Here is a 111,282-nt window from a genome sequence, read left to right on the forward strand (position 1 = left end):
ACGGTGAGCCCCTTGTTGGTCACCGCCCCGAGCGGGAAGGTGTCGACGAAGCCCGTGAACTCGCCGAGCACGAAGACCGAGCCGCCCTTGCGGCAGGCGTGCACCGCCTCGCGGATCGCGGCCGGCCGTTCCGCGCCGCCGGCGAACCGGTCCGCCAGCGACCGGGGGCCGGGCCCGTCCCAGGCCGCGCCGACCGCCTCGACGCAGACGTCCGGGCCCCGCCCGCCGGTGCGCTCGCGCAGCTCGGCGGGGACGTCGGTGAGCCGGTAGTCGATCGTCTCCGCGCCGGCGTGCCGCTCGGCCATCCGCAGCCGGTCGTCCTCGGCGTCGATGACGATCACCCGTTCCGCGCCGAGCAGCGCCGCGGCCCGCGCGGTGAGCTGGCCGACCGCGCCCGCGCCCCAGACCGCCACCACGTCGCCGGGGCGCACCCCGCCGAGGTCCGCGCCCATCCAGCCGGCCGGCGCGGCGTCCGAGGCGAACAGGGCCCGGTCGTCGCTGACCGGCTCCGGCACGGGGAACGCGCCGACGTCCGCGTACGGGACCCGGACGTACTCGGCGTGGCTGCCGGCGAAGCCGCCCATCGCCCGGGGCTGGCCGAACGCGCCCGCGGTGGGGTGGCCCCACGCCGCCTCGGCGACGGCCGGGTCCGCGCTGCCGTTGTCGCAGCAGGAGGGCAGGTCCCGCCGGCAGTACCAGCAGGAGCCGCAGGCCACCGAGGAGCAGACCACCACCCGGTCGCCGACCCGGTGCCGGCGTACCTCCGGGCCGACCTCGACCACCTCGCCGAGGAACTCGTGGCCGAGCACGTCCCCGGCGGCCAGGTAGGGCACCCGCCCGGCGAGCAGCGGCAGGTCGCCGCCGCAGGTGGCGCTCTGCCGGACCCGGACGACGACGTCGTGGCCGTTGCGCAGCTCCGGGTCGGGCACCTGCCGTACGGCCAGCTCGTCGGCGCCCACCCAGCACAGCGCCCTCACCGCGACGGCCCCGCCGGTCGGTCGACGGCGGAGCGGTCCGCGCGGAGCACCTCGCCGGTCTCGGCGAGCTGTTTGACCTGCCGCAGCGCCCGGCGGATCAGCAGCCCCGGATCGTCGCCGACGAGGTGCGCGGCGAGCCCGGCCGGGGACGCGCCGGTCAACGGCCGGGCGGCAAGTTCGGTGCCCCGGCAGCCGGGCGCCGGGCGCAGTTGCACCTGCACCGCGCCGCCGAGCCGGCGCAGGGGCTCCGGCCAGCGTCCGCCCGGCAGCACCTCGCCGGGTGCGCGGTCGACGGTCACCACCTGCCAGCGCGCGGGCCGCGGGTCGGCACCGGCCGCACGGGGCCAGCCGGACCGGCGTACGGCCAGCGCCCGGAGCGCCGCCGCCCCGGCCGCCGCGGCGAGGGCGAGCCCGGCCCCGGCCATCCCCACGATGCGTCCCACCGGTCCCTCCGTCCCCGCGCGTCCATCCCGGTCCTCCGTCCCGCGCGGCCCCGGGGCGCGCCGTCGCGCGCGGCCGGTCGCCGCGTGCCACCAGGGTCGCCGGGGCCGGGGTGAAGCGGGCTCCCCCCGAAGGGGTGAACCGGCCCCGGCCGGGTAACCGCCCGCCGCGGGGCCTGGGGGAGTGGACGCGTCCGTGGGGGTGGGGCCGGATGCCGGAGCACGTACGGGAAACGGAAGTCGTCGCGGTCGCGGGCGGGCCGGCGGGCGCGCCGCTGCTGGCGTCCCGGCTGAGCCCGGCCGCGCCGCCGGAGCCGCTGCTGCTGCGGCCCCGGCTGCTGCGGGCGCTGGACGCGGGGACGGCCGGCCCGGTCACCCTGGTCCGCGCCCCGGCGGGCTGGGGCAAGACGACGCTGCTCGCCGCCTGGTTCCGGGCCGCCGGGGAGGCCGGCGCGCACCGGGGCCGGGTGGGGGAGGGACCGGTGACCGCGGCGGCGGAGGGCGCCCGGGAGACCGGGTCGCCCGGCGCGAGCCCGGGCGACTTCGGCGCGACGGACGGCCCGGCGGACCCCGCCGGGCCGCGGGCGGCCTGGGTGTCCGTGGAGGCCGCCGACGACGGGGACCGGCTCTGGTCCTACCTGGCCGCGGCGCTGCGGTCGGCCGCCGATCCCGCCGACGACGTGCCGGGACCGCCCGTGCCCGACCGCTCACCCCGCCCCGACCAGCTGGAGGTGCTGGCCGCGGCGCTCGCCGCCCGGGAACGGCCGGTGCTGCTGGTCCTGGACGACCTGCACCGGATCACCGACCCGGCCGCGCTTACCGGGCTGGACTTCCTGCTGCGCCACGCCGAGCAGCGGCTGCGGCTGGTGGTCGGCGCGCGGGCCGGGCTGCCGCTGGCCGTGCACCGGCTGCGGCTGGCCGGCGAGCTGACCGAGATCGGCCCGGAGGAGTTGGCCTTCACCGGCGACGAGATCGCCGACCTGTTGACCGCGCACGGGGTGACGCTGCCGGCGGCCGGGGTGCGCCGGCTGCGGGAGCGCACCGGCGGCTGGCCGGCGGCCCTCCGGTTCGCGGCGCTGGCGCTGCGGGGTCAGCCCGACCCGGCCCGCTGGGCCGAGCAGTTCGGCGGCGACCAGCCGGAGGTCGCCGGCTACCTGCGCGAGGAGGTGCTCGCCGGGCTGGACCCGCGGGCCCGGGACGTGCTGCGGCGCTCCGCCGTCGCCGACGCGGTCTGCGCCGGGCTCGTCGACGCGCTCACCGGGCGCGCCGACGGCGAGCAGGCGCTGGCCGGCCTGGCCGGCGACAGTGGGCTGCTCCGCCGCGACGACAGCCGCCCGCCGTGGTACCGCTGCCAGCCGCTGCTGGCCGACCTGCTGCACGCCGAGCTGGGTCGGTTGCCCGCCGACGAGCTGCGCGACCTGCACCTGCGGGCGGCCGGCTGGTACGCCGACAACGGGCGGCCCGCCGACGGGTTGCGCCACGCGCTGGCCGGCGGGGACTGGGACCGGGTCACCGAACTCTTCGTCGCCCGGTGGCCGGAGCTGGTCCCGTACGACCGGGACGCGCCCGCGGGGCCGGCGCCGGCGCCCCCGCCGCCGGAGGCCGTGCGGCGCGACCCGGAGCTCGCACTCGCCTGCGCTGCCGAACGCGCCCGGGCCGGGGACGCCACCGCCGCCGCCGGGCACCTGCACGCCGCCGTGGCCGCCGCCCGGTCGCTGCCGGCGCCGCGCCGCGACCGGTTCCGGCGGCTGGTCGCCGCGCTGGAGGTCACCCTGGCCCGGCTGGCCGGCGACGCCGGGGCGGTACGCGCCGCCGCCGGCCGGCTGCTCGCCGGCCACCCCACGCCGGGCCCGACCGGTCCGACCTCGCCACCCGCGGCCGGCCCGGCGGAGCCGGGGGCCGCCGGGCTGCTCGCCCCCGGTCCCGTCGTGCCGGCCGAGCCGCGCGGCGGCGCCGCCGAGGACGCCGACGTGCGGGCGGTGGCCGGCACCGCGCTCGGGCTGGCCGACCTGGCCGACGGCGACCTGCCCGCCGCCGGGCTCGCCTTCGCCCGGGCGCTGGCGGCGGCCCGCGACGCCGGGCGGCCGCGTACGGAGCTGGTCTGCGCCAGCCGGGCGGCCCTGCTGCACGCCGTGCGGGGCGAGCTGCGGGCCGCCGAGACGCTGGCCCGGGACGCCCTGGCCATGCCGCCCGGTCAGGGCTGGTCGTGCCGGGAGGACTGCGCGCACGCGTACCTGGCGCTGGCCGTGGTCGCGCTGCACCGGGACCAGCCCGAGGAGGCGCAGGCGCACCTGGCGTTGGTCGCGCCGGCCACGGACGAGCCGACCGTGGCGGCGGTGGCGGCGCTGTGCCGGGCGTACCTGCTGCGGGACGCTGGTGACCTGCCCGGCGGACACCGGGCGCTGACCGAGGCGCGGGAGCGGCTGGCCGATCGGCCCCGGGCCGCCGAGCTGGCGTCCTGGCTGCTGGCCGCCGAGGCGGACCTGCGCGGGGCGCGCGGCGACCTGGACAACGCCCGGCGCCTGCTCGCCGACCGGGTACGCGACGCCGCCGCCCCGCCGCTGGCCGTCGCGCTGGCCCGGGTGGAGCTGCGCGCGGGCGACCCCCGTGCCGCCGGGTACGCGCTGCCGGACTGGGAGGCATCGGAGGCGGCCGACTGGCCGTTGCCCGTACGCCTGGACGCCGCCGTGCTGGACGCGGTGCTGGCCCGGCGGGCGGGCGACGACCGGCGGGCCGGACGGGTGCTGGAGCGGGCCCTCGACCTGGCCGGGCCGGAGGGGTTCCGGCGGGTCTTCACCCGCGCCGAGGCCGGGGTCCGGGACCTGCTCGCCGCCCACCTCGACGCGGGCACCGCGCACTGGCCGACGGTCAGTGACCTGGTCCGGGGCGCGGACGCGCCGGCCGAGGGAGCGCCGGCGGAACAGGGTGCGCCGGCGCTGGCCGAGCCGCTGACCGAGCGTGAGCTGACCATCCTGCGCTACCTGCAGAGCATCCTGTCGAATGTGGAGATCGCCGCCGAGCTGTCCCTGTCGGTCAACACGGTCAAGACCCACGTGCGCAACATCTACCGCAAGCTCGACGCCACCCGCCGGCGCGAAGCCGTCCGCCGCGCCCGCGACCTGCACCTGATCTGAACCGCCACCCGCACGGGCGCGGGTGGCGGCGGGCAGGCGGGTCAGGGGGTGGCGGCGTCGACCGCGGCCAGGAGGTCCGCCAGGTCGTAGCCGGCGTCGTGGCGGACCCCGTTGACGAAGAGGGTGGGGGCGGCGGCGACACCGCTGCGGATGCCGCCGACGAAGTCGCGCCGCACCCGGTCGCCGTGCGCCTGCCGTTCCACCTCCGCGGCGACCTCGTCGGCGGGCAGCCCGAGCTGCGCGATGCCGAGCGACAGGTGCACCGGGTCGAGCTGGTCCTGGTGCTCGTAGAGCCAGTCGTGCATCGCCCAGAACCGCCCCCGCCGCCCGGCCGCCTCGCTCGCCTCGGCGGCGTGCTCGGCGTACGGGTGCATGTTGACGATCGGGAAGTGCCGGTACGCCAGCCGCACCGTGTCGGCCCGCTGCCGCAGCAGCTCCCGCAGGTTCTGGTACGCGGCCCCGCAGAACCGGCACTGGAAGTCGCCGTACTCGACGATCGTCACCGGCGCGTCCACCGGCCCCCGGACGTGGTCGTCATCGGCCAGCGGGGTCCGCAGGCGGGCGGTGACCTGGAGTGGGGTGGTCATCCGGTCGTCACCCGCCGATCCGTGTCGAGGCGCTGCGGCGCGGCGCCGGGCACCGCGGCCGGCGGGCGGGACCCGGGCGCGGCGCGTCCGGGTCGGGTCGACCCCTTCGGATCAGTCATGTCTCCCAGGCTGGCCCGGGGCGGGGTGAGGGCGGCTCACCCCGCCCGGGTGGTTCCGCCTGCGGCGCGGCCACCCGGCCCGCCGGGGCGGGCGACGCGGCCGGGCGCGGCGGCTCAGCGCAGCACCGGGGCGACCGCGATGTGGTTCTGCACCTCGCGGATGCCCGGCGCGCACCAGGCGGTGCGTTCCACCTCGGCCCGCTCCGGCATCGAGTGGACGAGCCCGCCTAGCACCACCGTGTCGCCGTGCACCCGGACGGTGATCCGCTCCGCCTCGGTGGCCCGGTTGCGGGCGAGCGCGTCGACGATCCGCTCGGCCAGGACGTGCCCGTCCGGCCGGGTCTCGGGGCGGACGGTGATGCCGTTGCTGACCCCGCGTACGCCGGTCAGCCGGGCGACCGCCCGTTCGGCGGCGCGGCGCTGGTACTCCCAGTCGACCTCGCCGTGCAGCGTCACCCAGCCGTGCGAGACGGTCACGTCGAGCTGCTCCAGCGGGACGAACGCGTCCCACTCCAGCGCGTGCCCGGCCGCGGCGGCGATGTCCGGGTCGGCGCGTTCGGCGCCGGTGCCGAGTCGCACCGCCAGGTCGTTGGCGACCGCCCGGACACGGGCGACCCGGTGCGCCGCCCGTTCGGCGGCCCACTTCTTGGCATAGCTGTCGACCCGACCGGTCAGCGTGACCACGCCCTCGGAGACGGTCACGCCGATCTCGTGCGGCCGCACCCGGGGTTCCCAGGTCAGCTCGTCGAGGACGGCGGACTGGATGTCCTGGTCGGTACGGCTGATCGTCGCGATGGCCATCTGTCACTCCTCACGGGATAGCTGCCCGGTGCGCACGGGCCCGCCGGAGCCGATCCTGACGCGGTCGGGGGTGAGGGGTCCTCACCCGACCGGGGTGGCGTCGCTATGGGAGCGCTTCCATAAGCGCGCCGGATCGGCTAGGGTAAGCGCGTTCCTCGGGTGCGGGAGCCATCGCGCCGATGCCGGGGCCTGGGCAGCTCCGGTGCGTTCCGCACGTCCCCGTTGCCGGGCGTGGCCGTCCCACGTCCGCTCCCGGCGTCTCCACCCGGAAGGAACCGCAGATGCGGACAAGATCCGTCGGCGCGGTGGTGTCCGCGCTGGTCGTCGCCGCGGCCGTCGTGGCGGCACCGTTCACCGCGGCCGGCTCGCCCACCGCCGCCGCGGCCGCCGCCGAGGCGTACACCTGGAAGAACGTCCGGATCGACGGCGGCGGCTTCGTCCCCGGCATCGTCTTCAACCCCACCGAGAAGAACCTCGTCTACGCCCGCACCGACATCGGCGGGATGTACCGGTGGGAGCAGGCCAGCCAGTCCTGGAAGCCGCTGCTGGACTGGGTCGGCGCGGACAGGTGGGGCTGGAACGGCGTGGTCAGCGTCGCCACGGACCCGGTGCAGACCAACCGGGTGTACGCGGCGGTCGGCATGTACACCAACGACTGGGACCCGAACAACGGGGCCATCCTGCGCTCGGCCGACAAGGGCACCACCTGGCAGGTCACCGAGCTGCCGTTCAAGAACGGCGGGAACATGCCCGGTCGGGGCATGGGGGAGCGGCTCGCCGTCGACCCGAACAAGAACAGCGTCCTCTACTACGGCGCCGAGGGCGGCAACGGCCTGTGGCGCAGCACCGACTTCGGGGCGACCTGGGCGAAGGTGGCGAACTTCCCCAACGTCGGCAACTACCGGGCCGACCCCAGCGACCCGAACGGCTACAACGGCCAGAACCAGGGCCTGACCTGGGTCAGCTTCGACAAGAGCACGGGTACGCCGGGCAACGCCACGCAGACCGTCTACGTGGGCGTGGCCGACAAGGAGAATCCGGTCTACCGCACCACGAACGGCGGCGCCACCTGGGAGCGGATCGCCGGGCAGCCGACCGGCTACCTGGCGCACAAGGGCGTGGTGGACCCGGTGGGCGGCTTCCTCTACATCGCCACCAGCGACACCGGCGGCCCGTACGACGGGGGCAAGGGCGACGTCTGGAAGTTCCACCGCGCCACCGGCGCGTGGACGCGGATCAGCCCGATCCCCTCGACCAGCACCGACGCGTACTTCGGCTACAGCGGCCTCACCATCGACCGGCAGCGGCCGGACACCCTGATGGTGGCCACCCAGGTCTCGTGGTGGCCGGACGCGATCTTCTGGCGCAGCACCGACGGCGGCGCCACCTGGACCCGGATCTGGGAGTTCAGCAGCTACCCGAACAAGACCAGGCGCTACACCATGGACGTCAGCTCGGTGCCGTGGCTGACCTTCGGCGGCAACCCCGCCCCGCCGGAGGAGACCCCGAAGCTCGGCTGGATGAACGAGTCGGTCGAGATCGACCCGCACGACAGCAACCGGTTCATGTACGGCACCGGCGCCACCATCTACGGCAGCACCGACCTCACCAAGTGGGACACCGGCGGCCAGTTCACCATCAGGCCGATGGTGAAGGGCCTGGAGGAGACCGCGGTGCTCGACCTGGTCAGCCCGCCGTCGGGGGCTCCGCTGGTCAGCGCGCTCGGCGACATCGGCGGCTTCCGGCACACCGACCTGGACGCCGTGCCGCCGATGATGTTCACCCAGCCGAGCTTCACCAGCACGACCAGCCTGGACTACGCCGAGGCGAAGCCGAGCGTGCTGGTGCGGGCCGGCAACTTCGCCGACGCGGACCGCCCCGACGACAGCCACGTCGCGTTCTCCACCGACGGCGGGGCCAACTGGTTCCAGGGCAGCGAGCCGTCCGGCGTCAACAGCGGCGGTACGGTCGCCGCGTCGGCCGACGGCAGCCGGTTCGTCTGGGCGCCGGGCGACGCCGGCCAGCGGGTGGTGCACTCGGTCGGCTTCGGCGCCTCGTGGGCCCCGTCGAGCGGCGTACCGGCCAACGCGACGATCGAGTCCGACCGCGTGAACCCGAACAAGTTCTACGCCTTCGCGGGCGGCAGGCTCTACGTCAGCACCAACGGCGGGGCCGGCTTCACCGCCTCGGCGGCCACGGGCCTGCCCGCCACCGGCAACGTCAGGTTCAAGGCGCTGCCCGGCCGGGAGGGCGAGCTGTGGCTGGCCGGCGAGGGCGGGCTGTGGCGCTCCACCGACTCCGGGGCCACCTTCACCAAGCTGGGCAGGGTGAGCGCCGCCGGCAACGTCGGCTTCGGCAAGGCCGCGCCCGGCCGGACGTACCCGGCGCTGTACCTGTTCGGCACCGTCGACGGTCAGCCCGGCGTGCACCGCTCGGACGACACGGGCGCGACCTGGGTGCGGATCAACGACGACCAGCACCAGTACGGCAACGCGGGGGAGGCCCTGACCGGCGACCCCCGGGTCTACGGCCGGGTCTACCTCGGCACCAACGGCCGGGGCATCCTGGTGGCGGACCGGCTCGGCGGCACGCCCGACCCGACGCCGACCGGCTCCACCCCGCCGCCGACCACGCCCCCGCCGACCACCCCGCCCCCGACCACCCCGCCGCCCACCGGCGGTTGTGCCGCGACCTACCGGGTGACCGGCTCCTGGCAGGGCGGCTTCCAGGGCGAACTGGTGGTGCGGAACGCCGGCAGCTCGGCGATCGCCGGCTGGACGGTGGGCTGGACCTTCCCCGACGGCCAGCAGATCACCCAGCTCTGGGGCGGCACCCACACCCAGACCGGGGCGGCCGTCTCCGTCCGCGACGCCGGCTGGAACGGCGCCCTCGGCGCCGGCGCCAGCACCACCGTCGGCTTCCTCGGGAGCTGGACCGGCACCAACGGTGCACCGGCGACGGTCACCTGCACCAGCCGCTGACTCCGGCGCGGGCGGCCCGCACCCGGGCCGCCCGCGCGGGGCGCGGCGCGGACTCCGGTCCGCCGGGGCGGCCTGAGGGGTCCGGCGCCCCGGCGGACCGGGCCCTAGGCTCGGTGGCCTCAGCCGAGGGAAAGGGATTCACCCGTGAGTTCGATCAGGACGGCCTACCTGACCGCCGCGCGTTCGGCGCTCGACCTGCTCGCCGACCCGGCCGTGGCGGCCCGGTGGGACGAGCCGAGCGCGTTGCCGGAGTTCGGCGTCGGTGGCCTGGCCGGCCACCTCGCCAGCCAACTGTTCCAGGTCGCCACGGTGCTCGCCGAGCCGGTGCCCGCCGGCGAGCCGGTCGGTCTGCTCGACCACTACGCGCCGGCGAGGTGGATCGGGACCGCGCCGGACGACGAGGTGAACGTCGGCATCCGCCGGGCCGGCGAGGCCGTCGCGGCGGACGGGCCGGCGGCGCTGGTCGACCGGGCCACCGCCACGCTGGGCGAACTGGCCGCGGCGCTGTCGGCGCAGCCGGCCGACCGGGTGGTGCACCTGGCCAGGGGGCCCTGGTCGCTGACCCTGGACGACTACCTCACCACCCGGCTGATGGAGATCGCGGTGCACTCCGACGACCTCGCGGTCAGCGTCGGCGTACCGACCCCGGAGCTGCCCGCGGAGGTGCTCGATCCGGTGCTCTCCCTGCTGGCCCGCCTCGCCGTACGCCGGCACGGCCAGCCGGCGGTGCTGCGCGCGCTGACCCGGGCCGAGCGGGCGCCGGCCGACGTCACCGCCTTCTGACCCTCGACGCGGGATCCGTTCGATCCGCGGCAGGCCGGGCTGCCCGCCGAACCGGGCGCCCCGGCGGCCGTACCGGGCCGTGCGCGACGCCGGCTCGGCATCCGACACGGTGAGCCCCGGTCGACCGGGTGGTCGACCGGGGCCGGTGGAGTGCCCGTCCCGCGGGCGGTCAGCCGTCGAGGCCGACGGGGGAGTTGGGGCGGTCCACGTCGACGAACTCGATGTCGTCCATCGCCCGGTCGCCGCGACTGCCGGCGGCCCGCGCGGCGGTGCCGGCGGCCCAGCCGATCGCCGCGCCGACCAGCGCGGCACCGACCAGCAGCGTCCAGGGCAGCGCGGGCCGGCGACCGGCGAGCGCGTCGAAGGCCAGGGTGGCCCGGCGGCGGGCCTCGTCCGCCGCGGAGCCCATCAGGTCGCCGGCCTCGTCGGCGAAGCCGGAACCGCCCCGGCGGGCCGACCGGGCGGTGTCGCGGACGCTGTCGCCGGCGGAGCTGACCGCCGAGACCAGGTGCTGCCACGCCTGGTCCGCGATCCGCTCGGGCTTGCTGCGGCGGTCCAGCAGGTTGGTTCCGAACATGGTGGTTACCTCCTCGGGGTGCCGAAGCCGACGGCCACTTCGGACTTCGACGTCGCACCGGCGGTCACGGTTCGCTCGTCCCGCCTGTGCCCGGTCGGGCGGCTCCGCAAACCCCGGCGGGAACCGGCCGGCCGTGCGGCCGGGCCGGGTGCGGGAGCGCCGGTGTGGGCGTGACCACCCGGCGCCGGGCCCCGAAGGGCGTCAGCGGAGCGTGACCACCGCGGTCGCGCCGCCGGCGAAGTCGTCATCGTCGTCATCGTCGCCGCCGCCGAAGCCGCAGGCCAGCACGAGGGCCAGCAGCGCGCCGACACCGGCCAGCGCGGCAAGTCTCCTGATCATCGATCTTCCTTCCGTCGAGGTCCCCACTCTCGGAGCCGATGCTAGGCAGGACGGGCAACCCGCGGGGCGGAAGCGGTGCAGGCCACGCCCGGGAGGTCGGGTGCCGGGCGCTGCCGGCGGGGGACCGCTACCCTGGGTCGGCGACGCGTCAGCGCCAGCTGATCGTTGGGTGAATAAGAAGTAAAAAGTCCGGATAAGGGCGACTTGGTGCGCCCTCGTCCGCGAATTGCTCATCCCGAGGGGTGGCGACCGAGGCCGTTGGAGGAATACTCTCGGTCGCGGCCCGCGTACTGATGAGGCGCCCGTCGGACGGGCGAGTGGAGGTGCTCGCGTGAGCCTGTCGATCGTGAAGTCGGTTCTGCCCGGTGGTGTCATCGAGATCGCCCCCCGGGGCGAGATCGACGTCGACACCGCGTACGAGGTGCGCGAGGCGATCGCCGAGGTGCTGACCAAGGGGCGCCCCAGCCGGATCGAGCTCAACATGAGGCTTGTCACCTTCATCGACTCGGTCGGCATCAGCGCGATGGTCGCCGGCTTCCAGACCGCCGAGGTGAGCGGGGTCAAGCTCGTCGTCACCGAGCCGAGCCGGTTCGTGCACCGGCAGCTCTGGGTGACCGGCCTGCTCGGCCTCTTCGGCGCCCCCGAGCCCTACTACGCCGGCGCGCCCACCCCCGAGGTGCTCCCCGGCGCCTGACCGGCCGGTGACCGGCGGTCTCAGTCGCCGCCCAGCCCCGACAGGTCGACGTCTGCCGCCTCCGTGACCGCACGGATCGCGGTCACGGAGGCGTACCCGTCGGCCAGCAGGGCCAGGTCGGTGCCCGGCTGCACCGCCTGCCCGGGCTCCTCCAGGGACGTGCGCACGAAGCCGTGCCCCGACTCCGCCACCGTCATCTGCACCTGGCCGAAGCTGGCCAGCGTGCCCCGGCGCACCCCCCGCAGCCGGCCGTGCGGCAGGTCCGGCGCGTTGACGTTGAGCACGCTCTCCACCGGCCCTGCGGTGAGCCGGGGCAGGAGGTCCAGGGCGACCCGGGCGGCGGTCGACCAGTGCCGCTCGGAGTCGCGTACCCGGGCGGCGGCGGCCACCGCGGCGCCCCCGCTGGCGGCCGTCGCCTCCCCGGCCGAGAGCACGTCGAGGGAGACGGCCATCGCCCGGCAGCCGTTCGCGGCGGCCGTGAAGGCGGCGCCCACGGTGCCGGAGTGCAGCACCGCGCGGCCGGCGTTCGCGCCCCGGTTGATGCCGGAGAGCACCACGGCCGGCGGCGGCCCGAACGCGCCGTGCACCGCGATCAGCGCGATGAAGCCGGGTGAGCCGCCCACCCCGAACGCCGGCACCCCCGGCAGCTCCGGCAGCGGGTGCTCGCGGACGACCACGTGCCCGTTCTGCTCGACGGCGGTCATCGCGGCGCTGGTGCCGCTCGCCTCCTCCAGCGGGGCGGCCACGACCACGTCGAGGCCCCGGTCCGCCGCCGCCCGGGCCAGCGCCTGGATGCCCGGCGCGGCTATCCCGTCGTCGTTGGTGACCAGCACGCGCAGCGTCATCGCTCGGCCGCCCGGCCGGCCAGTTCGTCGGGGGTGGTCCGCTCCTGCGGCCGGCTGCCGGCCGGCACGAGACGCACCCGGTCGACGAGGCCGGTGATGGAGTCGAGCCGGCCGGTGCCGAGGCCGTGCCGCGTCACGTTGAGCGCCCCCGCGGCCGCCCCGGTCCGGATCGCGGTGCGCACGTCACCGCCCCGGGCGACCACGGCGGCCACCCCGGCGGTCATCGAGTCGCCCGCGCCGCGCGGGTCGGCGGCCTGCAACCGGGGCATCTCCACCTCGAACACCTCGCCGTCGACCAGGGCCAGGGCCGGCTTGTCGGCCCGGCTCACCACGACGTTCTCGGCGCCGCCGGCGTGCAGGTCGTACATCGCCCGGGTGAGCTGCTCCTCGTCCTCGCCCTCGGCCCGGCCGTCGGCGATGAGCTCCTCGTGGCTGACCTTGAGGAAGAAGACCCCGCTCTCCAGCACCGCGGTGAGGTGCTCGCCGGCCAGGTCGACCACCACCCGACTGCCGTTGGCGCCGAGGTCGGCGGCGAAGCGCCGGTAGAGGTCGGCCGGCACCAACGCGGGCTCGTTCGGCCCGCTCAGCACGCTGACCGGGGCGCGCAGCCCCTCGCCGAGCGCCAGGTTGTAGAGCTCGTCCAGCTCGTGCCGGCTGAGCGGCTGGCCGGGCACGTCCACGATCTCCTGCCGGGATCCCTCGCGGCGGTCGTGCACGTATCCGCCGCTGCCGGAGTCACGCAGCACCACCTTGAGGTCGACCCCCTCGCTGACCAGCAGCGGCTCCAGGACCTGGCCGATCTCGCCGCCGAGCGCGGTGCACAGCACCACGTCGACGCCGAGCGACAGCACCATCCGGGCCTGCCAGACGCCCTGGCCGCCGGGGTGCAGATGCAGCTCCGGAGCGTCGCTGGGCTGGTCGACGGTCACCGTCAGCCGGGGCGTGGGCGCGAAGACCATCACGTGCCCGCTCATCCGTCGTACCCGTTCATGCTCCCGCCTCCGCCGACGCTCGGTGACCCTTCAACAGCCGACGGTAGTCGGGCCGGAGGGCGGTTGGCCGGCATCCGCGCCGGTACGGGCGCGCCGTTGCCACCGCGCCGCGCGTGCGCGACGATCGGTCGACGGCAACGTGGGGAGACAGCGTGCTCAGGCGGGATTCCTTCAGCTACACCGTCCAGGCGCGCTGCTCCCTGGCCGAGGCCGCCGGGTTGCTCGCGGACCCGGCCCGGCAGGAGGACCTGCATCCGCTGATCGTCCGGGTCCGCCGGGTGGTGCCGCCCCGGCCCGGCGCGCGGGCCAGTTACCTCATCACCGACCGGTTGGCCGCCGGGCCGCTGCGGCTGCCGATCACCTACCAGGCCGATGTCCTGGTGGCCGGGCCGGAAGAGATCGTCACCGTGGCGCGGCAGCGGCCGGCCACCACCGTGCGCAACCGGACCCGGCTGCGGGCCGAGCCGGACGGCGTCGTCCGGATCGAGGTCGAGATCACCCTCGCCGCGCCCGCGCCGCTCTTCGGCTACGCCTTCCGTCAGGCGCGCGCGGCCCACCTGGGGCTGGCCGCCCGGCTGGGCGCCGTGCTGGACCGCGACTCCGGGCCGCCGGCCGGCTGAGCGCGGACGCCGACGACGCCCGACAGGCCCGCCCGGGCCGACGGGCGTACGCGTGGCACGGCCCCGGCGACCCGACGGGCGGGTCACCGGGGCCGGGGCGTCAGTAGACCGACAGGTGCACGTGGTTGGTGTGGTCGCTGGACGGGTCGCCGTTGGCGCCGCTGTACGACTTCCACCCGCTGCTGGGCAGCCAGATCTGCCTGTACCAGATCACGTAGAGCACGGCCAGCCGGTCGGCGTTCCTGACGAAGTACGCCGCCAGGTTGTTGCCGTACGTCCGGTCGCCGCCGGTGGCGTCGCCGCCGAACCCGCCCTTCTGCGCCGCGAAGTCGCAGGCCCGGCCCTTCGGGTGCTCGCCGGAGCCGCCGGGGCGGTAGCAGGAGACGTAGCGGGTGAAGCCGGCCGCCTTGGCCTGGTTGAGCGCGTGCAGGGTGCGCGGGGTGATGCAGCCGTTGGCGGGGGTGGGGTCGTTGACGCTGCACGACTCGGACGGCCAGGAGCCGTCGGAGTTGCGCGGCGCCGGCTTCGCCGTCGCGGTCGAGGTGCCGCGCGGCGCGCTGCCCCCGCCCGCGGCCTGCTGCTTCCGGTTGGCCACCGTCAGCGCCCGCTCGGCCTGCTCCTTGCGCTTGGCCATCAGCGTGACCTGCTTGCGCTGCTCCCGGATCTCGCCGTCCAGGGCGAGCTTGGTGCGGGTGGCCGCGTCGCGGGTCTCCTGAAGCTCGCGCAGGGCCCGGTCCTCGTTGGCGGCCACCGCGTCGAGGGCGGCGGCCCGGTCCATGAAGCCGTCCGGTGAGTTGCTGTTGAGCAGCGCGGACGCGACGCCGAGCCGGCCGCTGCGGTAGGCCACCCCGGCGATCTCGCCGACCTTCTCCGTCCGCTCGGTCAGCTGGGTCTCGGTCGTCTTGAGCTGCGCGGCGAGCTGCTGCTGCCGCCTGACCGACGTGTCGAGGGCCCGCTTGGCGTCGAGGTAGCCCTTGCTGGCGGCCTCCAGTTGGGCCCGCAGGGCGGGCGTGCCGCCCTCCTCGTCCTGCCCCGGCGCCGCGGCGAGCAGTCCGGCGCGGGGAGTGGCCGCCGCCGGGGCGGCGGTGACCGGGGCGACCGCGGCGCCGAGGGCGAGCGTCGCGGCGATCAGGGCCGCCATCCGGGCGGCGCGTCGTCGTACAGGTGCCATCACTGGCATACACGTGTCCTTCCGTCAGCCGCCGACCGGGTTAGCTGACGGGTTCGGGACGGAAGATCCCTACCGCTGACGCGGATGCACCCCACGAACATGGTTCCCCGGTTCGCCCCACCGGGCGATTAGGCGGCGGCCATCGCCGGCACCGGTGGGTGCCGCCTGGCGAAGGCCGGAACCGAGCCTACCGGTGCCGGTGTGACTGGTGCAGCGGGAGTGACTGCGGGTGACTGTCCGCTTACCGTCAAATCCGACATAAGTTGACAATACTCGCCCAGATTTAAGGTTGTGCTCATTACCACTCAACCGACCCGCAGGCCCCGGGGGACGTTCCGGGCTCGATCTGGAGCGTGGCGTGCTCGATCCGGAAGTCCTCGTGCAGCGCCGACCGGGCCGCGGTGAGGACCGCGCCGACCTCCGCGCCCGGTGCCATCGTCAGGTGCGCCGAGGCTACCTCCATGCCGGAGGTCAGCGTCCAGACGTGCAGGTCGTGCACCTCGGCGACGCCCGGCACGGCGGCCAGCCGGTCGTGCACCTTGGTGACCTCGAGGTGCTCCGGCGCGGCCTGCACCAGGATGCGCAGCGCGGCGCGCCCGAGCCGCCAGGTGCGGGGCAGGATGAACAGCCCGATCGCCACCGCCACCAGCGGGTCGGCCCACCACCAGTCGGTGACGGTGATCAGCAGCGCCGCGCCGATCACGCCGAGTGAGCCCAGCAGGTCGCCCAGCACCTCCAGGTAGGCGCCCTGCAGGTTGATGCTCTCCTTGGCCCCGGAGCGCAGCAGGGCGAAGGCGCCCACGTTGGCGAGCAGGCCGAGCAGGGCCACCGCGAGCATCGGGCCGGCAAGCACCTCCGGCGGGTCGCCGAACCGGCGGACCGCCTCGACGACCACGTAGACCGCGACGCCGGAGAGCAGCACGGCGTTGGCGAGGGCGGCCAGCACCTCCAACCGGTAGAGGCCGAAGGTGCGCTGCGGGTCCGCCCCGGCCCGCCGGGTGGCGGTGATCGCGGCGAGCGCCATGCCGATGCCGAGCACGTCGGTGAACATGTGCCCCGCGTCGCTGAGCAGGGCCAGCGAGCCGGTGCGGAAGGCGGTCACCGCCTCCGCCACCATCAGGGCGCCGAGCAGCGCGAACGCGGCCCAGAGCCGACCCCGGTGGCGGTGCGCGGCGTTCGCGACCGACCCGTGGTGGTGGTCATGACCTGCGCCCACGCGCCCACCCTCCGTCACCCGTCCGGATCCGCGTCCAAACTATGCTCACATCGCAATATATGCAAGTGGCCGCGGGGCGGGCCGGCGGCTCAGCCGACCGGGTCGACGGTGGTCAGCCGCTGGGTGGCCCGGGAGAGCGCGACGTAGAGCGTGCGTACGCCCGAGCCCGGGTCCGCCCGGATCTCGCCCGGGGCGACCAGGACCACCCCGTCGTACTCCATGCCCTTGGCCTCCAGGCTGGTCACCACCTGCAGGCGCGGCGCGGCCAGCCCGCCCAGCCACCCGGCCACCTCGTCCCGGCGGGGCACCGGGGTGATCACGCCGACGGTGCCCTCCACCTCGGCGAGCAGGGCCGTGGCCGCCTCCACCACGGCGGTCTCCAGCTCCGCCGGCGGCACCACCAGCTCGACCGGGTCGACGCCGGTGGAGCGCACCGCCGTGGGCAGCGGGAGGTCGGGGTGGAGCCGGCGGATCTCGGCCGCCGCGACCGCGAAGATCTCCGCCGAGTTGCGGTAGTTCGTGGTGAGGGTGAAGTGGTGCCGCTTGCGCCGGCCCAGCGCCTGGTCGCGGGCCCGGGACAGCTCGTCCGGGTCCCCGGTCCAGGCCGTCTGCGCCGGGTCGCCCACCACCGTCCACGAGGCCAGCCGCCCGCGCCGGCCGATCATGCGCCACTGCATCGGCGAGACGTCCTGCGACTCGTCGACCACCACGTGCGCGTACTCCCGGTAGTCCTCCGGGCGCTGGCGGGCCGCCTCGCGGGCGGCGCGCTGCCGGTCGGCGAACGTGCTCAGCTCGCGCACCCCGCCGGCCAACTGGTACGGGTCCCGCTTCGGCCGGGCCGGCTTCATCGGCTTGCCGAGCAGCGCGTCCAGCTCGTCCAGCAGCGCGATGTCGGCGATCGTCAGCCCGGCGCGGTCCAGGCTCCGGTACGCCTCCGCCAACAGCCGGATCTCGGCCCCGGAGAGGATCCCGCCGGCGTACCGGCGCAGCCGGTCGGGGCGGGCCAGCCAGCCCAGCACGTGTCGCGGGTGCAGTCGCGGCCACCACGCCTTGAGGAACTCCCGGAACTCCGGCCGCTCGACGATCTCGTCCTCGAACGCGCGCTGCTCGGGCAGCCGGCCGATGCCCAGCCGGCGGGCCTGGGCCCAGAGCGCGGCGAGGACGCCGTCGAAGCCGGCGCGGCGCACCTCGTTGCGGCGGGCGCCCCGGGGCATCGCCCGGTCCCGGACGGCGTCCAGCTCGCGGCGGTCCAGCCGGAGCAGCTCGCCCCGGTAGAGCAGGCGCAGCTCGGTGGGCCCCTCCGGCACCGCGTCCCGGGCGGCCCGCTCCAGCACCCGGCGCATCCGCAGCGAGCCCTTGACGGCCGCCACGGCCGGCGGGTCGGTGCGGGTGGCGCTCATGCCCGGGAAGAGGGTGCCCAGCGAGTGCAGCGTGGCGGTGTCCTCACCGAGCGAGGGCAGCACCGAGGCGATGTACTCGACGAAGACCGAGGACGGGCCGACCACCAGGATGCCGCCGCCGGCGTACCGGCTGCGGTCCGAGTAGAGCAGGTACGCCGCCCGGTGCAGGGCGACCGCCGTCTTGCCGGTGCCCGGGCCGCCGGACACGATCGTCACGCCCGACCCGGGGGAGCGGATCGCCTCGTCCTGCTCCCGCTGGATCGTGGCGACGATGTCCCGCATGCCCCGGCCGGTGGCCTTCGAGAGCGTGGCGAGCAGCGCGCCGTCGCCGACCACGGCCATGTCGGCGGGCGCGGCGGCCGGGTCGAGCAGGTCGTCCTCGATCCGGGTGACCCGCTCGCCGGATGACTGGATCATGCGTCGCCGCACCACGCCCAGCGGCTGCGCCGGGGTGGCCTGGTAGAAGGCGGCGGCGGCCGGGGCCCGCCAGTCGACCACCAGTGTCGTCGCGTCCTCGTCCCGGATGCCCAGCCGCCCGACGTGCAGCACCTGCCGGTCGCGCAGGTCCAGCCGCCCGAAGACCAGCCCCTCGTGCTCGGCGTCCAGCACGTGCCGTCGCTGCGCGGCGTGGAACACCATCGCGTCCCGCTCGACCAGGGCTCCGAAGTTGCCCACCCGCGCGAGCCGGTAGCCCTCCTTCTCGGCGCGGACCGCCGCCCGGCGCAGCTCGGCCAGCCGGGCGTACACCCGGTCGAGGTGCCGCTGCTCGACGGCGGTCTCCTGCGCCAGGGTGGTCTGGTCGGTCAACGGTCGCTCCTCCTGACGTCGGCGGCGGGCGGCGCGAACCGCGCGAACCGCGCCAGGCCAACCGCAAGAGGGTACGGCCCGCGCGCAACCAGCCGCGCCTGAGGTGCGGTAAAGGATCCCGCGTCACGTCGCCGGTCGCGCCGCGCCGGCCTCCCCGGCCGTCCGCGCCGGCGCTGCGGGTCGCGCCGCGCCGGCCCTCTCGGCCACCCGCACGGGCGCTGCGGGCCGCGCCGCCTCAGCCCTTCCGGGCGGTGGCGGGCGCGGCGGCCCCGGCGTCGGCGAGCACCTGGCGGAGCACCCCGCCCAGCGCCGCGTTGACCTCGGTGGGGCGTTCCATCATGAGCATGTGCCCGGCGCCCGGGCAGACGGTCAGCTCGGTCGCCGGGAGCGCGGCGGCGATCGACTCGGCGCACGGCGGCGGGGTGAGCCGGTCCCGGTCACCGACCAGCGCGGCCGCCGGCAGGTGGGCGAGCCTGGCGAGGGTGTCCAGCCGGTGTTGCGCCCCGATGGAGGCGCGGAACCCGCCGATCGAGCGGAGCGAGGCGCGTGCCACCGCCGAGGTCACCAGCCGGATGTCGGGCGGGTCGCAGCGGTCGCCGAAGAGCATCCAGCGGATGCTGGGGCGCAGGGCGCGCAGCAACGCCCGGGGCGGCCGCCAGGACCCGCACCGGGCCAGTACGCCGGCCCCGGTGGTCTCGGCCAGCCGGATCAATCGGGCGATCCGGGGCGAGAGGCCGTAGGCGGTGTGCGTGTGCCCCTCGGCCGTCGTCGAGACGAAGACCAGGCCCGCGGCCCGGGCGGCGAAGTGCTCGGGGTGCCGGTGCGCGTACTCCATGATCGTCATGCCGCCCATCGAGTGGCCGACGAGCACCACCCGGCCGGTCGGGGCCACCCGGTCGAGCACCGCCGCGAGGTCGTCGCCGAGCTGGGCGAGGGTGGCGGTGGGCAGCGCCATGCAGCTCGACCGGCCGTGCCCGCGGGCGTCGTAGGCCACCACCCGCACCGCGCCGTCGAAGCGTTCCCGCAGGTCGGAGAGCTGCTTGTGCCAGGCCCGCCCGTCCAGGGTCCAGCCGTGCAGCAGCACCACGGTGACCTCGGCGTCCGCCGGCCCGGTCGCCTCGACGTGCAGGCGTACGTCGTCGGGAAGACGTACCTCGACGTGCTCCGGCATCGCCACCTCCCCGGGCCGCGCTGGTCCGCAACACCGGGGGTACCCGGTGGTAACACCGGCTACCCCCCATGACACCACGCCAACCGTGCCGGTGAGAAGATTCGCAACCGGCGTCCGGGCGCGGCCCGGGCCCGCCAAGCTGGGGGCATGGGGTCGCCGCAGGCACCGCCGCCCGGACCCGCGCCGGCCGGGCGCGCGCCCGGCGGTACGCCCCGGGCCGCGCTGGCGGAGCTGCTCGCCGGCAACCGCCGGTTCGTCAGCGGCCAGCCGATCCACGGCCACGACGTCACCGCCGCCGCGGCGGCCGCCTCCGGCGACCAGCAGCCGTACGCGGTGCTGCTGGGCTGCATCGACTCGCGGGTGCCCCTGGAGGCGATCTTCGACCAGACGTTCGGCTCGATCTGCGTGATCCGCACCGGCGGGCACGTGCTCGACCGGGCGGTGCTCGGCTCCATCGAGTACGTGGTCGGCGAGCTGGGCGTACCGCTGGTGATGGTGCTGGGGCACGAGCGGTGCGGCGCGGTCGCCTCGGCGGTGGACGCGCTGCGCCGCGGGCGGCCACCGGGTGGTGCGCTGGCGCACCTGGTCGGGCAGATCGCCCCGGCGGTGGTCGAGGTGGGCGTCGACGACCCCCGGGTGCACCCGATGGCGATCCGGCGACACGTGTCGCGGACGGTGGCCGTGCTGCGTGCCGACGACCTGCTCGCCGGCCCGGTCGCCGCCGGCCGGCTGGCCGTGGTGGGCGCCCTCTACGACCTGGCCACCGGCGAGGTCACGCTCCTGCGGGAGTGAGTCCGCCGGGTGACGGCGACGGGTCGCACCGGTCGGCGCCGGTCGGGTGCGGACGCGGAACCGCCCGCCGGGGTGATCCCCGACGGGCGGTCCAGGTGTCGCGTGGGAAGGGCTCAGCCCTCGAAGACGCCGGCCTCGACGAGGCGCTTCTCGGTGGCGTCCCAGCCGTCGCCCGGGTGGGCGGCGTTCAGGGTGTTGATCTCGGCCCGGATCTTGGCGGCGTGGCCCGCGGCGGCCAGCGCCCGGATCTCCTCGACGAACGCCTCGGAGTCGGTGCGCAGGTGCGCGGTCTTGCCGTTGGTCAGGTTCCGCACGTAGGCGTGCTTGCCGCCGTTGAGCGGGATGAGGTACTTGAACTCGCCCAGCACGCTGAGGGCGCCACCCTGGCCAGCCTGGCCGGCCCGGACTGACGCGCGCGCGGTCTTAGAGGTGTTGCTCGCCACGGAGGTACTCCTTGCAAGACGTACGGGAGGACGGAACGTCCGGGGGCTGTGCGGACGGCACCTGGTGGAGTGGGTCCGCGGAAGATGTGCGCGGCACAGGCCGCCGATGGAACTGTACACGACCGCGATCCCTGGCTGGTCATCGCGTCTGGAGGGGTCAACCGCGCTCACCCGTCCGACTATTCCGCCGGCCAATTTTCCGATTCCCTGGCGCACCATCCGTCACACGAGTCATCATGTGTTCCAGAAGCCACTCGGGCGGATCGAGGTCGTAGGGGAAGACGCACCTCGCTCTCCGGGAGGTCACCGTGCCAACGCGTGGCGTCGTATACGTCCACTCGACCCCGCTCGCCGTGTGCTCACACGTCGAGTGGGCGATCGCGCGCGTCCTCGCCGCGCCGGTCAACCTGCAGTGGACGGCTCAGCCCGTCGACCCCGGCGCCCGCCGGGCCGAGTGCGGGTGGACCGGTCGTCCGGGGACGGGCGCCGAGCTGGCTGCTGCCCTCCGGCAGTGGCCCATGATCCGTTTCGAGGTCACCGAGGAGCCGAGCCCCGGCGCCGACGGCGAGCGCTTCATGTACGTCCCCGGTCGCGGCCTGTTCCGGGCGACCGTGGGCGCGGCCGGCGACATCCAGCTCGGCGAGGACCGGCTGCGCAGCCTGATGGCGGGCGCGCGGGCGCCGGAGGCCCTCGCGCACGCCCTCGACAAGGCGCTGGGCACCGCCTGGGACGCCGAGCTGGAGCCCTACCGCTACGCCGGCGACGGCGCGCCGGTGACGCTGCTCACCCGCGTCGGCTGACACCCCACGTCCGGCCGCGCCCGGCGCGAAGGTCAAGTTGCCCCGATAAGGGGTGAACTGGTGGGATGGGCCGCGTGTCGACTACCCCGCGACGTGCCGGCGTCGCGCTCGCCGCTCTGACCGCGCTGCTCGTCTCCGGGTGCTCCGGGGCGGCGGAGCGCCGCCCCGACCCGGCGCCGACGAGCGCCACCGCACCGGCCAGTCCGACGCCCGGCGCGAGCGCGTCCGCCGCCGACCCGGCGGCCCGCGCCGCCGCCCTGGTCGCCACGCTCGCCGACGAGGACCTCGTCGGCCAGGTGCTGATGCCCTACGCCTACGGCGACGCGGCCACCCGGGTCTCGCCCGGCTCCAGGGCCGGCAACCAGACGCTGGGCGGGGTGGACACCCCCGCCGAGATGATCGCGAAGTACCGGCTCGGCGGGTTGATCCTGGTCGGCTTCAGCGCCGACGACCCCACCAAGGGCAACCAGGAGACCACCAACGTCGACAACCCGAAGCAGGTCCGCGAGCTCACCACCGGCCTGCGCGAGGCCGCCGGCCGGCTCCCCGCCGGGCAGGCGCCCTTCCTGATCGGCACCGACCAGGAGTACGGCGTGGTCACCCGGATCACCGACGGGGTGACCCTGCTGCCCAGCGCCCTCGCCGCCGGCGCGGCCGGCAAGCCGGAGCTGACCGAGGCCGCCTGGCGGGCGGCCGGCGACGAACTGGCCGCGATGGGGATCAATCTCGACTTCGCCCCGGTCGCCGACGTGCTCGCCACCCGCAGCACCGTGATCGGCTCCCGGTCGTACGGCGCGGACCCGAAGGCGACGGCGGCGCAGGTCGCCGGGGCGGTCCGGGGTTTGCAGGCCGCGGGCGTCGCGGCCACCGTCAAGCACTTCCCCGGCCACGGCCACAGCGCCGCCGACTCGCACGAGGGCCTGCCGGTGCTCGACCAGTCCCGCAAGGCGCTGGAGGCCGGGGCGTGGCCGCCCTTCTCCGCCGGCATCGACGCCGGCGCGATGGCCGTCATGTCCGCCCACCTCGACACCCGGTCGGTCGACCCGGGCACCGCGGCGACCTTCTCGCACAAGCTGCTCACCGACGTGCTCCGCGGCCAGCTCGGCTTCCAGGGTGTGGTGATCACCGACGGGATGAACATGCCGCCGGCGAAGCGCTGGTCGCCGGGGGAGGCGGCGGTGCGCGCGCTGAAGGCCGGCAACGACCTGGTCCTGATGCCGCCGCACGTCGGCCAGGCGTACGACGGGCTGCTCGCCGCGCTCCGCGACGGGTCGCTGCCCCGGCCGCGACTCGTCGAGGCGGCGACCCGGGTGCTGACGATGAAGTTCAAGCTCGCCGACCGGCCCGTGCCCGAGCTGTCCACGCTGGGCGGCCCGGCGCACCGCAAGGCCGCGGAGGACCTGGCGGCGGCGGCCGTGACCGTGCTGCGGGGCGCCTGCGGCGGCGGGGTACGGGGCCCGGTGACCGTCACCTCCTCCGGCGGGCGGGACCACACCCGGGCGGCGCTGACCGAGGCGCTCACCGCGGCCGGGGTGAAGGTGGTGGCCGGCGGCGGCACGGTGGTGCACCTGGTCGGGTACGGCGACGGCGCCGGCGACCTGCGCGCCGACGCCGCCGTCACGGTCGCCATGGACACCCCGTACGTGCTGGCGAAGGCGAAGTCGCCCACCCTGCTGGCGACGTACTCGTCGAGCCGGGCGTCGATGACCGCCCTCGCCGGGGTGCTGGCCGGCAAGACGCGGCCGGGCGGCCGGTCCCCGGTGCCGGTGACCGGCCTGCCCGCCACGACCTGCGACGGCTGACCGGGGTCAGGCGCGGTTGATCCGGGCCGACTGCTTCACCAGCTGGTACGCCGGCAGCAGGTCCTTCGGGTCGGGGGAGTCCAGGCTCAGCAGGACCGGGCCGTAGCGGGAGGACAGCGCGACGGCCCGGTCGGTGTCGCCGTCCTGGGTGTAGCTCACCTCGACGGCGTCCAGCGTGCCGGCCCGCAGCCGCCGGTACTGCGCGCCCGTCGCCTTCGGCGCGTACGCGTCGACGAAGTGCTTCAGGTGTTCCTCGGCGCCGCCGGCGACCCCGTCGACCCGCCACACCCGGAGGAACCCCAGGTCGCCGGTCGGCCGGGCGTCGAGTTCGCACAGCAGGGTGGCCTTGCCGACGGCCGGCTCGCCGTACTCCGCCGACCCCTCGACCGCCTCGACCTTCCACCTGGGCGGCAGGGAGAAGGTGACCGGCAGCTCGCAGGGTGTTCCCTTGCCGCCGACCGTGGTGCCGGCGGGCGCGGCCGCGACCTCGTCGTGCCACGGCGGGCCGGGCGTGACCGGCGAGGCCGTGGTGCTCGGCGAGGCCGACGGCGCGCCGCCGACCGACGGCGCGCCGCCGACCGACGGCGTCTCCGCCGCGTCGGCGCAGCCGCCGGCCAGCGTGATGGTCAGCGCCGCGAGCACGGCGGCGCGGGTGCGTCGTTGCATGTGTCCATTCCCCGTTGACGATGAAGAGCCGGCCCATCAAAACGGGGCGGAGAGCCCGCGTCAACCTGGTTCACCTAGGGGGCCGCGCGCAGGGCGGCGATCAGCCACTCTGCGGCGGGCACCGCGGGCGGGAAGGGCGGCCGCCGGTTGAGCACCCCGATCAGCTGCCAGTACCGCTCCACCCGCCGGTCGGTGAACGCCTCGATGTCGTCCGCGAGCGCCAGCCGTTCGTTCCGGGACAGCCCGGGATCGACCATCTCGTCGAGTACCGCCCGCGCCTCTGCCGAGTCCGGTGCGATGCCGGCCGCGAGCGCGGCGCGCGCCGACTCGATCGAGGACATCGGCTGCGGGGGCGGCGTCGCGGTGCCCCCGGCCCCGGCCACCGCCATCGCGCGGACCCGCTGGCGGAAGTCCGGGTCGGCGACCAGCTCGGCCAGCTCGACCCAGGCGTCCACCTCCTCGTCGGTGGGCTCGTCGGGCAGGTCGGCGGGGAGCGCCCGCATCGCCCGGGCCAGCCCGTCGCCGCCGGGGCCGGGCTCCACGCCGACGAACACCTCGGCGACGAAGTCGTCGATGATCTGCTGCCGCTCCCGGGCGGAGAGGCGGGCCAGGTCGTTCATCAGTCTCAACTCCTCGTTCGTGCTGCCACGTCGGGCGACCGACCGCAGCACCGCCCGGCGCAGCCGCAGCGCCCGGATCTCCGCGTCCAGGGCGCGGGCGTGCGCCTGCGCCACCTCCCGGACGCTGGTCCGCCGCTGCAGGATCCGGCGGACGTCGTCCAGGCCGATCCCCAGCTCCCGCAGGCTGCGGACGAGGTCCAGCCGGGCCACGGCCGCCGCGTCGTAGAGCCGGTACCCGCCGGCCGAGCGGGCGGTGGGCGGCAGCAGGTCGAGGTCGGACCAGAAGCGGATGGTCCGGATCGACAGGCCGGTCCGGCGGGCGAGCTGCCCGATGGTGAACAGGTCGGTGCGGTCGTCCACGTCGAAGAGCCTCCTGTCTCCAGCCGCTGGAGAGTCAACCCGGAAACGGGCTCGCGGTCGCCCGCCGCGGCTGGCATCCTCTGCGCCATGGGAACGGCACAGGGATTCGCGTACGTCGAGCGGCCGGACGGCACCGTGGTGATCACCCATCACGGGCGGGCGGCGGGCACGCTGCGCGGCGGTCGGGCGGCGGAGTTCCTCGCCGAGGTCGGCGACGACCCGCAGCTCGTGATGGCCCGGTGGACCGGCAACTACCGCCGGGGCAACGAGCGGGCCGCCCGGCAGCACCCCCGCAACCGTGGCTGAGTGACGCGAGGGGCCCGCGCGCGGCGAGCGCGGGCCCCTCGACGGTACGTGCGACTACAGCGGGATGTTGCCGTGCGCGCCCCGGGCCGCCGGGGCGGCGGCGAGCGCCTCGGCGATCCGCCGGCGGGTCTCGGCGGGCTTGATGACGTCGTCGACCACGCCGATCTCGAGGGCACGGTTGACGCCGCCGGCGACGCGGGTCTGTTCCTCGATCAGCTGGGCGCGCAGCGCCTCCCGCTCCTCGGCCGGGACGGCAGCCAGCTTCTTGCGGTGCAGGATGTTCACCGCCGCGCTGGCGCCCATCACCGCGACCTCCGCGTTCGGCCAGGCGAACACGGCGGTCGCGCCGAGGGAGCGGGAGTTCATCGCGATGTACGCCCCGCCGTACGCCTTGCGGGTCACCAGGGTCACCCGCGGCACCACGGCCTCGGCGAAGGCGTGCAGCAGCTTCGCGCCGCGGCGCACCACGCCGTCCCACTCCTGGCCCAGGCCGGGTAGGTAGCCGGGCACGTCGACCAGCACGATCAGCGGCACGCCGAGCGAGTCGCACATCCGCACGAACCGGGCCGCCTTCTCGGCGCTGGAGGCGTCCAGGCAGCCACCCAGGCGCAGCGGGTTGTTCGCGATCACCCCGACCGTGCGGCCGGCGAAGCGGCCCAGGGTGGTCACCACGTTCGGGGCCCACTTGGCGTGCAACTCCACCCCGGGGGCGTCCAGCAGCGCCTTGACCACCGGCTTGACGTCGTAGGCGCGGTTGGTCTCGGCGGGCATCTTCGCGGCCAGGTCGTGCCCGTCGTCGCCGGTCACGTCGTCCGGCGACAGGCGGCCCTGCCGGCCCAGCAGCGCGGCGAGCTTACGTGCCTCGCCCAGGGCCGACTCGTCGTCCTTGCAGGTCACGTGGACGACACCGGAACGGCGGCCGTGCGGCTCCGGCCCGCCCAGGCGCTCCATGTCGACCTGTTCGCCGGTGACGCTGCGCACCACCTCGGGGCCGGTGACGAAGATCCGCCCCGCGCCGCTCATCACCACGATGTCGGTCAGCGCCGGCCCGTACGCGGCGCCGCCGGCCGCCGGGCCGAGCACCACCGAAATCTGCGGCACCCGCCCCGAGGCGCGCACCATCGCGGCGAACACCTGGCCGACGGCGTCGAGCGCGACCACGCCCTCGGCCAGCCGCGCCCCACCGGAGTGCCACAGGCCGAGCACCGGCACCCGCTCCCGCACGGCGGCGTCGATCGCGTCGACGACGTGCCGGCACCCCTCCGCGCCCATCGCGCCGCCCATCTTCGTGGCGTCGGTGGCGTACGCGATCACCGGGGCGCCCTCGATCTCGCCCCGCGCCCAGAGCACGCCGGACGTGTCCCGCGGCGACGCCAGCCGCAGCGAACCGGCGTCGAACAGGGCCCGCAGCCGCAACTCCGGATCCCGATGGTCCACGACGGATGATGTGTCCGCGCCAACGGCGGTGGTGGTCACGTGCGCCTCCAAGGCTGTGGTCTCAGGCCCGCGTGAAGACGAGAGCCACATTGTGGCCGCCGAAGCCGAACGAGTTGTTCAGCGCGGCGGGGATGTCCATGTGGCGCGCCTTGTGGGCGGCCACGTCCAGGGTGAGGCCGTCGTCCGGGTCGTCGAGGTTGATCGTCGGGGGGACGACACCGTCGCGGATCGCCAGGACGGTGGCGATCGACTCCAGCGCCCCCGCCGCGCCCAGCAGGTGCCCGGTCATCGACTTCGTCGCGCTCAGCACCGGGTGGTCGCCCAGCGCGGCCCGCAGCGCGGTGATCTCGGCGATGTCGCCGACCGGGGTCGACGTGGCGTGCGCGTTGACGTGCACGATGTCCTGCTTCGCCACGCCCGCGTCCGCGATCGCCTTCGCGATCGCCCGGATCGCGCCCTCCCCCTCCGGGTGCGGCTGGACGATGTCGTAGCCGTCGGAGGTGATCCCGGCGCCGGCCAGCCGGGCGTAGACCCGGGCGCCCCGGGCGGCGGCGTGCTCCGCGCGCTCCAGCACCACGATGCCGGCGCCCTCGCCGAGCACGAAGCCGTCGCGGCCCTTGTCCCACGGCCGGGAGGCCCGCTCCGGCTCGTCGTTGCGGGTCGACATCGCCCGCATCGAGCTGAAGCCGGCGATCGGCAGCTGGTGGATGACCGCCTCGGTGCCGCCGGCCACCACCACGTCGGCGCGGCCGGCGCGGATCATGTCCAGGCCGAGCGCGATCGCCTCGGCGCCGGTCGCGCAGGCGCTGGCCACGGAGTGCACCCCCGCCCTCGCGCCGAGCTCCAGCCCCACCCAGGCGGCGGGGCCGTTGGGCATCAGCATCGGGATGGTGTGCGGGGAGACCCGCCGCGGCCCCGACGCCTCCAGGATGTCGTCCTGGGCGAGCAGCGTCAGCGCGCCGCCGATGCCCGAACCGACGCTGACACCCAGCCGGTCCGGGTCCAGCCCGGAGTCGGCCAGGCCGGCGTCGGCCCAGGCCTGCTGCGCCGCGATGATCGCGATCGCCTCGGAACGGTCCAGCCGGCGCAGCTTGACCCGGTCGAGCAGACCGGTGGGCTCCACCGCGAGCTGGGCGGCGATCCGGACCGGCAGTTGCTCGGCCCACTCCGAGGTGAGCGCACCCACCCCGGAGCGGCCGGCGAGCATGGCGTCCCAGGTCGACGCGACGTCCCCGCCCAGCGGGGTGGTCGCGCCGAGCCCGGTGACGACGACGTCGGTGTGCGCCATGATCAGGACTGCGCCTCGATGTAGCTGACGGCGTCCCCGACGGTCTTCAGGTTCTGCACCTCGTTGTCCGGGATCTTGACGCCGAACTTCTCCTCGGCCGCCACCACGACCTCCACCATGGAGAGCGAGTCGACGTCCAGGTCGTCGGTGAAGGACTTCCCCTCGGCCACGTCGTCCGGGTTCACCCCGGCAACCTCTTCGAGGATCTCGGCGAGGCCGGCGGTGATCTCGTCACGGGTCATTTGCGGTTGGTTCCTCTCATCGGTTTCACTCGACGGCCGACGACGCCGGCCGTCACTCCCCGGCGCTGGCGCGCCGAAGGGGCTTCAGGGGCAGCGGACGACCTGACCGGCGTAGGTCAGGCCACCGCCGAAGCCGAAGAGCAGCACCGGGGCGCCCGAGGGCACCTCCCGCCGCTCGACCAGCTTGGACAGGGCCAGCGGCACGCTCGCCGCCGAGGTGTTGCCGGACTCGACGATGTCCTTGGCGATGATCGCGTCCGGGATGCCGAGCCGCTTGACGATGCCGTCGATGATCCGGGCGTTGGCCTGGTGCGGCACGAAGGCGGCCAGCTCGGACGGGTCCACCCCGGCGCGTTCGCACGCCTGCCGGGCCAGCGGCGCCAGCTCGGTGGTGGCCCAGCGGAAGACCGACTGCCCCTCCTGCTGGATGTAGGGCCGCCAGCCCTCGATGCGTACCGCGTCGCTCTTCTCCGGGGCCGAGCCCCAGACCACCGGGCCGATGCCGGCGGGCTCGTCCTCGGCGGTGGCCGTCACCACGGCGGCGCCGGCGCCGTCGGCGAAGATGATGCAGGTCGAGCGGTCCGTCCAGTCGGTGATGTCGGAGAGCTTCTCCGCGCCGATGACGAGCGCGTTGCGCGAGGCGCCGGCCCGGATGGCGTGGTCCACCGTGCCGAGCGCGTAGGCGAAGCCGGAGCAGGCGGTGTTGATGTCGTACGCCCCGGGCGCGGTGATGCCGAGCCGGGCGGCGACCCGGCAGGCCACGTTCGGGCTGCGGTCGACGGCGCTGCAGGTGGCCACCACGACCAGGTCGATGTCGGCGGCGGTGAGGCCGGCGTTGGCCAGCGCCTTGCCGGCCGCGGCGGCGGCCATGTCGGTGACCGACTCACCGTCGGCGATCCGCCGGGTGACGATGCCGACCCGGTCGCGGATCCACTCGTCGCTGGTCTCCACCAGCTGCGCGATCTCGTCGTTGGTGACCACCCGGGAGGGCTGGTAGTGCCCCATGGCGAGGATCCGACTGCCGGTCATGCGTGACCTCCGATGCGAACGAGCGGCTGGCCCGGCGCGACCGGGTCGTCGTGGTGGGCGAGCCACTCCGTGAGCACCCCGCTGGCGTGCGCGGTCACCTCGACCGGGCCCTGCCGGGTGACGATGTGACCGACGACCTGCCCCGCGTCGAGCGTCTCGCCCTCGGCGAGGCCCTCCGCCGGCTCGAAGGTGCCGGCCGACGGGGCCACCACCACGCGGAACTGCATGGTCGGCTCGTGGCTCGGCGCCATGCCGTGCCGGGCGATCAGGTCCCGCGCGGCGGGCAGGTCGTCCGGGGTGTTCAGGGTGACGATCTCCGGGAGGCCGACGTCCTTGAGCTCCCGCTTGACAAGGCCCGCGAGGGTGCCGGCCGGGGGCAGCTCGATCACGCCGGTCACCCCGAGATCGGCCAGCGTGCGCATGCAGAGGTCCCAGCGCACCGGCGCGGTGACCTGCCGGACCAGTCGCTGCACCATCTCGCGCCCGTGGTTGACCGCGGCGCCGTCGAGGTTGGACAGCAGGATCCGGGCCGGGTCGGCGGGGGTGATCCCCGCCGCGACGGCGGCGAGCGCGGCCTCGGCGGGGGCCATGTACGGGGTGTGGAAGGCGCCGGCCACCTTGAGGCGGATCACCCGGGCCCTGGCCGGCGGCTCGGCGGCGAGCTTCTCCAGCCCCGCGACCGCGCCGGCGGCGACGAACTGGCCGGCGCCGTTGCGGTTGGCCGGGTGCAGCCCGTGCGCGGCGATGGTGGCGAGCACCTCGTCCGGGTCCCCGCCCAGCACGGCGGCCATCCCGGTCGGCTCCAGCGCGCAGGCGGCGGCCATCTCGCGGCCGCGTACGCCGGCGAGGGTGATCGCGGCCTCTGCCGGGAGCACCCCGGCGAGCGCCGCCGCGCCCAGCTCGCCGACGCTGTGGCCGGCGGTGAGCGTGACGTCGTGCATCGGCAGGTGCTCGGCGGCGAGCAGCGCCGCCGCGACCAGCAGCGGCTGGGTGCGGGCGGTGTCCTTGATCTCGTCGGCGTCGGCCGCGGTGCCGAGGTGCACCAGGTCGACTCCGGCCAGCGCCGACCACCAGCGCAGCCGCGCCTCGGCGCCGGTCAGGTCGAGCCAGGGAGTCAGGAAGCCGGGTTTCTGGGAACCCTGGCCGGGAGAGAGTACGGCGAGCACGTCTATGACTCTCCCGGATACGCGTGGGTAGCGCTGTGCCGCGCTCAACCAAACCGCACTAGAACCTTTGGAGGGATCCTACAAAAATCGGCGGTGATCGTCACCTGACTGTGATGTTTTCCGGACTGCTGGGGCCAATGTCTGGGTTGGGACCACCGGGACCACCGGGTCGAGCCGGCCGACGGTGAGCGCCACCTGGAGCGCGAACGCGTCGCGCGCGGCGAGCGGCGAGAAGCCGGTCACGTCCGCGACCCGCCGCAGCCGGTAGCGCACCGTGTTCGGGTGCACGAAGAGGGAGCGCGCGGCGCTCTCCAGCGTGCCGCCGGCCGCGAAGAACGCGTCCAGGGTCTCCAGCAGCTCCCCGCCGGCCCGCACGAGCGCCGCGTAGACGTCGTGCCGCAGCCGCCGGCGCGCCTCCGCGTCACCGGCCAGCGCCCGCTCCGGCAGCAGCTCGCCCGCCGGCACCGGCCGGGGCGCGGTCGGCCAGGCGGGCGCGGCCCGGAAACCGGCCAGCGCGGCCCGCGCCGACTCGGTCGCCTCGTCCAGGCTCGGCACGGCCGGGCCGACCACCACCGGCCCGTCCCCGAACGCGCTGAGCAGCTTGCCGGTGGCCGCGACGGGATCGGCCGCGCCCCCGAGCACGATGACCAGCCGGTCGCCGTGCACCCCGCCGATCACCTCCGTACCGATGCGCCGGGCCTGCCGGTGCACCGTGTGCAGCACGGCGGACACCTCGCCGCCGGGGGAGCGGCCCACCGCCACCGCCACCGGCGGGGCGTCCGCCCAGCCGAGCGCCGCCGCCCGGCTGGCCAGCACGTCCGGCGAGTCGCCCCGCAGCAGCGCGTCCACCAGCAACGCCTGCAACCGGGCGTCCCACGAGCCGCGGGACTCGGCGGCCCGCGCGTACACCCGCGCGGCGGCGAAGGCGATCTCCCGGGAGAACCGCAGCACCGCCTCGCGCAGCTGCTGCTCCTCGCCGGGCGCGGCCAGGTGGGCGACCTGCTCCTCGACGACGTCGATCATCACCTTGATCAGCGCCACCGTCTGCTGGAGGCTGATCGAGCGGGCCAGCGCCTGCGGCGCGGTGGCGAAGACCTCGTCGGAGACCTCCTGGGTGCTGTCCGCCGTGCCGCCGCCGTCGCGCAGCCACTGCACCAGCGACCGGGCGCCGGCCTGGGCCACCAGCATCACCCAGGAGCGGTGGTCGGCCGGCAGGTCGCGGAACCAGGGCAGGGTCTCGTCCATCCGGGCCACGCTGGCGGTGGCCAGCGCCCCCGCCGCCCGCTCGATCCGGCGCAGCGTGGCCGACAGCTCCGTACCGCCCGGCTCGCTCACCGCTCCAGCCTGACACGCCCCGACCTGGACCTTCACGCCGGGCGGGGGTCGGATCAGGCGGGCGGGGGAGCGGGCAGCCCCAGCTCCTGGGCCAGGATGGCGGCCTGCACCCGGCTGCGCAGGTCGAGCTTGGCGAGGATCCGGCTGACGTGCGTCTTGGTGGTGCTCTCCGCCATCGCCAGCCGGTCGGCGATCTGCTGGTTGGACAGCCCGAGCCCGAGACAGGCCAGCACGTCGCGCTCGCGGGGGGTCAGCGCCGCCACCGCCGCCCGGGTCGCCCCGGAGGCGGCCGGCGCGGTCGCCGCGAACGCGGTGATCAGGCGGCGGGTCACCGCCGGGGCGATGAACCCCTCGCCCCGGGCCACCGTCCGCACCGCCGCCACCAGCCCCTCGGCGTCGGTGTCCTTCAGCACGAAGCCGGCCGCGCCGGCGCGCAGCGCGCCGAAGACGTACTCGTCGAGGTCGAAGGTGGTGAGCACCAGCACGTCGGCGAGCCGGTCGGCGACGATCTCCCGGGTGGCCGAGATGCCGTCCAGCCGGGGCATCCGCACGTCCATGACCGCCACGTCCGGCCGCAGCTCGCGGCAGAGCCGGACGGCCTCCGCGCCGTCGTCGGCCTCGCCCACCACGGCCACGCCGGGCGCGCCGGCCAGGATCAGCGCCAGCCCCGCCCGCACCGCCGGCTGGTCGTCGGCGAGCAGCACCCGGATCACCTCGGCCATGACACGTCCCGTCGCCTCACGTCGCCTGCCCCGTCGGCAGCTCCACCCGTACCCGCCAGCGGCCCTGTGTCCGGCCGGCGGAGAACCGGCCGTCGAGCAGCACCGCCCGCTCCCGCATCCCGATCAGGCCGGCGCCCGCGCCGGTCGGCGCGCCACCGCCGGCGCCCACCGGGTTCTCCACGCCCACCACCACCCCCGCCGGCTCGTACGCGACCAGCAGGTCGGCCTCGCCGGCGCCGTGCTTGAGCGCGTTGGTCAGCGACTCCTGCACGATGCGGTACGCGGCCAGGTCCACCCCCACCGGCAGGGAGCGGGGCTCGCCGCGGCGGGTCACCCGGACCGCCAGCCCGGCGGCGCGGGCCCGGTCGATGAGCCCGTCCACCTCGCTCAACCGCGCCCGGGTCGACTCGTCCGTCGCGTCGACGACCTCCCCGCCCTCCGCCGGCTCCCGCAGCAGGCCGATCATCTGCCGCATCTCGGCCAGGCCCTGCACGCTGTTCTCCCGGATCACCCGCAGCGCCGACTGGACCTGGGCCCGGTCGAGGCCCGGCACGGAGAGCGCGGCCGTGGCGTGGATGGCCACCGCGCTCAGGTGGTTGGCGATCACGTCGTGCAGCTCCCGGGCCATGCGGGCCCGCTCCGCGCTCACCGCCTGCCGCCGGTCCAGCTCCGCCAGCCGCGCGGTCTGCTCGGCCCGGGCCCGCTCGGCCGCCGCCTGGTCCCGGTACTGCCGCACGCTGATCCCCGTCAGCACCGGCAGCACCCCGGCCAGCACCACCGGCGCCCCGAAACCCACGCCCCGCCAGTCACCGGTCAGCAGCATCCCCGCCGCCGTGCCGAGCACGCTCAGCCCGACCATGACCCGCAGCAGCCACCGCCAGGTCCGCGCCGAACCGAACACGCACGCGTCGTAGAGCACCTGCGTGTAGACGAGCACGGTGGCCAGCGAGCCGCCCATCGCGAGGTCGGCGACCACCGCCACCGTGCCGAGCGCCAGGCTGGTCCGGGTGGCCACCCGGCGCAGGCCCACCGCCACGCAGGTCGCCGCGAGCGGCAGCAGGAACAGCGGCTCGGGCGCCCCCGGCTGCCAGGACAGCTGCGGCTGCGTGCCCAGGCCGTACATCACCACGCCGCCGGCCAGGGACGCGGCGGCGAGCAGCAGGTCGCGGCCGGCGGTGCCGGGCCCGAGCCACGTCGGCGCTCGCATGGCCCCGATCCCACCACACCCGCCGGCGGCCGGGCTCCGACCCGTGGAGGACCCCGGCCCGCCCCACCCCCGCCGAAAGATGTACGCCGCCCCGCTCCGCCGGCCCGGCCGCCGGAACCGCGCCAGTCCCGGAAGACGATCTCGTCGCGCCGGGCGTGGCGCCGACCCGGGTCCGGCTGCACGGCCCGTCGGCGCCGGCCAGTACGGTGACAGGGCACGTCGGGGCGACCCCGGCGGGCGTGGCGAGCGTGAGGAGACCGGATGGCGCACGGGGAGGCCGAGCACGGCTGCGCCCAGGGTGAGCCCTGCCGGACGGGCCACCACGAGCAGCAGGCGGCCGCCAAGCACCACCGCCGACTGCCCGGCGGGTTCCCGGCGCACGCGCCGGAGCCCTCCGGTCGTGTGCCGGAGGGCGTCGACAAGGACGTCCCGGTGCCGCGGCAGCGCGCCGCCGAGGAGGCCCTGCCCGGCGAGGCCGAGCCGGCGGAGGCGCAGAGTTGCCGCAGCGACCTGCCCGGCTGGGCCGGCGCGCACCGGCACGGCCCGGTCCGCCCCCGGCAGCGTGCCGTCCGCCGGGAGCGACCGCCACGCCGCTGGTGCTGACCACGGGCGCGCCGTCGGGCCGCTAGCGTGGTCGGTGTGAAGGCGATCGCGATCGACGCGTACGGCCCGGCCGACCTGCTGACTCTCCGGGATCTTCCGACCCCGCCCGTCGGCCCGGACACGGTCCTTGTGCGGGTCCGGGCAGCCGGGGTCAACCCGGTCGACTGGAAGGTGCGCGAGGGGCACCTGGCCGGCGCCTTCCCGAGCCACTTCCCGCTCGTACCCGGCTGGGACGCCGCCGGGGTGGTGGCGGCGGTCGGCCCGGCGGTCAGCGGGTTCGTGGTGGGCGACGAGGTCATCGGCTACGTCCGGCGCGACCACATCCAGCACGGCACGTACGCCGAGTTCGTGCCGGCGCCGGAGCGGGCGCTGGCGGACAAGCCGGTGCAGGCGTCCTGGGCGGAGGCGGGTGGCCTGCCGCTGGCCGGGCTCACCGCGTACCAGGCGCTCCAGTTGGCCCGCACGGGCGCCGGCGACACGGTGCTGGTGCACGGCGCGTCCGGCGGGGTGGGCCACCTCGCCGTCCAGATCGCCCGCGCGCTCGGCGCCGACCGCGTGATCGGCACCGCCGGCCCGGACAACCACGACTTCGTCCGCTCCCTGGGCGCCGAGCCGGTCGCGTACGGCGACGGCCTGGCCGACCGCGTCCGCGCGCTCGCGCCGCACGGGATCGACGTCGCGCTCGACCTCTTCGGCGGCGAGTCGCTCGACGTCTCGGCCGAGCTGCTCACCCGGCCCGCCCGGCTGATCTCCACAGCCGACCCCGAGCACGTTGCCCGGCTGGGCGGCAGCTACATGTTCGTCAAACCGTCGACGGCGGACCTGAGCGTGCTCGGCGGGCTGGTCGACGCCGGGCGGCTGACCGTCCACGTGGAACGGAGGTTCCCGCTGGCGCAGGCCGCCGACGCGCACCGCCTGGTGGCGGCGGGGCACGTGCGCGGCAAGGTCGTCCTGGAGATCTGACCGGGCGGGCCCGGACGGCCCGTCAGCGGGTGCGGCGGCGGACCAGCAGCGCGATCCCGGCGAGACCGGACGTGATCACCAGCACCACCGCCACGTTGAGCAGCAGCAGCCGCTGCAACTCGCCGAGGGCCTCGTCGATGTCCTTCGCCGGGTTGAGCGCGTCCTCCGGGATGACCCGCTCGCCGCCGCCGACGCCGCCGCTGACCGTGTCGAACTGCCGCTCCAGCGGCACGCCCGCGGTGCGGAGCGTCTCGGACATGGTGAGCCGGCCGAGGAACCACCCGGCCGCGGTCCTGCGGGCGTCCGGCTGCTTGGCCGGCCGGTAGACCCGCGGCCCGCCGACCGCCTTCGGGTAGAGGTCGTACGTCTGCTTCGGGACGTCCCCGGCGAACACCACGACCGTGTACTTCGGACCGAGGTCGGCCGCCTTCGGGCCGCTGGCCTGCCCGGTGCGGCCGAGGAAGTTGACCTGGTCGATGATCGCCAGCACGTGGGCCGGATGGGCGTCGGCGCGCAACCGCAGCGGCTCGGCCAGCCCCTCGCCGGTGATCTCCACACCGGCCGGCGGCGGCTTCGGCGCCGCCTTCGCCGCTGTCGCGAGACCGAGCGACAGGACCGTCGCCGCGAGCCCGCCCGTCAGCACCGCGACCAGTCGCCGCATCGTCCGGACCATCGCCGCCTCCTCGCCCCGTTCGATGGATGGCTTTGCTGCAGGTCACGCGTTGATTGGCCGACGGAGTGACCGAACCCGCACACCGGGTGCCACTCTCAAGACTCCGCAGAACGTCGATCGGTTGCAGCTCGTGGAACAGTAATTGGAACTATCTGCGATCCCGGCCCGACTAATGAGCGGCAGCCGTTGATCAGCGGGCGGATCGTACCTTTACGGAGGGGTTCATGGGGGGCAGGGTCCCACGCGTGGCGCGTACCTGGCCAGTGGTGGTCGGCGTGGCGCTCGGTGTGTCGTTGGTGCTGCCGGCCGCGCCGGCCGCCGCGCACAACTCGCTGACCGGCAGCGATCCGCGCAACGGCGCCCGGGTGGCGCAGGCGCCGGCCCGGATCGAGCTCCGGTTCCTGGCGAAGCCGGACCCGGGCACGACGAAGATCACAGTCACCGGGCCGGACAACGTGGTCGCGCTCGGCGGCGCGCCGACCTTCTCCGGCTCCCGGGTGAGCGTCCCGTTCAAGCCGGGCCGGGCGGGGCTGTACGTCGTCGGCTACCGGTTGGCGTCCAGCGACGGGCACCCGGTCTCCGGCGAGGTGCGGTTCACGCTGACCACCGGCACCCCCGCCGAACCGCCCCCGTCGACCGGTCCGACCACCCCGCCGCCGTCGCCGTCGCCGTCCGGCTCCGCCGGGCCCACCTCCGCCGTGCCCGCACCGACGGGCGGTGGTACGACGGTGGCCGCGGTCCCGGCGGCCGGGCGGAGCGAGGGCTCGGCCGGACGGGGCTGGCTGTGGGCGCTCGGTGGCGTGGTGGCCGTGGCCGCCCTCGCGGCGGGCCTGCTGCTCCGTCGCCGCTCCGCCCGGCGCTGACCGCCGCTGACCGGCGCGCCCGCCCCGACCGGGGGCGGGCGGCCGAGCCCGGCCCGCGCCGGCCCGGCTCGGTCCGCGACGGGCGAGCCCGGCCGGTCAAGCCGGCGGGGTCGACGCGGGCTCGGTCAAGCCGGCGGGGCCCATGCGCCCGGCCCGGTCAAGCCGGCGGGGTCGGGCGCCCGGACCGGCCGGGCCGATCCGGACGCGGCCGGATCGCCCCACCCGATCCTGCTCAGACCAGCCGGACCCGGGCGGCGCGCAGCCGGCTGAGCGTGCGCTCGCGACCGAGCACCTCCAGCGACTCGAACAGCGGCAGGCCGACGGTGCGGCCGGTGACCGCGACGCGGACCGGCGCCTGGGCCTTGCCGAGCTTGAGGCCGCGCTCGGCGCCGACCGCCTCCAGCGTCGACTTCAGCGTCTCCGCGTCCCAGGACTCCAGTGCCTCGAACGCCGCCGTGGCGGCGTCCAGCAGTTCCGCCGAGCCCTCCTTCATCGCCTTGGCCCAGGCGGCCTCGTCGATCAGCGGCGAGGCGAGGAAGAGGAAGTCGACGTTCGGCACGATCTCGCTGAGCACCGCGATGCGGGTCTGCGCCAGCGGAGCCACGGCCGCGAAGGCGTCCGCGTCGAACTCCTCCGGCTGCCACGGCGGCGGGGCGATCGTGCCGGTGCCGGTCAGCCACGGCCGGCAGGCCTCGACGAACTCCTCCACCGGCAGCGCCCGGATGTACTCGCCGTTGAACGCGCGCAGCTTCTTCTCGTCGAAGAACGCCGGCGAGGGGTTGACCTCCGCCAGCCGGAACTCCTCCTCGATCACCGACCACGGCACGATCTCCCGGTCGCCCGAGGGCGCCCAGCCGAGCAGTATCAGGTAGTTGCGCATCGCCGCGGCGAGGTAGCCCTCGTCCCGGTACGCCTCCAGGGCGACCTTGTCGCGGCGCTTGGAGAGCTTCTGCCGCTTCTCGTTGACCACCACCGGCACGTGGGCCCAGACGGGCGGCTTGACCCCGAGGGCGTCCCACAGCAGCTGCTGCTTGGGGGTGTTGGGCAGGTGCTCCTCGGCCCGGATCACGTGGGTGATCCCCATGGTCATGTCGTCGACCACGTTGGCCAGCAGGAAGACCGGCGAGCCGTCGCCCCGGGCGATGACGAAGTCCTCGATCAGCTTGTTCTCGAAGGTCGGCTCGCCGCGGATCAGGTCGACCACCACGGTCTCGCCCTCGTCCGGCGTGCGGAAGCGCAGGGCGCGGCCCTCGCCGGGCGTCAGGCCCCGGTCCCGGCAGAAGCCGTCGTAGCCCTGGTACTGCGAGCCGGTGCGGGCCTGCACGGCCTCCCGGGTGCAGTCGCAGTAGTACGCCCGGCCGGACTCGTGCAGCCGCGCGGCGGCGGCGCGGTGCTCGCCGGCGTACTGCGACTGGAAGTACGGGCCCTCGTAGCTGCCGCGTTCGATGCCGATCCAGTCGAGCGCAGAGAGGATGCCCTCGGTCCACTCCGGCTTGTTGCGGGCCGCGTCGGTGTCCTCGATGCGGAGCACGAACACCCCGCCCTGCTGCTTGGCGTAGATCCAGTTCTGCAGCGCGGAGCGGGCACCGCCGACGTGGAACATACCGGTCGGGGAAGGGGCGAAGCGTACACGTACCGTCACGCCTCCAGCCTACGGCCGCCCGCGACCGGATTCCGCCAGGGGTGCGGCTCAGGGCACCGAGCGGATCTTCAGCACCAGGACGCTGCCGAGTACGGTGACCGCCGCGGTGACCGCGTAGAGCGCGGGATAGCCGCCCAGGTGCACCACGAGCGGGGCGGAGAGGGCCGGCCCGAGCACCTGCGGGGCGGAGTTGGCGATGTTGATGACGCCGAGGTCCTTCGCCCGGTCCGCCGCGGCCGGCAGCACCTGGGTGATCAGCGCGGCGTCGACCGACAGGTAGACCCCGTAGCCGGCGCCGAGCAGGAGCGCGGCGGCCACGGCCACCGGCCAGAGCGGCGCGACGGCGAGCAACAGCGCGGCGACCGCCATGATCCCGCCAGCGGTGATCACGAAGACCTTCCGCCGGCCGGTGCGGTCCGACAGCCGCCCGGACACCACGGCGGTGCCCGCCAGGCCGGCCGTGTAGAGCAGGATCAGCACCAGCAGGCCGCCCTCGGGGTCGGCGTGGCGCACCTCGTCGGTGAGGAAGTAGAGCAGGTAGAGCGTGCCGAGCGCGTTGCCGAGCTGGACCAGGAACCGGGTGATCCAGGCCCAGCCGAAGTCGGGGTGGCGGCGCGGCGACACCCACATCGAGGCGAGCAGGGCGCGCGGCCGCAGCGCCGGCCGGTGCGCCCGGGGCAGCGGGTCGTCGGCGGTGAGCAGCGCGAACGGCAGGGCCAGCAGCAGCACCGCCACCGCCACCGTGGCGTAGCCGGCGGCGGTGCCGCGCACCACGGCGGTCACCAGCACCACCCCGAGCACGAGCGCCAGCGCCTGGGGGATGCCGACCCAGCCGGAGACGCCGCCCCGCTGGGCGACCGGCACCCGGTCCGGCACGGCGGCGGTGAGGCTGGCCAGCATCGCGTTGAAGCAGACCTGTGCGGCGACCCAGCCGAGCGCGATCCCGGCGACGCTCCGCTGCTGCGCCAGCAGCACCAGGGCCGCCGCGCCGAGCACCGCCCCGCCCGCGGTCCAGACGTGCCGCCGGCCGAACTCCCGCCCGCCCAGCCGCGGGCAGGTCCGGTCCGACAGCGCCCCGGCCAGGGGATTGGCGAGCACCGCGGCGAGCGCGCCGAGGCCGGTGACCACGGCGAGCATGGCCTCCTTGTCGGCCGGCGCGATCCGCTCCACCTGCTGCGGCAGCAGCACCTGGATCGGCGTGAAGAACGCCATCCACACCCCGAGGTTCGCGGCGAAGACCAGCGCGATCCAGCTCCGCCGGACCGGCACGGTCGGTTCGGCGAGCGCCGCCGGCAGCGACGCGGGCGTCGGGTCGACGGTGGTCACGACCGGTTGGTCAGGTCACGGAACCAGGCGTACGAGGACTTGGGGGTACGGGCCTGCGTGTCGAAGTCGACGTGCACCAGGCCGAAGCGCTTGGTGAAGCCCTCCGCCCACTCCCAGTTGTCCAGCAGCGACCAGACGAAGTAGCCGGTCACGTCCACCCCGTCGTCGATGGCGGCGCGCACGGCGCGCAGGTGCCCGTCGAGGTAGGCGACGCGCTCCGGGTCGTGCACCCGGCCGTCGGCGTCGGGCACGTCGTCGTACGCGCAGCCGCTCTCGGTGACCTGGATCGGCGGCAGGTCGTCGCCGTACGTGCGGCGCAGCCAGCCGAGCAGCTCCCGCAGTCCGTCCGGGGCGACCGGCCAGTCGAAGGCGGTGCGCGGGTACCCCTCCAGCGGCACCAGCTCGAACGGCAGGGGCGAGCCCGCCGCCGGGGCGCGTACGCCGGTCGGGTTGTAGTAGTTGACCCCCAGCACGTCGATCGGGGCGGCGACGAGGTCCAGGTCGCCGGCGCGCACCACGGCCTCGTCGAAGCCGAGCCCGGCGGGGTAGCCCCGGCCGAGCAGCGGATCGGTGAAGAGCCGGTTGTGCAGCGCCTCGTACGCCGCGCCCGCCGCCCGGTCGGCGTCGGTGTCCCCCGCGAGCCGCACGGGCGAGTAGTTGTTCGCGATCGCGACCGGGCTCGTGCCGCGCGCCCGCAGCGCGGCGACGGCGAGGCCGTGGCCGAGGAGCTGGTGGTGGGCGACCGGGAAGGCGTCGAAGAGCAGCGTCCGGCCGGGGGCGTGCTCGCCCGTGGCGTGGCCGAGGCTCATGTGGATGAACGGCTCGTTCAGGGTGATCCAGAGCTTGACCCGGTCGCCGAGGCGGGCCGCGGTGGCGTCGGCGTACTCGGCGAAGCGGTGGGCGGTGTCGCGGTTCAGCCAGCCGCCGGCGTCCTCGAGGGGCTGCGGCAGGTCCCAGTGGAAGAGGGTGGCGACCGGGTCGACGCCGTGGGCGAGCAGGTCGTCGACCAGCCGGTCGTAGAAGTCCAGCCCGGCGGCGTTGACCGGACCGTCGCCGGTGGGCCGCACCCGGGGCCAGGCGATCGAGAAGCGGTACGCCGAGACGCCCAGCCCGGCCAGCAGCGCGACGTCCTCGGCGTGCCGGTGGTAGTGGTCGCAGGCCACGTCGCCGGTGCTGCCGTCGGCGATCCGGCCGGGGGCGTGGGCGAAGGTGTCCCAGATGGACGGTCCGCGCCCGTCGGCGTCGGTGCCGCCCTCGATCTGGTAGGCGGAGGTGGACACTCCCCAGCGGAATCCGGCGGGGAACTCGGGCATCGCTGCGGTCGACATGCGCCCTCCCGGCATACGCGAATCGTGCTCGCGACTCTAGGGGTCGGTGGGGCGATGCGCCATAGGCCGTACGACGCCGCAGCGCAATGGATTTCGGCGTGTCTTTTCCAAACCCGTCCTAGTACGTCCGAATTTGCGCATAGAGTGCCGATATCGTGGGATGTCCTCACTGGAGGAAAGACGGAAATGATCCTCGTGGAACGCAGTGCGCACGTGATGGCGCCGGTGGAAGCGGTCTGGGACGTCGTGCAGCGGGCCGAGCAGTTGCCGGCCTGGCTGGCGGGGGTCCGTGCGGCCGAGGTGCTATCGGGAGAGGGCTTCGGGCGCCGACAACTGGTCCAGGCCGGACGTGGCGCGGCGCATGAGGCCGAGGTGATCGCCTACCAGGAGCCGACCCTGATCGGCTGGCGCGAACGCGCGAAGGGCGCCGGTGCCCGGGCGGAGGCGCGCACCGAGATCTACGTCCAGCTCACCGCGGACGAGGAGGAGGGCGGGACGATCGTGCGGCTCATCGTCGTGCGCTGGCCCGCCGGTCCGGTGAAGGCCGCCCTGCTCCGCCTCGGCCTGCGCAGGGTCGGCGCCGACCTGGAGGACTCGCTCGCCCGGCTGACCGACCTGGCCGCCGTCGGCTGACCGGGCCGGTCCTGGCGCCGCCCGCGCGACGATGGTGGCCCGGTGTCCCCGCCAGGGACTCCGGGCCACCACCGACTCGGCGGGGCACGCCGGCTCGCCGCCGAGGTGCCAGCGTTCTGCCGTCGGCAGACGATCGTCGAGGTGGCGTTCCGTGTTCCCTACGCTGCTTCGATGAGCACTGAACGACTCCGTCGCCGCCTGAACCGACTCATGCTCGGCCGCTACCAGGCGTACCTCTGGACCGGCGAGGACGGCGTGACCCTGGTCGATGCCGGCCCCGCCGGGTCCGGGCCGGCGATCGAGGCGGCCCTGCGCGGCCTCGGCCTCGCCCCGACCGACCTGCGCCGCCTGGTCCTCACCCACTTCCACGACGACCACGCCGGCGCGGCAGCGGAGGTGGCCGCGTGGGGTGACGTGGAGGTCGTCGCGCACAGCCAGGACGCGCCGGTGCTGCGCGGCGAGCGGCCCGGCCCGCCGCCGAACTTCACCGAATTCGAACGCGGCCTGCACGCTCAGGTCGCCGCCGGACTCCCGCCGGCCCCGCCGGTGCGGGTGGACCGGGAGGTCTCCGACGGTGACGTACTGGACTTCGGCGACGGCGCGCAGGTGCTCGCCGTGCCCGGGCACACCGATGGCAGCATCGCGTTGTACCTGCCCCGCCACCGCGTCCTGTTCACCGGCGACGTGGCCGCCGAGTACGGCGGTGAGGTCATCTTCGGGGTGTTCCACCTCGACCGGGCCCGCACCGCCGCGGCGTTTCGTCGGCTCGCCGCGCTCGACTCCGACGTGGCCTGCTTCGGGCACGGCGAGCCGGTGCTGTCCGGCGCCGGGGACCGGCTACGGGCCACCGCCGACACCCTCGCCGAGGGCTGACCGCCCGGACGACGAGGGGCCCGGCACGGTGACACCGTGCCGGGCCCCTCGCCGTCGCGTCCCGGACGCGACCTAGCTGTCGCCGCCGGTCTCGCCGACCGGGGCGGCGTTGACGTCCTCGATGGCGTACTTCTTGGCCGCCTCGGCGGGGACGTTCGCCGGCACCGCGCCGCGCAGGGCGAGCTGCCGCAGCGTCGCGACCACCACCGACTCGGCGTCGACGTGGAAGTGCCGGCGCAGGGCGTGCCGGGTGTCGGACATGCCGAACCCGTCCGTGCCGAGCGAGGTGTAGTCCCCGGGCACCCAGCGGGCGATCAGGTCCGGCACCGCGCGCATCCAGTCGCTGACCGCGACCTTCGGCCCGTCGGCGTCGGCCAGCTTCCGCTGGATGTACGGCACCCGCTGCTCCGCGCCCGGGTTGAGCAGGTTGTGCTCCTCGCACTCCACCGCGTCGCGGCGCAGCTCGGTCCAGGAGGTCACCGACCAGACGTCGGCCGCCACGCCCCAGTCCTGGGCCAGCAACTGCTGGGCCTTGAGCGCCCACTGCATGCCGGTGCCCGAGGCGAGCACGTTGGCCTTCGGTGCGTCGCCGCCCACCGACGGAGCGGGGGAGTAACGGTAGATGCCCTTGAGCAGCCCCTCGACGTCCACGCCCTCCGGCTCGGCCGGCTGCAGGATCGGCTCGTTGTAGACGGTCAGGTAGTAGAAGACGTTCTCCTGCTTGTCGCCGTACATCCGGTGCAGGCCGTCCTCGAGGATGTGCGCGATCTCGAAGGCGAACGCCGGGTCGTACGCGACCACCGCCGGGTTGGTGGCGGCGATCAGGTGCGAGTGGCCGTCCTCGTGCTGGAGCCCCTCGCCGTTGAGCGTGGTCCGGCCGGCGGTGGCGCCGAGCAGGAAGCCCCGCGCCATCTGGTCGGCGGCGGCCCACAGCCCGTCGGCGGTGCGCTGGAACCCGAACATCGAATAGAAGATGTACATCGGGATCATCGGCTCGTCGTGCGTGGCGTACGAGGAGCCGGCCGCGGTGAACGAGGCGACCGAGCCGGCCTCGTTGATGCCCTCGTGCAGGATCTGCCCGCCGATGGCCTCCTTGTACGACAGGAACAGCTCCCGGTCGACGGCGGTGTAGCGCTGGCCGTGCGGCGAGTAGATCTTCTGCGTCGGGAAGAGCGAGTCCATGCCGAAGGTGCGGGCCTCGTCCGGGATGATCGGCACCCAGCGCTTGCCGAACTCCTTGTCCTTCATCACGTCCTTGAGCAGGCGGACGAAGGCCATGGTGGTGGCCACCTTCTGCTTGCCCGAGCCGCGCTTGACGTCGGCGAAGCGCTCCGGGCCCGGGATGGTCAGCCGCTTGCTCCCCGGCCGGCGCGACGGCAGGTAGCCGCCGAGCTGCTGACGCCGCTCCTTGAGGTAGGCGATCTCGTCGGACTTCTCGCCCGGCGTGTAGTACGGCGGCAGGTAGGGGTTGTCCTCCAGCACCTTGTCCGGGATGTCCAGGAAGAGCCGGTCGCGGAAGGTCTTCAGGTCCTCCAGCGTCAGCTTCTTCATCTGGTGCGTGGCGTTGCGGCCCTCGAAGTGCGAGCCCAGCGTCCAGCCCTTGATCGTCTTGGCCAGGATCACGGTCGGCTGGCCGGTGTGCTCCATCGCCGCCTTGTAGGCCGCGTAGAGCTTGCGGTAGTCGTGCCCGCCCCGCTTGAGGTTCCAGATCTCGTCGTCGCTGAGGTGCTCGACCATCTTGCGGGTCCGCGGGTCGCGGCCGAAGAAGTGCTCCCGGACGTACGCCCCGGACTCCGCCTTGTAGGTCTGGTAGTCGCCGTCGGGCGTGGTGTTCATCAGGTTGACCAGCGCGCCGTCGGTGTCCGCCGCCAGCAGCGGGTCCCACTCACGGCCCCAGACCACCTTGATGACGTTCCAGCCGGCGCCCCGGAAGAACGCCTCCAGCTCCTGCATGACCTTGCCGTTGCCGCGCACCGGCCCGTCGAGCCGCTGGAGGTTGCAGTTGATCACGAAGGTGAGGTTGTCCAGCTCCTCGCGGGCGGCCACGCCGATCGCGCCGAGCGTCTCCGGCTCGTCCATCTCGCCGTCGCCGAGGTACGCCCACACGTGCTGGTCCGAGGTGTCCTTGATGCCCCGGTGGTGCAGGTAGCGGTTGAACCGCGCCTGGTAGATCGCGTTGAGCCCGCCCAGACCCATCGAGACGGTGGGGAACTCCCAGAAGTCCGGCATCAGCCGCGGGTGCGGGTACGACGGCAGGCCGCCGCCCGGGTGGGACAGCTCCTGGCGGAACCCGTCGAGCTGGTGCTCGGTCAGCCGACCCTCGAGGAACGCCCGCGCGTACATGCCGGGGGAGGCGTGGCCCTGGTAGAAGATGTGGTCGCCGCCGCCCGGGTGGTCCTTGCCCCGGAAGAAGTGGTTGAAGCCCACCTCGTAGAGGGAGGCCGAGCTGGCGAAGGTGGAGATGTGCCCGCCGACGCCGATCTCGGGGCGCTGCGCCCGGTGCACCAGCATGGCCGCGTTCCACCGGACGTACGCCCGGATCCGCCGCTCCACGTGCTCGTCACCGGGGAACCACGGCTCGCGCTCCGGCGGGATGGTGTTGATGTAGTCGGTGGTGGTCAGGGACGGCACCCCGACCTGGCGCTCGCGGGCCCGCTCCAGCAGGCGCAGCATGACGTAGCGGGCGCGCTTGTTCCCGCGCTCGTCGATGACACCGTCGAGCGACTCGACCCATTCGCTGGTCTCTTCAGGGTCGATGTCCGGAAGCTGGCTCGGCAGACCAGCGGTGATCACCGGGCGCTTGCGTTCCGTAGCCACAGGCGTTCCCTCGGTTCTGTGTGGGATAGGTCTCTAGCGCCATCCTGCCTCCTGGTGGCACCCCCCGTCACGCCCACCGTCCCGAGACGCGACGCTGAACACAGGTACCCGTCAGTAACTTTCTGCGACCGGCGATCCGGCCCGTCCCCGGCGGGCCGGACGGCGGGCGGACACCCCCTTGCCCGGCCCTTCTAGGCTGCCGCCATGAACAGGCGGATGGCGCTGGTCGGCGCGGCCATGGTGGTGGCCGGATTCGCCGGGATGGCCGGCGGCGGGCTCGGAATGCGCGAGGGGCGTGCCGCCCTCCTCACGATCGTTCTGTCCGGGGCTCTGCTGGCCGTGCTCGGCGGTGCGGTGCTGCGCGGGGCCCGGCGGGCGTCGGCCCGCGACCGGTCACGGAGAGCGGGCGTCGGGTCCGCGCGGGCGGAGGCGGCGACGGCGGGAGTCACCGGGGACGTGGGTGCCGGCTACGGCGGCCGCGACCACGACTCGGACACCGAGCGTTCCGGCTCCCGCTGGTGGAGCGGCGGGGACTCCGATGGCGGCTGGTCCGGTGGCGGGGACTCCGGCGGTGGCGGCGGGGACTCCGGCGGCTGCTGACCCGCTCGGGCAGAATGCGTCGTATGCGCAGTGAGCTGATCACGGTCCAGACCGGCTCCCGGCCGACCGTCCGGGACATCACGGCCGAGGCCGAGCGGTTCGTCGCCGGGCAGGGCGACGGCCTGCTGCACGTCTTCGTCCCCCACGCCACGGCCGGGCTCGCGCTCATCGAGACCGGCTCCGGCTCCGACGACGACCTGCTCGCCGCGCTGGACGACCTGCTGCCCACCGACGACCGCTGGCGGCACCGGCACGGTTCGCGCGGGCACGGGCGCGACCACGTGCTGCCGGCGTTCGTGCCCCCGTACGCGACGCTGCCCGTGATCGACGGGCGGCTGGCGCTGGGCACCTGGCAGTCGCTCTGCCTGGTCGACCCCAACGGCGACAACCCCACCCGCAGGGTCCGCCTCTCGTTCCTGCCCGGCTGACCGCCCCCGCCCGGGTCGGGGCGGGGGCGGTCGGGGCGGGGTCAGGGGCGGACGGTCTCCGCCTCGACCGTCCGACGGCCCGGGTCGGTCCCCGGGGCGGCGCTTCGCGCGGCGGCCGCCGGCAGCGGATTGTCCGCCGTCAGGTGCAGGCCGGGCACCCGGTCCTCGATCACGAAGGTGGCCCGGGTGTGCGCCGGTGCGCCCGGCCGGCTGACGTACGGCAGCACGTCGAAGTCGGCGGTGAGCCGGCTCGGGGTGATCGTGGTGCGGACGTAGCCGCGCAGGTTGTTCTGGAACCGCAGGTGCGGGTTGAACGCCAGCCAGGGGTGCGAGCCGGTCGCCGAGTCCGCGCCGTCCCCGCCGGACGTGATCGAGGAGCACACCAGTTCGCTGCCGACCGTCCGGGAGGTCGGGTCGGCGTAGTCCAGCTTCAGGTCGCTGGCCCAGTGCGCGTGCACGTCGCCGGTGAGCACCACCGGGTTGCGTACCCCGGCGGCCAGCCAGCCCCGGGTGATCCGGTCCCGGGAGGCGACGTACCCGTCCCAGGCGTCCATGCTGGTGACGGTCAGCGGCCCGGAGTTGTTGTCGCGCTGGGCGAAGAACACCTGCTGGCCGAGGATGTCCCAGCGGGCGTCGGAGCGGCGGAAGCCGTCCAGCAGCCACGCCTCCTGCTCCGCCCCGGTGATCGACCGGGCCGGGTCGGCGGCCGCCGCGCAGTTGCGGTAGCCGTCGCCGCAGGCCTGGTCGTCGCGGTACTGCCGGGTGTCGAGCATGTGGAAGGTGGCCAGCCGGCCCCAGCGCACCCGCCGGTAGAGCTGCATGTCGATGCCGCGCGGGACCGAGGTCCGGCGCAGCGGCATGTTCTCGTAGTACGCCTGGAACGCCGCCGCCCGCCGCGCGGCGAAGTCCGGGTCCGGCGCCTCGGGCGTCTCGTCGGCCCAGTTGTTCTCCACCTCGTGGTCGTCGAAGACCACCACCCACGGCGCGACGGCGTGCGCGGCCTGCAGGTCCGCGTCGGTCTTGTACTGCGCGTGCCGCTGCCGGTAGTTGGCCAGCGTCCGGGTCTCCGGGCCCTCGTGGTCGCGGGGGTTGCCGCCCGGGACGTTGTACGTGTCCTTCGCGTACTCGTACTGGTAGTCGCCGAGGTGCAGGATCAGCTCCGGCTCGGTCTCGGCCAACCGCCGGTAGGCGGTGAACCAACCGTGTTCGTACTGGGAGCAGGAGGCGAAGCCCATGGCCAGGGTGGCCGGCAGGCTCCACGGCGCGGGCGCGGTGCGGGTGCGGCCCACCGGCGACAGGTGACCCTCGGCGCGGAAGCGGTAGAAGTACTCCCGGCCGGGCAGCAGCCCGTCCAGCTCGACGTGCACGCTGTGCGCCGACCCCGGCCGGGCCCACGCCACGCCCCGTCGGACGACGTGCCGGAACCGTTCGTCGGCGGCGAGCTGCCACTGCACCGGGACGACCCGGTCGGGCATCCCGCCGAGGCCGTCCTCGGCCAGCGGCTGCGGCGCCAGTCGGGTCCAGAGCACGAAGCCGTCGTGGTCCGGGTCGCCGGAGGCCACCCCGAGGGTGAACGGGTACGGCAGCCGCCGGGTGCCGGCGGACGACGTCGGCGCCGGGCCGAGGGGCTCGGCGCCGGCCGCCGCCGGCAGCGCGGCGACGGCACCGGCGGCGCCGACGGCCGCGCCGGTGAACAGGATGGTGCGTCGGGACAGTGCCACGAAATCCTCCCCAGAGTCCGGTTATCGCCGACCTGGGGAGCGTCCCGAGCGTGGGTGACCGCCAGATGACGGGAAGGGCCCCTCGTCGCCGCCAACAGCCGAACAAGGGGCCCTTCCGCACCGCTCAGACGGCGAGATCCCGCCGGGTGAACGCGGTGGTGCCGACCGCGACGAGCAGGGCGGTGACGCCGAGCAGCAGCAGCGCGCCGACCGGCTGCACGCCGTCGACCAGCGGCGAGCCCCCCAGGTACCAGTGGAACGGGGAGAGCTCCCGCGCCCAGGTGAGCCCCTCGACCTGCGGGAAGACCGAGTTGGCCAGGTAGCCGAGGACGGCGACGCCGGCCCCGGCGCCGAGCGCGGCGGCCCGGCGGCCGGTGGCCGCCCCGACCGCGAAGGCGAGTGCGGCGAAGGCCAGCCCGAAGAGGGCGAGGTGCAGGGTCATCGCGGCGAATCCGTCGGCGCCGATCCCGTCGAACTCGGCGGGTCCGCTCAGCCCCACCATGGCCAGGCCGAGCAGGACGGCGATCGCGACGATGCCGGCCGCCACCGCGGCGAAGCGCAGCAGGGCGAGCCGTGCCCGGCCGACCGGGTGGGCGAGCACCAGGTCCAGCGTGCCGGCCTCCTCGTCGCCGGCCACCGCACGGGCTCCCGCCGCGATGGCGAAGACGGCGACCAGCAGCGGCACCAGCAGCCCGTAGACGGCGCTGCCGAGGTAGCCGGCGGCGCTGGTCAGGTCGCTGTAGTTGAACGCCTCCAGCACCCCCTCCGGATACGCCTCCAGCGCCTTGGTCATCTCGGGGGTCTGCATCGTCGGCCAGAACGAGGCGTACATCGCGCCGACGGCGACGATCGCCACGGTCCAGCCGATCAGCGACCGGCGCGCGTCGTGCAGCGCCTTGGTGAACGGGTCACGCAGCAGCACGGACGGACTCCTCCCGCGAGTAGTAGCCGAAGAACAACTCCTCCAGGTCGGGCTCCTCGGAGAGCAGCCCGACCACGGTGTGCCCGGCGGCGGCCTTGACCAGCGCGTCGGCCCGCCCGTCCAGCCGGCACCGCAGCGTGGTCCCGGTGACGGCGACCTCGCTGACGCCGGGCAGGGCGGCGAACTCCGCCGCCGTGACCGGGTCCGCGAAGCTGATCTCGACCCGGCGGACGGCCTGTTCGCGCAGCTCCTCGACCCGGGCCACGGTGACCAGCCGGCCCTCGCGGATGATGCCGACCCGGTCGGCGGTCTGCTGCACCTCGCTCATCACGTGCGAGGACATGAAGACCGTCCGCCCGTCGGCCCGCGCCTCCCGGACCATGGCGAGAAACTCCTGCTGGAGGAACGGGTCCAGGCCGCTGGTCGGCTCGTCGAGGACGAGCAGTTCCGGATCGTGCATGAACGCCTGCACGACGCCGACCTTCTGCCGGTTGCCCTTGCTGAGCCCCTTGATCCGCCGGCCGAGGTCCAGGTCGAGCCGGGCGGCCAGCTCGTCGATCCGGGCCCGCGGCACCCCGCCGCGCAGGTTGCCCAGGTAGGTGAGCAGTTCGCCGGCGGTCTGCCGGCCGTCGACCACGAAGTCGCCGGCCAGGTAGCCGACCCGGCGGCGCAGCGCGACCCCGTCGCGGCGGGGGTCGGCGCCGAGCACGCTGATCCGGCCGCTGGTCGGGCGGATCAGGTCGAGCAGCAGCCGGATCGTGGTGGACTTGCCGGCCCCGTTGGGGCCGAGGAACCCGTACACCTCGCCGCGCTCGACCCGCAGGTCCAGCCCGGTCAGGCCCCGGTTGCGGCCGTACGTCTTGACCAGGTCCGCCGTCTCGATGGCAGCGTCAGCCATCGCCCTCTCCCTTCCCCGTGTACTCGGACTCGAAGCGTTCGACGAGCTTGGGCACCTCGCGTTCGATGAACGCGTAGAAGTCGCGCATCACCCGCAGCCGCTCGCTGCCGGGCGCTTCCTCGCCGCCGATGACGGCGAGCCCCTGCTCCATCAGTTCGCGGAACACCCGGAACTTGGCGGCGTCGGCGGCGATCCGGATGATCGCGTCGGGCCTGACCTCGTACGCGTGGCCCCGGCGGCCCGGCGCCGGCACCCGCCGGGCCAGGCCGCTGCTCTCCAGCAGCCGCATGCCGGTGCTGACCGAGCCCTTGGACAGCCCGAGCCCCTCGGCGAGCTGGCTGCTGGTCTGGCCCGGCGGGTCGCAGATCAGCAGCCAGCCGAGCAGCTTCCCGTACGCGGGCGGCAGGCCGATCCCGCTCAGCGCGACGGCGGCGTCCTCGGCGTAGCGGCGCTGGGCGGAGAGGTCCGTCATCAGCTCCTCGTTTCAAACGTTCAATAAGTTCTGAACGAAGAGTACGCGCGGCGACGGCGGATGGAAAGCCCGGGGAGCGACATCCGCGTTGGCCGGTGGTGCTCGGGGCCGCGATCTCCCCGGCCCTGGTCGGTGGTGCCGTGGGCTGGTGCGGAGGTGGGTCCTCGGCGATCGTGGGGTGGGCGGCGCCGGTCGCGCCGGTGCCCCCGGCGGGGCGTCGCGCCGCCCGACCCCACGATCGCCCGGTCGGCCGAGGTCAGGGGGTGGCGAGGGCGAGCTGGGTCACCCGAACCTTGGTGGCCAGGGCGTCGAGCAGGCCGCGCAGCAGCGTCTCCGTGGTCTCGTCCCGGACGGTGCCGTCGAGGGCGAGCTTCTCGTGCGCGTTCGTCACGATGACCTCCGGCTTGCTGAGCACGGCCGAGTCGGTCCAGAGGAAGAGCTGCCGGAGCTGGAGCTGGGCCCGTACGGTGCCCATGCCGGTCGGCGCCGCCCCCATGATGGCCACCGGCTTGTGCGCCAGCGGCGACACCCACGAGGTGATCGGGAAGCTGGGCCGGGACGCCCAGTCGAGGGCGTTCTTCAGCACGCCCGGCACGCCGTAGTTGTACTCGGGGGTGGCGATCAGCAGCGCGTCCACCGCCGCGATCCGCTCGCGCAGGTCGACCACGGCCGCCGGCGGCTCGGCCTCGATGTCCTCGCTGAACGGCGGGATGGCGCCGAGGCCGTCGTACTGCTCGATGGTCAGCCCTTCGGGGGCGAGGCGCTGTGCGGCCCGGATCAGCGCCGTGTTGAACGATGCGTCGCGCAGGCTGCCCGAGATGGCGAGGACCGAAAGGTCGGACATGTGGATCTCCTCCGTCGGATGCCCACCGCTATTTGCGTGAGCTGCTCAACAGTAGAGCCTATCAACTATTGAACCGCAAGTAGGATGTACGTCATGGCGCAGCACACCGTTTCCTCCGCCCGGCTCGACCCGGGCGACCGCTCCGGGCTGGCGGGCGACGTGGTGCGCCGGATCACGCACATCGCCTCGGCGATGCGGCACCACCAGGGCGTGGAGATCGGCCAGTTGGGGCTCACCCCCGCGGCCGCCCGGGCCCTGCACGAGCTGGACCCGGACCGACCGCTGCCGGCCCGGGATCTCGCCGAGGTGCTGAACTGCGACCGGTCCAACGTGACCGCCCTGGTCGACAAGCTGGAGCACGCCGGGCTGGTGGAGCGGCGCACCGACCCGGCGGACCGGCGGCAGAAGACGCTGGTGGTGACCGAGGAGGGCCGGCGGGTGCGGGCCCGGGTCCGCGAGGTCATGTCGGACTCCCGACTGCTCGCCGGGCTCACCGACGAGGAGTTGGGCACCCTGCGCGAGCTGGTGTGGAAGGTCTCCGACGGCGGCTGCCCCGAGTCGTGCGGCGAGGACTGACCCGCCCCGCGTCGTTCGTGTCCGAGTGGGCGAGCCGGGCGCTCGTCGGTAATGCTGTCCGACGTGACCACCCCGCAAGATCTCGACGACCGGTTCCGGGAGGCGCTGGCCGCGCTGCCCGCCCCGCAGCAGCGGCGTGACCCGGCGCGGCCGGTCACCGACGACGCGACGCTCACCGGCGCGCGGGTACTGGACCTCTTCGACGCCCAGCTGACCAGCCGCCAGCTGGACCTCGCCGGGCGCTGGCTGCGCAGCTTCGGCGAGGGGTTCTACACGATCGGCTCCGCCGGCCACGAGGGCAACGCCGCGGTCGCCGCCGCCCTGCACGCCGGCGACCCGGCCCTGCTGCACTACCGCTCGGGCGCCTTCTACTGCGTCCGGGCCGGTCAGGCCGCCGAGGCGACCGGGCCGGAGCCGGCCGGCCAGGCCGCCACGTCCGTCCCCGCCGACCAGGCCGACCACCCCGTCGACGCCGGGCCCGCCGCCGGCCCACCCGCTCCCGGCGACGCCGTCCGGGCGGACGAGCCGGGCGGCCCCGCCGCGGACCGGCCGCTCCCGCCGGGGTACGCCGAGGCGGCCCGCGACGTGCTGCGGGGGATGGTCGCGTCCAGCCGGGAGCCGATCGCCGGCGGGCGGCACAAGGTCTTCGGCCGGGCCGACCTGGCGGTCGTCCCGACCACGTCCACCATCGCCTCGCACCTGCCCCGCGCCGTCGGGATGGGGCTGGCGGTGGAACGGCTGCGCCGGTTGGACACCACCGGCCGGCGGGCCGGCGACGGCGTGCGCGCCGGCAGCGGTGGGGGCGCGGCGCACGCGTCCTGGCCGCCGGACGCCATCGTGGTCTGCTCGTTCGGCGACGCCTCCGTCAACCACGCCAGCGCCACCGCGGCGTTCAACACCGCCGGCTGGTACGACCACACCGGCCTGCGCATACCGGTGCTCTTCGTCTGCGAGGACAACGGCCTGGGCATCAGCGTCCGCTCCCCGCAGGGGTGGGTGGAGACCACGCTGCGGGCGAAGCCGGGGATCCGCTACTTCGCCGCCGACGGCGGCGACCTGGTGCGGGCGTACGAGGTGGCGGTTGAGGCGGCGGCCTGGGTGCGCCGGCACCGGCGCCCCGCCGTGCTGCACCTGTCGACGGTGCGGCTGATGGGGCACGCCGGCGCGGACGCCGAGACCGCGTACCGCGCCGCCGGGGAGATCGCCGCCGACCTGGACCGGGACCCGTTGGTCGGCACCGCGCGGCTGCTGGTCGGGGCGGGCGTCGCCACCGGCGAGGAGCTGCTGGCCCGCTACGACGAGGTCGGCTGGCAGGTGCGCCGGATCGCCGAGGAGGTGCTGGACGAGCCGAAGCTGGCCGCCCCGGCCGAGGTGGTGGCGCCGCTGGCCCCGCGGCGGCCGGTGCGGGTCGCCCGGGCGGTGGCCGACGCGGCGGCCCGGGCCAGCGGCCCCGGAGCCGGCGCCCGGGCGGAGGCGTTCGGCGGGAAGCCGCCCGAGCTGACCGGCCCGCTGACCCTGGCGCAGAGCATCAACGCCGCGCTCGCCGACGGGATGCTCGACCACCCGCAGATGGCCGTGTTCGGCGAGGACGTCGGGGTGAAGGGTGGCGTGTACGGGGTGACCAAGGGGCTGCGGGACCGGTTCGGCGCCGCCCGGGTCTTCGACACCCTGCTCGACGAGACCTCGATCCTCGGGCTCGGGCTCGGTGCCGGGCTGGCCGGGATGCTGCCGGTGCCGGAGATCCAGTACCTGGCGTACCTGCACAACGCCGAGGACCAGGTGCGTGGCGAGGCGGCCACCATGCAGTTCTTCTCGCAGGGGGCGTTCCGCAACCCGATGGTGGTGCGGGTGGCCGGGCTGGCGTACCAGGAGGGCTTCGGCGGGCACTTCCACAACGACAACTCGGTGGCCGTGCTCCGGGACGTGCCCGGCCTGGTGATCGCGGTGCCGGCACGGCCGGACGACGCGGCGCCCATGCTGCGCACCTGCCTGGCGAGCGCGGCGGTGGACGGCAGCGTCTGCGTCTTCCTGGAGCCGATCGCGCTCTACCACACCCGCGACCTCTACGCCGATGGTGACGGCGAGTGGCTGGCCCCCTACGCCGAGCCCGGCGCGTGGACCGGCGGGCACGTGCCGATCGGCCGCGCCCGGGTCTACGGGGTCGGCTCCGCCGAGGACGTCACGATCATCACGTTCGGTAACGGGGTGCGGATGTCCCTCCGCGCGGCGGCGACCCTCGCCGACGAGGGGGTCGGCACCCGGGTGGTGGACCTGCGCTGGCTCGCCCCGCTGCCGGTGGCCGACATCATCCGGGAGGCCGCGGCGACCGGCCGGGTGCTGGTGGTGGACGAGACCCGCAGGTCGGGCGGGGTCGGCGAGGGCGTGATCGCCGCCCTGGTCGACGCCGGATATGTCGGCGCCGCGCGGCGAGTGGCCGGAGTTGACTCGTTTGTACCATTAGGTCCGGCGGCGCGTCAGGTTCTGGTCTCCGAGGAAGCAATTACCCAGGGTGCCCGTACGCTCCTGGCACGGTAAATTCCGTTCCACCCGGTGCGCCACTTGCGCGGGGAGCCACAACTGTGTGGACTTGCCTGACGGCGTCGCACGACGCCGCCAGCAGGGATGAGATGAGGAGGCACGCGACAGTGAGCGCGACCGCTGGTCAGGCCGCCGACGGGGTACGCAGCCTGGCGGACCGGTTCGGGATCGAGCCGGGGATGGTCGTCATGGAGATGGGGTACGACGACGACGTCGACCAGGATCTCCGGGACGCCCTGACCGACCGCTGTGGAGAGCTGGTCGACGAGGACACCGACGAGGTGGTCGACGCGGTGCTGGTCTGGTACCGCGACGGCGACGGTGATCTCTTCGAGCTCCTCGTCGACGCCCTCGGCCCGCTGGCCGACAACGGTGTCGTGTGGCTACTCACGCCCAAGGCCGGGCGCGAGGGGCACGTCGAGCCGAGCGACATCGCCGAGTCCGCGCCCACCGCGGGCCTCCAGCAGACCTCGACCGTCAACGCCGGCCGGGACTGGAGCGGCGCCCGCCTCGTCCTGCGTCGCGGGGCCAAGGGCAAGAAGTAGGCCGTCCGGCGGCACCTGGCGGCGCCCGCCGCCGGGTGTGGCAGGCTGATGCCCACCTGATCCCATTCCTGAGGAGCTCGCATGCCGATCGAGGTTGGCGCCGAGGCGCCGGACTTCGTACTCAAGGACCAGAACAACCAGGAGGTCCGGCTCTCGGACTTCCGTGGCAAGCGCACCGTGCTGCTGGTCTTCTACCCGCTGGCCTTCACCGGCATCTGTCAGGGTGAGCTGTGCGAGGTGCGGGACAACCTCAACGAGTACGTCAACGACGACGTCCAGGTGCTCACCGTCAGCGTCGACTCGGTCTACGTCCACAAGATCTGGGCCGACCGGGAGGGCTACCAGTTCCCGCTGCTGGCCGACTTCTGGCCGCACGGCGCGGTCGCCCAGGCGTACGGGGTCTTCAACGACGTCGCCGGCATCGCCAACCGGGGCACCTTCGTCATCGACAAGGCGGGCGTGGTGCGCTTCGCCGAGATGAACATGCCGGGGGAGGCCCGCGACCAGCAGGGCTGGCGCAAGGCGCTGGCCGAGGCCGTCGCGGCCTGACCAACCGGGCACGCCGTACGACCGGGCCGGTGGATGGCAGGGTAAGCTAGCCAGCCTCCGGCCCGCCGTACGGGCGTTCCGGGCGCGTAGCTCAGTGGGAGAGCACTCGCCTTACAAGCGAGGGGTCGCAGGTTCGAAACCTGCCGCGCCCACCACCACCTGAACAGCCAGATCCGCTGGTCGGGATTGCGCTTAGTTGCTCACGGATCGAGTGGTTCGACGACCTGTTTCCGGACGTGTTGATAGATCACCGAGCTGCGGAAGCCGACGATCTCGCGGCGTCCGCTGAACTTGTCCATGAGGAAGGTGTGCAGGCTGTCCACGCCGGGCACGGCGACGTGGACGAGGAAGTCGTCGCCGCCCGCGACCACGAACACCGACAGCACCTCGGGCAGCCCCATCGCGTACTTCTTGAAGCCGTCGATGACGGTGCGGCTCAGCGGCCGGACCTGCACGTGCAGTAGTGCCTGAACGCCTCGGTTGAGGGCGGTCAGGCTGATCTCGGCGTGGTAGCCGGTGATCACGCCTCGATCCCTCAGCGCCCGCACACGCTCGAGGCAGGTCGACGGCGCGATGCCGACGGCGCGGGCCAGTTCGCGGTTGGTCTGCCGTGCATGTGTCTGCAGATGCTGGATGATCGCCGCATCAAGTTCGTCTATGACCAGGATCTTGCCATTTTCCCCGAACGACGTTCGGTGAGAGCCAGTCGCTGCCGTTCAGGTGCCTAATCTCGGTCCCGATCTGACGGGCGGGCGAAGGGGAAGCCATCATGGTCGCGACCAACATCGACACCGAGTCCATGCACGAACACGTCGTCGTCAGGCGGGGCGCACGATCCGGCCTGCCGATCGTCGTCGCGGTGCACTCCACCGCGCTCGGCCAGGCCATCGGCGGATGCCGGCTGGCGCACTACCCACACTGGCGCGACGGCCTGGACGACGCGCTACGGCTCTCGGCCGCGATGTCGGACAAGTGCGCGCTGGCCGGGCTGCCCAACGGTGGCGGTAAGACCGTCGTCGCACTGCCCCCCGGCGTGACACTGGACGGCGCCGCCCGTCGGGCGGTACTGCACGATGTGGGCGACGTCATCGCTGGCCTGACCGGCACCTACGCGACGGGCCCGGACGTGGGCACCGGCCCGGACGACATGGTGACGATCGCCGAGCGGACGCCGTACGCGTTCTGCCGACCGGTTGGCGCCGGTGGCAGCGGCGACTCCTCCGAGCACACCGCCGTCGGCGTCCTCGCCGCACTGCACGCGCTGTGCGCCGAGCGGTTCGGATCGCCCGACCTGTCCACGCGCAGCTTCGCCGTGCTCGGCCTTGGCCGCGTCGGCGGCCACGTGCTGCGGATGCTCGCCGACGCCCGCGCGACGCTGGTGGCAAGCGACGTCGACGACAGTCGACGTGCGCTCGCCGGCGCCGCCGGCGCGGCCTGGGCCAGCCCGCAGGACTGCCTGACCGCCGACGTGGATGTGCTCGTCCCCGCCGCCCTCGGCGGCCTGCTCACGCCGCACACGGTGTCGGAACTGCGCTGCGCCGCGATCGCCGGACCGGCCAACAACCAACTCGACACCCCGGCCACCGCTGACCTGCTGCACCAACGTGGCATCCTCTGGGCCCCGGACATCATCGTGAGTGCCGGCGGCATCATCCACGCCACCGCCGTCGAGCTGCATCACGAGACCTCCACCCAGGCCACCGTCCGGGTCCACGGCATCGCCGACACCCTCACCGACATCCTGCGCACCGCCCGCGCCACCGGCTCGACCCCGGCCGCCGCCGCCCGTTCCCACGCCCGCCGACGCATCCGAAGTGCTCACCGCTGACCACAACCACCACCAACCCCCTAACCACTCAGGAGCACCTCCACATGACCCCGGCGACCAAACTCGTGATCGTCCTGCGTGCCGAGCTGCCAGCCGCACAGGCGGCCAACGCCGCGGCAGTGCTCGCGTTGAGCCTCGGCGGCCGGCTGCCCCATCCCCCGGGGGCCGACCTCAGAGATGGCTCCGGCGAGCCGCACGCCGGGCTGAACCCCCACCCGGTGCCCGTTCTGAGCGCCACCGCCGATCAGCTCCGCGACCTGCATCGAAGGGCGCGCGCCGACGGCGACCTGACAACCGTGGCCTTCAACGAGGTCGCCCGACAGGCCCGCACGTACGGCGACTACGTGGCCGCGCTCGCCGCCACACCCGCGGACGAAATCCACTACGTCGCCGTCGCGGTGTACGGCCCACGCAACCGGATCACCGCCCTGACGAAGCGATTCCCCCTCTACGCCGCCGACGCGCCGGTCACCGCCCGGTCCGACGCCGCCCGCAGGAGAGCCGGGCTGTTCCCCACCGCCGATGACCGCCGGTTCAGCGCACCCGCCAACGGCAGTGAACGGCAACTGCTGCACGACATGCTGCGAGCCCAGCGCAATACGCTGGAGTTGAAGTGCTCGGACGTCGAGGATGACCTGGCTCGCCGAACGGTGCCACAATCGACGCTGTCGCTGCTGGGTCTGATCCGCCACCTCGCCGACGTGGAGCGCCGCTGGTTCCGCCAGGTCCTGGCCGGGCAGCACGCACCCCCGCTGTTCTCGTCCCCAACCCAGCCCGACGGCGACTTCGACAACGCCGTAGCCGATCCCGCCGTCGTCGCGGCGGCCCGTCGGGCCTGGCACGACGAGATCACATTCGCCGACACGTTCATCGCCAACGCCGACAGTCTCGACGTCGAGGGCCACGACAGCTGGCGCGGTACCGTCTCGCTGCGCTGGGTCCTCGTCCACCTGATCGAGGAGTACGCCCGCCACAACGGACACGCCGCTCGACAACCAGTCGAACAGCGGTCGGGCTGGACTGCCCGGAATCGTGGCGCAGGACGCATTCGAGCAGGCCGAGACGAGCCCCGCTGGACGGTGATGCGCAGCTCTCGCTCGACGGCGTCCGCGTGGTCGTCGAGACATGTGGACAGGACGGTCGCGTCGCCGAGATCGACGGCCCTCTCAAGATCCATACGCGGGGGCTACGGCAGCCTCGGCAGCAGAGCCGCCCCCTGAGGATGGTCGCCGATCACCGCGTCGACCGGGTGGCGAGAGGTGTCGGGGCGCCCGGAATGTCGGAGAACGATCCCACCAAGGTCGCGCGGGGACGGCGGTCATCCGTCAGGTCGGGCTGTTCAGTTGGCGGGCCAGGGAGCGCAGCCAGGGCTCGGCCAGCGCGGGCTCGCCGTCGAGCGCCCGGCCGAGAGCGCGACGTCCGAGAGGGCTGCGGCCGTACCTCACCAGGGCGACCGCCTCGGCAAGTGCCTGGCGCGTCTCGGCGGCACGGTCCGGGCCGTCGTCGGACAGGTGCCAGCGGTCGGGCCGGAAGGATCGGGTGAGCTTCGTCTGGTGGTCACCGAGATACGACCACACGATGCGGTCGAGGGAGACGTTCACCACCGCCCTGGCCGGGAGGCGACGGGTCCATCCGGCGTGCTGCTGCCATCGCCAGGTCCTGGGGCTCGTGTGGAGACGCTGGGTGACACCGATGAAGCGGAGCTTGCGCCGGACGACGTCCCAGGGCTCGCGCGCCTCGGTGATCCATTCGTGCAGCAGGTTGAACAACTCCGTGAATGTCGATCCTTCCCAGACCACGTCCACGAAGACCACGGGTCGGGTGCGACGGGCCAGGGCCTGCGGCGTCACACCCAGCTCCGTCAGGACACGACGTGCCGCCGCTCGCTGCCCGGCTGTCAGAGCCGGCAGCCGCCACCTGTGCCGTCCTGTCCCGATCGGCCGCCGCGCGAACGAGAAAGGTAGCCGCGCCAGGCGCTGCTCGGTGGAGACGCCCGCCACCGCGCCGCTGAGAAGGTCGAACATCGAGTCCAGAGACCTGCCGACGAACAACAGGTCGCCGTTGCCGCTGCGGGCCAGCGTCTTGCCGCCGCACTCCACCAGGTCATCGACGAACCACAGGTTCGGCTCGGCCGTCCCCGCCAGCATCGAGCCGAGCTGGTCGGGCGTCGCCAGGTCCCAGCGGAACGGCAGGTTGACCTCGACCCGCTCGCGCACGGCCACGATTCTGCCAACCAGCGCGACGACAGGCGAGAGCGATTCGACGACGACCACCGTACGCACGGTCAGGCGGCGACGCCGCCTGGACGGACGGCACCCGCTTCGGCCGCCATCGGCACCAACGTGGCGGGTACGCGAGCGGGCCGCCGGATGACCGGCGGCCCGCTATGTCCCGGGGTGTCGTCGTCGCACAGGATCGTGGCCTGGAGCTGCCGCGTGAGGGTGGCACGAACCGGCAGGCGAACCGATCGCCTCGCCCGTCGGCGCGCGGACCCGTGCGGTCAGAACCGCACGTTCGTCATCGTGTACCAGGTCGGCGCGAACACCGTGACGGCCAGCACGCCCAGGACCGCCGCCGACCCGAGGACCCCCGAGGTGGTGACGGGCGCGGGTGCGACGGGCCTGCGGTTCCACCGCCCGACCGCGATGAACGCCGCGACCCCGCCCAGCACGAGATTGGCGGGCACCAGCGGGTACTCGTCGCGCGTGAGGTGGAAGCCGGCTGCGAGGACCATCGTCAACGTCAGGCCGGCGGCGGCGAGCGGCGTCAGCTTCGGCTTGACCCGCGTCATCGTCGGCAGGATCAGGCCGACGCCGCCGAGGACCTCACAGGCTCCGACGAGGACGATGAGCACCTGCGGCACCGCCGCGTACCAGGCCACGGCCTGGGGAGCCGCCGCGTACAGGGCCTCGTCGTACATCAGCACCTTGCCGAAACCGCTGCCGGCGAAGAAGAAGCCGGCAAGCACCTGCAGCAGCCAGAGGATGCCGTTGAGGGTGAACCTCGCTCCACGAGCCCGCGCCCGCCGCTCCCTGTGCTCGACCGGGTTCACCTCGGCGTGAGAGTTCATGTCCTGCGACTGCCTTTCTTCCGTCCTGCGGTGGATCCTGCTGCGGGAGTCAGTCGACCATCGGGGCGTGGAGGCGTGCGCCGTCCCTGGGACACCGCGGGACACGGGAGACGCGGCACACCTGCGCAAACGTGCTTCTATCCCGTTGTCGCGGGCTGGGACAGGTCATGGGGGCACCCCTGCCGCGAACACCCCCACCCGAGGACACCAGCGGCCCACACCGCCGCGGAGCGGAGCCGAACCAGCACGCGCCGGCGGGCGCCGGTCGATGGGCGCCCGCCGCGTCCGCGTTCGTCGTGCCGTTGGCCGGGGTGGGTCAGCTCGCGCAGACGGCGTACGCGCGCACCTTCCAGTTGCTGCTGAAGCCGTCCTCGTCCTCAGCGGCGGAGACGGTGACGGTGGTGGACGTGGTGGCCCGCATCTGGGTCAGGCGCACCTGCCCGTCGCCGCCGAGGATCTCGCCGCCCACGCCGTGCACGCGCGTGCCGGTCGGGCAGGTGGCCGTGATCGAGCGGGTGGCGGCGGAGCTGTAGACGCTGTCGTCGATCACGCGCTGCTCACCGGGGAGCGGGTCGGCGCAGATCGCGGTGGCGTCCAGCCACCACGTGTCGTCGAAGCCGGTGCCGTCCTCGGCACCCGCCACCACGACGCTGTTCTGGTGGATGCGCAGGTCCTCCAGGACGACCTCGCTGTTCGGCGCCCCGACGACCGCGCCGCCGACCCCGATGGCGTGCTTGCCCACCGGGCAGGACTTCTCGAACCAGTTCGAGGTGCCGAAGCTCGGTGCCGAGCTGCCGGACACCATCACCAGGCCGGCCGGCGGCGTCGCGCAGATCGCGTTCGCCGTGACCGCCCAGTTGCCGGCGACGCCGGTCTCGTCCTCGCGGCCGGTCACCGAGTACGCGTCCCCGCCGATCAGCGGCCGCATGATGTCCATGCCGACCTGCCCGAGGCCGGAACCGGTGATCGCGCCGCCGCCGCCGATGACCTTGGTGCCGGCCGGGCAGGTCGCGTTCTGCGACTTCGCGCTGCTGTTGCTGGGGCCGGTCGTGGTCTTGATGCTCAGGCCGGGCACCGCCGCCACCGGCCCGGCGAGGGCCAACTGGCCGAGCACGAGCGCGCTCAGCGTGGCCCCGCCCACGGCGGCCGTCCGACGCGACCACCGGGTGCCCTTCGATCCCTCTCGCATGGTGTCTTCCCTTCCTCGGGTTGTTCGTTGCGATGACACCGGTAGGAGCGCGGTCGGGTCGGGATGCCAACAGAAAGCCCGAAGAAAAAAATTCCGCCGTTTTACTGGACCGGTCGACGAGCAGCGAGGGACGCGGATGGACACGGCGGGACAGGACGACACCACACTGGTCGAGGCGCTGCGTCGCGGCGAGCGGGTCGGGTTGGAGGGCATGTACCGGCGGTACGCCGACCGGCTGTACACGTACGCCCGGACCATGCTGCGCGAGCCGGACGCCGCCGCGGACGCCGTCCACGACGCGTTCCTCACCGCCGGTCGGCGCATCCACCAGCTCCGGGAGCCCGATCGGCTGCGCCCCTGGTTGTACGCCATCGTGCGCAACGAATGCCTCCGTCAGCTCCGCGAGCGGTCCCGCTCCCTGCCGCTGGAGGAGGCCGGCGAGCCGGTGGCCGACACCGCCGACCCGGCCACGGCCGTCAACGCCGAGCAGGTACGCGACCTGGTGCACGCGGCGGTCGCCGCGCTGAACCCGGGCGACCGTGAGGTGGTCCACCTGGCCATCCGCCACGACCTGTCGTCCGCCGACATCGGCGCGGCCCTCGGGGTGCCCACGAACCACGCGCACGCCCGGCTGTCGCGCGCGCGTTCGCAGCTCGAACGGGCGCTGGGGGCGCTGCTGGTGGCCCGCACCGGGGCCCGGGACTGCCCCACCCTCGCCGGCCTGGTCGACGGCTGGCAGGGCCGGCTCACCCCGACCCTGCGCAAGCGGGTCTCGCGGCACATCGAGAGTTGCGCGGTGTGTGGGCTGCTCCGGCGGGAACAGCTCAACCCGTCCGCGCTGCTGTCGGCGTACCCGGCGCCGGCCTTCCTGGTCGTCGCCGACACGGTGTGGCCGAGACTGGCCGAGGTCTGGGCGACCGACGTCCCGGCCGATCCGGCGGGCGCGGTCACGGCCGGCCCGGCGGCCGATCCGGCGGGCGCGGTCACGGCCGGCCCTGTGGCAGCGGCCGACGAATCCCCAGGGCCGGCGGATGCCAGCCCGCCGGACAACCCGGCCGGCGGGTCCACCGCGGCCGGCGAATCGGTGCCCCCGGACGGCGCGGCGGCCCCGAACGAATCGGCGGCCCCGGTCGAATCAGCGGCCCCGGCCGGGGCGGCGGCCCCGGGCGGCGCGGCGATGCGGCGTGGGGCGGCGATGCGGGGCGGTGCGGCGGTGGCATCGGTCCGTGCGCCGCACGGCGTGCGGACCACCTCGGCGGTGGCCCGCGACCGGCGGCGTCGGCGGATGGGCGCGACCGCGGCTCTGCTGGTCCTTCTCGCCGTGCTCGGCACCTGGGCACTGGCCCCCAGCCGCCAGCCCGCCGCGCGGGACGGCTCCGGCCGACCGGTGTCCGAGACGCGCGGAGCACCGGCCGGTGATCCGGCGGCACCCGCCGCCGCGCCGCTGCCGTTCGTCACCGCCACGGAAGCCGGCTCCCGAACCACCACCGCGCCGGTGCCGCCCGGCGCCACCGACCCGACGTCCGGGACCGCAGCCGTCCCGGCGGGCGGCGACGGGGTCGCCCGGACCGGTGCGCCGGCCGCGCCGGAGGCATCCGGTGCTGTGCCGGGAGGTGCCGCGCCGACGACCTCCAGGCCACCGACCGTTCCCCGGCCGACCGCCACACCGCAGGTCGCCGCGCCGTTCACGGTCTCCGCCACGGCACGGGTCCGGTGCGGCGCGGAGACGTACAGCCTCGTGGTGCGGGCCACCGGCAGTGCCACGCTCCGTGCCGCCGAGATCCGCTGGACACCCACCGGGGCCAGGACGTCGGTCCGGGCCATGACGGCGGACGGATCGGCGGCCCGGGCGACCCTCGGGCGGCTGCGTGCGCCGGCGCTGACCTGGTCGGTACGGGCGACCGCGGCGGACGGCCGCACGGCGCAGAGCGCGACCTACACGATCACCGACCCGTGCGTGCGGCCGGGATAGCGAGACGGAGCGCGCTCCGAGCCACCCCGGGCGGTGACAGCGCGCCTCGTCCCCTGAGAAAGCGGCGAAGGCCGTGCCGCCGGGGTTGGCTGAGAGGGTGAGCTACGCGGAGGTCAACGGGCTGCGCCTGTGGTACGAGGAGCACGGCGCGGGCCGTCCCCTGGTGCTGCTGCACGGTGGCTTCGGCGCGGTGGAGATGTTCGGGGCCATCCTGCCGGCGCTGGCCGCGCGGCGGCGGGTGGTCGCGGTCGACCTCCAGGGGCACGGGCGCACGGCCGACGTCGACCGGCCGCTGCGCTACGAGTCGATGGCCGACGACGTCGCGGCGCTGATCACCCGGCTCGGCCTGGTGGAGGCCGACGTGCTGGGCTATTCGCTCGGCGGCGGCGTGGCGCTGCGTACCGCCATCCAACATCCGGCGCTGGTGCGCCGGCTGGTCGTGGTCTCCGCGCCGTGCCGGCGGCGGGGCTGGTATCCCGAGGTGCTGGCGGGGATGCCGGAGCCCGACGAGGAGGCGGGGGAGCGGATGCGTGGCACCCCGCCGTACGAGCTCTACGCCCGCGTCGCGCCCAGGCCCGAGGACTGGCCGACGCTCTGGGCGAAGACGGGCGAGTTGCTGCGGCGCGACTACGACTGGTCGGCCGAGGTGGCCGCCCTCGCGACACCCACCCTGCTCGCCTTCGCCGACGGTGACTCGGTCACCACCGCGCACATGGTGGAGTTCTTCGGGCTGCTCGGTGGCGGCCACCGGGACGCCGGCTGGGACGGCGCCGACCGCCCGGCCTCCCGACTGGCCGTGCTGCCGGGGCTCACCCACTACGACATCGTGGCGTCGCCGGCGCTGCCGGCCGCGGTCCTGCCGTTCCTGACCCACCCGGCGCGGGCGCCCGGCTGACGCGGGACGGCGGACCGGGGCGCGTCCGGGTGCCGGGCGGGGCCAGGCGCGGCGGGGCGCGGCAGGGCCCTGCCGCCCCCCACCCGCGCGACGCCCTCCGACGATCGGAGACGAGGCCCCGGCAGCGACGGTGACGTCGTCCGTCAGAGGATGGCGTACGCCTCTGCGCTGGCCTCCTCGGTCTGGCCGGCGGGCGGCGCGGTCACCGACACCGGCTCACCGAAGCCGCTCATCCGCAGCTCGGTGACGAGATCACCCAGGTTCTTCGTGGCGATGGTGTAGGACAGCGCGGTGACCCGGCCGTCGGCGTCGACCGTCGCCTCGAACGGGATGGCCTTCGGGTCCTTCGCCAGCTTGGCGGACGACTCGATGCCGTCGCGCATCCCGCTCTCGGCGCTGGCGGCCTGGGCCGCCTTCTCCAGGTCGGTGATGCCCCGGTAACGGCCGTCGCCCACCTGCTCGGCGGAGACGATGCCACCGACGACGCCGGTCTGCGACTTGAAGTCGAAGGACTGGCGCAGCGAGCTGCCCGGCCTCAGCTTGGTGAGGTCGATCTTCATCCATGGCTTGCCGCCGTCCTGGTTGCCGGACTTGATGTAGGCGGCGTCGCCGATCAGCCGGGCCTCCATCGGCTCGGGGGCGTTGCCGGTGATGTGCAGCGCGCGGGCGACAGGGTCGACCTGGCCGCGGAGCTTGATCGACGTGGGGCCGGCCTTCACCGATGCCTCCATGGTCAGCGTGCCGGAGAGGCTCCGGTCCATGCCCTGCCGGATGACGGCGACCGGATCGGTCGCGGTCGCGGCGGGGGCCGGGGCGTTCGTGGTGGAGCGGCTGGAGTCCGTGCCGCAGCCGGCCACGAGCACGGCGAGGGCGACCACGAGAGCGGGGATCAGTCGACGCATGGTTGGACCCTAACGGGTGGCACCATCCGGTTTCGGCCGCCCTCGAACGTCCGGGGCGTCAGCGCCCGTGTTGCTTAGTCTGTCCAACGATGCCGATTTTGTTCCCGGTGAGGTTGTCGTGGCCTCTGACCCGTTGGTCGGCGGGCCGACGGCGGTGGCCCCGCAGAGGTCGCCCCCGACGCCGGCGACGAGGCGCCTCGCCCCGTCCGGGTGAGCCGAGGCCAGGAGTGTTCCCCGGCGCAGCGGGAAACCGGCCCGGAACGCACCTGGGGAGGAGCGACGGATGACGCATGGCGGCGGACTGACGATCGGCGTGCTCGGCTCGTACGGGGGGCGCAACCTCGGCGACGAGGCGATCCTGACCGGCCTCCTGGCCGACCTGCGGGAGCAGGAGCCGAACGGGCGGATCATCGTCTTCTCCCGCAACCCGGAACACACCCGACTCGCCCACCCGGACGTGGAGGCCGTGCCCTGGGAGGGCATCAGCCGCACCGACTCCGCGCTGGTCCTGGCCCAGCTCGACGTGCTGATCCTGGGCGGCGGCGGCATCCTCTACGACCGGGAGGCCCGCCGCTACCTGCGGGTGGTCCGGGTCGCCCAGGAGCGTGGGCTGCCGCTGCTGACGTACGCGGTGGGGGTCGGGCCGCTCAGCGAGAGCGTCGACACCGGCATGGTGCGGGAGACCCTGGCCAGCGCGGCCCAGGTGACCGTGCGGGACCAGGAGTCCCGGATGCTGCTGGAGGAGGCGGGGCTGCTGAACCCCATCACGGTCACCGCGGACCCGGCGTTCCTGCTCGAACCCGAGGACTTCCCGGCGGAACTGCTCCGCGAGGAGGGGGTGCCGGCCGGGAAGCGGCTGGTCGGGATGAGCGTACGGGAGCCGGGCCGGGCCGCCGAGCGGCTCGACGTCGACGGCTACCACCGCCTGCTGGCCCAGATCGGCGACTTCCTGGTGCACCGGATCGACGCGTACGTGCTCTTCGTCCCGATGGAGCGCGACGACATCCGGCACTCGCACGGCGTGCTGTCGCACATGATCGCCGCCGAGCGGGGCCGGATCCTGCACGGCACCTACTCGCCCCAGCAGGTGCTCGGGCTGATGCGCCACTTCGACCTGGCCGTCGGCATGCGGCTGCACTTCCTGATCTTCGCCGCGATGGTCGGCACGCCGTTCCTGCCGCTGCCGTACGCCGGCAAGGTCTTCGACCTGGCCCAGCGCCTCGGCGTGCCGGCGCTGCGCGGCGTGGAACGGGAGGTCGAGGGCCCCCTGCTGGCCGAGGTCGACCGGCTCTGGGACGAGCGGGAGAAGCGGGCCGAGGCCACCGCCCGGCGGGTCGCCGACGTGTGCGAACAGGCCAGGGGGACCTCGCAGGTCACCCGCGCGGTGCTGGAGAGCCTCCGCGCCCGCAGCCTGAGCCGGGTGGGCTGAGCACGCTCAGACCGCCGGCCCGCGCCAGCAGTAGCGCCACCGGTCGGCGCCGGCATCCACGGACTCCAGCTCGTAGATCTCCGCCCCGGCCAGCCCTCCCGGGCCGACGTGGTGGTGAGTCAGCGGCGGGCGGCCGTTCGGGTCCAGCTCGACGGTGACGGTCTCGCCGTCGGCCGCGCCACCCACCAGCGGGATTTCTGCCGTTGATGCCATGCGCCCCATCCTGCCCCGCCCGGCCCGACGCCGCAGCGGATAGCGGGGCAGCGGGCGGGGCGTCCGGAGGACTGGGTTCCGCGGATGGCGGAGATACCGATCGACCCCACGCTCGGCCCGGTGCTGGCTCGTGCGGCTGACGAGCGGGCCGTGCTCGAATCGTTCCTCGACTTTCACCGGGGCGTGCTGCTGCGCAAGCTGCGCGGCCTGTCCGACGCCGACGCGGCGCGCCGGCTGCTGCCCACGGCCACGACCCTGGCCGGTCTCGTCAAGCACCTGACCCTGGTGGAGCGGAACCGGTTCCCGTGCCTGCTGGCCCCCGGCCCCGGCGACGTCCACCTCACCTCGGAGGAGGACGCGGTGGCCAGCTTCGCGCTCACCGCGGAGGACACCGTCGAGCGGCTCGCGGGGGCGTACGAGCGGGCCTGCGCCCGGTCCCGGGAGGTCGCCGGGCGGTTCGACCTCGACCACGTCGTCCCGCACCCGCAGCTCGGCGAGGTGTCGCTGCGCTGGATCCTGGTGCACATGATCGAGGAGACCGCCCGGCACGTCGGGCACGCCGACATCCTCCGCGAGTTGACCGACGGGGCCACCGGCGCCGTCTGACCGGCGCCCCGGGCCGTCGACCGCGTCGCTTGGCGCACGGAGGCCGGTCGTGCTCGCCCCGTCGCGTCAGGCGCGCGGCAGCAGGCCGGGCGGGTACTCCATGCCGTCGTGGGTGCAGGCCGCCGCGGCGACCCGGGCCGCGTACGCCGCCGAATCGGCCAGCGGCGCGCCGCGCAGCCGGGCGGCGATCACGCCCGCCGCGAACGCGTCCCCGGCGCCGTTGGTGTCGACGACCGGCGCGGGCGCCTCGGCGGCGGGCACCCGGGTCGGACCGCCCTCGCCGGTGTGCAGGTCGGCGCCGTCCGCCCCGTGGGTCACCAGCACCGTGCGGGGCGCCAGCGCGGCGGCGAGCGCGTCCGCGCCCCCGCCCAGCCGGACCCCGCTGACGAAGACCAGATCGGCCGCCTCGGCGAAGGGGCGGTGGTACGGGTTCTCACCGTCCCAGTCGTGCAGGTCGGTGGAGAGGGCGGCGCCGTCGGCGAGCCCGGCCCGCAGGGCGGGCAGCAGGGGAGGCACCCAGTCCATGATCGACAGATGCACGTGCGCCGCCTGGCGGACCAGCGCGGCCAGCTCGGCCGCCGCGAACGGGGCCGGCCCCCGCCAGGGACGCGGGTCGTAGAGCGACATCCGCCGGCCGGCCGGGTCGACCATGTTCACCGATCGTCGGGTGCCGGCCGGGGCGTCGCCCAGCACGCTGTGCACACCGGTGCGGGCCAGCGCCGCCCGGACCACGTCCCCGGCCGGGTCCGCGCCGAGGACGTCGACCACCGCGACCCGCAGCCCGAGCGCGTGCCCGGCGAGCGCGATCCCGGAGCCGGTGTTGCCGATCCGCAGCTCGATCGGGTCGACGGTGACGGAGTCGGCGGCCGGCAGCGGAATCGCGGGCACCCGCACCCGCACGTCGACGCCGAGGCCGCCAATCACGAGGAGGTCGTACACGCGTCGACCCTAGCCGGTGCGGGTCGGCCCCGGCGCCGCCGCCGATGTGCGACGGCGGTCACTCCAGCGGCTGCGGTTCGAGTTGCTCGGGCGCGGGGGCGGTGCGCTGCCGCGGCGCCGTCGTCCGGCGGACCGCCGGGCCGTCGGCCAACGCGAGGTCGAAGACGTTGCGGAACAGCCGGGACATCGCCGCGTCGGTCGCCAGCGCCCCGGCGAAGCTGATCGAGGACGCGCTGAAGACGAAGCCGCCGTTGGGCTTCTCCACCAGCACCATGGCCGCGCCACCGCCGGTGTTCTGCCCCCGGGCGATGATCTCGGTCTGCTCGGCTTCGCCGTCCAGGCCCAGCATGGCGTCGGTCTCCCAGCCGCTGGCCGCGCCGTTGTAGCCGGTGAGGCCGAAGCGGCTGCCCACTGTCAGGCCGGTGCCGGCCAGCAGCTTGTGGTCGCGCAGGACGGCGTACGGTGCGAAGGTGAACCAGCTCGCGCTGGTGTAGTTGACCCCGACCAGTTGCGAGGCCGGCAGGCCCAGCGAGTTGTAGGTGTCCCGTCGCCCCTCGGGGGTGCGGAACGTGACGGCGCTGCGGTCCTCGCTGAACCGCACCCGCTCGTAGAGCCCGTTGCCGCCCGCGTAGATGACCCGGCCGCCGCCGGCGAGGTAGTCGGCGAGGTGCTGGCGCATCTCCTCCGAGAAGTACTCGGGGTGGCTGCCGAGCACCAGCACCCGGTACCGGGTCAGCCAGTTGCCGGAGACGTGCAGGTCGGTGTCGTCGTAGCAGTCGAACTCCAGCCCCTGCCGCGTCATCCAGCGCATCAGCAGCACGTCGGACCAGAGGGTGTGCTCCAGGTTGCCGGTCGCCTCGACGTTCAGCTCGGTCGACGGCCGGCGCAGCGAGAAGGTGCGCGACCCCGCCATGTCGCCGCAGTACTGGTAGTGCCCGCCCCACGTGTTGTACGCGTGGTACGTGTTCGTGGGCAGCACCATCGCGATGTCGTGCCGGGGCACCGCCGGCTTCACCACGAACGGCACGTGCCGGCGCAGCTTCTGCGGGCCCTCCAGCCGGGCGGCGTACAGGCCCGACGGCCAGCTCACCGGGATCGACAGCGTCAGGGTGTCCGACCAGTCGCAGCCCGACTGCAGGTAGCCGCTCGGCAGCACCTGGAGCCTGCCGGTCACGCTGGTCGGGGCCTGCACGACCTCCGGCGCGCCCTCGCTGGGCGCCACCCGGACGACCGAGGCGGTGAAAGTCGGGAAGGTGGTGGAGACGGCGATCCGCGCGGTCGAGCCGGCGGTCACGGTCGGCGTCCGCGCGTACCCCTGGAGGGCGGCCTGGCTCTGCAGCGTGAAGCCACCGCCGACCGAGCGGCCGGCGCCGCCGTTGGCCCAACTCGCCCGCTTGTCGGTGCCCGCCGCGGCCCAGTTGATGATCCGGTAGGTGACCAGGTTGCCGGTGGCGCGCCGGGTCGGGTCGCTCGGCTGCACGCCGTAGAGGGTGCCCTGCCCGGTGCAGACCAACCCGTTGATGGTCAGCTCGCCGAAGCCGCCGCCGATCCGCAGGCCGGAGCCGGTCGCCCACCTTCCGGCGCCCAGGTGCCGGTACCAGTAGATGTTCCCGTGCCGGTACGCGTAGATCACCCCGGAGCCGTCGGCCACGCCCTGGAAGCTCTTGAAGCCTCGGGTGATCCGGCTGCCGCCGGTCCACTTCCCCGTCGACGGGGTGTACTGGTAGCCGTACAGGTCGCCCTCGGCGTCGACCCCGTAGACCGTGCCGCCGAAGCCGAAGATGCGGGGGAACTTCTGGAAGCCGCTGCCGATCTGCCTGCTGCCGCTCCAGTAGCCGGCCCCGGTCGTGTAGTTGGTGCAGACGTAGCGGTAGTAGTGGATCGTGCCGTCCGCGCGCACCCCGTAGAGCGAGCCGTCCGCGCTGCCGAGCACCGTGCGGAACTGGTGCCAGCCCGACCCGATCTTGCGGCCGGAGCCGCTGGCCCACCCCGTCACGCCGGTCTGCCATCCCCAGTGCCGGTACCAGAGCAGTGCCCCGTCGGCCTGGACGGCGAAGATGACCCCGTTGCCGCCGCCCACGAGCTGGATGAAGCGCTGCTCCGGGTCGTAGCCGGGGCCCGCGGCCCGCGCGGGCGGGGCGGGGGACGTCAGGACCGCGGGCACGGTGGCGGCCGCCGCCAGCGCACCGCCCGAGGCCAGGACACGACGCCGGGTGACCCGACGGGCGACGCGCAGCGACATTGTGAAGAACCTTCCCGGTGATCGAGCCAGCGAAATCTAGCCGCCGGGGAGGATTCCCGAGGACCCGGGCCGGGGAGGGAGGCGAAAGTCGTTCGCGCAGCGGCGAAGACCGACCGATCGGATGACCTCCGTCCGACGCGCCGTCCGGTCGGGCGCGGTGTGCTCGTCGGGGGCGGCGTGTCCGGCCGGATATCCTCGCCGGGTCGTCGCGAGGAGGGGGACGCGTGCTGGTCGTCCACGGGGTGTGGCGGTGGGGCGTCGGGCTCGCCGTCTGGGCCGAGGACAGCACGCTGCCGGCCCGCGCGCCGCGCCGTCCCGGCCGGGCGCCCCGGGAGCGGCCGCACCCGTTCGCCGCCGACCACGCGACGCTGGCCGCCGCGCTGGCCGGGGCCGCCGAGCCGGCCGACCTCGGCACGGCGCTGCTCACCCTCCCCACCCGGGCCGGCTCGCCGCTGGACTCCCCGGAGCTGGTCCGCACCGCCGTCGCCGAGCCGGTCCGCGGGCCCGTCACCCTCGCCGGGTGGCGCGTTCCCGTCCTCCGGTACGCCCCGGACGCCGCCCTGCCCCTGCTGCGCGGCCTCGACGGGTCGGCCGTCGTGCCGGGCGCGACCCTGCGCCACCTCGCCGAGCTGGCCGACTTCGCGGTCGACCTGGCGGCGCGGGGTCGGGTTCTGCCCGGCCTCGCCGCCCCGACGTCAACGAGCCCTTCCGCCGCCGGGACGCCGCGTCCCGCGGCGCGGGACGGCGATTGGTCCACCGTGGACGACCGGCGGGCGCGGGTCGCCGCCCGGGCGGTGTGGCGGCCCCTGCTGACCGGCACGGACGCCGCCTGGGCGCGGGCGCTCGCGCTGGCCCTGCCGCCGGCCGCGCGCGCCACCGCCACCGAGCCGCGCCACCCACGCGCCACCGCCACCGGGCCGGGCGTGCTGGTCGCCGACGCGCTCGACGCGCTCACCGACGCCGCGGTCCGGGCGGCCCTGGGGGAGACCGCGCTGGCCCGGGGCGTACGCCCGAACGGCGCCGTGCCGGCGTGGCTGGCCGCGCTCACCGGACCGGTCCGGGACTTCACCGCGGAGCCGGCCGCGCTCGGCACCCTCCGCGCCGAGCTAAACGCCTGGCAGCGCGACGCGGCCGGCGGCGCGGTGCGGGCGAGCTTCCGCCTGGTCGAGCCGCCCGCCGACGAGATCGTCGAGCCGGTCGTCGTGGTGCCGACCGACCCGGCGGCGACGGTCGCGACGAGCGGTCCGTGGCGGGTCGAGTTCGGGCTCCAGGCCGCCGACGAGCCGAGTCTGCACGTGGACGCCGCGCAGGTGTGGCGGGCACCGGAGACCGTCGCCGGGCTGGCCGGCCGGGGAACCGGCCCGCAGGAGACCCTCCTCGCCGAGCTGGGCCGCGCCAGCCGGCTCTGGCCCGAGCTGGACACCGCCCTGCGCACCGCGACGCCGGAGGCGTTGGAGCTGGACGTCGAGGGCGCGCACCGGTTCCTCCGCGAGGGCGCTCCGGTGCTGCACGCCGCCGGGTTCGCCGTGCTGTTGCCGTCCTGGTGGCGGCGCCCGTCGTCGCGGCTGGGCGCCCGGTTGCAGGCCCGCAGCCGGACCGCGCCCGGCACCGTCGCCGCCGACGGCGGGGTCGGGCTGGACGCCCTGGTCGACTACCGCTGGGAGGTGGCCCTCGGTGACCAGCCGCTGACCGCCGAGGAACTGGCGTCGCTGGCCGCGCTGAAGACCCCGCTGGTGCGGCTGCGCGGGCGGTGGGTGGAGCTGGACCCGAAGCGACTCGCGGCGGGCCTGCGGCTGCTCCGCTCCTCCGGCGAGCTGACCGTCGCGGACCTGCTCCGGCTCGGCCTGGCCGACGGTGGGCAGCCGGACGCCCTGCCCGTGCTGGAGGTGAGCGCCGACGGCGCGCTGGGCGACCTGCTCGCCGGGGCGGTGGAGCGGCGGCTCACCCCACTCGACCCGCCGCCGGCGTTCCGCGGCACGCTGCGGCCGTACCAGCGGCGGGGGCTGGCCTGGCTGGCGTTCCTGCAGTCCCTCGGGCTGGGCGGGGTGCTCGCCGACGACATGGGGCTCGGCAAGACGGTGCAACTGCTCGCCCTGCTCGCCGGGGACCCGCCGGACGCCGGCCCGACGCTGCTGGTCTGCCCGATGTCGCTGGTGGGCAACTGGCAACGGGAGGCGGCCCGGTTCGCGCCGGAGCTGCGCGTACACGTGCACCACGGGGCGGAACGGGCGCGGGGGGCGGCGTTCACCACGGCCGTGCACGACGCGGACCTCGTCCTCACCACCTACTCGGTGGCCGCCCGGGACGCGGTCGACCTGGCCGGCATCGACTGGCACCGGGTCGTCGTCGACGAGGCCCAGGCGATCAAGAACGCCGCCACCCGCCAGGCCGAGGCGGTCCGCGCGCTGCCCGCCCGGCACCGGATCGCGGTCACCGGCACGCCGGTGGAGAACCGGCTGGCCGACCTCTGGTCGATCATGCAGTTCGCCAACCCGGGCCTGCTGGGTCCGGCGGCGACGTTCAAGAAGAGGTACGCCGAGCCGATCGAGCGGCACGGCGACGCCGAGGCGGCCGAGCGGCTGCGCCGGATCACCGGCCCGTTCGTGCTGCGCCGACTCAAGACCGACTCCTCGATCATCTCCGACCTGCCGGAGAAGCTGGAGATGGAGGTGCTCTGCAACCTCACCGCCGAGCAGGCCTCGCTCTACCGGGCGGTGGTCGACGACATGCTGGCCCGGATCGAGTCCAGCGACGGGATCGAGCGGCGCGGGCTGGTGCTGGCCACCATGACCCGGCTCAAGCAGGTCTGCAACCACCCGGCCCAGCTGCTGCGCGACGGCTCGGCGCTGGACGGCCGCTCCGGCAAGCTGGCCCGGCTGGAGGAGATCCTGGACGAGGTCCTGGCGGCGGGGGAGCGGGCCCTGCTGTTCACCCAGTACGCCGAGTTCGGCGGCATGCTGCGCGGTCACCTGTCGGCCCGGTTCGGCCGGGAGGTGCTCTTCCTGCACGGCGGCGTCGGCAAGGCCGACCGGGACGCGATGGTCACCCGGTTCCAGTCCCCCGGGGGGCCGGCGATCTTCGTGTTGTCGCTCAAGGCCGGCGGCACCGGGCTCACCCTCACCGAGGCCAACCACGTGGTGCACGTCGACCGGTGGTGGAACCCGGCCGTGGAGGACCAGGCCACCGACCGGGCGTTCCGGATCGGTCAGCGGCGCCGGGTGCAGGTACGCAAGTTCGTCTGCGCCGGCACCGTGGAGGAGAAGGTGGCGGCGCTGATCGCCGACAAGCGCAGCCTGGCCGCCTCGGTCGTCGGCACCGGCGAACAGTGGGTCACCGAGCTGTCCACCGCCCAACTGCGGGAGCTGTTCACCCTGGAGGCCGGGGCGGTGGTGGAGTGAGCGGGCGGGTGGAGGGCGGCGGCGGGGCGGACGGCCGGTTCGCCGACTACGGCCGGCCGCGTCGGGTCGACGGCGGGCTGAAGGCGCGCAGCACCCGGGGCGCGATCGGGCGGTCCTGGTGGTCGCGGCGCTTCCTGGAGGTGCTGGAGTCCTTCGCCCTCGGCACCCGGCTCACCCGTGGCCGGTCGTACGCGCGGGCCGGCCAGGTGATCAGCCTGGACGTCGCCCCCGGCGCCGTCACCGCCGTGGTGCAGGGCTCGCGCGCGCAGCCCTACGAGGTGAGCATCGCGCTGCCCCCGTTCCCGCCGGAACTCTGGTCCCGCGTCGAGGCGGAGCTGGCGGCGCAGGCGTTCTTCAGCGCCCGGCTGCTCGCCGGCGACCTGCCCCCGGAACTGGAGGAGCTGTTCGCGGCGGCCGGCGCGCCGCTCTTCCCCGGCGGGGTGGCGGAACTGCGCCAGCGGTGCAGCTGCCCCGACTTCGCCGTCCCGTGCAAGCACCTGGCGGCCACCTTCTACCTGCTGGCCGAGGCGTTCGACGCCGACCCGTTCCAGCTGCTGCACTGGCGGGGCCGGGGCCGCGCCGAGCTGCTCGACCGGCTGCGCGCCCTGCGGGCCGGCGAGCCGACCGGCCCGGCCGCGGTGCGGGCGGGCGGCCCCGGCGGCGGCGTGTCCCCAGTCGGGCACCGCGACGCCGGCGACACACCGTCCACCGTGGAGCGCGACGGCCGCGACGGTGTGGACGTCCCGCCGGTCGGGGCCGCGCGGGCGCTCGCCGGCCTGCCACCGGCACCCCTGGCCGACGCGGTCGACCGTTTCTGGCTGCCGCCCGTCCCACTGCCCGACCGGCCACCCAGCCTCGAGACCGGACCGGACCTGCTGCTGCGACAGCTCGGCGCGCCGGCCCCCGCCATCGGCGGGCCCGGTCTGGTCGAACGGCTGCGGCGGGCGTACCGGCTCCTCGGCCGGTGAGGGCAGCCGGCGCGGCGGGCCGGTCGGCGCCCGGTCACAGCCAGCGGCGGCGGAACCGCCACATGAGTGCGGCGTTGGCCACCAGGACCACCGCGCAGACGGCCCCGGCCAGTCGCCCGGCAAGCACCGTCATCGCCGGGAGCGAGGCCCACAGCACGATGGTCAACAGCATCAGCCACCGGCCGCGGCGGGCCCGGGCCCGGTGGTCGAGTCGGGCGAAGAACGCCGGGTCGCTCTCCCGGAGCTGACGGGTGATCTGCTCGAACCTGCGCTGATCCTCTTTGCTGAGCATGTGCCTTCCCCTCACGTGTTCAGCGGTTCGGCGGCATACCCGCTGCGGCGGCGGCTCACGCTCCCGGCCTGCTGCTACTTTGCGGTGCGCCGGGGACGGCGTACCCGGCCCGGGGAACGGGCGCCTCAGCGCAGGCTTATCCGGACCTTAAATTTGCCTGTGCCGCCGAACGCGGTGGAAAGCGTCGGGTGGCCGGAAAACGTTACGTCCGGCCCCCTGCGTGTCGCGTACGCCCTGCTCGGGAGGTCCGTGCCGCGGCGGGCGGAAATCGGCGCCCGCCGACCCGCGCTGAGGGCCGTCTTAAGTGCCCTGGTGGCCGCCTTCGACGCTGCTTGATGGCACCTGGGGCCTTGGCTACCTTCCCGTAAACCCCCTCAGGCACGAGTCGCCGCACCTGCACCCCCTTGCCCGGTCGCAGTCGTCGCGGCGCGTCAGAAACGGATTTGGTACATGGCCGACCAGAATGTGCCACCACGTCGACCGCGGGACGACCGCGGCTGGGACGGGCGCCCACACCCCGCCGCCGACGGGTACCGCGACACCTTTCCCCCCGCGCCGTACGGCTACGACGCCCCCGCCCAGCGCCCGGTCGACCCGCGGACGCCGCCGTACGCCCACGCCGGCCACCCCGCCCCGCGCGGCCCGCAGTGGGTCGGCCCCGACGGCTTCGCCCGCCAGCCCGCCGTGCCGTCGGCCGGCGCCGGACTGCCCAACCTGGACGATGACGACGAGCCGGGCCGCGGGGTCGGCCGGCGCAGGGCCCTCGCGGCGCTCGGCGGCACCGCCGCCGTGGTCGCCGGCGGCGCGGCCCTGGCCATGACCCCGCAGATCCGGGGCCTCTTCGGCGACGACGTGGTGGCCGGCGACGCCACCGGCACCACGGTCACCGACGGCACCCCCGCCCGCCCGAGTGGGCAGCAGCCGAGCACGGTGCGCACCTACACCGAGCAGAACGAGAGCTACATGGGCTCCCGGGCCGGCGAGGCGCTGAAGAAGAACAACCCGGCCGGTGGCCGCACCTTCTCCGGGCCGGCCGCCGCCGCCGCGGAGACCAAGGTGACGGTCAAGACCGTGCTCGCCAAGGACCCGGTCCTGCACCTCGCCCGGCGGGCCACCTTCGGCGTCACCCCGCAGGTCGTCGCCGACATCTCCGAACGCGGCATCGACGGCTGGCTGCGCTGGCAGCTCGACCCCGAGAAGATCGCCCCGACCAAGGCCGAGCTGAAGCTCGCCGAGCTGCCGACGCTGAAGCTGAGCACGGCCCAGCTACGCGAGCAGCGCGACCAGCTCAACGAGCGCGGCGCGCATCCGGAGAAGGAGATGGTGGACGCCACCATCGCCCGGCAGATCTGGTCGAAACGGCAGCTCTTCGAGGTGATGGTCGACTTCTGGAACGACTTCCTGCACGTCGCCGCGGACTTCGACGGCGGCGAGGTGTACCGCGCCTCCTTCGACCGGGACGTCGTGCGGGCGCACGCTCTCGGCAGCTACCCCGAGATGCTGCTCGCCGCGAACCGGCACCCGGCGCTGCTGCTCTACCTGAACCAGAACGACTCCCGCGCCGACGCGGTCAACGAGAACCTGGCCCGCGAGAACCTGGAGCTGTACTCGGTCGGCGTCGACGGCGGCTACACCGAGAAGGACGTCCGGCAGGCGGCCCTGTTGCAGACCGGCCGCGGCGTCAACGACGGCAAGTACGTGTTCCGCCCCGAGCGGCACTACGTCGGCAAGGTGAAGATCCTCGGCTTCACGCACGCGAACAACTCGAAGGACCCGAAGAAGGCCGAGGCGGCCATCGACGCGTACCTGACGTACATCGCGCTGCACCCGTCGACCGCGAAGTACGTGGCGCAGAGCCTCGCCACCCGGTTCGTCTCCGACACCCCGCCGAAGTCCCTCGTGGACCGGCTGGCCCGGACGTACACCGCCAACAAGGGCATGATCAAGCCGCTGCTGATGACGCTGTTCAGCTCCTCGGAGTTCTGGGCCGCGGTGGGGCAGAAGGTGCGCCGGCCGATGGAGTACCTCGTCGCCACGTACCGCGCCCTGGGCGTCGCGCCGGACGCCTCGCCGAAGCACGACAACGGCGACAACAAGCGCACCCCGTACGCCCGGGGGCTGCGGCAGATCCACGACAAGATGCGCGAGCTGGGCCAGTACCCGATGGGCCAGCCCACCCCGGACGGCTACCCGGACGTCTACGTCGCCTGGACCTCCGCCGGCACGATCGTCAACGGCTGGAACGAGGCGGGCGACCTGATCGCCGGCAACCGCACCAATTTCACGTACGCCCGCCCGGAGCAGCTGGTGGCCCGGCCGCCGGCGACCGCCGGGGCGTACGTGGACGCGCTGGCCCTGCGGCTGGTGGGCCAGAAGCTGAGCGCCCGGGAACGGTCGCTGATCCTCGGCGTGGCCGGCGTGTCGGCCGGCACCAAGGTCGACGCCACGTTCAACGGGGCCGTCACCGCCGTCGCGCGGGCGATCCTCGCTTCCCCCCAGCACCACCTCCGGTGAGGCACCCGATGGAGAAGACTGTGCACACGTTCCCCCTGCACCCCGAATGCCCCGACCTGCGGCGGCTGGCCGACAACCCGGCCGAGGCGCTGCTGCGGGCGGAGGCCGACATCGTCGCCGCCGAGAACGCCGCCGAGGCCGACCGCTACCGGCGGCTGGAGGACCTGGAGGAGGCCCAGCAGGACGGTCGCGGCGTCACCCGGCGCACCTTCGTCGCCGGCGCCGCGGCCACCGCGACCGCCCTGGCCACCGCCCAGTTCGTCACCACCTCGGCGTCCTTCGCCGCCACGAAGACCGGCACCCTGATCCACGTCTTCCTCTACGGCGGGCTGGACGGGCTCAGCCTCGTCGCCCCGGCGGACGACCCGGTGCTCGCCAAGGCCCGCCCCGACCTGCTGCTCGCCGACGACTCCCTGGCGGTGGGGCGCGGCTTCAAGCTGACCAGCGCGTTCAAGCCGCTGGAGCCGTGGCTCAAGAGCGGCAACCTCGGGTTCGTCCCGGCGGTCTCCGACGAGCGGCTGTCCCGCAGCCACTTCCAGGCCGCCGACGCCTGCAACCTCGGCGGCCTGCCCAGCGAGACCGGCGGCCGGGGCTGGTTGGACAGCCTCGTCGACACGCTCGGCACGGGCACCGCCTTCCGCAGCGTCGGCATCGGCAGCACGCTGCCCCGCTCGCTGGTCGGCACCAACGGCGCGCTCTCCCTCAACAGCGTCGGCTCGCTGCGGCTCAACGGCGACGACCGCTACCGGGCCGCGACGGAGAAGGCGATCAAGGGGCTCTTCACCGGGATCAACCACCCCGTCCAGGAGGCCGTGCAGGACGGCCTGGGCGCGCTGGCCACCGCGCAGCGCCTCGCCGCGAAGCCGTACCAGCCGGCCGAGGGCGTCGAGTACCGCGGCGTCGGCCACGCCTTCCAGCAGCTCGCCCAGCTCATCAAGGGCGGCGCGAACGTGCGCGTCGCCACCGTCGGGATGGGCGGCTACGACACCCACGAGAACCAGGGCAGCCGGGAGGGCGGCCAGCTGTACCGGCGGCTCAACGAGCTGGCCGACGCGATGGCGGCGTTCTTCACCGACCTGGGGGAGCGCTCCGCCGACGTGACCATCATGGTCTCCAGCGAGTTCGGCCGCCGGGTCGCCTCCAACGGCGGCGGCACCGACCACGGCCACGGCGGGGTGGTCACCCTGCTCTCCGGGCGCAGGCTCGCCGGCTCGCTGCTGGGCACCTGGAACGGCCTGAACGACCTCGACTCCGGCGACGTGCCCGAGTACAACAACATGTTCAACGTCTACGGGGCCGTCGCGCAGGGGCGGTTCGGGCTCACCAACGCGCAGGTGGACAAGATCTTCCCGCGCCAGAAGTACACCCCGATGAAGCTGTACGCGTGACGTACCCACGCACCCACGCCGCCGGCCGCCGGGCCGGGACGACCCCGTCCCGGCGCGGCGGCCGGCCGGCTGCGGACGTACGCCCGCCGGTGCCGCCGCGACGCGGACCCGGCGGCCGGCGGCTGCTGGCCGGCCTGCTCGTCGCCGGCCTGCTCGCCAGCGTGCTGCCCTGGTGGCTGGACACCCCGGCCGGTTCGCTGAGGAGCACCGCCGCGACGATCACCGCCGCCGGCCGGATCAGCGGCCTGGTGGCCGGCTACCTGCTGCTCGTGCAGGTGCTGATGATGAGCCGGCTGCGGGTGCTGGAGCGGTGGGTCGGCGGCGAGCGGATCGCCCGCTGGCACCGCGACGTCGGCGCCACCCTGCTGGTCGCGGTGCTCGCGCACATGTCGCTGATCCTGGTCGGGTACGCCGACCTGGAGGACAACTCCGTGCTCACCGAGGCCGGGGTGCTGCTGCGCGACCACGAGGACATGGTCTCCGCGTTCGCCGCCGCCGGCATCCTGGTGCTGGTCGGCCTCACCAGCGTCCGGGCGATCCGGACCGCGCTGCCCTACGAGCTGTGGCACGCCCTGCACCTGTCGACCTACGCGGTGCTGCTGCTCGGCTTCGGCCACCAGTTCAGCAACGGCGCGCAGCTGTTCCGGCCCGGCCCGGTGCGCACCGGCTGGATCGCCATGTACGCGCTGGTGGTCGCCGCCCTGCTCTGGGGCCGGGTGGCCGCGCCGCTGGCGTTCAACCTGCGGCACCGGCTGCGGGTCGCCGACGTGGTCGCGGAGAGCCCGGACACGGTCTCGGTCTACCTGACGGGGGACCGGCTGGAGCGGCTGGACCTGCTCGGCGGGCAGTTCTTCCGCTGGCGCTTCCTCACCCGGGGCTGCTGGTGGCAGTCGCACCCGTTCTCGGTCTCCGCCGCCGCCAACGGCCGCTGGCTGCGGCTCACCGTCAAGGTCGTCGGCGCGCACACCGCCGACCTGCGGGACCTGGACCCGGGCATCCGGGTCTGGGCGGAGGGGCCGTCGGGCACCTTCACCGCCGCGCACCGGACCCGGGAGAAGGCGCTGCTGATCGCCGGCGGCAGCGGGATCACGCCGATCCGGGCGATGCTGGAGGAGTTGCCGCCCGGCGCGGCGCTGATCTACCGCGCCCGCACCCCGGCCGACGTGCTGCTGCACCGGGAGCTGGACTGGCTGGCCCAGGCGCGGGGCACCTCGATCTGGTACGTCGTCGGCTCCCGCCACGACCCCGGCCCCCGCCAGGTGCTGAGCCCGGACGGGCTGCGCCGGCTGGTGCCCGACGTCGCCCGTCGCGACGTCTACCTCTGCGGGCCGCCCGGCCTGGTCGAGCAGTCGCTCCGGGTGCTCCGCCAGGCCGGCGTGCCCCGCCGGCAGATCCACCTCGCCACGTTCGAGCTGTAGGAAGGTCCCATGCGCCGCGCACTGCTCGCGATCACCGGCCTGGCGGCCAGCACCACCGTCATGGTGGTGCTGAAGGGCTCGCCCGGCACCACCGGAGTCGCCCAGGACCTGCCGGCCGAGCGCCCGCCGGTCGTGCCCGCCCCGGCCGGCCCCGCCCCGACCGGCGGCGACGCCTCCGCCGTGCCGGCACCGGCCGGTTCCACCGCGTCCCCCCGCCCCGGCCGCACCGCCACCCGGGCGCCGTCGAGCCGGCCCAGCGCCACCACCCGGGCGCCGTCCGCCCCGCGGACCAGCAGCAAGCCGCCGCCGGCACCGACCACCCGCACCGTGACCGGCCCGGTCGTGGAGAACGAGTACGGCAACGTCCAGGTGCAGATCACCCTCTCTGGGAACCGGATCGTCAACGTGGTGGCGCTGGAGCTGCCGGAGGAGACAGCCCAGTCCGACCAGCGCAGCGAGCAGGTCGACGGCCGCTACAGCGGCAGCTCCGGGCTGGTGGTGCAGCAGCAGAGCGCCGACGTGGACACCGTCTCCGGGGCGACCGCCACCAGCAACTCGTACAAGCAGTCGTTGCAGGCCGCGATCGACCGGGCGAACTGACGTGCCGGCGTCGCCCCCGCCCCGGTGTCCGCCGGCGGCCCGGCCCGGGCTGCGCCGGGTCGAGCACGTGATGGGTACGGCGATCAGCCTCGACCTCGCCGACGACCTGCCCGCCGCCGAGCTGGCCGAGCTGGCGGGGGACGTGTTCGCCTGGCTGCGCGAGGTGGACGCGCGGTTCAGCACGTACCGGGCCGACAGTGAGGTGTGCCGCTTCGACCGGGGCGAGCTGCCGCTCTCCGCGGCCGGCGCGGACCTGCGCCACGTGCTGGCGCGCTGCGCCGACCTGTGGGGCGCCACCGACGGCTTCTTCGACGCGTACGCGACCGGCCGGCTCGACCCGTCCGGCTACGTCAAGGGCTGGGCGGCGCAGGTCGCCTCGGACCGGCTGCTCGCCGCCGGGGCGGCGAACCACTGCCTCAACGCCGGCGGCGACGTGCGGGCACGCGGCCACTCGTCGTCCGGGCGGCCCTGGCGGATCGGCGTCCGACACCCGTGGGACCCGATGTCCACCTGCCTGGTGCTCGCCGGCACCGACCTGGCCGTGGCGACCTCCGGTGTCTACGAGCGCGGCCACCACGTACGGGACCCGCGCCGGGGTGCGCCGGCCGTGGGGCTGCGCTCGGTCACCGTGGTCGGCCCCGACCTCGGCCTGGCCGACGCGTACGCCACCGCCGCCATGGCGATGGGCGCCGCCGGCATCGGCTGGCTCGACAAGCTCCCCGGCCACCAGCACGCGGTCATCACCGACGACGCCCGCTGCCTGCACTCCACCGCCCTCCCCCTGACCCCGCCCTGACCCCATGCCCCGTCCCCCCGCCCTCTAGCCTCCCGCCCTCGCCCCTCCTGCCCCGCGCCCCCGCGCCTCCCGCCCCCTTCGCGCCGCGATCTTGCAGTTTCGGCCCTCGATTCGTGCCGGATGGCTGGTATGTCCGGGCACAAAGTGCAAGATCGCGGTGGCGGTGGCGGTGGCGGTGGCGGTGGCGGCGTGGGATGGGGCGGGGTGGGGCCGGGGGAGAGGGTCAGCGGAAGGGGCGGTGGGTGGCGGGGCGGGAGCCGAGGGGGCGTGGGCGGCCCGGGCGGGAACCGGCGGGGCGGGTGGCGGCCCAGCGGCGGTGTGGACGGTGGTGGCGGGGCGGCGGCTCGGCCCCGCCCGGCTGACGCGTGGTGTCGTCGGTGGACATGTAACCCCCGCTCCCGGCGCGGACGCGCCGTCGCCGTGCTCAACGAGCGCCGCCCCCTGAGCGTCGCGTCGCCGCCTCGCCGCCTCGCCGCCTCGCCCGGCGGGCACCGGCCCTCCGGCGTCGCGGTGTGCCGTCGTGTCAGATGCCCCGGTCACCCGGTCACCCGGTCACCCGGGCGTCGCGGTGTCGCCGTGGTCACCTGTTCGGCCCCCGGGCGTCGCGGCGCTGTTGGTTCACATGCCCCGGCGGGGGAGCGGCAGGTGCCCGGGGAGGAGGTCGGAGGTGAGCGTGACGCCGGTGGCCCGCAGGGCGTCGATCAGGGTGTTCTGCACCAGGTAGGAGTCCGGCAGCTGCCACCGGGCCTGCTCGGGCGCGACCGCCCAGCGGACGGTGCCCTCCGGCAGCCGGGTCGGCGGGGCCGGGATCCACGAGCCGGGGCCGTGCCGTACGACGTGGAAGCAGTGGTCCAGCTCGGGGCGGAGCGGATCTCCGGGGCGGACCAGGAACATCCAGCGACCGGTCGGAGTCACCAGCACCGGTCCGCGTACGCCGACGCCCGCGGGGTGGGTCTGCACCGCGTCCAGGACGTGCCGACCGAGGTGCGTGGGGACCTCGAGCACGTCGAACGCCCGGCCGGTGGGCAGCAGCACGCCGTGCGGGCGGGTGCGCCACCAGGTCGCCACCCGGGCCGGGTCGGCGCTCGCCGCGTGCTCCCAGTTCTCCAGCGCGGGATGGCAGCCGACCGTCGGGCAGCCGGCGCGGCCGCAGACGAAGCGGCTGCGGGCGAGGCAGGCCCCCGGCGTGACGTCCCAACCGTGCAGCGCGTAGCGCACGGCCACCCGGCGCAGCCGCACCCGTTCCAGGGGCGACAGCTGCACGACGCGCGGTCCGACGTTCCCCCACATGTGCCATCTCCCTTCGCCGGACCCGGTCGGCATCCAGGTCGCATGTCGAGCACCGTCACTGCCGTAACCCGCGATCGTTGAGCTGACGAACGGCTGATGCAACTTGCACGGAAACTACGAGAACTGGCTGTACGGCTGACGTACATGCTGTGCGACCAGCGAAAATCTGAGGCGTGCGCGCGATCGCGGCCGCGAGCGTCAGCCGGCGGGCCGGCCGCGGGTCGGGTCGGGCAGGGGAGGGACGGAAGATGGACGAGTTACCCATAGGGCGGCGGGTGGCCTACTGGCGGGGGCGGCGCAAGATGTCGCAGCAGGTCTTCGCCGACCGGCTGGGCAAGTCGAAGAGCTGGGTGGACAAGGTCGAGCGCGGGGTGCGCCGCCTGGACAAGTTCTCCGTCCTCTACGAGATCGCCGACATCCTCCAGGTCGACGTGCAACTGCTGCTCGGCAAGGACCCGGAACGGCGTACGGACGCGTTGAACTGCATCGACCAGGTCGAGGTGCAGGAGATCCGGGCGGCCCTGGAGCGGTACGACTCGATGAGCGCGTACTTCGACGCCGCGCCGTACCCGCCCCCGCTGGCCGACATGCGCAAGGCCGTCAACCACGCCTGGCTCACCTACCAGTACGGCCGCTATGGGATGCTCACCCGGGCGCTGCCGAAGCTGCTGCGCGACGCCCAGGCCGCCGACGCCGGCTACCGCGGCGACGAGGCCCGGGAGGCGGCCCACCTGCTGGGGCAGGTCTACCAGATCGCCTCGTCAGTGCTGCGCAAGCTGGGCGAGTGCGACCTGGCCTGGCTGGCCGCCGACCGCTCGATGGCGGTCGCCCAGCGCGCCGACGACCAGCTCCTGGCCGGCATCGCCACCACCCGGGTCTGCAACGCGCTGGTCGCGATGGGCCGACCCCGCCCCGCCCTCGAACTCAACGTCACCATCGCCAACCGGCTCGCTCCCGGTGGCGGCAACGAGGCGTCCCCGGCCCGCCTCTCGGTCTACGGGATGCTGCTGCTCCAGGGTGCGATGGCCGCCGCGCGGATCGGCGACTCGGCCACGGTCGACGACCTGATCAACGGCGCGCAGGAGGCGGCGAACCTTCTCGGCGGCGACCACAACCACTACTGGACCTCGTTCGGACCGACCAACCTGGAACTGCACCGGGCGGCCGCCGCGGTCGAGCTGGGCGACGGAGGGCGCGCGGTGGAGGTCCACCAGCAGCGGATCCAGGAGCCGGCGTTCAACGCGCTGCTGCCCGAGCGCCGGGCCCACCACCTGCTCGACATCGCCCGGGGCTTCGCCCAGGTCGGTGACGTGGCCAACGCCGGCGAGATGCTCCTGCGCGGCGACCGCCTCGCCCCGTCCGAGATCCGCTGCCGGCCGATCGCCCACGAGGTGATGTCGGACATCCTGCGTCGCACACGTGGTGCGCCGCCTTCTCCGATTGCGGAGTTGGCTGAGCACATGGGAGTAGGGGTATGAGCGCGGAGCCGGCCTGATGAGCGGCCCGCACCCGAGCAGCGAGCGCCGCGAGGTGCTCTACGTCATCGCCTGCGGTTCGCCGCTGGCCCGTCACGTCGGCCGGCTCGTCGAGCTGGCCCAGCAGGACGGCTGGGACGTCTGCGTGGTCACCACGCCGGACGGCGCCAAGTTCGTCGACCGGGCCGAGCTGGCCCGGCAGACCGGGCACCCGGTCCGCACCCACTACAAGAATCCGGGTGACCTCGACGTGCTGCCGCCGGCGGACGCCATGATCGTCTGTCCGGCGACGGTCAACACGGTCAACAAGTGGGCGGCCGGGATCACCGACACACTGGCCCTCGGCCTGCTGGTGGAGGCGCAGGGGTTGGGGGTGCCGCTGGTGGCGGTGCCGTTCACCAACGCGGCGATGGCGGGCCACCCGGCCTTCCGGGCCGGCCTCGCCCGGCTCGCCGAATGGGGAGTGACGGTGCTCTTCGGCGACCACGTCGTCCCGCTGCACCCGCCCGGCACCGGCGAGCGCCACCTGCACGCCTTTCCCTGGGCCGTGGGTCTGGCCGCCGTCCGGGACCGCCTCTGCCCCGTCGCCTGAGATGCAGGGTGGGGCCCCCGGCCGACGCGGCGCGTCGGCGAGGGGCCCTTCCTGTCCGCCGGTGACGGCGGTGGAGTAGCCGGCGGCGCGCCCACGAGGTGTCGCGGACACGCCGTGGCGTCGGGTGGGCGACGCCCCCGGCCACGGCCCGCGCCGGTAAGCTGGCCCGCCGTGAGCACCAACGCAGACCCGCCGACCGTCTCCGAGGTGGTCGCCGAGCTGGAGCGGCGCTACCCGCCGGCCTGGGCCGAGGAGTGGGACCGGGTGGGGCTGGTGCTCGGGGAGCCGTGTGCCCCCGTGCGCCGGGTCCTCTGCGTGGTCGACGTGGTGCCCGAAACCGTCGCCGAGGCGCTCGACGCCGGCGTCGACATGATCGTCGCCCACCATCCGCTGCTGCTGCGCGGCGTGTCGTCGGTCGCCCCGACGACGTACAAGGGGCGGATCGTCCACCGGCTGATCAAGGCCGACGTGGCGCTGTACGTCGCGCACACCAACGCCGACGTGGCCGACCCGGGGGTCTCCGACGCGCTCGCCGCCCGGTTCGGGCTGACCGGGCTGCGCCCGCTGCACCGACCCGCGCCCGGCTCGCCGGCCCACGGCGCCGGCCGGGGGATCGGCCGGATCGGCGAGCTGCCGGAGCCGATGACCCTGGCGGAGCTGACCCGGCACGCCGCCGCCGTGCTCCCCGCCACGGCCTGGGGAGTTCGCGCCGCGGGGGAACCCGGGCGTATGGTTCGTACCCTCGCGGTCAGCGGCGGCGCGGGGGACGGCTTCCTCGCCGACGCGACCGCTGCCGGGGTGGACGCGTTCCTCACCGCCGACCTGCGGCACCATCCGGCCGGCGAGCACCTCGCCGCCGACGGCCCGGCCCTGCTCGACGCCGCCCACTGGGCGACCGAACGACCGTGGCTGGACGACCTGGCCGCCATCCTGCGGGAGGCGACGGGCGTCGAGACGCTGGTGTCCGACCTGGACACCGACCCGTGGACCGTACACGCCGCCCCACCCGCGGTGGACGAGAAGGAGCCCCGACGTGAAGGCTGACCCGCAGGTCCAGCGCCGCCTGCTCGACCTCCAGGCGATCGACACCGCCCTCGCCCAGCTCGCCCACCGCCGTCGCGTGCTGCCCGAGCGGGCCGAGCTGGAGGCGTTGGCCCGGGAGCTCTCCGCGCTGGAGGACGAGCGGGTCCGTGCCCAGGTGGCGGTCGACGACCTCGATCGGGACATCGCCCGGCTGGAGAAGGACATCGACCAGGTGCGGGCCCGCAAGTCCAAGGACGAGGACCGGCTGGCCGCCGGCACCGGCCCGGCCCGGGAGCTGGAGGCCCTCCAGCACGAGCTGGTCTCGCTCAACCGCCGCCAGAGCGACCTGGAGGACGCCGAGCTGGAGCTGATGGAGCAGCGCGAGACCGCGCAGGGCGTGCTGGACGGCATCGAGAAGCGGATCGCCGAGGCCCGGGAGAAGCGGGACGCCGCCGAGCGGCGCCGTGACGACGCCCTGGCCGAGATCGCCAAGGAGGAGGAGTTCAAGCGCGGCGCCCGCCAGCCGCTCGCGGCCGACCTCCCGGCCGACCTGGTCCAGCTGTACGACAAGATCCGCGAGGACTCGGGGCTCGGCGCGGCGCTGCTCACCGCCGGCCGGTGCGGCGGCTGCCGGCTGGACCTCTCCGGCGCCGACCTGGCCCGGATCCGCAAGGCGGCGCCGGACGACGTCGTGCGCTGCGAGGAGTGCCGGCGGATCATGGTCCGCACCAACGAGTCCGGCCTGTAGCCCGTGGCGCCGCGCGTGGTCGTCGTCGAGGCCGACGGCGGGTCCCGGGGCAACCCCGGCCCGGCCGGCTACGGCGCGGTGGTCCGCGACTCCGACACCGGTGAGGTGCTGGCCGAGCGGAGCGAGTCGATCGGTGTCGCCACCAACAACGTCGCCGAGTACCGGGGGCTGATCGCCGGGCTGGAGGCGGCCGCCGAACTGGGCGCCACCGAGGTCGAGGCCAGGATGGACTCGAAGCTGGTGGTCGAGCAGATGTGCGGCCGCTGGCAGATCAAGCACCCCGGGCTGCGCCCGCTCGCCGCGCAGGCCGCCGGCCTGGTGAACCGCTTCGCCGCGGTCCGGTTCAGCTGGATCCCCCGCGAGCGCAACCGGCACGCCGACGCCCTGGCCAACGCCGCCATGGACGCCGCCGCCGCGGGGCGCGCCCCGGCCCCGGCCGCCGTCGAGCCGCCGCGCGTCGTGGAGCCCCCGCGCGAGGTGGCCGGCCCCGACTCGGCGGCCCGGGCGAGGGCCCGCGAGGTGGCCGCCCGCGCCGCGTCGGCGACGACCACCGGCACCGACCCGACGACCGTGCCCGCCTCCTGGCAGCCGCGGCCGAGCTTCACCGCCACCCGGCTGATCCTGGTCCGGCACGGCGAGACCGCGTACACCGAACAGCGCCGCTACTCCGGCCGCGGCGACGTCCCGCTGTCCGAGCGGGGCCGGGCCCAGGCCCGGGCCACGGCCGCCCGGGTGGCCGGGCTGGCCCCGTCCGTCGCGGCCGTGGTCAGCTCGCCCCTGTCCCGGTGTACGGCGACCGCGGAGGCGATCGCCGGGGCGCTCGGCGGGGTGCCGGTGCGCCGCGAGGACGACCTCGTCGAGTGCGACTTCGGGGCCTGGGAGGGGCGTACCTTCGCCGAGGTCCGCGAGGGATGGCCGGGGGAGATGGACGCCTGGCTCGCCTCCACGCGGGTGGCCCCGCCGGAGGGCGAGTCGTTTGTCGAGGTCGCCGAGCGCTGCCGCCGCGCGGTCGACGGGCTGTGCCGGGCGTACCCCGGGGAGACCGTGGTGGTGGTCTCGCACGTCTCGCCGATCAAGCTGGTGCTGCGCGACGCGCTCGCGGCCGGCGACGGGTTCCTGCACCGGCTCTTCCTGGACGCGGCCGGCATCTCGGTGCTGGACATGTGGCCCGACGGCGGCGTCGCCGTCCGCACGGTCAACGACACCGCGCACCTCGCCGGAGTCTGAGCCGCCTCCGCGCGCCTGGCTGGCCTCCGCCGCCTTCCGCTGCCCGGCCGCTCTCTCCCGCCCGGCCGCCGTGCCTGCTTTCTCGTCCGCCCGCCTGGCCGCCGGCCGCCCGCACCGTCGGTCGGCTGACCGCGGGCCGGCGGTGGTAGCCGTTCGGCGCACGCCGCCGCCCGTTCGGCGCACCGGCGTCCCCCGGTCGAACGTGACGGCGCTCACATGGTCGTAGCCTCCGGCCGTCATCGTGTCGATCTACGACCCACCGGAGGTGTGTCACATGGCCGCACCCGAACCGGAGGCGCCCACAGCGGCGCCCACCAGGGCGAAGGACCACAGCCCCTGGAACTGGTTGCTCTTCATCCCGATCGTGGTGCCGCTGATCCCGGCGTTCTTCAACGGCGACTCGCCCCGGGTCCTCGGCTTCCCGCGCTTCTACTGGCTCCAACTCGCCTACATCCTGCTCGGCGTGGCCACCACGACGCTGGTGTACCAGATGACGAAGAAGCGGGGTGGGCGCTGATGTGGCGCGACCACCTCACCGAGATCATCGTCTTCTCGCTGCTCTTCCTGCTGGTCAGCGGGATGGGCTTCGTGGCGGCCCGGTGGCGCGCCCCGAAGGACATGGCCCACCTCGACGAATGGGGGCTGGGCGGACGCAACTTCGGCGGCTGGATCACCTGGTTCCTGGTCGGCGGTGACCTCTACACGGCGTACACCTTCGTGGCGGTGCCGGCGCTGATGTTCGGGGCCGGCGCGGCCGGGTTCTTCGCCGTGCCGTACACCATCGTGATCTACCCGCTGGTGTTCCTGGTGCTGTGCCGGCTCTGGTCGGTCTCGCACCGGCACGGCTTCGTCACCCCGGCGGACTTCGTCCGCAGCCGGTTCGACTCGCCCGTGCTGGCGCTGCTCGTGGCGATCACCGGCATCGCCGCCACGATGCCCTACATCGCGCTGCAACTCGTCGGCATCGAGGCGGTGCTCAAGACCATGGGGGTCACCGGCGAGAGCGCCCTGGCCCGGCACCTGCCGATCATCGTCGCGTTCGCGATCCTGGCCGCGTACACGTACCAGTCCGGGCTGCGCGCGCCGGCGCTGATCGCGTTCGTCAAGGACACGCTGATCTACATCGTGATCCTGGTGGCGGTCATCTGGCTGCCGTACAAGCTCGGCGGCTGGGGCGAGATCTTCGACGCCGCCGACGCGAAGTTCGACGCGTCGCCGAACCCGAACGACGGGGTGCTGCTCACCGCCAACAACCAGCTCCAGTACGTCACGCTGGCGTTCGGCTCGGCGCTGGCGCTGTTCCTCTACCCGCACAGCATCACCGGCGTGCTGGCCAGCCGGAACCGGGACGTGATCAAGCGGAACATGTCGGCGCTGCCCGCGTACAGCCTGCTGCTCGGGCTGATCGCGCTGCTCGGCTTCATGGCCATCGCGGCCGGGGTGAAGCCGCTGCCCGGGGCGAAGGAAGGCAGCGTGGACAGCAACACCGTGGTGCCGGTCCTGTTCGACCAGCAGTTCCCCGACTGGTTCGCGGGCGTCGCGTACGCGGCCATCGGGATCGGCGCGCTGGTGCCGGCGGCCATCATGTCCATCGCGGCGGCGAACCTGTTCACCCGCAACATCTACAAGGAGTACCTGAAGCGGGACGCCTCCCCGGCCCAGGAGGCGAACGTCTCGAAGATCACCTCCCTGGTGGTGAAGGTCGGCGCGGTGGCCTGCATCGTCTTCCTCGACCCGCAGTTCTCCATCGACCTCCAGCTCATCGGCGGCGTGATCATCCTCCAGACGCTGCCGGCGGTGGCGCTGGGCCTCTACACCCGCTGGTTCCACCGGGGCGCGCTCGTGGCGGGCTGGGTCGCCGGCATGGGGCTGGGCATGTGGATGCTCTACCAGATCCCCAACGCGGCCACCGGGCGCAAGCACTTCGGCGGCTCGGCGTTCCCGCTGTCGGACTTCGGCTTCGACACCCCGAAGACGATCTACGTCGGGATCGTGGCGGTGCTGGTCAACCTGCTGGTGGCGGCCCTGCTGACGGTGGTGCTGCGGGCGGCCAAGGTGCGCGACGGCGTCGACGGCACCACGCCGGACGACTACTTCGCCGACGAGGGCGACCCGCGGGTCGTGCCCGGTCAGCGCCGGGACGCCGACGCCGCCCCGGAACCGGTCGCCTGAGCGGACGGGCCCCTGCGGTCGTGCAGGGGCCCGTTTCCGTGCGGCGACGTGCCGGGCGCGGCCCTCTGGTCGCGCAGGGGCCCGTCCCCGTGGGGCGTGCCGGGGCGCGGCCCCGGTCGTGCGGGCACCCCGCGCGGGGTCAGCGCAGGGCGCGCGAGAGCAGGTACAGGCCGATCACCGTGCCGAAGACCACGATCAGGGCCTTGAGCACCACCGACGGCAGCCGGCGGACCAGCCGCGCGCCGGCGTACCCGCCGACCAGTGTCGCCGGGGCGACCACCGCGACCGCCGCCCAGTTCACCGGGCCGAACAGCGCGAACACCACGAGCGTGGTCAACCCGACCACGGCGGAGAGCAGGTTCTTGATCGCGCTCACCCGGGCCAGCGTCGCGTCCAGCACCAGGGCCAGGCCGGCGACCAGCATCACGCCGAGCGCCGCGCCGAAGTAGCCGCCGTACACGGCGCCGACCGCGACCATGGCCTGCACGCTGACCGTACGGCGGCGGGGCGACAGGTCACGCGGATGCCCGACCAGCCGGCGCAGCGGATCCTGGAAGGCCAGCACCGCCGTCGCCCCGAGCACCAGGAAGGGCACCACCAGCTCGAACGCCCGCGCAGGGGTGGCCAGCAGCAGCAGTGCCCCGGCGATCGTGCCGACGATGGTGGTCGGCACCAGCGTGGCCAGCGCCCGCCCCCGCGGCAGGTCGGTCCGGCTGCCCGCCACGCTCGCCACGTACCCCGGAAAGACCGCCACCGAGTTGCTGACGTTGGCCGGCACCGGCGGCAGGCCCACCGCGATCATCGCCGGGAAGGTGATGAGCGAGCCCCCGCCGGCCGCCGCGTTGACCGTGCCCGCGGCGAGACCGGCAGTGAGCAGCAGCGCGGCGTCGGAGAGGTCCATGGTCCCCAGAGGCTAGTACGCGCCCCGCCCCCCTGCCCGGCACGGCGACCTTGCGCGACCCCGCCCCGAGGCGGGCACGGCCCCGGAGCGTATCGCCGTCCGCCCCGGCCCGGCGATGCTGCGTCCCGGCCGGTGCATGGCACTCTTTCAGGAAAATAGCGCCCATCCGGCGCCGGGAGGCCACTGTTTCCCTGAAGTAGTGCGATCGGCGGGTGCGGTCGGGCGGCGGCCGGCCCGGGGCGGCAATAGCCGCGGCGGTGGCGTCGTTAGGATGAGTGCGCGACGGACGAGTCGACCGGGCGGTCGCGTCGGCGGGCTCCGGCCCGCCGCCGAGGAACGTCCGGACTCCACAGGGCAGGGTGGTTGCTAACGGCAACCCGGGGTGACCCGCGGGACAGTGCCACAGAAAACAGACCGCCGGCCCCATCGGGGACGGTAAGGGTGAAACGGTGGGGTAAGAGCCCACCAGCACCCCGGGTGACCGGGGTGGCTCGGTAAACCCCACCCGGAGCAAGGCCAAGAATGGGTCGTCACCCGGCAGGGACGACGATCCGCGCAGACGCTTGAGGGTGGCCCGCCCGATGTCTGCGGGTAGGCCGCTCGAGCCTGCCGGCGACGGTAGGCCTAGATGGATGGCCGCCGCCGGCGTGAGCCCCTCGGGGCACGCGCCGGTCACAGAATCCGGCGTACAGGTCGACTCGTCCGTCGCCCACCAGGCCAGCCGCCGTCACCTGGCGGCTGGGCCTGCTGCCTCGTCGGTCCGTCCCCGCGTCCGCCGGACGGCCGGCAGCCCTCGTCGCGTTCTCATTGGAAGAGCCGGCCGGGCCTCCTGGCGGCGGTCGGCTTGCTGATCATGGCGTCCCGGCGCCTGCGGCGTACCACGATCGCGTTCGCCTTCCTCTTCAACCCGGTCAGGATCCTGTCCTTCATCGCGAGCCTCCCTTCCTGGGGTGCGTCGGATCAGCCATGGCGGTTCCGCGCCGGACAACCGGGTCGGAGCCGCCCGGCATGGCGGCGGCACGGGACGTCGTCCGGCCTGATCCTCCGCAGCCGCGTACCCGATGAGACGGCAGGCAGTCGTCCGGTCTGCCCGGCGCCCCGCCGAGCACACCCATCGGTGGTCCCGGCGGTATCGGGCGGCCTGCGTGACCCGCCCCCGTTCCGGGCACGATCGGCCTGTTCAGTCGTGGTCCGGGGCGCCGGTCACCCGGTGGGACGCCGCGTACATGACCTCCGCGACGAGCCGCCGCACGTGGCCGCCGCGGGCGGTGTAGAGCGCCCGGCGGCCGTCCCGGCGTACGGCGACCAGGCCGGCCAGGCGGAGCTTGCCCAGGTGCTGGGACACCGCCGGTCGCGCCACCCCCAGGGCCCGCACCAGCGCGGTGACGTCGTGCTCGCCGTCGCTGAGCAGCCACATCAGCCGCAGTCGGGTGCCGTCGGCGAGCATCCGCAGCATGTCCGTCGCCGTGGCCACCTCGCCGTCGGATGGGAGGCGTTGTTGCAGGTCACTGGCACCTGCAACGTTGTCGCGTGCGTACATGAGCACATATTATCCGCGCGACGGCGACCCGGCGTCCGCCATCCGACCGACGGGGGTACTGGTGCACGAGCACGGACACGGCCACCACCACGGCGCACCGCACCGCCATCACCACGGCGCACCGCACGACCACGACCACGAGCACGACCACGACACGGCCGGCCCGCGGGCGTGGTGGCGGCGGCTGCGACACGCCTTCGTCCCGCACTCCCACGACTCGCGGGACCGGCTCGACCCGGCGTTGGAGTCCTCCCGCGAGGGGCTCCGGGCACTCTGGATCTCCCTCGTCGGCCTGGGCGTCACCGCCGTCGCGCAGGCGGTCGTCGTCGTGCTGTCCGGGTCCGTCGCCCTGCTCGGCGACACCCTGCACAACGTCGCCGACGCCCTGACCGCCGTGCCGCTGGGAATCGCGTTCCTGCTCGGCCGGCGCGCCGCGACCCGGGCGTACACCTACGGCTACGGCCGCGCCGAAGACCTCGCGGGCATCGTCATCGTCGCGGTGATCGCCGCCTCCGCCGTCGCCGCCGGCTGGACCGCGATCGCCCGGCTGCTGCACCCCGCCGAGATCACGCACCTGCCGTGGGTGGCCGCCGCCGGGGTCGTCGGGTTCGCCGGCAACGAACTCGTCGCCCGCTACCGCATCCGGGTGGGCCGACGCATCGGCTCCGCCGCCCTGGTCGCCGACGGGCTGCACGCCCGCGCCGACGGGTACACCTCACTCGCGGTCGTGGCCGCCGCCGCCGGCGCCCGGGCCGGCTGGCGCTGGGCCGACCCGCTCGTCGGCCTGGTCATCGCCGCCGCCATCACGTTCGTGCTCCGGGACGCCGCGCGGGAGGTCTACCGTCGGCTGATGGACGCCGTCGACCCCGCGATCGTCGACCGGGCCGAGGCGACCCTCCGCGCGGTGCACGGGGTCCGCGACGTGACCGCGGTCCGGCTGCGCTGGATCGGTCACCGGCTGCACGCCGAAGCCGACCTCGTCGTCGACGGCCGTCTCAGCCTCCGCGCCGCCCACGAGATCGCCGCCGACGCCGAGCACCTGCTCACCCACGCCGTGCCCCGGCTGACCAGCGCCACCGTCCACACCGATCCCGACAGCCACCCCGGGGCACACCACCACACCGAGCTGTCCCACCGCCGCCGCCAACCGTCGCCCTGATCACCTGCCCCGGCAGGAGCGGCCGGCCGTGGCGCGGCGACCCGCCACCGGACGACCTGAGCGCCGCCCACCCGACCGCACCGGGCACAGCATGTCGGGTCGGGCACCCTCCCGCGCGCCTAGCGTTGCTGCTCGAAGGGAAGGAGAACCGGGTGCTGGAGCGGCTCAACCAGGCCATGGAGCACATCGAGCGGCACCTCGACCAACCGATCGAGGTGGCCGAGCTGGCGCGGATCGCGGTGACGTCGGAGTACCACCTCCGGCGGATCTTCTCCGCGCTGGCGGGCGTGGGCCTGTCCGAGTACATCCGCCGCCGGCGGCTCACCGTCGCGGGCGCCGAGGTGCTCGCGGGGGAACGGACGCTGCTCGACGTGGCGGTGCGCTACGGCTACGGCTCCACCGAAGCGTTCGCCCGGGCGTTCCACGCCATGCACGGCGTGGGCCCCGGCGAGGCCCGACGTACGGGGGCGGCGCTGCGCGCCCAGCCCCGGATGTCCTTCCGACTCGTCGTCGAAGGGAGCAGCAGCATGCGATACCGGATCGTGCGCAAGGACGAGTTCCGGCTGGTGGGCCGCAAGGCCCGGGTGCCACTCGTGCACGAGGGGATGAACCCGGCGATCGTCGCCTTCATCAGGGGCATCGACCAGGAGACGGTACGCCGCGTCGAGGCGCTGTCCGACCAGGAGCCGCACGGCATCGTCAACGTCAGCGACAACCTGGCGGGCAGCCGCGCGGAGGGCACCGAGCTGGACTACTGGCACGGCGTGGTGACCGGCGCGGACGCGCCGGAGGACCTGGACGCGTTGACCGTGCCGGCGGGCACCTGGGCGGTCTTCGAGACCTCCGGGGCGTTCCCGCAGGCGGTGCAGTACCTGTGGCGGGACGTGTTCACCCAGTGGTTCCCGTCCAACCCGTACCGCAGCCGGCCGGGACCGGAGATCTCCCGTACCCGGCTCTCGGCGGACGGCACCGAGGCGGACGCCGAGCTGTGGATCCCGGTGGAGCCGGTCACCGACTGATCTCGGCCAGGACGCGGCGCTGGAAGGCGCGCGCCTCCGGGCCGCTCGGCGGCGGACCGCCCGCGCGCGCCGCGATCGACCGCTCGATCAGCTCGGCGGGCCCGCCGCCGTCGGCGGTCGGACCGGCGGCCCGGCGGTCGCCGGTCCGGTCGCCGGTCCCGACGCCGGCGGCCGGGTCGGTGGCTCCGCCAGCGGCGCTCGGGCCGGCCGGCCAGCCGTCGGCGACCAGCCGGCGGCCGGCGTCGGCCTTCGACAGCCAGACCCCGTGGCGGACCTTGACCAGGGACCGGCACGCGCCGAGCACCGCGTCCTCGGCGCCGGGGGCGGGACCGTCCCCCGGCGGGGTCGGCAGGGCCAGCCACCAGCGCAGCGCGTCGGTCAGCAGGCGGCGCAGGTCGGCGGGGGAGAGGTCGGCGAAGGTCTCGGCGGCCGGCGGCCCGAGCAGGGCGTGCCCGCACTGGTGCAGGATGCTGCGGTCCAGCCCGTACCAGAACAGGCCGTCCTCGGCCGGCCGGTCGGCGGCGGCCCAGGTGGCCCGGAACGGCATCCGGGCGCCGGTGTTCAGCTCGACCTCGAACCCGGGCTCCGGGGTGCCGGAGCCGGCGACGGCCCGGCGGTAGACGACCAGTTCCAGCCCTCGCGCGGGACAGGGCAGCGCCTCGTGCCGCAGGCGCGCCACCAGCTCCTGCTTGCGCGCCGGGTCGAGGGCGCCCGCGCAGACCAGCGCCACGTCGACGTCGCTGCGCCCCGGCTGGTACGCGCCCAGCCCCACGGAGCCGGCTGCGTACGCCCCGACGAGTTCGTCGCCGAGGACGTCGCGGGCGGCGGCGACCAGGTCGGCGAGGTAGTCGCGCAGGGCGGGGTCGAGGTCAGTCATCGGACTCCGTCCAGACCGTGCCGGCGGGCAGGAACCAGGCGGTCGCCTCGGTGCCGAGGGCGTGCGCGATGACCAGCCGGGCGTGCCGGTCCAGCTCGGGCAGCCGGTCGGGCGGGAACCACTCCACGGCCACCGACTCGTCGTCGTTGACCCGGGCGGTGCCGCCCAGCAGGCGGCACTCGAAACCGATGTTCAGGTATTCGCAGCGGTCGCCGTTGGGGTAGGTGTGCGGGTGGGTGAGGACGCTGCTCAGCCGGACCGGCTCCACGTCCAGGCCGGTCTCCTCCCGCACCTCGCGGATCACGGCCGTGGCCGGCTGCTCGCCCGGCTCGACGACGCCGCTGGCGACGGACCAGCGCCCGTCGTCGGCGCGCTTGCCGAGCAGCAGCTCGCCGGCGTCGTTGCGGACCACCGCGCTCACGCTCGGCAGCCAGAGCAGGCTGTGGCCGACGCGTTCGCGGATCCGCAGGATGTAGTCCGAGGCACCCACCCGGTGACCCTAACGCGCCCCCGGCCGGCGACCCGTCCCGCGTCACCCCGACCGCTGGCCGCCCGCGCGCCCGTACCGGCCACAGGTCGTCCGGAAGGCACGCCGGGTGGGCCGCCGGTCGACCCGCCGCCAGCCGGGCTCGCGTGCCCGCGGCGGCTCCGGCCGGGTCAGTCGGGGCAGGGCAGCCGTTCGAGGGCGGCCGGGCCGGCGTCGGTGTGCACGACCTGGGCGAAGCAGGCCGTCGAGTCGGCCCGCTGCCAGCCGAAGACCGACGCCGCGGTCTTGGCCACGCGCACCCGGAACACCAGCCGGACCGCCGGGTCGGGCCCCGGCCCGTCGCTGCGCACCGTCAGCACCTCGACCCCGTCCACCCCGTCGGCGGCCTGCCGCAGCGTCGACTCCCCGGCGGCGGGGGCGGCGAGCAGCCTCGCGCGGGCGAGCTGCGCGGTCGCGGTCACCTCCCGCTCGGCCCGCTGCTCCAGCCGCTGCTGCGACCGGTCCCGCAGCAGCGGCACCCCGGCGAGAACTCCGATCGCCGCCAGCACGCCCGCCACCACCGCCCCGGCCAGCCCGCGCCGCAGCCACACCGATGTTCCTCCCCCGCGTCGCACGGGGGGATTGTGCGACACCGGCGCGCCCCACGGCTGCCCCGTCGGGCCCGCGCCGCGCGGCCCCGGAAGGTCCGGTCGCCCTGTTTTCGCAGTTCCAGCCCCTGCGGCCGGAAGCACGTCTACTGTGGAGAACATCGGCGACTTGTGGTGTTCCGGTGGCGGCCGGGTGGTTCGCGGTGCACAGTGATCCCATGAGCGACAGCGGAAGCGGTGGGCGCTACTTCTGGTGCACCCGACACCACCGGGTCGAGACCGATGCCGACGTGTGCCCCGCCAAGCACGTTCTCGGGCCGTACGCCTCAGCCGCCGACGCGGAGAACGCCCTGCAACAGGTGCGGGAGCGCAACGAAGCGTGGGAGGCCGAGGACGCCCGCTGGGCCGGGGAGGACAGATAGGCGGCGCGGGACTGCCCGCGTCGAGGTACCCCGTGCTCCGCGAGGGCGAGAGCACGTCCCCAAGGAGGGAACCGAGATGGCCGAAGCACAGCAGGCCACCACCCGCCCGGCCGCCGGACGTACGACCGCCAGGAAGACCGCCGCGGCGGAGCGGTCCGCGGGCGCGGCCCGGACCGCACGGCCGACCACCGCGGCGAAGAAGGCGCCGGCCAGCAAGGCGACGGGCGGCGCCGGGCGGGCGCCGGCGAAGAAGACCACCGCCGCGAAGGCTCCCGCGAAGAAGGTGGCGACGAAGGCGGCCACCGGGGCGAAGAAGACGACGGCGGCGGCGAAGAAGACGACGGCCACCGCCGCGAAGAAGGCGCCCGCCGCGGCGAAGCGGACGACGGCGGCGGCCAAGAGCACCGCGACGAAGAAGACCACCTCGGCGAAGACGCCCGCCCGGCAGGCGGCGGCCCGAGCCGCCACCGCGGCGAAGAAGACGACCGCGCCGGCGAAGAAGACCGCCGCGCCGGCCAAGAAGAGCACCGCGGCGGCCAAGAAGGCCCCCGCGAAGGCCACCACCGCCGCCCGCAAGGTCACCTCGACGGCGAAGAAGGCCACCACCACGGCGGCGAAGAAGACGACCACGGCGGCGAAGGCCCCGGCCAGGAAGGCCACGGCCAAGAAGACGACGCCGGCCCGGAAGACGGCCGCGACCCGGCCCACCGGCGGTGCCCGCAAGGCCGCGGCGAAGAAGGCGCCGGCGAAGAAGACGACCGCGACGTCGTCGGCCACCACCCGCAAGGCGGCCGCGAAGAAGGCCCCGGCGAAGAAGACCACCGCCGCCAAGGCGCCGGCCAAGAAGGTCACCGCCCGCAAGGCGCCGGCCCGGACGGCCGCCGCCCGGGCCACCGCGCCCCGGGCCGCCCGGGCGGGGGCGCGCAAGGCGACGTGACCGCAGCCTCGTGACTCCCGGCGCGCGCCGGGAAGCGGATCATCCGCCACACTGTCAGGATTGACCCCGTGGTGATCCGACGCGTACTCGCGCCCCGTATCGACTTCGGCGCGCTGCGCCGCGAGCTGGGCCTGCCCGAGGGCTTCCCGGCCGCGGCGCAGCGCGAGGCCGACGCCGCGGCGGCGACGCCGCCCCGGCCGGCCGCCGACCGCACCGACATCCCGTTCGTCACCATCGACCCCGCCGGCTCGCGCGACCTCGACCAGGCGATGCACCTCGCCCGCCGCGCCGGCGGCGGCTTCCGGGTGTCGTACGCGATCGCCGACGTGGCCGCGCACGTCCGCCCCGGCGGCGCGCTGGAGGAGGAGACCTGGCGGCGCGGGCAGACCGTCTACCTGCCCGACGGGACCGTGCCGCTGCACCCGGAGACCCTCAGCGAGGGCGCGGCGAGCCTCCTGCCGGACGTCGACCGGGCCGCCGTGGTGTGGACCGTCGACCTCGACCCCGACGGCGGCACCGTCGGGGTCGCGCTGGAGCGCGCGCTGGTGCGCAGCCGTGCCAAGCTCGACTACGTCGGCGTCCAGGCGGCCGCCGACGCCGGCCGGTTGCCGGACCCGATCGCCCTGCTGCCCGAGGTCGGGGCCCTGCTCACCGCCCGCGGTCTGCGCCGGGGCGCGATCAACCTGCCGCTGCCCGAGCAGGACGTGGAGGCCGACGGCGACGGCTGGCGGCTGGTGCTGCGCGGGCCGGTGCCGATGGAGGAGCACAACGCCCAGATCTCCCTGCTGACCGGGATGGCCGCCGCCGACATCATGCTGGCCGGTGGGATCGGCCTGCTGCGCACGATGCCCGCGCCGAAGCCCGAGGCGGTGGCGCGGCTGCGGGCCGCCGCCGCCCCGCTGGGCGTCTACTGGCCCGACGGGGCCGGCCCGGGCGAGGTGATCGCCGGGCTGGACCCGTCGCAGCCCCGGGCGGCGGCCTTCGTCGACCAGGCGGCCGAGCTGATGCGCGGCGCGGCCTACACCGCCTTCGACGGCGCGCCGCCGCAGCAGCGGGAGCACGGCGGGGTCGCGGCCGCGTACGCCCATGTCACCGCGCCGTTGCGGCGCCTGGCCGACCGGTACGCCACGGAGGTCTGCCTGGCGCTGCACGAGGGCCGGCCGGTGCCCGACTGGGCCCGCGCGGCGCTGCCCCGGCTGCCCGAGGTGATGGCCACCACCGACCGGATCGCCTCGGCGGCCACCCGGGGCGCGATCGAGCTGGCCGAGGCCGTGCTGCTCCAGCACCGGGTGGGGGAGACCTTCGACGCGGCGGTGCTGGACGTCGACGCCGCCCCGGACGGCCGCTCCCGTCCGGGGCGCCGGCCCGGCGGCACGGTGGCGCTGGACGACCCGCCGGTGCGCGCCCGCTGCCTGGGCGAGCTGCCGCTGGGGGAGCGGGTCCGGGTCCGGCTGGTCACGGCCGACCCGGTCGCCCGTTCGGTGGCCTTCGAGCGGGCCTGACGCCACCGGTCCCCGCCGCCGCGGCCGGACGACCCGGCGCGGGCACCGGCGGTGGGAGCGGCGACGGCAGCGGGGTTTGTCACAGTGCGGGCCGCTGCTGCCCGCGGGCGGGGTTTGCGAGGATGGCGGCATGGCTTACGACGCGAGCACGCTGCCCGACGTGTCCGGGCTGACCGTCGGCATCATCGGCGGCACCGGCGACCAGGGGCGGGGACTCGCCTACCGGTTCGCCCGGGCCGGCCAGTCCGTGCTGATCGGCTCCCGGTCGGCCGAGCGGGCCGCGCAGTCCGCGCAGGAGATCGCGGCGCTGCCCGGTGTCCCCGCCGGGGCCGAGGTCGTTGGCGCCGGCAACGAGGAGGTGGCCCGGCGCAGCGACGTGGTCGTCATCGCGGTGCCGTGGGACGGGCACGCCGCCACCGTCGCCGCGCTCGCCGAGCCGCTCGCCGGCAAGATCGTCATCGACTGCGTGAATCCGCTCGGCTTCGACAAGCAGGGCCCGTACGCGCTCGCGGTGCCCGAGGGCAGCGCCGTCCAGCAGGCCGCCGGGCTGCTGCCCGACTCCCGGGTCTGCGCCGCGTTCAACCACGTCAGCGCGCCGCTGCTGGCCGACCCGGAGATCGACCGGATCGACCTCGACGTGCTGATCTGCACCGAGGACCGGGACCTGGTCGGCGTGGTCGCCGCGCTCGCCGCCCGGATCCCCGGCATGCGCGGCATCTACGCCGGCCGGCTGCGCAACGCCCACCAGATCGAGGCGTTCACGGCCAACCTGATCGCCATCAACAAGCGCTACAAGGCGCACGCCGGCATCCGCGTCACCGACCTCTGAGGACCAGGATCCCGAGCTGGTGCCCGATCCGCCCGACGAACTCGTCGGTGTCCTTCCACTGCCGCTGCGGCGTGACGACGATGTCCAGGACGTGGTCGGTCGTGTCGACGCCGTCGGGCCGCCGGGCGCACGGCTCCTCGAGGTTGACGTACCAACCGGTGAAGACGCCGGCCCGGAAGAACCACCACACCGCGTACGCCGCCGGGCGGCATGAGCACCAGGATGTCGTGGTCCTTCCAGGGCGTACCGGCTTCCGCCGGTTGCGGACGTGCCCGCCCGCCGACGTCAGGTGACCCGGCGCTACCGCTGCCCGGTGATCAGCTGCCGGGCCATCTCTTCGATGGGGAGGGTCGCGGGCGGGTCGTAGTTGCTGAACACCACGAGGGTCCACCGGCTGTCGGGGTAAACCTCGAAACTGGTGGAGATGCCGGGGGATCCGCCGCCGTGGCCGAAGGTCCACTGACCGCCGCGCACCCTTCCGAGGGGGCCGTAGCACTGCAGCGTCACCGGCGGCGGCTCCGGCAGCGGCGGCGCCCCCGGCGGCGGCGTCGTCCGTGGCAGCGGCACCTTCCCGCCGGCGTAGATCCGGAGGAACGGCGGACTCATCAGCTTGCCGCGCAGCAGCGCCTGGGCGAAGCGGTCAAGGTCGGAGCAGCTGCAGAATGCCTCGCCGGCCGGGGTTCCCACGAAGTAGCGGTTGCTGATGTCGTCGATCCGCTCGCCCGACTCCGGTCTGGTGTAGGGATGGGCGATCCGGGGATCGGTGAGCCACTGCGGTTTGGTGTAGAAGTCCGAGCGGCTCATCCCGGCGGGCTGGAAGACGTTCTGCCGCACGTAGTCGTAGTAGGACAGCCCGGACACCTTCGCCACGATCGCCCCGAGCAGGTGGAATCCGGCGTTGCTGTAGGTGTGTGAGGACCCGGCGGGGAATGCCACCGGCATTCCCCGGATGATCTGCGTGATTCCGTCCATGACCTGCTGGGCGCTGGTCCAGGTTCGCGCGGTCTCCCAGAATCCGGGCGCCCGGTGGAAGTCGCCCAGCCCGGACGTGTGGGTGAGCAGGTGGTGGACGGTCACCGACTCCCCGATCGCGGGCGCGAACCCGTCGAGGAGGGTGCCGAGCTTGGCGCCGAAGGAGAGCTTGCCCCGCTCCACCAGCTGTACCACGCTCACCGCGGTGAGCACCTTGGTCACCGAGGCGAGGGCGAAGATGGTGTCGGGCCCGTTGGGAATGCCCAGTGCCTTGTTGGCCATACCGTACGACCGGCTGAGCACGGGCCGCCCCCGGTGGGTGAGCAGCAGCGAGCCGGAGAACTCGTCCTTGGCCGCCAGCTCGGCGACGAATGTGTCGAGCTTCCCGCCGGGTCTGAGACCATCGGGCACCGTCAGGTGACCCTTGTCCGCTCCGGCCGGGTTCCCGATCGCCAGGGCCAGAGGTGCCGCGCCGGCCAGCGAGAGAATCGTTCTTCGGGTTGTGGTCATGAGTGACAGGTGTACCGGTGGGCGCGTCTGGCGGGCCGATGGTGTGACCATACGGGTTCCATAGGTGGGCCCGCGCATACTTGTCGGATGCGCGTGCTGCTGGTGGAGGACGAGCGGCCACTGGCCGGTTACGTCGCGGTCGGGCTGCGCAAGCACGGGTTCGCCGTCGACGTGGCGTTCGACGGCCGGTCCGCGCTCGACAAGTGCGAGCTGACCGCCTATGACGTGGTGGTGCTCGACCGCGATCTGCCGGTGCTGCACGGCGATGCGGTGTGCCGGCGGCTCGCGCAGGACGGCAGCGCCCGGATCCTGATGCTGACCGCTTCCGGCACGGTCGAGGACCGGGTGGGCGGCCTGACCCTCGGGGCGGATGACTACCTGGGCAAGCCGTTCGCCTTCTCGGAGCTGGTGGCGCGGGTGCGTGCGCTGGCCCGGCGCAGCGCTCCGGCGCGCCCTCCGGTGCTGCGCCACGCGGACGTGGTGCTCGACCCGGGCCGCCGCGCCGCCGAGCGGGCCGGGCGGCTGCTCTCCTTGACCCCCAAGGAGTTCGGCGTCCTGGAGGAGCTGCTGGCGGCGGGCGGCGATGTCGTCAGCGCGGAGACGTTGCTGGAGAAGGTGTGGGACGAGCATGCCGACCCGTTCACCAACGCCATCCGCATCACGATCGGGACGCTGCGTCGCAAGCTGGGCCACCCCCCGCTCGTCGAGACAGTGACGGGCGCCGGCTATCGGATGATTCCGTGACGTTCAGGTTCACCGCCCGCGCTCGGCTCACCATCCTCTACACCGGTCTCGTGCTCGTCGCCGGACTCGTCCTGACCGGGTTGACGTACCTGTTCATGCGCCACCGCCTCGGGCAGCGGTCGGTACGCGTCGACCTGCGCGGCCCGGACGGCACGGCAGTGACCGCACCCCGCCCGGAGGACCTGCTGCCGGATCTCGACCGGCTGCAGGACGAGACCCTGCACGAGCTGCTGATCCAGGCGCTGATCGCGCTCGCGGTGGTGACCGCGCTCGCGGCGCTGCTGGGCTGGCTCGTGGCGGGTCGCGTGCTGCGGCCGATCCGCGCCATCTCCACCACCGCGCAGCGCCTGTCGGCCGAGAACCTCTCCGAGCGGGTGCCGGTCAACGAGCCCCGCGACGAACTGGCCGCGCTCGCCGCGACGGTCAACGGGATGCTCGACCGGATCCAGGCAGGGGTGGCCAGCCAGAAGCTGTTCACCGCCAATGCCGCGCACGAGTTGCGTACCCCGCTGACCACGATGCGCACCGCGATCGACGTCACCCTCGACGGCGAGCCCGGTCGAGATGAGCTGATCGCGATGGCGGAGGACGTGCGGACCGCGATCGGCAAGAGTCAGCGGACGCTCGACGGGCTGCTCGCGCTGGCGCACAGCCAGGCGGCGACGGGACGCCGGCACCTGGTCGACCTGTCGGATCTTGTCGCGGTCTCGGACGAGTCGAACCTCCGGCCCGCCCCGGTGGTCGGCGACCCGGTGCTGCTGGAGATGATGGTGGCCAACCTCGTGGACAACGCCCTGCGCCACAACGAGTCCGAGTGCGAGATCGAGGTGGAGAGCGGGGTCGAGGGCGGCGAGGGGTTCCTGCGCATCTCCAACGGCGGCCACATGATCGATCCGGGCGAGACGAAGCGCCTGCTGGAGCCGTTCGTGCGCGGTGATGGCGGCCGCACCGGCGAGGGCGTCGGGCTCGGGCTGGCCATCGTGCACGCGATCGTCCTGGCCCATCGGGGCCGGATCCGCCTGGACCCACGCGACGCCGGCGGGCTGTGCGTGACGGTGCGGTTCCCGCTGCCGGATGTCGGCCGTGCCGTTCCAAGCCGATGAACGGCCCCTCGACGCGTGCCGATGGTCGTTGACGTGGCGGGACTGATACCGGCCGGCGGGCCGTAGACGTCAGGGTCGAGCGCCGACCCGCGGCGGACCTGGGGTGCCGCCGCCGGAACGGACCGCGCGGCACCAGGCCGGGCGGTGCGGCCGCGGAGCCGCACCGCCCGGCGTACCGCTCAGAAGGTGTGCTCGGCGGCGGGGAACTCGCCGCCGCGCACCTCGTCGGCGAAGCGGCGGGTGGCGTCGATCAACGCCCCGGCCAGGTCGGCGTAGCGCTTCACGAAGCGCGGCGCCTTGCCGGTACGCAGGCCGGCCATGTCCTGCCAGACCAGCACCTGGGCGTCGGTGTCCGCGCCGGCGCCGATGCCCACGGTCGGGATCGGCAGCTCCGCCGTGATCCGCTTGGCCACCTGCCCCGGCACCATCTCCAGCACCACGGCGAAGGCGCCCGCCTCGGCCACGGCCCGGGCGTCGGCGATCACGTCGTCGGCGGCGTCACCGCGCCCCTGCACGCGGTAGCCGCCGATCGCGTGCTCGCTCTGCGGGGTGAAGCCGATGTGCGCCATCACGGGGATGCCCGCGCCGGTGATCGCGGCGATCTGCGCCGCGCAGCGCCGGCCGCCCTCCAGCTTCACCGCGTGGCAGCCGCCCTCCTTCATGAACCGCACCGCGGTGCGCAGCGCCTGCGTCGGGCCCTCCTCGTACGAGCCGAACGGCAGGTCGCCGACGACCAGAGCGTGCCGGGTCGCCCGGACCACCGCGCGGACCAGCGGGAGCAGTTCCTCGGCGGTCACCGGCACGGTCGTCTCGTAGCCGAAGACGTTGTTCGCCGCCGAGTCGCCGACCAGCAGCACCGGGATGCCGGCCTGGTCGAAGATCGAGGCGGTGTACTGGTCGTACGAGGTGAGCATCGGCCACCGCTCGCCGCGCTCCTTGGCGGCGATCAGGTCGCGGGTGCGGACCCGCCGGGTGGCCGGGCCGCCGTAGAGGGCGGTCACCTCGGACGGGGTGGACTCCACCATGACTCTCTCCTTCCTCGAGGCCGCGTGCGCGGTCCCCGGGTTCCGCCGCGATCGTCGCACCACCCGACCGGCCGGCGGCAGAGCTCAGTGGAGGATGTCACTCCCGGGCCGACACGCCGGCCGGCCCGGGAGCGGCACGGCTCAGCCGTCCTCGCGCCACCGGTTCGTGATCGGCAGCCGCCGGTCCCGCCCGAACGCCTTCATCGAGATCTTCGTGCCCGGGGCGGACTGCCGCCGCTTGTACTCGGCGGTATCCACCATCCGCAGCACCCGGTCGACGACGGCGGGGTCGTGGCCGGACTCGACCAGCCCGTCGCGGCCGAGGTCGCCGTCGACGTAGCCGATCAGGATCGGGTCGAGCACGTCGTAGTCGGGCAGCGTGTCGCTGTCCAGCTGGCCGGGGCTCAGCTCGGCGCTCGGCGGCTTGCCGATCGAGTTCTCGGGAATGGGCGGGGTCTCGCCCCGGCGGGTGGCGTCGGCGTTGCGCCACTTCGCCAGCCGCCAGATCAGCGTCTTCCACACGTCCTTGACCGGGTTGAAGCCGCCGACCGAGTCGCCGTAGAGGGTGGAGTAGCCGACCGCCAGCTCGCTCTTGTTGCCGGTGGTCAGCACCAGGTGGCCCTCCTGGTTCGACAGCGCCATGAGGATCACCCCGCGCACCCGCGCCTGGAGGTTCTCCACGGACACGCCGGAGAGCGACATGTTCGCCAGGAAGGTGTCCACCATCGGCTGGATCGGCTCGACCCGGTAGTCCAGCCCGGTGCGCTTGGCCAGCTCGGCCGCGTCCTCCTTGCTGTGCTCGGAGGAGTGCTGGCTGGGCAGCGACACGCCGACCACCCGGTCGGGCCCGAGCGCGTCGACGGCCAGCGCGGCCACCACCGCCGAGTCGATGCCGCCGGAGAGGCCGAGCACCACCGACGGGAACCGGTTCTTGTTGACGTAGTCGCGCAGGCCGAGCACGAGCGCCTGCCACACCTCGGCCTCGTCGGCCACGGGGGCGATGGTGCCGCCCCTGGCGGCGGGCCCGCCGGCCGGCGGCGGGACGGCGTCGACCGCGGCGCGGACCACCCGCATGCCGTCGGCCAGGGGCTGGTCGGGGCCGGCCGACTCCCGGGCCGGCGGCAGCTCGACGTCGTGCACCAGCAGGTGCTCGACGAACTGCGGCGCCCGGGCGAGCAACTCGCCGTCCGCGGTCACGATCATCGAGTCGCCCTCGAAGACCAGCTCGTCCTGGCCGCCGACCATGTTGACGTACGCGATGGTGGCCCCGGCCTCGGCGGCCCGGCGGCGGACCAGTGGCAGCCGGATGTCGTCCTTGTTCAGCTCGTACGGCGAGCCGTTGATGTTCAGGACCAGGCCGACGCCGGCCTGGCGGGCGGCGGCGAACGGGCCGCCGGCCTGCCACAGGTCCTCGCAGACGGTCAGCGCCACGTCCACCCCGTCGACGCGGACGACGGTCAGCGCGTCGCCGGGCACGAAGTAGCGGTCCTCGTCGAAGACGCCGTAGTTGGGCAGGTGGTGCTTGAAGTAGGTGGCCACGATCCCGCCCCGGTGCAGCAGGGCGGCCGCGTTGCGGGCGCCGCGACCCGGCTCCGCGTCACCGCTGACCTGCGGCGGGCCGTCGGCGTCCAGATAGCCCACCAGCACCGGCAGCTCACCCAGCCCGTCCGCGGCGAGGTCGGTGGCGAGCCGTTCCAGCGCGGCCTTCGACGCGGCGACGAAGGACCGCCGGAAGACCAGGTCCTCGACCGGGTAGCCGGTCAGCACCATCTCCGGGAACGCGACGAGCTGGGCGCCGGCGTCGGCGGCGCGGCGGGTCCAGTCACGGACCAGGCCGGCGTTGCCGGCGAGGTCGCCGACGGTCGGGTTGACCTGGCACAGGGCGAGACGCAGGGTGGGCATGCCCTCATCTTGCCCCAGCCGTGCGGGCCCGACACGCGGGGCGGGGCGAGATGGCGGGAGCCGCGGGACAGGGCGGGACGGGCGCCGGCCGGTCGCGTAACGTCGGCGTAACGAGGCGGGTGGAGACTGGTCGGTCAGGCCGGGTCGACCCCGGTCGAAGGCGGACAACAGTGTCGCGAGGGGTGGAAGTGGACCGTCAGCAGGAGTTCGTCCTCCGTACGCTGGAAGAGCGGGACATCCGGTTCGTCCGGCTGTGGTTCACCGACGTGCTGGGCACGCTCAAGAGCGTGTCGGTGGCCCCCGCCGAGCTGGAGGCGGCCTTCGAGGAGGGCATCGGGTTCGACGGCTCGGCGATCGAGGGCTTCGCCCGGGTGTTCGAGTCCGACATGGTGGCCATGCCCGACCCGACGACCTTCCAGGTCTTCCCGTTCGAGGGTGGGGTCAGCGGCGAGAGCGCCCGGATGTTCTGCGACATCCTGCTGCCCGACGGCGGCCCCTCCTGGGCCGACCCGCGGCACGTGCTGCGCCGGGCCCTGTCCAGGGCGGCCGAGAAGGGCTTCACCTTCTACACCCACCCCGAGATCGAGTTCTTCCTGCTGGAGAACGGCCCGCTGGACGGCTCGGTGCCGGTCCCGGTGGACACCGGCGGCTACTTCGAGCACACCACCCACGCGGTGGCCCGCGACTTCCGCCGCCAGGCGGTGCTCGCGCTGGAGCGGATCGGCATCTCGGTGGAGTTCAGCCACCACGAGGTGGCCCCCGGCCAGCAGGAGATCGACCTGCGCTACGCCGACGCGCTGACCACCGCCGACAACATCATGACGTTCCGGCACGTGGTGAAGGAGGTCGCGCTCTCCACGGGGGTGCAGGCCACCTTCATGCCCAAGCCCTTCACCGACCAGCCCGGCAGCGGCATGCACACCCACCTGTCGCTGTTCGAGGGGGAGCGCAACGCGTTCCACGACGGCGGCGACCCGATGAAGCTGTCCAAGGTGGCCCGGGCGTTCATCGCCGGGCTGCTGGTGCACGCCCGGGAGTACACGGCCGTCACCAACCAGTGGGTCAACTCCTACAAGCGGCTCTTCCCGCAGGCGCTGCCGGACCGGGTCACCGAGAGTCCCGCGTACGTCTGCTGGGGTCACCTCAACCGCTCCGCGCTGGTCCGGGTCCCGGCCTACGGCAAGCCGAACTCGGCCCGGGTGGAGGTCCGCTCGCCGGACTCGGCGGCCAACCCCTACCTGGCCTTCGCGGTGCTGCTCGGCGCCGGCATGAAGGGCATCGAGGAGGGCTACGAGCTGCCGCCGGGCGCCGAGGACGACGTCTGGTCGCTGACCAGCGCCGAGCGCCGGGCGATGGGCTACGAGCCGCTGCCGGAGAACCTGGCCGAGGCGATCGACGTGATGGCCGGCTCCGAGCTGGTCGCCGAGGTGCTCGGCGAGCACGTCTTCGACTTCTTCCTGCGCAACAAGCGGGCCGAGTGGGAGCAGTACCGCCGCGAGGTGACCCCCTACGAGCGGCAGCGCTACCTGTCGCTGTAGGACGGGGCTGCCGCCGGTGGCGCGCTGCCGCTATCGTCTCGATCACCGCGTCGGCACCCCCGTCGACGCAGAGGGTCGGGAGGCAGTCGGTGCTGGAGGACCTGCTCAGCGGAGCCTGGCAGAGCGTGGTGTTCGGGGTCGTCGGGGTGGCCCTGATGGCGGCCGGGTTCGGGCTGGTCGACGTGCTCACTCCCGGGCGGCTGCGCGAGCTGATCTGGGTGCGGCGCAACGGCAACGCGGCGCTGCTGCTCGCCGCGAACCAGCTCGGCATCGCCGGGATCGTGTTCACCGCGATCCTGACCAGCTACAGCGACTTCGCCAAGGGGCTGGCCTCGACGGTCGTCTTCGGCCTGGTCGGGCTGGCCATCATGGCGCTGGCGTTCTTCGTGCTGGACCTGCTCACCCCCGGCAAGCTCGGCGAGATCATCTGCTCGGACGAGCCGCACCCGGCGGCCCGGGTCAGCGCCGCCACGCACTTCGGCGCCGCGCTGATCGTCTGCGCCTGCATCGCCTGAGCCGGTCGTCCGCCCCGCTCTCCGTCTGAGCGGGGCACCCCTGCTCCCGCTGGAGGCGGCCGGCGGAAGGCCCCGCTGGAGGCGGCCGGCGGGGCGGCCCCGCTCCGGGGTGGCCGGTGGGGCGGTCGCGTCACACCCCCGTCGTAGGTTGCGGGGGTGAACCGGACGGACCGTCTCTACGCCCTGGTGGAGGAGCTGCGCGCGGTGTCGCCCCGGCCGCGCAGCGCCCGCTGGCTCGCCGAGCGCTTCGAGGTGAGCACCCGCACCATCGAGCGCGACATCGGCGCGCTCCAGGAGTCCGGCGTGCCGATCTGGGCCGAGCCGGGCCGCCGGGGCGGCTACGCGGTCGACCGGGCGCGCACCCTGCCGCCGGTCAACCTCACCCCCGGCGAGGCCGTCGCCCTGGCGGTGGCGCTGCACCGGATGCGCGGCACCCCGTTCGCCGCCGCGGCCGGCGCCGCGCTGCGCAAGCTGCTCGCCGTGATGCCGGCGGCCGACGCCGCCGAGGCGCACCGGCTGGCGGCGCGGGTGCACCTGATCGGCGACGGCCCGGTGACACCCGTTCCGGCCGGCGTCGCCGACGCGGTACGCGCGGGGCGCGTGCTGCGCATCCGCTACGCGGACCGGGCGGGCGCGGGCTCGCTGCGCGACGTGGAGCCGTTGGGCTTCCTCGGCAACCCCCGACACTGGTACCTGCTGGCCTGGTGCCGGCTGCGCGCCGGCATCCGGGCCTTCCGCACCGACCGGATCACCTCGGTCACCGCCCTCGGCGAGCGGGTGCCGGAGCGTGAGCTGGCCGCCGACGACCTCGACATTCCCCGGGAGCGGATCCGCCGGCTCAGCCTCGTCTGAGACCAGACAGCGCGGGCCGTCCCACGCACGGCATGCTGTCCCCTCCGGACGGATCCGCGGGGGAGAGGCCGGCGCGCCCGAGACGTGTGGTGCGGCCCACAACAGCCGGCGTCGCGGATCCGCCCAGGCGGCCCGACGCTCGTCGTCCCGGGTGGTGGCCGCTCGGCGCGGAAGCCGACGCGTCGGGCACCTCGTGGTTCTACCGAAACACCGACAGGACGGTGTCGCGGGCGGGGTCGAGGCTGGCTCCTGACGGCGCCGGCCGAGGGGTCGGCGTGCGAACGGGAGGTGACACATGTCCGCGATCACCAACGCGGTCAATTGGTTCGAGGTCGGCACCGATCGGCCGGAGGAGACCGGGCGGTTCTACGCGGACCTGTTCGGCTGGGGGTTCAGTGAGCAGGGGACGCCGGAGGCCTCGTACCGGGTGGCGGAGCCGGGGCCGGAGGGATCCATCCAGGGCGGCATCCGGGAGATCGACGGGTCCAGCCCGAACTACGCGATCTTCTACGTGCAGGTGGCCGACGTGGCCGACGCCTGCCGGCGGGCGGAGGCGGCCGGCGGCAAGGTGCTGGTGCCGGTGCAGTCCAACGACAACGGGCTCGTCTTCGCCCACCTGGCGGACCCGGTCGGCAACCACTTCGGCGTCTACAGCCCGCCCGGGGCCTGAGCCGGCCCGCCGTCCGCCCCGGCCGGGTCGCCGGGGCGGACGGCGTACGGTCACTCGCCGGCCGGGCCGCCGTGCCCGCCGCGACCGCCCGGGCCGGGGAAGACGCCGGCCTCGGCGGCCGCCGTGATCGCGTCCGCCTGCTCCCGGGTGAGCTTGCCGTCCTCGACGGCCTGCGCCAGGCGCTCCTTCAGCGCGGCCTGCCGGTCGGCGGAGTCGCCCCTGTCGCCCCGCTCGGGCCGGTCGGCCGGCTTCTGTTCCTCGCGCACCTTCTCCAGCGCGGCCGCCACCTTGTCGGTGGAGACGCCCAGCTCCTCGGCCAGGG

At 74.6% G+C, this 111,282-nt stretch carries 104 protein-coding genes, 1 tRNA gene, 1 other RNA gene, 4 pseudogenes and 1 riboswitch (2 of these 111 running past the window's edge); of the genes and pseudogenes, 55 read left to right on the forward strand and 55 right to left on the reverse strand.

Annotated elements, in window-relative coordinates; all coding sequences use genetic code 11:
• Both ACGF7U_RS04915 and ACGF7U_RS04920 read right to left on the reverse strand, forming a co-directional pair.
• Positions 1-977: the 5' portion of a zinc-dependent alcohol dehydrogenase gene (locus ACGF7U_RS04915; protein WP_393103049.1), read on the reverse strand. It extends 202 nt beyond the left edge of the window; only the first 977 of its 1,179 coding nucleotides appear in the window; it begins with the start codon at positions 975-977; its stop codon lies off the left edge, out of view.
• Positions 974-1,402 carry a hypothetical protein gene (locus tag ACGF7U_RS04920; RefSeq protein WP_393104115.1) on the reverse strand — a complete coding sequence of 143 codons (429 nt, stop codon included), beginning with the start codon at positions 1,400-1,402 and terminating at the stop codon, positions 974-976. The genes ACGF7U_RS04915 and ACGF7U_RS04920 overlap by 4 nt, the downstream gene beginning before the upstream one ends.
• Positions 1,403-1,554: 152 nt before the next feature.
• Between ACGF7U_RS04920 and ACGF7U_RS04925 the strand changes: the two genes are divergently transcribed.
• Positions 1,555-4,551, forward strand: a complete 2,997-nt coding sequence (locus ACGF7U_RS04925; RefSeq protein WP_393103051.1) for a LuxR C-terminal-related transcriptional regulator — start codon at positions 1,555-1,557, stop codon at positions 4,549-4,551.
• 41 nt (positions 4,552-4,592) lie between these two features.
• Here the strand turns inward: ACGF7U_RS04925 and ACGF7U_RS04930 are convergent, their stop codons facing one another.
• Both ACGF7U_RS04930 and ACGF7U_RS04935 read right to left on the reverse strand, forming a co-directional pair.
• Positions 4,593-5,138 carry a DsbA family protein gene (locus ACGF7U_RS04930; RefSeq protein ID WP_393103053.1) on the reverse strand — a complete coding sequence of 182 codons (546 nt, stop codon included), beginning with the start codon at positions 5,136-5,138 and terminating at the stop codon, positions 4,593-4,595.
• Between the two features lie 233 nt (positions 5,139-5,371).
• Positions 5,372-6,058, reverse strand: a complete 687-nt coding sequence (locus ACGF7U_RS04935; protein ID WP_393103055.1) for a BON domain-containing protein — start codon at positions 6,056-6,058, stop codon at positions 5,372-5,374.
• 281 nt (positions 6,059-6,339) lie between these two features.
• Here ACGF7U_RS04935 and ACGF7U_RS04940 point away from each other — a divergent pair, with 281 nt between their 5' ends.
• Positions 6,340-9,039, forward strand: a complete 2,700-nt coding sequence (locus ACGF7U_RS04940) for a cellulose binding domain-containing protein (protein ID WP_393103057.1) — start codon at positions 6,340-6,342, stop codon at positions 9,037-9,039.
• Between the two features lie 144 nt (positions 9,040-9,183).
• Positions 9,184-9,822 carry a maleylpyruvate isomerase N-terminal domain-containing protein gene (locus ACGF7U_RS04945; protein ID WP_393103059.1) on the forward strand — a complete coding sequence of 213 codons (639 nt, stop codon included), beginning with the start codon at positions 9,184-9,186 and terminating at the stop codon, positions 9,820-9,822.
• A 169-nt stretch (positions 9,823-9,991) separates the two neighbouring features.
• Here ACGF7U_RS04945 and ACGF7U_RS04950 read toward each other — a convergent pair whose 3' ends face one another.
• Together ACGF7U_RS04950 and ACGF7U_RS04955 are read right to left on the reverse strand one after the other, a co-directional pair.
• Positions 9,992-10,399, reverse strand: a complete 408-nt coding sequence (locus ACGF7U_RS04950) for a hypothetical protein (RefSeq protein ID WP_393103060.1) — start codon at positions 10,397-10,399, stop codon at positions 9,992-9,994.
• Positions 10,400-10,600: 201 nt separating this feature from the next.
• Positions 10,601-10,738: a hypothetical protein gene (locus ACGF7U_RS04955; protein ID WP_393103062.1), complete on the reverse strand. Its 138-nt coding sequence runs from the start codon at positions 10,736-10,738 to the stop codon at positions 10,601-10,603.
• 331 nt (positions 10,739-11,069) lie between these two features.
• On the opposite strand from ACGF7U_RS04955, the gene ACGF7U_RS04960 reads away from it, so the two are divergent.
• Entirely contained in the window at positions 11,070-11,432 is a 363-nt protein-coding gene (locus tag ACGF7U_RS04960; RefSeq protein WP_393103064.1) for an STAS domain-containing protein, read from the forward strand.
• Positions 11,433-11,452: 20 nt separating this feature from the next.
• Here ACGF7U_RS04960 and surE read toward each other — a convergent pair whose 3' ends face one another.
• Positions 11,453-12,277, reverse strand: a complete 825-nt coding sequence (gene surE, locus ACGF7U_RS04965) for a 5'/3'-nucleotidase SurE (RefSeq protein ID WP_393103066.1) — start codon at positions 12,275-12,277, stop codon at positions 11,453-11,455.
• Complete coding sequence (locus ACGF7U_RS04970) at positions 12,274-13,251, reverse strand: 1-phosphofructokinase family hexose kinase (protein ID WP_393103068.1); 978 nt, start codon at positions 13,249-13,251, stop codon at positions 12,274-12,276. The genes surE and ACGF7U_RS04970 overlap by 4 nt, the downstream gene beginning before the upstream one ends.
• Before the next feature lie 170 nt (positions 13,252-13,421).
• Here ACGF7U_RS04970 and ACGF7U_RS04975 point away from each other — a divergent pair, with 170 nt between their 5' ends.
• On the forward strand, positions 13,422-13,889 hold the full coding sequence (locus ACGF7U_RS04975; RefSeq protein ID WP_393103070.1) for an SRPBCC family protein: 468 nt from the start codon (positions 13,422-13,424) through the stop codon (positions 13,887-13,889).
• Positions 13,890-13,989: 100 nt separating this feature from the next.
• On the opposite strand, the gene ACGF7U_RS04980 is transcribed toward ACGF7U_RS04975, so the two are convergent.
• The 4 genes from ACGF7U_RS04980 to ACGF7U_RS04995 all read right to left on the reverse strand — a co-directional run bounded on the left by ACGF7U_RS04980 (position 13,990) and on the right by ACGF7U_RS04995 (position 19,654).
• Complete coding sequence (locus ACGF7U_RS04980; RefSeq protein ID WP_393104117.1) at positions 13,990-15,060, reverse strand: coiled-coil domain-containing protein; 1,071 nt, start codon at positions 15,058-15,060, stop codon at positions 13,990-13,992.
• 13 nt (positions 15,061-15,073) lie between these two features.
• A riboswitch (cyclic di-AMP (ydaO/yuaA leader) is annotated at positions 15,074-15,205 on the reverse strand.
• A gap of 153 nt (positions 15,206-15,358) precedes the next feature.
• Positions 15,359-16,276 carry a cation diffusion facilitator family transporter gene (locus tag ACGF7U_RS04985; RefSeq protein ID WP_393103072.1) on the reverse strand — a complete coding sequence of 306 codons (918 nt, stop codon included), beginning with the start codon at positions 16,274-16,276 and terminating at the stop codon, positions 15,359-15,361.
• An 89-nt stretch (positions 16,277-16,365) separates the two neighbouring features.
• The gene (locus tag ACGF7U_RS04990) at positions 16,366-18,483 is read right to left on the reverse strand and encodes a HelD family protein (protein WP_393103074.1); all 2,118 of its coding nucleotides are present in this window, start codon (positions 18,481-18,483) and stop codon (positions 16,366-16,368) included.
• Positions 18,484-18,718: 235 nt separating this feature from the next.
• Entirely contained in the window at positions 18,719-19,654 is a 936-nt protein-coding gene (locus tag ACGF7U_RS04995; protein WP_393103076.1) for an alpha/beta fold hydrolase, read from the reverse strand.
• A 147-nt stretch (positions 19,655-19,801) separates the two neighbouring features.
• Here ACGF7U_RS04995 and ACGF7U_RS05000 point away from each other — a divergent pair, with 147 nt between their 5' ends.
• Positions 19,802-20,446, forward strand: coding sequence for a carbonic anhydrase (locus ACGF7U_RS05000; RefSeq protein WP_393103078.1), 645 nt, complete (start codon positions 19,802-19,804; stop codon positions 20,444-20,446).
• A 113-nt stretch (positions 20,447-20,559) separates the two neighbouring features.
• Here the strand turns inward: ACGF7U_RS05000 and ACGF7U_RS05005 are convergent, their stop codons facing one another.
• Positions 20,560-20,889, reverse strand: coding sequence for a hypothetical protein (locus ACGF7U_RS05005; RefSeq protein ID WP_350683060.1), 330 nt, complete (start codon positions 20,887-20,889; stop codon positions 20,560-20,562).
• A gap of 308 nt (positions 20,890-21,197) precedes the next feature.
• On the opposite strand from ACGF7U_RS05005, the gene ACGF7U_RS05010 reads away from it, so the two are divergent.
• Both ACGF7U_RS05010 and ACGF7U_RS05015 read left to right on the forward strand, forming a co-directional pair.
• On the forward strand, positions 21,198-21,689 hold the full coding sequence (locus ACGF7U_RS05010; protein WP_091104340.1) for a DUF3145 domain-containing protein: 492 nt from the start codon (positions 21,198-21,200) through the stop codon (positions 21,687-21,689).
• 65 nt (positions 21,690-21,754) lie between these two features.
• Positions 21,755-23,491 carry a glycoside hydrolase family 3 protein gene (locus ACGF7U_RS05015; protein ID WP_393103081.1) on the forward strand — a complete coding sequence of 579 codons (1,737 nt, stop codon included), beginning with the start codon at positions 21,755-21,757 and terminating at the stop codon, positions 23,489-23,491.
• A 6-nt stretch (positions 23,492-23,497) separates the two neighbouring features.
• Here ACGF7U_RS05015 and ACGF7U_RS05020 read toward each other — a convergent pair whose 3' ends face one another.
• Together ACGF7U_RS05020 and ACGF7U_RS05025 are read right to left on the reverse strand one after the other, a co-directional pair.
• Positions 23,498-24,157 carry a lipoprotein gene (locus ACGF7U_RS05020; protein ID WP_393103082.1) on the reverse strand — a complete coding sequence of 220 codons (660 nt, stop codon included), beginning with the start codon at positions 24,155-24,157 and terminating at the stop codon, positions 23,498-23,500.
• A 74-nt stretch (positions 24,158-24,231) separates the two neighbouring features.
• Positions 24,232-25,137, reverse strand: coding sequence for a MerR family transcriptional regulator (locus ACGF7U_RS05025; RefSeq protein ID WP_393103084.1), 906 nt, complete (start codon positions 25,135-25,137; stop codon positions 24,232-24,234).
• An 87-nt stretch (positions 25,138-25,224) separates the two neighbouring features.
• Here ACGF7U_RS05025 and ACGF7U_RS05030 point away from each other — a divergent pair, with 87 nt between their 5' ends.
• Positions 25,225-25,443 carry a hypothetical protein gene (locus ACGF7U_RS05030; RefSeq protein WP_393103086.1) on the forward strand — a complete coding sequence of 73 codons (219 nt, stop codon included), beginning with the start codon at positions 25,225-25,227 and terminating at the stop codon, positions 25,441-25,443.
• Between the two features lie 54 nt (positions 25,444-25,497).
• On the opposite strand, the gene ACGF7U_RS05035 is transcribed toward ACGF7U_RS05030, so the two are convergent.
• The 8 genes and pseudogenes from ACGF7U_RS05035 to ACGF7U_RS05070 form a co-directional block, all read right to left on the reverse strand.
• Positions 25,498-26,880, reverse strand: coding sequence for an acyl-CoA carboxylase subunit beta (locus ACGF7U_RS05035; protein ID WP_393104119.1), 1,383 nt, complete (start codon positions 26,878-26,880; stop codon positions 25,498-25,500).
• Positions 26,881-26,941: 61 nt separating this feature from the next.
• Entirely contained in the window at positions 26,942-28,168 is a 1,227-nt protein-coding gene (gene fabF / locus ACGF7U_RS05040; protein ID WP_393103088.1) for a beta-ketoacyl-ACP synthase II, read from the reverse strand.
• A 2-nt stretch (positions 28,169-28,170) separates the two neighbouring features.
• A complete protein-coding gene (locus ACGF7U_RS05045; RefSeq protein ID WP_007072348.1) occupies positions 28,171-28,410 on the reverse strand; it encodes an acyl carrier protein in 240 nt (79 codons plus the stop codon).
• An 84-nt stretch (positions 28,411-28,494) separates the two neighbouring features.
• Complete coding sequence (locus ACGF7U_RS05050; RefSeq protein WP_393103090.1) at positions 28,495-29,439, reverse strand: beta-ketoacyl-ACP synthase III; 945 nt, start codon at positions 29,437-29,439, stop codon at positions 28,495-28,497.
• Entirely contained in the window at positions 29,436-30,605 is a 1,170-nt protein-coding gene (locus ACGF7U_RS05055) for an acyltransferase domain-containing protein (RefSeq protein WP_393103092.1), read from the reverse strand. Before ACGF7U_RS05055 ends, ACGF7U_RS05050 begins: the two co-directional genes overlap by 4 nt.
• Before the next feature lie 78 nt (positions 30,606-30,683).
• Positions 30,684-31,967, reverse strand: a pseudogene (locus ACGF7U_RS05060) (PucR family transcriptional regulator); the annotation flags it as partial.
• A 26-nt stretch (positions 31,968-31,993) separates the two neighbouring features.
• On the reverse strand, positions 31,994-32,662 hold the full coding sequence (locus ACGF7U_RS05065; RefSeq protein ID WP_393103094.1) for a response regulator: 669 nt from the start codon (positions 32,660-32,662) through the stop codon (positions 31,994-31,996).
• 16 nt (positions 32,663-32,678) lie between these two features.
• The gene (locus ACGF7U_RS05070; RefSeq protein ID WP_393103096.1) at positions 32,679-33,869 is read right to left on the reverse strand and encodes a sensor histidine kinase; all 1,191 of its coding nucleotides are present in this window, start codon (positions 33,867-33,869) and stop codon (positions 32,679-32,681) included.
• A 261-nt stretch (positions 33,870-34,130) separates the two neighbouring features.
• Between ACGF7U_RS05070 and ACGF7U_RS05075 the strand changes: the two genes are divergently transcribed.
• Together ACGF7U_RS05075 and ACGF7U_RS05080 are read left to right on the forward strand one after the other, a co-directional pair.
• Positions 34,131-34,472 (forward strand): hypothetical protein, encoded by a 342-nt coding sequence (locus ACGF7U_RS05075; RefSeq protein ID WP_393103098.1) that lies wholly within the window; start codon positions 34,131-34,133, stop codon positions 34,470-34,472.
• 36 nt (positions 34,473-34,508) lie between these two features.
• Positions 34,509-35,435: an NADP-dependent oxidoreductase gene (locus tag ACGF7U_RS05080; protein WP_393103100.1), complete on the forward strand. Its 927-nt coding sequence runs from the start codon at positions 34,509-34,511 to the stop codon at positions 35,433-35,435.
• A gap of 22 nt (positions 35,436-35,457) precedes the next feature.
• Here ACGF7U_RS05080 and ACGF7U_RS05085 read toward each other — a convergent pair whose 3' ends face one another.
• The gene (locus ACGF7U_RS05085) at positions 35,458-36,108 is read right to left on the reverse strand and encodes a hypothetical protein (RefSeq protein WP_393103102.1); all 651 of its coding nucleotides are present in this window, start codon (positions 36,106-36,108) and stop codon (positions 35,458-35,460) included.
• Positions 36,109-36,353: 245 nt separating this feature from the next.
• Between ACGF7U_RS05085 and ACGF7U_RS05090 the strand changes: the two genes are divergently transcribed.
• A complete protein-coding gene (locus tag ACGF7U_RS05090; protein ID WP_393103104.1) occupies positions 36,354-36,971 on the forward strand; it encodes a copper resistance CopC family protein in 618 nt (205 codons plus the stop codon).
• A gap of 232 nt (positions 36,972-37,203) precedes the next feature.
• Here ACGF7U_RS05090 and gltX read toward each other — a convergent pair whose 3' ends face one another.
• Genes gltX through ACGF7U_RS05105 form a run of 3 tightly spaced genes read right to left on the reverse strand, consistent with a single transcriptional unit; the run spans position 37,204 to position 41,267 of the window.
• The gene (gene gltX, locus ACGF7U_RS05095; protein ID WP_393103106.1) at positions 37,204-38,613 is read right to left on the reverse strand and encodes a glutamate--tRNA ligase; all 1,410 of its coding nucleotides are present in this window, start codon (positions 38,611-38,613) and stop codon (positions 37,204-37,206) included.
• Positions 38,614-38,661: 48 nt separating this feature from the next.
• A complete protein-coding gene (locus ACGF7U_RS05100; protein ID WP_393103108.1) occupies positions 38,662-39,939 on the reverse strand; it encodes an MFS transporter in 1,278 nt (425 codons plus the stop codon).
• Positions 39,936-41,267 carry a GH1 family beta-glucosidase gene (locus tag ACGF7U_RS05105; RefSeq protein WP_393103110.1) on the reverse strand — a complete coding sequence of 444 codons (1,332 nt, stop codon included), beginning with the start codon at positions 41,265-41,267 and terminating at the stop codon, positions 39,936-39,938. The genes ACGF7U_RS05100 and ACGF7U_RS05105 overlap by 4 nt, the downstream gene beginning before the upstream one ends.
• A 186-nt stretch (positions 41,268-41,453) precedes the next feature.
• Between ACGF7U_RS05105 and ACGF7U_RS05110 the strand changes: the two genes are divergently transcribed.
• On the forward strand, positions 41,454-41,900 hold the full coding sequence (locus ACGF7U_RS05110) for an SRPBCC family protein (protein WP_250795157.1): 447 nt from the start codon (positions 41,454-41,456) through the stop codon (positions 41,898-41,900).
• A 171-nt stretch (positions 41,901-42,071) separates the two neighbouring features.
• Entirely contained in the window at positions 42,072-42,773 is a 702-nt protein-coding gene (locus tag ACGF7U_RS05115) for an MBL fold metallo-hydrolase (RefSeq protein ID WP_393103112.1), read from the forward strand.
• A gap of 72 nt (positions 42,774-42,845) precedes the next feature.
• Here ACGF7U_RS05115 and aceE read toward each other — a convergent pair whose 3' ends face one another.
• On the reverse strand, positions 42,846-45,590 hold the full coding sequence (gene aceE, locus ACGF7U_RS05120; protein WP_393103114.1) for a pyruvate dehydrogenase (acetyl-transferring), homodimeric type: 2,745 nt from the start codon (positions 45,588-45,590) through the stop codon (positions 42,846-42,848).
• Between the two features lie 204 nt (positions 45,591-45,794).
• Between aceE and ACGF7U_RS05125 the strand changes: the two genes are divergently transcribed.
• Complete coding sequence (locus ACGF7U_RS05125; RefSeq protein ID WP_393103116.1) at positions 45,795-46,190, forward strand: hypothetical protein; 396 nt, start codon at positions 45,795-45,797, stop codon at positions 46,188-46,190.
• A 23-nt stretch (positions 46,191-46,213) separates the two neighbouring features.
• Positions 46,214-46,618 (forward strand): YjbQ family protein, encoded by a 405-nt coding sequence (locus ACGF7U_RS05130; protein ID WP_393103118.1) that lies wholly within the window; start codon positions 46,214-46,216, stop codon positions 46,616-46,618.
• A gap of 41 nt (positions 46,619-46,659) precedes the next feature.
• Here ACGF7U_RS05130 and ACGF7U_RS05135 read toward each other — a convergent pair whose 3' ends face one another.
• From ACGF7U_RS05135 to ACGF7U_RS05155, 5 genes are all read right to left on the reverse strand, one after another.
• Positions 46,660-48,339, reverse strand: coding sequence for an alkaline phosphatase D family protein (locus ACGF7U_RS05135; RefSeq protein ID WP_393103120.1), 1,680 nt, complete (start codon positions 48,337-48,339; stop codon positions 46,660-46,662).
• 124 nt (positions 48,340-48,463) lie between these two features.
• Positions 48,464-49,261 (reverse strand): ABC transporter permease subunit, encoded by a 798-nt coding sequence (locus tag ACGF7U_RS05140; protein WP_393103122.1) that lies wholly within the window; start codon positions 49,259-49,261, stop codon positions 48,464-48,466.
• Positions 49,248-50,159 (reverse strand): ABC transporter ATP-binding protein, encoded by a 912-nt coding sequence (locus ACGF7U_RS05145; protein WP_393103124.1) that lies wholly within the window; start codon positions 50,157-50,159, stop codon positions 49,248-49,250. Before ACGF7U_RS05145 ends, ACGF7U_RS05140 begins: the two co-directional genes overlap by 14 nt.
• Positions 50,152-50,631 carry a GbsR/MarR family transcriptional regulator gene (locus tag ACGF7U_RS05150; protein WP_393103126.1) on the reverse strand — a complete coding sequence of 160 codons (480 nt, stop codon included), beginning with the start codon at positions 50,629-50,631 and terminating at the stop codon, positions 50,152-50,154. The genes ACGF7U_RS05145 and ACGF7U_RS05150 overlap by 8 nt, the downstream gene beginning before the upstream one ends.
• 256 nt (positions 50,632-50,887) lie before the next feature.
• Entirely contained in the window at positions 50,888-51,475 is a 588-nt protein-coding gene (locus tag ACGF7U_RS05155; protein ID WP_393103128.1) for an NADPH-dependent FMN reductase, read from the reverse strand.
• Between the two features lie 93 nt (positions 51,476-51,568).
• Between ACGF7U_RS05155 and ACGF7U_RS05160 the strand changes: the two genes are divergently transcribed.
• The 5 genes from ACGF7U_RS05160 to ACGF7U_RS05180 all read left to right on the forward strand — a co-directional run bounded on the left by ACGF7U_RS05160 (position 51,569) and on the right by ACGF7U_RS05180 (position 55,838).
• On the forward strand, positions 51,569-52,051 hold the full coding sequence (locus ACGF7U_RS05160; RefSeq protein ID WP_393103130.1) for a MarR family winged helix-turn-helix transcriptional regulator: 483 nt from the start codon (positions 51,569-51,571) through the stop codon (positions 52,049-52,051).
• Between the two features lie 51 nt (positions 52,052-52,102).
• Positions 52,103-54,586 carry a transketolase C-terminal domain-containing protein gene (locus tag ACGF7U_RS05165; RefSeq protein ID WP_393103132.1) on the forward strand — a complete coding sequence of 828 codons (2,484 nt, stop codon included), beginning with the start codon at positions 52,103-52,105 and terminating at the stop codon, positions 54,584-54,586.
• Positions 54,587-54,696: 110 nt separating this feature from the next.
• Complete coding sequence (locus tag ACGF7U_RS05170) at positions 54,697-55,134, forward strand: DUF3052 domain-containing protein (protein ID WP_393103134.1); 438 nt, start codon at positions 54,697-54,699, stop codon at positions 55,132-55,134.
• Between the two features lie 81 nt (positions 55,135-55,215).
• A complete protein-coding gene (locus ACGF7U_RS05175) occupies positions 55,216-55,683 on the forward strand; it encodes a peroxiredoxin (RefSeq protein ID WP_393103136.1) in 468 nt (155 codons plus the stop codon).
• An 80-nt stretch (positions 55,684-55,763) separates the two neighbouring features.
• A tRNA-Val gene (locus ACGF7U_RS05180) sits at positions 55,764-55,838 on the forward strand.
• Between the two features lie 45 nt (positions 55,839-55,883).
• On the opposite strand, the gene ACGF7U_RS05185 is transcribed toward ACGF7U_RS05180, so the two are convergent.
• Positions 55,884-56,207 carry an Lrp/AsnC family transcriptional regulator gene (locus ACGF7U_RS05185; protein WP_393103138.1) on the reverse strand — a complete coding sequence of 108 codons (324 nt, stop codon included), beginning with the start codon at positions 56,205-56,207 and terminating at the stop codon, positions 55,884-55,886.
• A gap of 3 nt (positions 56,208-56,210) precedes the next feature.
• A pseudogene (locus ACGF7U_RS05190) lies at positions 56,211-56,351 on the reverse strand (Lrp/AsnC family transcriptional regulator); the annotation flags it as partial.
• A 101-nt stretch (positions 56,352-56,452) separates the two neighbouring features.
• On the opposite strand from ACGF7U_RS05190, the gene ACGF7U_RS05195 reads away from it, so the two are divergent.
• Both ACGF7U_RS05195 and ACGF7U_RS05200 read left to right on the forward strand, forming a co-directional pair.
• On the forward strand, positions 56,453-57,511 hold the full coding sequence (locus tag ACGF7U_RS05195; RefSeq protein WP_393103140.1) for a Glu/Leu/Phe/Val dehydrogenase dimerization domain-containing protein: 1,059 nt from the start codon (positions 56,453-56,455) through the stop codon (positions 57,509-57,511).
• A gap of 44 nt (positions 57,512-57,555) precedes the next feature.
• Complete coding sequence (locus ACGF7U_RS05200) at positions 57,556-58,731, forward strand: DUF2000 family protein (RefSeq protein ID WP_393103142.1); 1,176 nt, start codon at positions 57,556-57,558, stop codon at positions 58,729-58,731.
• Positions 58,732-58,836: 105 nt separating this feature from the next.
• Here ACGF7U_RS05200 and ACGF7U_RS05205 read toward each other — a convergent pair whose 3' ends face one another.
• The 3 genes from ACGF7U_RS05205 to ACGF7U_RS05215 all read right to left on the reverse strand — a co-directional run bounded on the left by ACGF7U_RS05205 (position 58,837) and on the right by ACGF7U_RS05215 (position 61,770).
• Positions 58,837-59,727 carry a hypothetical protein gene (locus tag ACGF7U_RS05205; RefSeq protein ID WP_393103144.1) on the reverse strand — a complete coding sequence of 297 codons (891 nt, stop codon included), beginning with the start codon at positions 59,725-59,727 and terminating at the stop codon, positions 58,837-58,839.
• A 284-nt stretch (positions 59,728-60,011) separates the two neighbouring features.
• Positions 60,012-60,581 carry a DoxX family protein gene (locus ACGF7U_RS05210; protein WP_393103146.1) on the reverse strand — a complete coding sequence of 190 codons (570 nt, stop codon included), beginning with the start codon at positions 60,579-60,581 and terminating at the stop codon, positions 60,012-60,014.
• Between the two features lie 316 nt (positions 60,582-60,897).
• Complete coding sequence (locus ACGF7U_RS05215) at positions 60,898-61,770, reverse strand: hypothetical protein (protein ID WP_393103148.1); 873 nt, start codon at positions 61,768-61,770, stop codon at positions 60,898-60,900.
• Between the two features lie 136 nt (positions 61,771-61,906).
• On the opposite strand from ACGF7U_RS05215, the gene ACGF7U_RS05220 reads away from it, so the two are divergent.
• Both ACGF7U_RS05220 and ACGF7U_RS05225 read left to right on the forward strand, forming a co-directional pair.
• Positions 61,907-63,742: a sigma-70 family RNA polymerase sigma factor gene (locus tag ACGF7U_RS05220; RefSeq protein ID WP_393103150.1), complete on the forward strand. Its 1,836-nt coding sequence runs from the start codon at positions 61,907-61,909 to the stop codon at positions 63,740-63,742.
• Positions 63,743-63,839: 97 nt separating this feature from the next.
• The gene (locus ACGF7U_RS05225) at positions 63,840-64,637 is read left to right on the forward strand and encodes an alpha/beta fold hydrolase (protein ID WP_393103152.1); all 798 of its coding nucleotides are present in this window, start codon (positions 63,840-63,842) and stop codon (positions 64,635-64,637) included.
• A 143-nt stretch (positions 64,638-64,780) separates the two neighbouring features.
• Here the strand turns inward: ACGF7U_RS05225 and ACGF7U_RS05230 are convergent, their stop codons facing one another.
• The gene (locus ACGF7U_RS05230; RefSeq protein ID WP_393103154.1) at positions 64,781-65,539 is read right to left on the reverse strand and encodes a hypothetical protein; all 759 of its coding nucleotides are present in this window, start codon (positions 65,537-65,539) and stop codon (positions 64,781-64,783) included.
• A gap of 283 nt (positions 65,540-65,822) precedes the next feature.
• Here ACGF7U_RS05230 and ACGF7U_RS05235 point away from each other — a divergent pair, with 283 nt between their 5' ends.
• The gene (locus ACGF7U_RS05235; protein ID WP_393103156.1) at positions 65,823-66,968 is read left to right on the forward strand and encodes a polysaccharide pyruvyl transferase family protein; all 1,146 of its coding nucleotides are present in this window, start codon (positions 65,823-65,825) and stop codon (positions 66,966-66,968) included.
• Between the two features lie 6 nt (positions 66,969-66,974).
• Here the strand turns inward: ACGF7U_RS05235 and ACGF7U_RS05240 are convergent, their stop codons facing one another.
• Positions 66,975-67,181 (reverse strand): hypothetical protein, encoded by a 207-nt coding sequence (locus ACGF7U_RS05240; protein WP_393103158.1) that lies wholly within the window; start codon positions 67,179-67,181, stop codon positions 66,975-66,977.
• Between the two features lie 84 nt (positions 67,182-67,265).
• On the opposite strand from ACGF7U_RS05240, the gene ACGF7U_RS05245 reads away from it, so the two are divergent.
• Positions 67,266-67,787: a DinB family protein gene (locus tag ACGF7U_RS05245; protein ID WP_393103160.1), complete on the forward strand. Its 522-nt coding sequence runs from the start codon at positions 67,266-67,268 to the stop codon at positions 67,785-67,787.
• A gap of 66 nt (positions 67,788-67,853) precedes the next feature.
• On the opposite strand, the gene ACGF7U_RS05250 is transcribed toward ACGF7U_RS05245, so the two are convergent.
• Both ACGF7U_RS05250 and ACGF7U_RS05255 read right to left on the reverse strand, forming a co-directional pair.
• Positions 67,854-68,726 (reverse strand): carbohydrate kinase family protein, encoded by an 873-nt coding sequence (locus ACGF7U_RS05250; RefSeq protein ID WP_393103162.1) that lies wholly within the window; start codon positions 68,724-68,726, stop codon positions 67,854-67,856.
• Positions 68,727-68,784: 58 nt separating this feature from the next.
• A complete protein-coding gene (locus ACGF7U_RS05255; protein ID WP_393103164.1) occupies positions 68,785-70,968 on the reverse strand; it encodes a N,N-dimethylformamidase beta subunit family domain-containing protein in 2,184 nt (727 codons plus the stop codon).
• Between the two features lie 224 nt (positions 70,969-71,192).
• Here ACGF7U_RS05255 and ACGF7U_RS05260 point away from each other — a divergent pair.
• From ACGF7U_RS05260 to ACGF7U_RS05270, 3 genes and pseudogenes are all read left to right on the forward strand, one after another.
• Positions 71,193-71,652 (forward strand): annotated as a pseudogene (locus ACGF7U_RS05260) (ATP-dependent helicase); the annotation flags it as partial.
• Between the two features lie 107 nt (positions 71,653-71,759).
• A pseudogene (locus tag ACGF7U_RS05265) lies at positions 71,760-74,366 on the forward strand (DEAD/DEAH box helicase); the annotation flags it as partial.
• Positions 74,363-75,334: an SWIM zinc finger family protein gene (locus ACGF7U_RS05270; protein WP_393103166.1), complete on the forward strand. Its 972-nt coding sequence runs from the start codon at positions 74,363-74,365 to the stop codon at positions 75,332-75,334. The pseudogene ACGF7U_RS05265 and the gene ACGF7U_RS05270, both read left to right, overlap by 4 nt.
• Positions 75,335-75,368: 34 nt before the next feature.
• Here ACGF7U_RS05270 and ACGF7U_RS05275 read toward each other — a convergent pair whose 3' ends face one another.
• The gene (locus ACGF7U_RS05275) at positions 75,369-75,626 is read right to left on the reverse strand and encodes a DUF3040 domain-containing protein (protein ID WP_091104431.1); all 258 of its coding nucleotides are present in this window, start codon (positions 75,624-75,626) and stop codon (positions 75,369-75,371) included.
• 450 nt (positions 75,627-76,076) lie between these two features.
• On the opposite strand from ACGF7U_RS05275, the gene ACGF7U_RS05280 reads away from it, so the two are divergent.
• From ACGF7U_RS05280 to ACGF7U_RS05300, 5 genes are all read left to right on the forward strand, one after another.
• A complete protein-coding gene (locus ACGF7U_RS05280) occupies positions 76,077-78,140 on the forward strand; it encodes a DUF1800 domain-containing protein (protein ID WP_393103168.1) in 2,064 nt (687 codons plus the stop codon).
• 8 nt (positions 78,141-78,148) lie between these two features.
• Positions 78,149-79,528 (forward strand): DUF1501 domain-containing protein, encoded by a 1,380-nt coding sequence (locus ACGF7U_RS05285; RefSeq protein WP_393103170.1) that lies wholly within the window; start codon positions 78,149-78,151, stop codon positions 79,526-79,528.
• A complete protein-coding gene (locus ACGF7U_RS05290; RefSeq protein WP_393103172.1) occupies positions 79,525-80,946 on the forward strand; it encodes a ferric reductase-like transmembrane domain-containing protein in 1,422 nt (473 codons plus the stop codon). The genes ACGF7U_RS05285 and ACGF7U_RS05290 overlap by 4 nt, the downstream gene beginning before the upstream one ends.
• Before the next feature lie 9 nt (positions 80,947-80,955).
• A complete protein-coding gene (locus ACGF7U_RS05295; protein WP_393103174.1) occupies positions 80,956-81,546 on the forward strand; it encodes an FMN-binding protein in 591 nt (196 codons plus the stop codon).
• A gap of 70 nt (positions 81,547-81,616) precedes the next feature.
• Positions 81,617-82,342: an FAD:protein FMN transferase gene (locus ACGF7U_RS05300; protein ID WP_393103176.1), complete on the forward strand. Its 726-nt coding sequence runs from the start codon at positions 81,617-81,619 to the stop codon at positions 82,340-82,342.
• A gap of 618 nt (positions 82,343-82,960) precedes the next feature.
• On the opposite strand, the gene ACGF7U_RS05305 is transcribed toward ACGF7U_RS05300, so the two are convergent.
• Positions 82,961-83,632: a bifunctional DNA primase/polymerase gene (locus ACGF7U_RS05305; RefSeq protein ID WP_393103178.1), complete on the reverse strand. Its 672-nt coding sequence runs from the start codon at positions 83,630-83,632 to the stop codon at positions 82,961-82,963.
• Between the two features lie 248 nt (positions 83,633-83,880).
• Here ACGF7U_RS05305 and ACGF7U_RS05310 point away from each other — a divergent pair, with 248 nt between their 5' ends.
• From ACGF7U_RS05310 to mctP, 7 genes are all read left to right on the forward strand, one after another.
• Positions 83,881-85,110 (forward strand): helix-turn-helix domain-containing protein, encoded by a 1,230-nt coding sequence (locus ACGF7U_RS05310; RefSeq protein ID WP_393103180.1) that lies wholly within the window; start codon positions 83,881-83,883, stop codon positions 85,108-85,110.
• Positions 85,111-85,126: 16 nt separating this feature from the next.
• Positions 85,127-85,699 carry a flavoprotein gene (locus ACGF7U_RS05315; RefSeq protein WP_393103182.1) on the forward strand — a complete coding sequence of 191 codons (573 nt, stop codon included), beginning with the start codon at positions 85,127-85,129 and terminating at the stop codon, positions 85,697-85,699.
• A 171-nt stretch (positions 85,700-85,870) separates the two neighbouring features.
• Positions 85,871-86,743 (forward strand): Nif3-like dinuclear metal center hexameric protein, encoded by an 873-nt coding sequence (locus ACGF7U_RS05320; protein WP_393103184.1) that lies wholly within the window; start codon positions 85,871-85,873, stop codon positions 86,741-86,743.
• Complete coding sequence (locus ACGF7U_RS05325; RefSeq protein WP_393103185.1) at positions 86,733-87,470, forward strand: zinc ribbon domain-containing protein; 738 nt, start codon at positions 86,733-86,735, stop codon at positions 87,468-87,470. Before ACGF7U_RS05320 ends, ACGF7U_RS05325 begins: the two co-directional genes overlap by 11 nt.
• Positions 87,471-87,473: 3 nt before the next feature.
• On the forward strand, positions 87,474-88,697 hold the full coding sequence (locus tag ACGF7U_RS05330) for a bifunctional RNase H/acid phosphatase (protein ID WP_393103186.1): 1,224 nt from the start codon (positions 87,474-87,476) through the stop codon (positions 88,695-88,697).
• 274 nt (positions 88,698-88,971) lie between these two features.
• A complete protein-coding gene (locus ACGF7U_RS05335; protein WP_393103188.1) occupies positions 88,972-89,214 on the forward strand; it encodes a DUF3311 domain-containing protein in 243 nt (80 codons plus the stop codon).
• Positions 89,214-90,869, forward strand: a complete 1,656-nt coding sequence (gene mctP / locus ACGF7U_RS05340) for a monocarboxylate uptake permease MctP (protein WP_393103190.1) — start codon at positions 89,214-89,216, stop codon at positions 90,867-90,869. The genes ACGF7U_RS05335 and mctP overlap by 1 nt, the downstream gene beginning before the upstream one ends.
• Before the next feature lie 139 nt (positions 90,870-91,008).
• Here mctP and ACGF7U_RS05345 read toward each other — a convergent pair whose 3' ends face one another.
• Positions 91,009-91,770 carry a sulfite exporter TauE/SafE family protein gene (locus ACGF7U_RS05345; protein ID WP_393103192.1) on the reverse strand — a complete coding sequence of 254 codons (762 nt, stop codon included), beginning with the start codon at positions 91,768-91,770 and terminating at the stop codon, positions 91,009-91,011.
• 287 nt (positions 91,771-92,057) lie between these two features.
• Here ACGF7U_RS05345 and rnpB point away from each other — a divergent pair.
• Positions 92,058-92,475: RNase P RNA component class A (gene rnpB, locus ACGF7U_RS05350), an RNA gene on the forward strand.
• 99 nt (positions 92,476-92,574) lie between these two features.
• Here the strand turns inward: rnpB and ACGF7U_RS05355 are convergent.
• Together ACGF7U_RS05355 and ACGF7U_RS05360 are read right to left on the reverse strand one after the other, a co-directional pair.
• Entirely contained in the window at positions 92,575-92,700 is a 126-nt protein-coding gene (locus tag ACGF7U_RS05355; protein ID WP_393103194.1) for a hypothetical protein, read from the reverse strand.
• Between the two features lie 250 nt (positions 92,701-92,950).
• Positions 92,951-93,310: an ArsR/SmtB family transcription factor gene (locus tag ACGF7U_RS05360; RefSeq protein WP_393103196.1), complete on the reverse strand. Its 360-nt coding sequence runs from the start codon at positions 93,308-93,310 to the stop codon at positions 92,951-92,953.
• On the opposite strand from ACGF7U_RS05360, the gene ACGF7U_RS05365 reads away from it, so the two are divergent.
• Together ACGF7U_RS05365 and ACGF7U_RS05370 are read left to right on the forward strand one after the other, a co-directional pair.
• A complete protein-coding gene (locus tag ACGF7U_RS05365) occupies positions 93,309-94,469 on the forward strand; it encodes a cation diffusion facilitator family transporter (protein ID WP_393103198.1) in 1,161 nt (386 codons plus the stop codon). The two genes, ACGF7U_RS05360 and ACGF7U_RS05365, sit on opposite strands and share 2 nt — an antisense overlap.
• 152 nt (positions 94,470-94,621) lie before the next feature.
• The gene (locus ACGF7U_RS05370; protein ID WP_393103200.1) at positions 94,622-95,488 is read left to right on the forward strand and encodes a GyrI-like domain-containing protein; all 867 of its coding nucleotides are present in this window, start codon (positions 94,622-94,624) and stop codon (positions 95,486-95,488) included.
• Here the strand turns inward: ACGF7U_RS05370 and ACGF7U_RS05375 are convergent.
• From ACGF7U_RS05375 to ACGF7U_RS05385, 3 genes are all read right to left on the reverse strand, one after another.
• Positions 95,478-96,365, reverse strand: a complete 888-nt coding sequence (locus ACGF7U_RS05375) for a nucleotidyltransferase domain-containing protein (RefSeq protein WP_393103202.1) — start codon at positions 96,363-96,365, stop codon at positions 95,478-95,480. The two genes, ACGF7U_RS05370 and ACGF7U_RS05375, sit on opposite strands and share 11 nt — an antisense overlap.
• Positions 96,358-96,855, reverse strand: a complete 498-nt coding sequence (locus tag ACGF7U_RS05380) for an NUDIX domain-containing protein (protein WP_393103204.1) — start codon at positions 96,853-96,855, stop codon at positions 96,358-96,360. Before ACGF7U_RS05380 ends, ACGF7U_RS05375 begins: the two co-directional genes overlap by 8 nt.
• A 167-nt stretch (positions 96,856-97,022) precedes the next feature.
• The gene (locus ACGF7U_RS05385) at positions 97,023-97,442 is read right to left on the reverse strand and encodes a hypothetical protein (protein ID WP_393103206.1); all 420 of its coding nucleotides are present in this window, start codon (positions 97,440-97,442) and stop codon (positions 97,023-97,025) included.
• Positions 97,443-97,657: 215 nt separating this feature from the next.
• Between ACGF7U_RS05385 and ACGF7U_RS05390 the strand changes: the two genes are divergently transcribed.
• From ACGF7U_RS05390 to npdG, 4 genes are all read left to right on the forward strand, one after another.
• Positions 97,658-97,861, forward strand: a complete 204-nt coding sequence (locus ACGF7U_RS05390) for a hypothetical protein (RefSeq protein WP_393103208.1) — start codon at positions 97,658-97,660, stop codon at positions 97,859-97,861.
• 76 nt (positions 97,862-97,937) lie between these two features.
• Positions 97,938-98,798 carry a histone gene (locus ACGF7U_RS05395; RefSeq protein WP_393103210.1) on the forward strand — a complete coding sequence of 287 codons (861 nt, stop codon included), beginning with the start codon at positions 97,938-97,940 and terminating at the stop codon, positions 98,796-98,798.
• Between the two features lie 68 nt (positions 98,799-98,866).
• On the forward strand, positions 98,867-100,300 hold the full coding sequence (locus tag ACGF7U_RS05400; protein WP_393103212.1) for an RNB domain-containing ribonuclease: 1,434 nt from the start codon (positions 98,867-98,869) through the stop codon (positions 100,298-100,300).
• Between the two features lie 130 nt (positions 100,301-100,430).
• Entirely contained in the window at positions 100,431-101,129 is a 699-nt protein-coding gene (gene npdG, locus ACGF7U_RS05405; protein ID WP_393103214.1) for an NADPH-dependent F420 reductase, read from the forward strand.
• On the opposite strand, the gene ACGF7U_RS05410 is transcribed toward npdG, so the two are convergent.
• Both ACGF7U_RS05410 and ACGF7U_RS05415 read right to left on the reverse strand, forming a co-directional pair.
• On the reverse strand, positions 101,116-101,319 hold the full coding sequence (locus ACGF7U_RS05410) for a DUF402 domain-containing protein (protein WP_393103215.1): 204 nt from the start codon (positions 101,317-101,319) through the stop codon (positions 101,116-101,118). The genes npdG and ACGF7U_RS05410 overlap by 14 nt on opposite strands.
• A gap of 110 nt (positions 101,320-101,429) precedes the next feature.
• The gene (locus tag ACGF7U_RS05415) at positions 101,430-102,611 is read right to left on the reverse strand and encodes a serine hydrolase domain-containing protein (RefSeq protein ID WP_393103217.1); all 1,182 of its coding nucleotides are present in this window, start codon (positions 102,609-102,611) and stop codon (positions 101,430-101,432) included.
• An 87-nt stretch (positions 102,612-102,698) separates the two neighbouring features.
• Between ACGF7U_RS05415 and ACGF7U_RS05420 the strand changes: the two genes are divergently transcribed.
• Complete coding sequence (locus tag ACGF7U_RS05420; RefSeq protein ID WP_393103219.1) at positions 102,699-103,355, forward strand: response regulator transcription factor; 657 nt, start codon at positions 102,699-102,701, stop codon at positions 103,353-103,355.
• Entirely contained in the window at positions 103,352-104,458 is a 1,107-nt protein-coding gene (locus tag ACGF7U_RS05425; RefSeq protein ID WP_393103221.1) for a sensor histidine kinase, read from the forward strand. The genes ACGF7U_RS05420 and ACGF7U_RS05425 overlap by 4 nt, the downstream gene beginning before the upstream one ends.
• 179 nt (positions 104,459-104,637) lie before the next feature.
• Here the strand turns inward: ACGF7U_RS05425 and panB are convergent, their stop codons facing one another.
• Positions 104,638-105,483: a 3-methyl-2-oxobutanoate hydroxymethyltransferase gene (gene panB, locus ACGF7U_RS05430; RefSeq protein ID WP_393103223.1), complete on the reverse strand. Its 846-nt coding sequence runs from the start codon at positions 105,481-105,483 to the stop codon at positions 104,638-104,640.
• A 141-nt stretch (positions 105,484-105,624) separates the two neighbouring features.
• On the reverse strand, positions 105,625-107,385 hold the full coding sequence (locus ACGF7U_RS05435; RefSeq protein WP_393103225.1) for an NAD+ synthase: 1,761 nt from the start codon (positions 107,383-107,385) through the stop codon (positions 105,625-105,627).
• A gap of 188 nt (positions 107,386-107,573) precedes the next feature.
• Between ACGF7U_RS05435 and glnA the strand changes: the two genes are divergently transcribed.
• From glnA to ACGF7U_RS05455, 4 genes are all read left to right on the forward strand, one after another.
• Positions 107,574-108,923: a type I glutamate--ammonia ligase gene (gene glnA, locus ACGF7U_RS05440; protein ID WP_393103227.1), complete on the forward strand. Its 1,350-nt coding sequence runs from the start codon at positions 107,574-107,576 to the stop codon at positions 108,921-108,923.
• An 89-nt stretch (positions 108,924-109,012) separates the two neighbouring features.
• Entirely contained in the window at positions 109,013-109,438 is a 426-nt protein-coding gene (locus tag ACGF7U_RS05445; protein WP_393103229.1) for a DUF350 domain-containing protein, read from the forward strand.
• A 156-nt stretch (positions 109,439-109,594) separates the two neighbouring features.
• Complete coding sequence (locus ACGF7U_RS05450; RefSeq protein ID WP_393103231.1) at positions 109,595-110,290, forward strand: helix-turn-helix transcriptional regulator; 696 nt, start codon at positions 109,595-109,597, stop codon at positions 110,288-110,290.
• Positions 110,291-110,585: 295 nt separating this feature from the next.
• Positions 110,586-110,960: a VOC family protein gene (locus ACGF7U_RS05455; protein ID WP_393103233.1), complete on the forward strand. Its 375-nt coding sequence runs from the start codon at positions 110,586-110,588 to the stop codon at positions 110,958-110,960.
• 50 nt (positions 110,961-111,010) lie between these two features.
• Here ACGF7U_RS05455 and ACGF7U_RS05460 read toward each other — a convergent pair whose 3' ends face one another.
• Positions 111,011-111,282: the 3' portion of a hypothetical protein gene (locus ACGF7U_RS05460; protein WP_393103235.1), read on the reverse strand. The gene runs 190 nt beyond the window's last position; 272 of the gene's 462 nt are visible here — the last part of the coding sequence; its start codon lies off the right edge, out of view — the gene reads right to left on this strand; its stop codon occupies positions 111,011-111,013.

Origin of the sequence: Micromonospora sp. NPDC047670, assembly GCF_043204915.1 — a bacterium.
GTDB lineage: Bacteria > Actinomycetota > Actinomycetes > Mycobacteriales > Micromonosporaceae > Micromonospora.

Excerpts from the sequence above, each read along its gene's own strand:
- ACGF7U_RS04920 (WP_393104115.1), bottom strand. The coding sequence starts at position 1,402 with ATGGCCGGGGCCGGGCTCGCCCTCGCCGCGGCGGCCGGGGCGGCGGCG.
- ACGF7U_RS04930 (WP_393103053.1), bottom strand. The coding sequence starts at position 5,138 with ATGACCACCCCACTCCAGGTCACCGCCCGCCTGCGGACCCCGCTGGCC.
- ACGF7U_RS04935 (WP_393103055.1), bottom strand. The coding sequence starts at position 6,058 with ATGGCCATCGCGACGATCAGCCGTACCGACCAGGACATCCAGTCCGCC.
- ACGF7U_RS04940 (WP_393103057.1), top strand. The coding sequence starts at position 6,340 with ATGCGGACAAGATCCGTCGGCGCGGTGGTGTCCGCGCTGGTCGTCGCC.
- ACGF7U_RS04950 (WP_393103060.1), bottom strand. The coding sequence starts at position 10,399 with ATGTTCGGAACCAACCTGCTGGACCGCCGCAGCAAGCCCGAGCGGATC.
- ACGF7U_RS04955 (WP_393103062.1), bottom strand. The coding sequence starts at position 10,738 with ATGATCAGGAGACTTGCCGCGCTGGCCGGTGTCGGCGCGCTGCTGGCC.
- surE (WP_393103066.1), bottom strand. The coding sequence starts at position 12,277 with ATGACGCTGCGCGTGCTGGTCACCAACGACGACGGGATAGCCGCGCCG.
- ACGF7U_RS04970 (WP_393103068.1), bottom strand. The coding sequence starts at position 13,251 with ATGAGCGGGCACGTGATGGTCTTCGCGCCCACGCCCCGGCTGACGGTG.
- ACGF7U_RS04980 (WP_393104117.1), bottom strand. The coding sequence starts at position 15,060 with ATGGCACCTGTACGACGACGCGCCGCCCGGATGGCGGCCCTGATCGCC.
- ACGF7U_RS04995 (WP_393103076.1), bottom strand. The coding sequence starts at position 19,654 with ATGCCGGAGCACGTCGAGGTACGTCTTCCCGACGACGTACGCCTGCAC.
- ACGF7U_RS05000 (WP_393103078.1), top strand. The coding sequence starts at position 19,802 with ATGGGGTCGCCGCAGGCACCGCCGCCCGGACCCGCGCCGGCCGGGCGC.
- ACGF7U_RS05015 (WP_393103081.1), top strand. The coding sequence starts at position 21,755 with ATGGGCCGCGTGTCGACTACCCCGCGACGTGCCGGCGTCGCGCTCGCC.
- ACGF7U_RS05020 (WP_393103082.1), bottom strand. The coding sequence starts at position 24,157 with ATGCAACGACGCACCCGCGCCGCCGTGCTCGCGGCGCTGACCATCACG.
- ACGF7U_RS05030 (WP_393103086.1), top strand. The coding sequence starts at position 25,225 with ATGGGAACGGCACAGGGATTCGCGTACGTCGAGCGGCCGGACGGCACC.
- fabF (WP_393103088.1), bottom strand. The coding sequence starts at position 28,168 with ATGGCGCACACCGACGTCGTCGTCACCGGGCTCGGCGCGACCACCCCG.
- ACGF7U_RS05045 (WP_007072348.1), bottom strand. The coding sequence starts at position 28,410 with ATGACCCGTGACGAGATCACCGCCGGCCTCGCCGAGATCCTCGAAGAG.
- ACGF7U_RS05050 (WP_393103090.1), bottom strand. The coding sequence starts at position 29,439 with ATGACCGGCAGTCGGATCCTCGCCATGGGGCACTACCAGCCCTCCCGG.
- ACGF7U_RS05065 (WP_393103094.1), bottom strand. The coding sequence starts at position 32,662 with ATGGCCGAGGTGATCCGGGTGCTGCTCGCCGACGACCAGCCGGCGGTG.
- ACGF7U_RS05070 (WP_393103096.1), bottom strand. The coding sequence starts at position 33,869 with ATGCGAGCGCCGACGTGGCTCGGGCCCGGCACCGCCGGCCGCGACCTG.
- ACGF7U_RS05075 (WP_393103098.1), top strand. The coding sequence starts at position 34,131 with ATGGCGCACGGGGAGGCCGAGCACGGCTGCGCCCAGGGTGAGCCCTGC.
- ACGF7U_RS05085 (WP_393103102.1), bottom strand. The coding sequence starts at position 36,108 with ATGGTCCGGACGATGCGGCGACTGGTCGCGGTGCTGACGGGCGGGCTC.
- ACGF7U_RS05105 (WP_393103110.1), bottom strand. The coding sequence starts at position 41,267 with ATGTCGACCGCAGCGATGCCCGAGTTCCCCGCCGGATTCCGCTGGGGA.
- ACGF7U_RS05110 (WP_250795157.1), top strand. The coding sequence starts at position 41,454 with ATGATCCTCGTGGAACGCAGTGCGCACGTGATGGCGCCGGTGGAAGCG.
- ACGF7U_RS05115 (WP_393103112.1), top strand. The coding sequence starts at position 42,072 with ATGAGCACTGAACGACTCCGTCGCCGCCTGAACCGACTCATGCTCGGC.
- ACGF7U_RS05125 (WP_393103116.1), top strand. The coding sequence starts at position 45,795 with ATGAACAGGCGGATGGCGCTGGTCGGCGCGGCCATGGTGGTGGCCGGA.
- ACGF7U_RS05130 (WP_393103118.1), top strand. The coding sequence starts at position 46,214 with ATGCGCAGTGAGCTGATCACGGTCCAGACCGGCTCCCGGCCGACCGTC.
- ACGF7U_RS05145 (WP_393103124.1), bottom strand. The coding sequence starts at position 50,159 with ATGGCTGACGCTGCCATCGAGACGGCGGACCTGGTCAAGACGTACGGC.
- ACGF7U_RS05150 (WP_393103126.1), bottom strand. The coding sequence starts at position 50,631 with ATGACGGACCTCTCCGCCCAGCGCCGCTACGCCGAGGACGCCGCCGTC.
- ACGF7U_RS05155 (WP_393103128.1), bottom strand. The coding sequence starts at position 51,475 with ATGTCCGACCTTTCGGTCCTCGCCATCTCGGGCAGCCTGCGCGACGCA.
- ACGF7U_RS05160 (WP_393103130.1), top strand. The coding sequence starts at position 51,569 with ATGGCGCAGCACACCGTTTCCTCCGCCCGGCTCGACCCGGGCGACCGC.
- ACGF7U_RS05165 (WP_393103132.1), top strand. The coding sequence starts at position 52,103 with ATGCTGTCCGACGTGACCACCCCGCAAGATCTCGACGACCGGTTCCGG.
- ACGF7U_RS05175 (WP_393103136.1), top strand. The coding sequence starts at position 55,216 with ATGCCGATCGAGGTTGGCGCCGAGGCGCCGGACTTCGTACTCAAGGAC.
- ACGF7U_RS05195 (WP_393103140.1), top strand. The coding sequence starts at position 56,453 with ATGGTCGCGACCAACATCGACACCGAGTCCATGCACGAACACGTCGTC.
- ACGF7U_RS05200 (WP_393103142.1), top strand. The coding sequence starts at position 57,556 with ATGACCCCGGCGACCAAACTCGTGATCGTCCTGCGTGCCGAGCTGCCA.
- ACGF7U_RS05210 (WP_393103146.1), bottom strand. The coding sequence starts at position 60,581 with ATGAACTCTCACGCCGAGGTGAACCCGGTCGAGCACAGGGAGCGGCGG.
- ACGF7U_RS05215 (WP_393103148.1), bottom strand. The coding sequence starts at position 61,770 with ATGCGAGAGGGATCGAAGGGCACCCGGTGGTCGCGTCGGACGGCCGCC.
- ACGF7U_RS05220 (WP_393103150.1), top strand. The coding sequence starts at position 61,907 with ATGGACACGGCGGGACAGGACGACACCACACTGGTCGAGGCGCTGCGT.
- ACGF7U_RS05230 (WP_393103154.1), bottom strand. The coding sequence starts at position 65,539 with ATGCGTCGACTGATCCCCGCTCTCGTGGTCGCCCTCGCCGTGCTCGTG.
- ACGF7U_RS05235 (WP_393103156.1), top strand. The coding sequence starts at position 65,823 with ATGACGCATGGCGGCGGACTGACGATCGGCGTGCTCGGCTCGTACGGG.
- ACGF7U_RS05240 (WP_393103158.1), bottom strand. The coding sequence starts at position 67,181 with ATGGCATCAACGGCAGAAATCCCGCTGGTGGGTGGCGCGGCCGACGGC.
- ACGF7U_RS05245 (WP_393103160.1), top strand. The coding sequence starts at position 67,266 with ATGGCGGAGATACCGATCGACCCCACGCTCGGCCCGGTGCTGGCTCGT.
- ACGF7U_RS05255 (WP_393103164.1), bottom strand. The coding sequence starts at position 70,968 with ATGTCGCTGCGCGTCGCCCGTCGGGTCACCCGGCGTCGTGTCCTGGCC.
- ACGF7U_RS05275 (WP_091104431.1), bottom strand. The coding sequence starts at position 75,626 with ATGCTCAGCAAAGAGGATCAGCGCAGGTTCGAGCAGATCACCCGTCAG.
- ACGF7U_RS05280 (WP_393103168.1), top strand. The coding sequence starts at position 76,077 with ATGGCCGACCAGAATGTGCCACCACGTCGACCGCGGGACGACCGCGGC.
- ACGF7U_RS05285 (WP_393103170.1), top strand. The coding sequence starts at position 78,149 with ATGGAGAAGACTGTGCACACGTTCCCCCTGCACCCCGAATGCCCCGAC.
- ACGF7U_RS05295 (WP_393103174.1), top strand. The coding sequence starts at position 80,956 with ATGCGCCGCGCACTGCTCGCGATCACCGGCCTGGCGGCCAGCACCACC.
- ACGF7U_RS05300 (WP_393103176.1), top strand. The coding sequence starts at position 81,617 with ATGGGTACGGCGATCAGCCTCGACCTCGCCGACGACCTGCCCGCCGCC.
- ACGF7U_RS05305 (WP_393103178.1), bottom strand. The coding sequence starts at position 83,632 with ATGTGGGGGAACGTCGGACCGCGCGTCGTGCAGCTGTCGCCCCTGGAA.
- ACGF7U_RS05310 (WP_393103180.1), top strand. The coding sequence starts at position 83,881 with ATGGACGAGTTACCCATAGGGCGGCGGGTGGCCTACTGGCGGGGGCGG.
- ACGF7U_RS05315 (WP_393103182.1), top strand. The coding sequence starts at position 85,127 with ATGAGCGGCCCGCACCCGAGCAGCGAGCGCCGCGAGGTGCTCTACGTC.
- ACGF7U_RS05335 (WP_393103188.1), top strand. The coding sequence starts at position 88,972 with ATGGCCGCACCCGAACCGGAGGCGCCCACAGCGGCGCCCACCAGGGCG.
- mctP (WP_393103190.1), top strand. The coding sequence starts at position 89,214 with ATGTGGCGCGACCACCTCACCGAGATCATCGTCTTCTCGCTGCTCTTC.
- ACGF7U_RS05345 (WP_393103192.1), bottom strand. The coding sequence starts at position 91,770 with ATGGACCTCTCCGACGCCGCGCTGCTGCTCACTGCCGGTCTCGCCGCG.
- ACGF7U_RS05355 (WP_393103194.1), bottom strand. The coding sequence starts at position 92,700 with ATGAAGGACAGGATCCTGACCGGGTTGAAGAGGAAGGCGAACGCGATC.
- ACGF7U_RS05365 (WP_393103198.1), top strand. The coding sequence starts at position 93,309 with ATGAGCACATATTATCCGCGCGACGGCGACCCGGCGTCCGCCATCCGA.
- ACGF7U_RS05360 (WP_393103196.1), bottom strand. The coding sequence starts at position 93,310 with ATGTACGCACGCGACAACGTTGCAGGTGCCAGTGACCTGCAACAACGC.
- ACGF7U_RS05375 (WP_393103202.1), bottom strand. The coding sequence starts at position 96,365 with ATGACTGACCTCGACCCCGCCCTGCGCGACTACCTCGCCGACCTGGTC.
- ACGF7U_RS05390 (WP_393103208.1), top strand. The coding sequence starts at position 97,658 with ATGAGCGACAGCGGAAGCGGTGGGCGCTACTTCTGGTGCACCCGACAC.
- ACGF7U_RS05395 (WP_393103210.1), top strand. The coding sequence starts at position 97,938 with ATGGCCGAAGCACAGCAGGCCACCACCCGCCCGGCCGCCGGACGTACG.
- npdG (WP_393103214.1), top strand. The coding sequence starts at position 100,431 with ATGGCTTACGACGCGAGCACGCTGCCCGACGTGTCCGGGCTGACCGTC.
- ACGF7U_RS05415 (WP_393103217.1), bottom strand. The coding sequence starts at position 102,611 with ATGACCACAACCCGAAGAACGATTCTCTCGCTGGCCGGCGCGGCACCT.
- ACGF7U_RS05420 (WP_393103219.1), top strand. The coding sequence starts at position 102,699 with ATGCGCGTGCTGCTGGTGGAGGACGAGCGGCCACTGGCCGGTTACGTC.
- panB (WP_393103223.1), bottom strand. The coding sequence starts at position 105,483 with ATGGTGGAGTCCACCCCGTCCGAGGTGACCGCCCTCTACGGCGGCCCG.
- ACGF7U_RS05435 (WP_393103225.1), bottom strand. The coding sequence starts at position 107,385 with ATGCCCACCCTGCGTCTCGCCCTGTGCCAGGTCAACCCGACCGTCGGC.
- ACGF7U_RS05455 (WP_393103233.1), top strand. The coding sequence starts at position 110,586 with ATGTCCGCGATCACCAACGCGGTCAATTGGTTCGAGGTCGGCACCGAT.